Here is a 112,463-nt window from a genome sequence, read left to right as displayed (position 1 = left end):
GTCGCGGCACCTCGTTACTTCGCCGGCAAGATCGAGCTGGGTGAGCTGATGCAAATCAACTCGGCGTTCGGCAACGTTCAGGAAAACTTCAGCTGGTTCATCAGTGCATACCAGGGCCTTGCCGAGTGGCGTGCCACTTGCGATCGTCTATTGAGTTTCCATCAGGCCATGAGCGATAACGAGCAGCGCGCGCCGGCCATCGATGTGCAGAATCAGGGCTCGGCGTTGAAGGTGCATAACCTTGGCCTCGACCTCGCTGACGGTCGTCACCTGCTGACCAACGCCGACATGACGGTGGAGGAGGGCGAGCGCGTCATGCTCAGCGGTCGTTCTGGCAGCGGCAAATCGACTTTGCTGCGGGCGATGGGGCACCTTTGGCCGGCCGGCCACGGCAGCATCCGTCTGCCGACGGGACGGTATTTGTTCCTGCCGCAAAAACCCTATCTGCCGATTGGCACCTTGCGCGAGGTGCTGAGTTATCCACAGCCGGGCGACACCTACCCGCATGAGCGTTACGTCCACGTGCTGGAAACCTGCCGCTTGCCGCACCTGGTTTCGCGTCTGGATGAAGCCAACCACTGGCAGCGCATGCTTTCGCCGGGCGAGCAGCAACGTCTGGCCTTCGCCCGCGCGCTGCTTTATGCGCCGCAATGGCTGTACATGGACGAAGCCACTTCGGCGATGGACGAAGAAGATGAAGCGTCGTTGTATCAGGCGTTGATCGATGAATTGCCTGGACTGAGCATCGTCAGCGTTGGCCATCGCAGCAGCCTGAAGCGTTTCCATCCACGGCATGTGCGTATCGAGAATGGGCATCTGGTAGACCAGGCCGTGACCGCCTGACACCACACAGGGAATGTGCGCCGACGGTGATCGTACAACCGTGTTGAGCTATGATGCGGATTCAGCCGAATTTTCGAGACAGACGTTCACCATGGAAAACCCGATCGACGCACCTCGCCTCCCTCGCAAGCGCCGCAGCCTCGCTCAGGAACTGGTGACGGTGCTGTCCGAGCAGATCCGCGACGGTCACCTCAAGCGTGGCGACAAGTTGCCCACCGAGTCGGCGATCATGGATGCCCATGGCGTCAGTCGCACCGTGGTGCGCGAAGCGATTTCCCGTTTGCAGGCCGCAGGCCAGGTCGAAACCCGTCATGGCATCGGCACCTTCGTGCTCGATACCCCGAGCCCGAGCGGTTTCCGTATTGATCCGGCCACCGTGGTGACCTTGCGCGATGTGCTGGCAATTCTTGAATTGCGCATCAGCCTGGAAGTGGAATCCGCCGGCCTTGCCGCACAACGTCGAAGCCCCGAGCAACTGGCGTTGATGCGTGCGGCGCTGGATGCATTGAATGAAAGTGTCTCCCATGCCAGCGATGCCGTGGCGTCCGACTTCCAGTTCCACCTGCAAATCGCCCTGGCGACGGGCAACCGCTATTTCACCGACATCATGACTCACCTGGGCACCAGCATCATTCCGCGAACGCGCCTGAACTCCGCGCGCCTGGCCCATGATGATCAGCAGCACTACATGAGTCGCCTGAGCCGTGAGCATGAAGAGATTTACGATGCGATTGCGCGTCAGGATTCGGATGCAGCGCGGGCGGCCATGCGTTTGCACCTGACGAATAGCCGCGAGCGGTTGCGCCAGGCGCATGAAGAGGCGCAGGCGCAGCGGGGTTAGGCCCCCTTCGCTTCGTAGTCGACGTACTCGATTGTGTTGTCCATCAGCACCTTGAATTTCTTCCGAGTGATGAGCCAGTTTTTTCCGGGGATCATCTCAAACTCGACGAAATCTCCAACGTTCACGTGGAGATCGAAGTTCATGAGCATTTCCAGAGGCGCATGCTTGGTTCTGACTGGAAATTTAAATCGATGGGTTGTGTTCATGGACGCTGACCTGAGCAGTGATTGAACGGCGATTTAGCCTTGTTCAGGGACTGCTTAAAACTGTTAGAAATAGTAGTTTCGATGAGCGGTCAGTGTGCATTTTCACTTTCCGTTGGGCCTGGAATAACGCCTTCGCGAGCAAGCCCGCTCCCACACTTGATCCCGGTTGTTCACAAAAAATGCGTTCACCGAAGATCCAATGTGGGAGCGGGCTTGCTCGCGAAAGAGCCGGCGGCCATCTCGCAGTAGCTTCAGCCAGTCCTCAAAATCGAACGATCCACCCTCACCGCCAACCCGGCAGCCCCAGGTTTGGCATCGAAAACCGCATGCCCGCGTTCATCCACAAGCGCCCGGGCAACCGGCACGCCCTTCGACAACAACTCCAATGGCGCACCTTTCAGCGATTGGCCAGAAGCCAGTTCCAGTTTCAATTTGATAGTCATCAGTGATCTCCTTATCAGGCATTGGCCGCTGAATTCAGCGCGCCGGTTGGTTGGTAGTCCTTGAGCAGCAGGTACGTGCTCCAGCCCCACCAGTCGTCCACGGTGGCGGTGTCGTTCAAGTTGTTGACGTCCTTGCGCCGCAATACCTTGTTGCCCTCGACCTTGAACAGTGGCGAGAAATTGCCGGCCGGGTTCAGAACCGCTTGCAGGTCGGGCAGCCTTTTCAATGCAGCAAAGCTGCCGGCCGATGGAGCAGTGCCACTGAGGTACGCCGCGAACACTTCATCCGCAGACACCTGAACCGCTTGATTCACCTGGGCGCGATTGGCGCTGTCGATGGCGTCGAAATAGCGTTTGTCGCCGTAGGCGTGCCAGCGATCGCCGTTGCCATTGCTCACGTTGAGGCCGAACTTGCTGTCTTCATCGTGCATGAAGCGGGTAATCAACGAGCCGAGGTCACTGGGCGTGACCACTGCCGCCAACTGTTTGCGCGGTACTCGCAGGTGACCGGCGGAATACAGGTCGGTCAAAGAATGATCGGCAAAAGCGTTCATCGCATAGGCCAGTTCCAACTGCTTTTCATCGCCGCTGTTGTGGGCCAGCACTGCTTGTTGCAGCGCTGCCGTGTGCCCGGCGATGTAGGCCAGCACCGCCCATTCGCCAAAGTGATCGGCATTGTTGGCGGCCAGTTTCAGATAACGCCCCAACGGGACCAGTGCCGAGACGAAACTGCCGCCACCGGTGATCTTATTCCACTCTTCCGACAACGTATCACCGAGGGCGTCATAAGCCTCGTGAGGCTGTTTTCCGTCCCTGATCGCTTGATTGATGGCGGCGATTTCTTTCTGCATGACACCGAGGATCAACTTCGCCTCGGCGTTTGAGGCCGGCAGTACCGCCAGGGAGTTGAAGGCGTTGGCAAAGCGCTGGATTCGCTCGGCGGGTGTCGCGCCTTCGTTGATCGGTTGATCGGGAATTCCATAAAAATCACCTCCCAGTGCGATGACCTGGCCATAGGTCAGCGCCAGTCCGTTGGGTAAATGCAGCTCTACCTGTGAGGCTGGAATAGCGGGGGCGTCCTTGATGAAACGCAACAAGGTGCTGTCGCCGATAGCGGTGTGTTCAGCTCCCTCGAACCGCAGTTGCGGACCTTTCAGCGTTTTTTTCGGTGAGGTGGGTTGCTGATTTTTGTGAGTGTGATGGCTGCCCGCGAGCAGCTTCAAAGTGTCGCCATTGCCAGAAAGAGCGATGCCGTGCTCGGTAAAAAGATCATCCAGATCGGCGATGATCTGTCGGGTATTTTCCTTCGGTTGTGCGTATAGACCTGACATTTCTAGCTCCTTGATATGTCGTAGGTAGAATCAAATTTAACTGTATGTATATACAGTTGTCTGGATCATAGATCAGAAATTTCCTACGTCAAGGGATTACTTTTTCCGACGCAAATTTTGCGGCTCGCGATGAAATGCAGTTGACGGTTGTATTTTAAGTTGTACGATGACCTACAACTTCGGCGAAGGCTGAACGGTTTTCTCACACAACGTTGTTACTCAGGGTGTTCGAATAATGAATCCACAAGAACTGAAGTCCATCCTCTCTTCCGGTCTGCTGTCATTCCCGGTCACCGACTTCAATGCTCAGGGCGATTTCCATCGCGCGGGCTACATCAAGCGTCTCGAATGGCTGGCCCCATACGGCGCCTCGGCATTGTTCGCCGCGGGCGGCACCGGTGAGTTCTTCTCTCTGGCGGCCAGCGAATATTCGGAAATCATCAAGACTGCCGTCGACACTTGCGCTACCAGTGTGCCGATTCTTGCCGGCGTAGGCGGCGCCACCCGCCAGGCCATCGAATACGCTCAGGAAGCCGAGCGTCTGGGCGCCAAAGGCCTGTTGCTGCTGCCGCACTACCTGACCGAAGCCAGCCAGGACGGCGTTGCCGACCACGTTGAAGCGGTATGCAAATCGGTAAAAATCGGCGTGGTGGTTTACAACCGCAACGTCTGCCGCCTGACCGCTCCTTTGCTGGAACGTCTGGCCGAGCGCTGCCCGAACCTGATCGGTTACAAGGATGGCCTGGGTGATATCGAGTTGATGGTGTCGATCCGTCGCCGCCTGGGTGATCGCTTCAGCTACCTGGGCGGTTTACCGACCGCTGAAGTCTACGCCGCGGCCTACAAGGCGCTGGGCGTACCGGTTTACTCCTCGGCGGTGTTCAACTTCATCCCGAAAACCGCGATGGATTTCTACCACGCCATTGCTCGCGAAGATCACGCCACCGTCGGCAAGATCATCGACGACTTCTTCCTGCCGTACCTGGACATCCGTAACCGCAAGGCCGGTTACGCCGTGAGCATCGTCAAGGCCGGGGCAAAAATTGCAGGCTTCGACGCAGGTCCTGTGCGTGCGCCGCTGACCGATCTGACGGGCGAAGAGTACGAAATGCTCGCCGCGCTGATCGACAAGCAAGGTGCGCAATAACACTCGATAAAACCGAGGCCGCTGAGCAATCAGCGGCTTCTTGCGTGAGGAGATCTTCAAGTGGCTGATGCAAAGCGTTTCGATAACTACATCAACGGCGAATGGGTGAAGGGCAGTGATTACTGCGCCAACATCAACCCGTCGGAGTTGACCGATACCATCGGCGATTACGCCAAGGCTGATCTGGCTCAGGTCCACGCCGCCATCGACGCCGCCCGCGCTGCGTTCCCGGCCTGGTCCACTTCGGGCATTCAGGCACGTCACGATTCCCTGGATAAAGTCGGCAGCGAGATCCTCGCCCGTCGCGAAGAGCTCGGCACCTTGCTGGCCCGGGAAGAGGGCAAGACCCTGCCCGAAGCCATCGGCGAAGTGACTCGCGCCGGTAACATCTTCAAGTTCTTCGCCGGTGAATGCCTGCGCCTGTCCGGCGACTACTTGCCGTCGGTGCGTCCGGGCGTCAACGTCGAAGTGACCCGCGAAGCATTGGGTGTGGTCGGCCTGATCACCCCGTGGAACTTCCCGATCGCGATCCCGGCGTGGAAAATCGCACCGGCCCTGGCCTACGGCAACTGCGTCGTGCTCAAACCTGCGGACCTGGTTCCAGGTTGCGCCTGGGCGCTGGCGGAAATCATCTCCCGTGCAGGCTTCCCCGCCGGCGTGTTCAACCTGGTGATGGGCAGTGGTCGGGTGGTTGGCGATGCGCTGGTGCAGAGCCCGAAAGTTGATGGCATCAGCTTCACCGGTTCCGTGGGCGTGGGTCGCCAGATCGCTGTTAGCTGCGTGTCGCGTCAGGCCAAGGTTCAGCTGGAAATGGGCGGCAAGAACCCGCAGATCATTCTCGATGACGCCGACCTCAAGCAAGCGGTCGAGCTGTCGGTACAGAGCGCGTTCTATTCCACCGGGCAGCGTTGCACCGCGTCGAGCCGCTTCATCGTCACCGCCGGGATTCACGACAAATTCGTCGAAGCCATGGCCGAGCGCATGAAGTCGATCAAGGTTGGTCACGCGCTGAAAACCGGCACTGATATCGGTCCGGTCGTCTCGCAGGCTCAGCTTGAACAGGACATGAAATACATCGACATCGGCCAGTCCGAAGGTGCGCGTCTGGTCAGTGGCGGTGGTCTGGTGACGTGCGACACCGAAGGCTACTTCCTCGCGCCGACGCTGTTTGCCGACAGCACAGCGGCGATGCGCATCAGCCGCGAAGAGATCTTCGGCCCGGTGGCCAACATCGTTCGCGTCGCCGATTACGAGGCAGCGCTGGCCATGGCCAACGACACCGAGTTCGGCCTGTCAGCGGGTATCGCCACCACGTCGCTGAAGTACGTCAACCACTTCAAGCGCCACTCCCAGGCCGGGATGGTGATGGTCAACCTGCCGACCGCCGGCGTGGATTACCACGTTCCGTTTGGTGGGCGTAAAGGTTCATCCTATGGCTCACGTGAGCAAGGTCGCTATGCACAAGAGTTTTACACGGTCGTGAAGACCAGCTACATCGGCTCCTGATACACGCAATACCTGTGGGAGCTGGCCTGCCAGCGATAGCATCATCGCGGTGTGACTGACACACCGAGTGGCCTGTATCGCTGGCAGGCCAGCTCCTACAAAAGACAGACCAAAGAAGATTCACCCGCGCATAAAAATAATCAGTGGGAGTACATCTACAATGCAATCGACCAAGCCGACTCACGTCCGCTATTTGATCCTGCTCATGCTGTTTCTGGTGACCACGATCAACTACGCCGACCGGGCCACTATCGCAATCGCTGGCTCCAGCCTGCAAAAAGACCTCGGCATCGACGCGGTCACCCTCGGTTATATCTTCTCCGCATTCGGTTGGGCCTACGTGGCCGGGCAAATTCCCGGTGGCTGGCTGCTGGACCGTTTCGGTTCGAAAAAAATCTACGCGTTGAGCATTTTCACCTGGTCGCTGTTCACCGTGCTGCAGGGCTATGTCGGTGAGTTCGGCATGTCCACGGCGGTGGTTGCGCTGTTCATGCTGCGCTTTTTGGTGGGCCTGGCAGAAGCGCCATCCTTCCCCGGCAACGCACGCATCGTGGCGGCCTGGTTCCCGACCGCTGAACGCGGTACAGCGTCTGCGATTTTCAACTCGGCGCAATACTTCGCCACCGTGTTGTTCGCACCGCTGATGGGTTGGATCGTTTACAGCTTCGGCTGGCAGCACGTGTTTATCGTCATGGGGGGGATCGGCATCATCTTCTCGGGGATCTGGCTGAAGGTGATCTACAGCCCGCGCCAGCATCCGATGATCAACGACGCCGAGTTCAAGCACATCGCCGACAACGGCGGCATGGTCGACATGGACCAGGACAAAGGCAAAGGCAAAAAAGGCGACGGTCCGAAGTGGGACTACATCCGCCAGCTGCTGACCAACCGGATGATGCTCGGCGTGTATCTGGGCCAGTACTGCATCAACGGCATCACCTACTTCTTCCTGACCTGGTTCCCGGTGTACCTGGTGCAGGAGCGCGGCATGACCATCCTCAAGGCCGGTTTCATTGCCTCGCTGCCGGCGATCTGCGGGTTTATCGGTGGTGTGCTTGGCGGGGTGATTTCCGATTACCTGCTGCGCAAAGGCCACTCGCTGACCTTCGCCCGCAAGGCGCCGATCATCGCCGGCCTGCTGGTGTCCAGCAGCATCGTGGCCTGCAACTATGTGGACGTGGAATGGATGGTCGTCGGCTTCATGGCCCTGGCCTTCTTCGGCAAAGGCGTGGGCGCGTTGGGCTGGGCCGTGGTGTCCGACACCTCGCCGAAACAGATCGCCGGTCTCAGCGGCGGCCTGTTCAACACCTTCGGCAACATTGCGTCGATCACCACGCCGATCGTTATCGGCTACATCATCAGCTCCACCGGTTCATTCAAATGGGCGCTGGTGTTCGTCGGTTGCAACGCGCTGGTAGCCGTCTTCAGCTATCTGGTGATCGTTGGCCCGATCAAACGTGTGGTACTCAAAGAGCCGCCTGTCAGCGGTCCTGAAACCAACAATAAGTTATCTGAAGCGCATTCCTGAGGAGCGGCGTCATGCAGTTGATTGAACATTCCGACTCGCCGCGCTACATCCGCCTGCACGAGCGGGACAATGTGGTGATCGTGGTCAACGATCAGGGCGTACCGGCCGGCACCGAATTCCCCGATGGTTTGGTCACCGTGGATTTCGTGCCGCAGAGCCACAAGGTCACCCTCGAGGACATTCCCGAGGGTGGCCAGGTGATTCGTTACGGCCAGACAATCGGCTACGCGTTGCAGCCGATTCCTCGCGGCAGCTGGGTCAAGGAAGATCAACTGCGCATGCCGACCGCGCCGCCGCTGGACAGCCTGCCGTTGTCCACCGAAGTGCCGGTCGCGCAGGCACCACTGGAAGGCTTCACCTTCGAGGGTTTTCGCAACGCCGACGGCACCGTCGGCACGCGCAACATTCTGGGCATCACCACCACCGTGCAGTGCGTTACCGGCGTGCTGGATCACGCGGTGAAACGCATCAAGGACGAGTTGCTGCCCAAGTACCCGAACGTCGATGACGTGGTGGCGCTGACCCACAGTTACGGCTGCGGCGTGGCGATCACCGCCACCGACGCGTACATCCCGATCCGCACCGTGCGCAACCTGGCGCGCAACCCGAACCTGGGTGGCGAAGCGTTGGTGATCAGCCTGGGCTGCGAGAAATTGCAGGCCGGGCAGGTGATGCACGAGAACGACAGTTCGGTGGATTTGAGCGAGCCGTGGCTGTACCGCTTGCAGGACTCCAGCCACGGTTTCACCGAGATGATCGAGCAGATCATGGAACTGGCCGAATCCCGCTTGAAAAAGCTCGATCTGCGTCGTCGGGAAACCGTGCCGGCGTCCGAGCTGATCCTCGGCATGCAGTGCGGCGGCAGCGATGCGTTCTCTGGCATCACTGCCAATCCGGCGCTCGGTTATGCCTCGGACCTGTTGCTGCGGGCGGGGGCGACGGTGATGTTTTCCGAAGTCACCGAGGTGCGCGACGCGATTTACCTGCTGACGTCCCGCGCCGAAACCGAGGAAGTGGCTCAGGAACTGGTGCGGGAAATGGACTGGTACGACCGTTACCTGGCCAAGGGCGAAGCGGATCGCAGTGCCAACACCACGCCGGGGAACAAGAAGGGCGGGTTGTCGAACATTGTCGAGAAGTCGCTGGGCTCGATCGTCAAGTCCGGCAGCAGCGCGATCAACGGGGTGCTCGGCCCTGGCGAGCGCTTCAAGCGCAAAGGGCTGATTTTTTGCGCGACCCCGGCCAGTGATTTTGTCTGCGGGACATTGCAGTTGGCGGCGGGGATGAACCTGCATGTGTTCACCACCGGGCGGGGGACGCCTTATGGGTTGGCGATGGCACCGGTGGTGAAGGTGTCGACCCGTACAGAACTGGCGCAACGCTGGCCGGATTTGATCGATATCGATGCCGGGCGAATTGCTACCGGGCGAGCGTCGATTGAAGAGCTTGGCTGGGAGTTGTTCCACTATTACCTGGACGTGGCCAGCGGCAAGAAACAGACGTGGGCCGAGCAGCATAAGCTGCATAACGACATTACCTTGTTCAATCCTGCGCCGATCACGTAATGATCGTTCCCACGCTCTGCGTGGGAATGCAGCCCGGGACGCTCTGCGTCCCAAAAGCGTGACGCAGAGCGTCACAAGAGGCATTCCCACGCAGAGCGTGGGAACGATCCGGGTGAAAGTGGCTTATCATTAGCCCCCTAACGACGCCCACCCAAGGTTCTCCCAGCATGCTGGCTATTTTCCTCGAAACCCTGAACATCACCGCGCCGGTGTTTGCCATGCTGTTTCTGGGGGCGCTGCTCAAGCGCATCGACTGGATCAACGACAACTTCATTCATACCGCGTCGGCCCTGGTTTTCAACGTCACCATGCCGGCGTTGCTGTTTCTGGGCATCTTGCATGCCGACCTGCATGCCGCGCTGCAACCGGCGCTGCTGATCTACTTCTCGATTGCCACGCTGATGTGTTTTGCGATTGCCTGGGGCTGGGCGATCTGGAAATGCCCGCGGGAAGACCGGGGCATCTACACCCAGGGCGCGTTTCGCGGTAACAACGGCGTTATCGGTCTGGCACTGGCGGCGAGCATGTACGGCGACTACGGGATTTCCCTTGGGGCCATTCTCGCGGCGTTGGTGATCCTGTTCTACAACACGCTCTCGACCATCGTGCTGGCGGTCTACAGCCCGGTGATCAAGTCTGACCCGTGGAGCATCTGCAAGAGCGTGATGGTCAACCCGCTGATCATCAGCGTGTTTGCGGCGACGCCGTTTGCGTATTTCAAGATTGGTTTGCCGGGGTGGCTGGAAACGTCCGGCCAGTACCTGGCACAGACCACCTTGCCGTTGGCGCTGATCTGCATCGGGGGCACGTTGTCGCTGGCGGCGATGCGCAAAAGCGGCACGATGGCGCTGAGTTCAAGCCTGGTGAAGATGATCGGCCTGCCAGTGCTGGCGACTTTGGGTGCCTGGCTCTGGGGGTTTCGCGGGGCGGAGTTGGGGATTTTGTTTCTGTACTTCGGCAGCCCGACCGCGGCGGCCAGTTTCGTCATGGCGCGGCAGGCCAATGGCAATCATGAATTGGCGGCAGCGATCATCGTGATTACCACGCTGATGGCGGCGGTCACCACCAACGTCGGGATCTTTTTGTTGCAGTGGGGTGGGTGGATTTAGGCGAAGGTTTTGCGGTGTTCTTAAAGGCCTCATCGCGAGCAGGCTCGCTCCCACATTTGGAATGCATTCCCCTGTGGGAGCGAGCCTGCTCGCGATAGCAATCTTTCTAACGCTACAAACGCCAGGCTGTTACTCCGGCTTTTGATAGCTATCAATCACTTCCTGCGCCGCCCGAAACGCATCGATCGCCGCCGGCACTCCTGCATACACCGCGCAATGCAGCAGCGCCTCGCGAATTTCTTCCACGGTGCAGCCGTTGTTCAGTGCGCCGCGCACGTGGCCTTTCAATTCTTGCGGGCACTTCAACGCGGTCAGCGCGGCGAGGGTGATCAGGCTGCGGGTTTTCAGCGGCAGACCTTCACGGTTCCAGACCCCGCCCCAGGCGTGTTCGTTGACGAAGTCCTGTAACGGTTGGGTGAATTCGGTGGCATTGCCCAAGGCGCGGTCGACGAAAGCGTCGCCCATCACTTCGCGACGGACCTCAACCCCAGACTTTTTATCAGTGCTCATGGCAATTCCCTCTTGTGGTGTTGGCGACGCCAGGCGCGTAGCGAGGTGAACAGCAAAAACGCCCCCAGCGCCGGCAGGACGAAAAACAGCATCAGGTGTTCAAGCTTGCCGGCCAGTGGCATACCGGTGGTGAACGACACCACGTGCAGCCCATAGGCCAGGTACAAACCCAAGAACAGCAGGCCTTCGGCGCGAGTCACCCGGTAGCCGGAATAGAACACCGGCAGGCACAGCACCGCGACACCGAGCATCACCGGCAGGTCGAAATCCAGGGCGTTCGGCGAGACCGACAGCGGCGACGGCGCGATCAATGCGGTAAGCCCTAGCACGCCCAACAGGTTGAGCAGATTGCTGCCGATTACGTTGCCTACCGCGATGTCCCGCTGACCGCGCAACGCGGCGATCAACGAAGTGGCCAGCTCCGGCAGGGACGTGCTGACGGCGACGATCGTCAGGCCGATGATCCGCTCCGACAACCCCAGGTCGGTCGCAACCGCCACCGCGGCGCCGAGCAGCAAGTGCCCGGCGAATACCAGCATCGCCAGCCCGGCGACAATCATCAGCAGGCTGCCGAACCAGGGTGCCTGCCGTGCGTCATGTGCGCCCGATGGCGGACGGGCCGAGTGCCGCGACTGGCGCAGCAGCAAGCCCAGATACAGCGCCAGCGCGGCCAGCAGCAGCATGCCGTCGAACCGGTTTAGTTCTTCGTTCCATGCCAGTACGAACACCAGCAGGCTGGCGCCAATCATCAGCGGAATATCCAGGCGCACCAATTGCCGCGAAACCCGCAGCGGAATAATCAGCGCCGAGAGCCCGAGGGTGACGAGGATATTGAAGATGCTGCTGCCGATCACGCTGCCAACGGCGATGTCGGCGTTTTGCGCCAGGGTGGCTTGCAGGCTGACCGCCATCTGCGGTGCGCTGCTGCCGAGGGCCACGATGGTCAGGCCGATGATCAGCGGCCGCACATTCAGTCGCGCGGCCAGGCGCACGGCGGCGCGCACCAACAATTCGGCACCGGCGATCAGTAAAAACAGACCGCTGAACAATTCAATCACGCTGATCAGGGGTAAATCGGCAAGTCCGAAAATAGTCAGCGCTCCGTCTATCAGTCGTCGAGGGCTTGCACGCGAACTTTCGCGGTGCCACTGCGCAGCATGCCCAACTGTTCGGCCGCTTCACGTGACACGTCGATCAGGCGCCCACGAGAGTATGGCCCGCGGTCGTTGACGCGCACCACGCAGGACCTGTCGTTATTCAGGTTGGTAATCTTCACCCGGGTGCCGAACGGCAACTGGCGATGGGCGGCTGTCAAGCCGTGCTGGTTGAAACGCTCGCCGCTGGCGGTGCGTTTGCCATGGTGTTTGGCGCCGTAATACGAAGCTACGCCGGTCTTGTCGTAGCCGTGTGGATCGATGGTGTCCGTACTGGCACAACCGGCCAGCAAAGAGAGCAGGGCGCAGGCACTGAGCAGACGCTTCATAAAAGGTATCCCGGAAACAAATGTGGGAGCGGGCTTGCTCGCGAATGCATTCTGACAGTCAACCTTGTGTTGAGTGCCGGACCGCGTTCGCGAGCAAGCCCGCTCCCACAGGGAATGGAGCCAGGTTTGAATGCTGGCTCCATTCTCATCAGCCTTCGAGCTTGCTTTTAAGCAGTTCGTTGACCTGTTGCGGGTTGGCCTTGCCTTTGGAGGCTTTCATGGCCTGGCCGACGAAGAAACCGAACATCTTGCCGCGTTTGGCTTCGTCTGCCGCGCGGTATTGTTCGACCTGCTCGGCGTTGGCCGCGAGCATTTCGTCCAGCACCGCCGAGATCGCGCCGGTGTCGGTCACTTGCTTGAGGCCGCGCTTGTCGATGATCTCGTCTGCGCTGCCTTCGCCGTTGGCCATGGCTTCAAACACCACCTTGGCAATCTTGCCGGAGATGGTGTTGTCCTTGATGCGCAGCAGCATGCCGCCCAGTTGCTCGGCCGAAACCGGCGACTGGTCGATGTCCAGGCCTTGCTTGTTCAACAGGCTGCCCAGTTCAACCATCACCCAGTTAGCCGCCAGTTTGGCGTCGCCGCCGATGCTTGCGACTTTCTCGAAGTAATCGGCTTGTTCGCGGCTGGTGGCCAGGACGCTGGCGTCGTAGACCGACAAACCGAACTGTTCCTGGAAGCGCTCGCGTTTCTGTGGTGGCAGTTCTGGCAGGGTGGCGCGCACGTCGTCGAGGAACGAGTCTTCGATGACCACCGGCAACAGGTCCGGATCGGGGAAATAACGGTAGTCGTTGGCTTCCTCTTTGCTGCGCATCGGACGGGTTTCGTCCTTGTTCGGATCGTACAGACGGGTTTGCTGGATCACCTTGCCGCCGTCTTCGATCAGCTCGATCTGACGCTGCACTTCGGTGTTGATCGCCTTCTCGATGAAGCGGAACGAGTTGACGTTCTTGATCTCGCAGCGTGTACCGAATTCAACCTGACCTTTTGGACGGATCGACACGTTGCAGTCGCAACGCAGCGAACCTTCGGCCATGTTGCCGTCGCATATTCCCAGGTAACGCACCAGTGCATGGACAGCCTTGACGTAAGCCACGGCTTCCTTGGCGCTGCGCATGTCCGGTTCGGAAACGATTTCCAGCAACGGCGTGCCGGCGCGGTTCAGGTCGATACCGGTGGCACCGTTGAACTCTTCGTGCAGGCTTTTACCGGCGTCTTCTTCCAGGTGCGCGCGGGTAATGCCGACGCGTTTGACCGTGCCGTCTTCCAGCGCGATGTCCAGGTGGCCCTTGCCGACGATCGGCAATTCCATCTGGCTGATCTGGTAGCCCTTGGGCAGGTCCGGGTAGAAATAGTTTTTGCGGGCGAACACGTTGTGCTGGCCGATCTCGGCATCGATGGCCAGACCGAACATCACCGCCATGCGCACCGCTTCCTGGTTCAGCACCGGCAATACGCCGGGCATGCCGAGGTCTACCAGGCTGGCCTGGGTGTTCGGCTCGGAACCGAAAGTGGTGGAGCTACCGGAAAAGATTTTCGACCGGGTGGTGAGCTGGGTATGAATCTCCAGCCCGATCACGACTTCCCATTGCATGTGTTTCTCCTCAGAAGCCGGTTGGGGTGCGGGTGTGCCAGTCAGTGTTCAACTGATACTGGTGCGCAACGTTGAGCAAGCGGCCTTCCTGGAAATACGGGGCGAGCAACTGCACGCCGACCGGCAGGCCATCGACAAAACCTGCAGGCATGGACAAGCCCGGCAGACCGGCGAGGTTGGCGGTGATGGTGTAGACGTCTTCCAGGTACGCAGCGACCGGGTCGCTGTTCTTGGCGCCGAGCTTCCAGGCCGGGTTCGGCGTGGTTGGGCCGAGGATAATGTCGACCTCATTGAAGGCCGCCATGAAGTCGTTCTTGATCAGGCGACGGATTTTCTGCGCCTTCAGGTAGTAGGCGTCGTAGTAACCGGCCGACAGCGCGTAGGCACCGACCATGATCCGGCGCTGCACTTCCGGGCCGAACCCTTCGCCACGGGAACGCTTGTACAGGTCTTCCAGGTTTTTCGGGTCTTCGCAACGATAGCCGAAACGCACGCCGTCGAAACGCGACAGGTTGGAAGACGCTTCCGCCGGGGCGATCACGTAGTACGCAGGAATGGCGTGCTGCATGTTCGGCAGGCTGATTTCCTTGATCACGGCGCCGAGCTTTTTCAGCTCTTCGACGCTGGCCATGATCAGGTCGGCGATGCGCGGATCGAGACCGGCGCTGAAGTATTCCTTCGGCACGCCGATGCGCAGGCCTTGCAGCGAAGCGTTGAGGCCGGCGCTGTAATCAGGCACGGGCTCGTCGATGCTGGTGGAGTCCTGCGGGTCGAAACCGGCCATGCCTTGCAGCAGGATCGCGCAGTCTTCGGCGGTGCGGGCCAATGGGCCGCCCTGATCGAGGCTGGACGCGTAGGCAATCATGCCCCAGCGCGAAACACGACCGTACGTCGGTTTCAGGCCGGTGAGGTTGGTCAGCGCGGCGGGCTGACGAATCGAACCGCCAGTGTCGGTACCGGTGGCTGCCGGCAACAGGCGCGCGGCAACCGCAGCCGCCGAACCACCGGACGAGCCGCCCGGAACGTGTTCCAGGTTCCATGGGTTTTTCACCGGGCCGTAGTAGCTCGACTCGTTGGCCGACCCCATGGCGAATTCGTCCATGTTGGTCTTGCCCAGGGTCACGGCCCCGGCAGCAGCCAGTTTGGCGACCACGGTGGCGTCGTACGGTGCTTTAAAGTTGTCGAGCATCTTCGAGCCGCAGCTGGTGCGGATGCCCTGAGTGCAGAACAGGTCTTTGTGCGCGATCGGCGCGCCGAGCAGGGCACCGCTCTCGCCGTTGGCCCGACGAGCGTCAGCGGCTTTCGCCTGCTGCAGCGCCAGGTCTTCGGTGAGGCTGATGAAACTGTTGAGCTGCGGGTCGAGCTGGGCGATACGCGCCAGCAGGACTTTGGTCAGCTCTTCGGAAGAAAACTTTTTATCGGCGAGTCCGCGGGCGATCTCGGCCAGAGTCAATTGATGCATTGCAGGCTCTTTCCCTTTAGTCGATGACTTTCGGAACCAGATACAGGCCGTTTTCGACCGCTGGTGCGATGGACTGATAGGCCTCGCGATGATTGGTTTCAGTCACGACGTCTGCACGCAGGCGCTGGCTGGCTTCCAGTGGGTGGGCCAGCGGCTCGATACCGTCGGTATTGACCGCTTGCATTTCGTCGACCAGCCCGAGAATGCTGTTCAGGGCCGAAGTGATGTGTGGAAGATCGGCTTCATTGAGGCCAAGGCAGGCCAAATGAGCGATTTTTTCCACGTCGGAGCGTTCAAGCGCCATGGGATTCTCCAGTGGAAAACAGAACGGACGGCGTCCGTGTGTTAGATTGTCGGAACACTACCGCATTTCTACGGTCTCAAGGCCGCGATTGTGGGGCTTGGTGCACAGAAAAGCGGCCAATTTAACATATTGGCGCCTTGCCCAAAATCCCTGTCGTTGTTAGAGTTTGCCGCACTTTTTTACCCACGCGTTGCCTAGGGTCCCTTTCCCATGTTCAAGAAACTGCGTGGCATGTTTTCCAGCGATCTTTCCATTGACCTGGGCACTGCCAACACCCTTATTTACGTGCGCGAGCGCGGTATCGTCCTGAATGAGCCATCGGTTGTGGCTATTCGGACACACGGTAACCAGAAAAGTGTCGTTGCTGTCGGCACCGAGGCCAAGCGTATGCTCGGCCGTACGCCGGGCAACATTGCTGCCATTCGTCCGATGAAGGACGGTGTGATCGCCGACTTCAGCGTCTGCGAAAAAATGCTGCAGTACTTTATCAACAAGGTTCACGAAAACAGCTTTCTGCAGCCTAGCCCTCGTGTGCTGATCTGCGTTCCATGCAAATCCACCCAGGTTGAGCGTCGTGCCATCCGTGAATCGGCCCTTGGTGCCGGTGCCCGTGAAGTGTTCCTGATCGAAGAGCCGATGGCCGCTGCGATCGGTGCCGGCCTGCCGGTTGAAGAAGCTCGCGGTTCGATGGTTGTCGATATCGGTGGCGGTACCACTGAAATCGCGCTGATCTCCCTCAACGGTGTGGTCTATGCCGAATCCGTACGGGTTGGCGGCGACCGCTTCGACGAAGCGATCATCACCTACGTGCGTCGCAACTACGGCAGCCTGATCGGCGAATCCACCGCCGAGCGCATCAAACAGGAAATCGGTACGGCTTACCCGGGCGGCGAAGTTCGCGAAGTCGACGTTCGTGGCCGTAACCTGGCCGAAGGCGTTCCACGCGCATTCACCCTGAACTCCAATGAAGTGCTGGAAGCTCTGCAAGAGTCCCTGGCCACCATCGTTCAGGCCGTGAAAAGTGCACTGGAGCAATCGCCTCCGGAGCTGGCGTCCGATATTGCCGAACGTGGTCTGGTACTGACCGGTGGTGGCGCCTTGCTGCGCGACCTCGACAAGTTGCTGGCCCAGGAAACCGGTCTGCCGGTGATCGTCGCCGAAGACCCGTTGACCTGCGTTGCACGCGGCGGTGGCCGCGCATTGGAAATGATGGATAAACACACCATGGATCTGCTTTCCAGCGAATAAGTCGCCGGATCGCCTCTATGCTGTTGAGCGCGCAGGCAGCACTTTGCAGTGCTGCCTGTTGCGTTTATCTTCTGTCAGTCTGCATCCAGGCCGGTTTGATGCCGTATGAATAAAGAGAACATTTGCCTGGGAGGAGCGGCTTATTAAACCGCTTTTCACCAAAGGCCCCTCACTGGGCGTGCGCTTGTTGGTGCTGGCCGTGCTATCGGTCGCGCTGATGGTGGTCGATGCCCGCTTCACACTGCTCAAGCCAGTGCGTAGCCAAATGTCGCTGGTGCTGATGCAGTCTTACTGGATCACCGACCTGCCGCAGCGGCTATGGCAAGGTGTGGCCAGCCAATTTGGCAGCCGGACCGAACTGGTCGCCGAAAACGAAAAACTCAAAACCGAAAACCTGCTGTTGCAGGGCCGCATGCAAAAGCTGGCCGCCCTCACCGAGCAGAACGTTCGGCTGCGCGAGTTGCTCAACTCTTCCGCGCTGGTCAACGAAAAGGTCGAAGTGGCCGAGTTGATCGGCATGGACCCCAACCCCTTTACCCATCGCATCATCATCAATAAAGGTGAGCGCGACGGTGTGATCCTCGGTCAGCCGGTACTCGATGCCCGCGGCCTGATGGGGCAGGTGGTCGAGTTGATGCCGTATACCTCCCGCGTACTGTTGCTGACTGACACCACTCACAGCATTCCGGTGCAGGTGAACCGTAACGGTCTGCGGGCGATTGCCAGCGGCACCGGTAACCCGGAGCGCCTTGAGCTGCGTCATGTGGCCGATACCGCCGACATCAAAGAAGGCGATTTGCTGGTCAGCTCCGGCCTCGGTCAGCGTTTCCCGGCAGGTTACCCGGTGGCGACGGTCAAGGAAGTGATTCACGATTCCGGTCAACCATTCGCCATCGTCCGTGCGGTGCCGACCGCTGCATTGAACCGCAGCCGTTATCTGTTGTTGGTATTCAGTGACGGACGCACGCCTGAGGAACGCGCCAACGACGCCGCTCAGGCTCAGGAAGCGCTGGACCAGCATGGCGGTGGGCCGATCATTCCCGCAACCGTGCCCAAACCTGCCGTGTCGGTGATACCGGCTGCCGTGGCTGCTCCGGCTGCTCCGGCGGTTGCACCTGCTGCCGCAACCCCGGCAAAACCAGCCGCTGCTCATGCTGCCAGCAAGCCACCCGCGTCGGCACCGGCCGCCGTCAAACCACCGGCGGCCCAACCCGCTGCCGTGAAGCCAGCTGCCAAACCGCCTGTTTCTGCGCCGGCTACCACTGGGGGAAGAGAATAATGGGCGGTACTACTTCATCCCGAAATGACTGGATGGTCTGGTTGACCTTCGTCATCGGCCTGCTGCTCAGCGTCTCGCCGCTGCCGCAGTTCATGGAAATCCTGCGCCCTCTATGGCTGGCCTTGCTGTTGGCCTTCTGGGCGCTGGCCCTGCCGCAGAAAGTCGGCATGGTGACCGCCTGGTGCCTGGGGCTGGCCGAAGATGTGCTGTATGGCACGTTGCTGGGCCAGAACGCGTTGATCCTCACACTCATCACCTTCCTGGTGCTATCGCTGCAACAGCGCCTGCGCATGTTCCCGATGTGGCAACAGAGCCTGGTGATCCTGGTGATTTTCGGCCTCGCCCAACTGGTTCAGTTGTGGCTGAGTGCCTTGACCGGCAATCGACAGCCGACCCTGGCACTGGTGTTACCGGCGCTGGTCAGCGCGTTGCTCTGGCCCTGGATCAGCTACGGTTTGCGCGGTTTGCGTCGACGCTACAAAATCAATTAATTCGGTCAGGCATTTGCCCATAACCTCGACAGGGAGATGTCTTGATGAAACAGCTGTACCTCGCCTCAGGCTCGCCGCGTCGGCGTGAACTGCTCACGCAGATCGGCGTGCCGTTCTCCGTCATCAGCGCAGACATCGATGAAACCCCTTTACCTGAAGAATGCCCATCGGCCTATGTCGAGCGCCTGGCGCGCAGCAAGGCCGAGGCCGGGCATGGCACGGTCTTGTCCGACGCCGATTTCTGCGTGCTGGGTGCCGACACCGCCGTGGTGCTGGACGGGAAAATTCTCGGCAAGCCGGTGGACGAAGCCGACGCATGCGCCATGCTTATGCTGTTGTCCGGGCGCGAACATGAAGTGCTGACTGCGATTGCGGTGCGCAATGGCGAGCGTTGCGAGTCTTCGGTGGTGCGCAGCCTGGTGCGTTTTCGCACCATCGACCGTGCCGAAGCCGCGGCCTATTGGGCCAGCGGCGAACCCCGGGACAAGGCGGGCGGTTACGGGATTCAAGGACTGGGCGCGGTGTTCGTCGCCGGGCTTAATGGCAGCTACTCGGCGGTGGTCGGATTGCCGTTGTGCGAAACCTGCGAGCTGCTCGGCCATTTCGGCATACCCTGTTGGCAAACCTTTAACGCGCGTTGAGCGTCGTACTGACAAGATGCGGCCATTATCGTGAACATGCCTGAACGAGACCCTGCCATGAGTGAAGAGATCCTGATCAACATCACGCCGATGGAATCGCGCGTGGCGGTGGTCGAAAACGGTGTCCTGCAAGAGGTCCATGTCGAGCGCACGCAAAAGCGCGGGATCGTCGGCAACATCTATAAAGGCAAAGTCGTGCGGGTATTGCCAGGCATGCAGGCCGCCTTCGTCGATATCGGTCTGGATCGCGCCGCGTTCATTCATGCCTCGGAGATTTCTCTTCGCGAAGGCCCGACGGTGGAAAGCATCAGCGCGCTGGTTCATGAAGGTCAAAGCCTGGTGGTGCAAGTCACCAAGGACCCGATCGGCTCCAAAGGCGCACGCCTGACCACGCAATTGTCGATTCCGTCGCGCTATCTGGTGTACATGCCGCGCACCGCCCACGTCGGCATTTCCCTGAAGATCGAGGACGAAGCCGAGCGCGAACGTCTCAAGCAGGTGGTTACCGACTGCGTGGCCAAAGAAGGCATCAAGGAGGCCGGCGGTTTCATTTTGCGTACCGCTGCCGAAGGGGCCGGGGCCGATGAAATTCTCATGGACATCCGCTATCTGCGCAGGCTCTGGGACCAGATCAACGAACAGATCAAGACCATCAGCGCGCCGAGTGTGATTTACGAAGACCTCGGCCTTGCGCTACGCACCTTGCGTGACCTGGTGAGCCCGAAGATCGAGAAGATCCGCATCGATTCCCGGGAAACCTTCCAGAAAACCACGCAATTCGTCGCCGAATTGATGCCGGAGATTGCCGACCGTCTGGAGCATTACCCTGGCGAACGGCCGATCTTCGACCTGTACGGTGTCGAAGACGAAATCCAGAAAGCCCTGGAGCGCAAGGTACCGCTCAAGTCCGGCGGCTATCTGGTGGTCGATCCGGCGGAAGCCATGAGCACCATCGACGTCAATACCGGGGCCTTTGTCGGTCATCGCAACCTCGAAGAAACCATCTTCAAGACCAACCTCGAAGCCGCCACCGCCATTGCCCGTCAGCTGCGCCTGCGTAATCTGGGCGGGATTATCATCATCGACTTCATCGACATGGAAGATGAAGAACATCAGCGTCAGGTGTTGCGAACCCTCGAGAAGCAACTGGAACGCGATCACGCCAAGACCAACATCATCGGCATCACCGAGTTGGGCCTGGTGCAGATGACTCGCAAGCGCACCCGCGAGAGTCTTGAGCAAGTGCTGTGCGAACCGTGCAGCAGCTGCCAGGGTCGCGGTAAGCTCAAGACGCCGGAAACCGTGTGCTATGAGATCTTCCGCGAAATCCTGCGCGAGGCCCGGGCCTATCAGGCCGAAGGCTATCGGGTGCTGGCGAATCAGAAAGTGGTCGACCGTTTGCTCGACGAAGAGTCGGGCAATGTCGCCGAGCTCGAAGGCTTTATCGGGCGCACCATTCGGTTCCAGGTGGAAACCATGTACTCCCAGGAACAATACGACGTGGTGTTGCTCTGAATCGTTGTGTTTCACCTCCACTAGAACGGCTGGCCTCAGCTTTTTGCAGTATTTTTGCCATGGGAGCCAACTGACATGGACCGTCTGACACGCATTTTGGCCGCACTGACCCGCTGGGGTCTGGGCCTGTGTGCGTTGGTTTTAGTGCTGATGGCGTTGTTCGTCAGCCTCGGCCGAGAGCTGACGCCGCTGGTGGCCGAGTACCGTGCCGACGTCGAAGACAAAGCCAGCGATGCCTTGGGCATGCCCCTGCAGATCGGCAAGCTGGAAGGCAACTGGAGCGGTTTCGCCCCAGTTCTTTTGGCCCATGACGTGATGGTTGGCGCGGGTTCCAATGCCTTGCGCCTGGATCAGGTGCGCGCGGTGCCGGATCTCTGGGCCAGCCTGCTGGCGCGCGAAGTGCGCATCGCACACCTGGAACTCAACGGCCTGAAAATCAGCCTCAAGGAAGGTGAGGACGGTCATTGGGCGCTGGAAGGTTTGCCGGTGCAGCAGGACCAGCCGCTGAACCCGGAGCAACTGCTCAATCGCATGCAGAGGGTCCAGCAGCTGTCGGTACTCGACAGTCAGATCACCTTGCAGCCGTTGGGGGAGTCGCCGCTGACCCTGACCTACGTCGGCCTGAATCTGAAAACCGGTCCATCGCGCCAGCGGCTCGATGCCCGTTTGACCCTGCCCGACGGCCAGCCAGTGGCGATGAGCCTGCGCACCCGTTTGCGCGCTGCCCAATGGAAGGACGGCGAAGCGGACGCTTACCTGAGCCTGCCGCAAAGCGATTGGTCGAAATGGTTGCCCGAGCGCCTGACCCAGCAATGGAATTTTTCCGAGATCAAGGCCGGTGGCGAGTTCTGGATGAACTGGAGCAAGGGCACCGTGCAACGCGCCGCGATTCGCTTGAACGCGCCGCAACTCAAGGGCGCCTATGCCGAGCGCAAGCCGATCCAGATCAATAATCTGGCGCTGAACGGGTATTTCCAGCGCAGTTCCACAGGCGTTCTGGTGACCCTGGATTCTCTGGCCATGAGCCTGGGTGACAGCCGCTGGGAATCGAAACTGCAATTTCAACAAACTGCCGCGACGGACAAGGCGCCAGAGCTCTTGCATCTGCAAGCTGACCGTCTCGATCTCACACCGCTCACTCCGCTGCTGAACGCATTGGGCCCACTGCCCGAAGGGATCGCCACGGCGGTCGAGCGGCTCAAGGTCACCGGAGTCTTGCGCAATGTGCTGATCGACTTCCGCCCAGCCGCTACCGATGACACTAAATTCAGTTTTGCCGCCAACCTGGAAAAAGTCGGCTTCGACGCTTATCGCGGTGCACCAGCGGTGCGAAATGTCAGTGGCAGCATCAGCGGCGACCTCGGGCAGGGCGAACTGCGCATGGACAGCAAGGATTTCTCCCTGCATCTGGACCCGATTTTCGCCAAGCCATGGCAATACATTCAAGCCAACGCCCGGTTGACCTGGAAACTCGACAAAGAAGCTTTCACCCTGATCTCGCCGTACCTGAAGGTGCTGGGCGAAGAGGGCAAGATTGCCGGCGATTTCCTGATCCGCCTGCATTTCGATCACACCCAGGAAGATTACATGGACCTGCGGGTCGGCCTGGTCGACGGCGACGGTCGCTACACTGCCAAGTACCTGCCGACGGTTCTCAGCCCGGGGCTGGACGAATGGCTGCGCACCGCGATTCTCAAAGGCGCGGTGGATGAAGGCTTCTTCCAGTACCAGGGTTCGCTGAACCACGGGGCCGCCGAAACGGCTCGCAGCATCAGCTTGTTTTTCAAGGTCCACGATGCCGAGCTGGCGTTTCAGCCGGGCTGGCCGCATGTCAGCAAGGTCAGCGGCGATGTGTTCATCGAAGACAGCGGCGTGCGGATCCTCGCGAGCGAGGGCCAATTGCTCGACACCCAGGTCAGCGACGTCTACGTCAATATTCCTCGTGTGCCTGCCGGGCAGAGCACTCATCTGTTCCTCGATGGCGCGTTCGCTGGCGGGTTGGGCGATGGCCTGAAGATTCTGCAAGAAGCGCCAATCGGCACCGCCGACACGTTTGCTGGCTGGGAAGGCGAGGGCGATCTGCAAGGCAAGCTCAAGCTCGATATCCCGCTGGTCAAAGGCGAGCAGCCGAAAATCCTCGTCGACTTCAAAACCGCCAAGGCCCGTTTGAAGCTCAGTGAGCCCACCCTCGAACTGACGCAACTCAAGGGTGATTTCCGTTTCGACAGCACCAAGGGGCTGAGCGGGCAAAAGATCACGGCGCGAGCCTTCGACAAGCCGGTGACCGCACAGATATTCGCTGAAGGCAGCCCGGGCAAGCTCAACACTCGGGTCGCGGCGACGAGTGAGGTCGAGGTCAAAAAACTGACTGAATGGCTGAATGTCACTCAGCCATTGCCGGTGACGGGGACGATCCCTTATCAGCTGCAACTGAACCTTGATGGCGCCGACAGCCAATTGATGGTCAGCTCCAACCTCAAAGGCGTGGCGGTGGATTTGCCGGCGCCGTTCGGCATGGCGGCCGATGTCGGGCGCGACACCGTGTTCCGCATGACCTTGCAAGGCCCGGAGCGGCGTTACTGGGTCAACTACGGTGAACTGGCGAACTTCACGTTTGCGGCGCCGACCGGCAATTTCGCCGACGGTCGCGGCGAGTTGCTTCTCGGTGGCGGCAACGCCGTGTTACCCGGCGCCAAAGGCTTGCGCGTGCGTGGGGTACTGTCCGAGCTGGATGTCGCCCCTTGGCAGGATCTGCTGACCAAGTATGCCGGTCAGGATCCGGGCGGCAGTGCCAAACAGTTGCTCAGTGGCGCGGATTTGAAGGTTGGAAAACTCACTGGTTTTGGCACCACCCTCGATCAGGCGTCGGTGCAGTTGGCGCGCAAACCGGTCGCGTGGGCCCTGCAACTCGACAGCCAGCAGGCCAAGGGCAGCGTCGGAATTCCCGATGCGAAAGCCGCACCGATTGCGGTCAATCTGCAGTACGTACGTTTGCCGGCACGAGACCCTACCGCGCTGGCTGACGAGAATTCGCCGGATCCGCTGGCCACGGTGGACCCGACGAAGATCCCGGCGCTGGATGTCACTATTAATCAGCTGTTCCAGGGGCCGGATCTGGTGGGCGGGTGGCACCTGAAGGTTCGGCCGACCGACAAGGGCGTCGCCTTCAATGCCCTTGATCTGGGCCTCAAGGGCATTCTCTTGCGGGGCAGCGGTGGCTGGGAAGGCGTGCCGGGTAACTCCAGCAGTTGGTACAAGGGCAGAGTCAGTGGCAAGAACCTTGCCGACGTGCTCAAGGGCTGGGGATTTGCACCGAGCGTCACCAGCGAAGAGTTTCATATGGACGTCGATGGTCGTTGGCCTGGGTCACCCGCGTGGCTGGCCACCAAACGCTTCTCCGGCAGCCTTGATGCGTCGCTGAATAAAGGTCAGTTCATTGAAGTCGAGGGCGGTGCTCAGGCGCTGCGGGTATTTGGCCTGCTCAACTTCAACTCCATTGGCCGCCGCTTGCGCCTGGACTTTTCCGACCTGTTCGGCAAAGGCTTGAGCTATGACCGGGTCAAAGGCTTGCTGGTTGCCAGTAACGGCGTCTACGTGACCCGTGAACCCATTCTGCTGACCGGGCCGTCGAGCAATGTGGAGCTCAACGGAACGCTGGACCTGGTGGGTGATCAGATCGATGCCAAGTTGTTGGTGACTTTACCGGTGACCAACAATCTGCCGATTGCCGCGCTGATCGTCGGTGCACCGGCCGTCGGCGGGGCGCTGTTCCTGATCGACAAGCTGATCGGTGACCGCGTGGCGCGCTATGCCAGCGTCAAATACACCGTCAAAGGCCCATGGAAAGATCCGAAAATCACCTTCGACAAGCCTTTTTGAATTCTTTTGAAAAAGCACTCCTTGGGCCTATGGAGTAGCATGTCCGTACGTTCGAATGCGCCGACGCTAATCCCTGTAGGAGCGAGCGGTGCGGCGGTCCGACTTGCCCGCGAACCGACGCACTGCGGTGCGTCAGGAAAGACGCCTTCGCGGGCAAGTCGGACCGCCGCACCGCTCGCTCCTACAGGTCATGTGTTGTTTGAGTAAGGAAATGGCCATGTCTGTAGCGGTGATTCAAATGGTCAGCCAGAGCGACGTGCTGGTCAATCTGGCCCAGGCCCGTCGTCTGCTTGAGCAGGCGGCGAGCGGTGGCGCGCGGCTTGCCGTGCTGCCGGAAAACTTCGCTGTCATGGGCCGGCGCGACATTGCCGACATCGGCCGCGCCGAAGCCTTGGGCGAAGGCCCGATCCTGCCGTGGTTGAAACAGACCGCCCGCGACCTCAAGTTATGGATAGTGGCCGGCACATTGCCGTTGCCGCCGGTGGATCAACCGACGGCCAAAGTGCATGCATGCTCGTTGCTGGTGGATGACCGCGGCGAAACCGTTGCACGGTATGACAAGCTGCACCTGTTCGACGTAGACGTGGCGGATAATCGCGGGCGTTATCGCGAATCCGATGACTATGCTTATGGCAGTGGTGTGGTAATTGCCGACACTCCGGTCGGTCGAGTCGGCCTGACGGTGTGTTATGACCTGCGTTTCCCGGAGCTGTACAGCGAATTGCGTGCGGCCGGCGCGGAGTTGATCACCGCGCCGTCGGCCTTTACCGCGGTGACCGGCGCGGCCCATTGGGAGGTGCTGATTCGCGCGCGGGCCATCGAAACCCAGTGTTACATGCTCGCGGCCGCCCAGGGTGGAACGCATCCGGGGCCACGAGAAACCTTTGGTCACGCCGCCATCGTCGACCCATGGGGGCGTGTGCTGGCGCAACAGGATCAAGGCGAGGCCGTGCTGCTGGCCCAACGCGACAGCAGCGAACAGGCGTCTATCAGGGCGCGGATGCCGGTGTCCACTCACCGGCGCTTTTTCTCGCAGGGCGCCCAGCGACCTGCATCAGAACGACGAATTTAAGGCGTAAAGCATATGAGCGAGTTGTTGTCCTCCGTCAGTGAACACCTCCTGGCGCCCGGCGGCGTAACGATCGAGAGCCTGCAAGGTGTGCTCGGCGATCTGGCCGGCCCGGGCATCGATGCCGCCGACCTGTATTTCCAGGGGCAGATTTCCGAATCCTGGGCGCTGGAAGACGGCATCGTCAAGGAAGGCAGCTTCAACCTTGACCAGGGTGTCGGCGTGCGTGCGCAATCGGGTGAGAAAACCGGTTTCGCCTACAGCAATGCGATCACTCTCGAAGCGCTGGGCGCAGCAGCCCGTGCAGCCCGTTCGATCTCCCGGGCCGGGCAGAACGGTACCGTGCAGGCATTCACCACCCAGGATGTCGCCCAATTGTACGGGCCGGATAACCCGCTGGAAGTGATGACCCGTGCCGAGAAAGTAGAGCTGCTCAAGCGTATCGATGTGGCGACCCGTGCCCTCGACCCGCGTATCCAGCAAGTCACCGTGAGCATGGCCGGGGTCTGGGAGCGGATTTTGATTGCTTCCACCGATGGCGGCCTGGCGGCAGATGTACGACCGCTGGTGCGTTTCAATGTCAGCGTGATCGTCGAGCAGAATGGCCGTCGTGAACGCGGCGGTCATGGCGGTGGTGGTCGTACCGATTACCGCTATTTCCTCAGCGACGACCGCGCCATGGGCTATGCCCGCGAAGCGTTGCGTCAGGCGCTGGTGAATCTGGAAGCGATCCCGGCCCCGGCCGGTACATTGCCGGTGGTATTGGGTTCGGGTTGGTCCGGCGTGTTGTTGCACGAAGCCGTCGGCCATGGTCTGGAAGGCGATTTCAACCGCAAGGGCAGTTCGGCCTACAGCGGGCGCATGGGCGAGATGGTTGCCTCGAAGCTCTGCACCATCGTCGATGACGGCACCCTCGCCGGGCGCCGTGGTTCGCTGAGCGTCGACGACGAAGGCACCCCGACCGAGTGCACCACGCTGATCGAAAACGGCGTGCTCAAAGGTTATATGCAGGACAAGCTTAATGCGCGCCTGATGGGCGTGGCCCGCACCGGCAACGGTCGTCGGGAATCCTATGCGCACCTGCCGATGCCGCGCATGACCAACACTTACATGCTGGCAGGCGAAAGCGACCCGGCAGAAATCATCGCCTCGGTAAAGAAAGGCATCTACTGCGCCAACCTCGGCGGTGGTCAGGTGGACATCACCAGCGGCAAGTTCGTGTTCTCCACCAGCGAGGCGTACCTGATCGAAGACGGCAAGATTACTGCCCCGGTCAAAGGCGCGACGTTGATCGGCAACGGGCCGGAAGCCATGAGCAAGGTGTCGATGGTCGGTAACGATCTGGCGCTGGACAGCGGTGTGGGCACGTGTGGCAAGGATGGGCAGTCGGTGCCGGTGGGTGTCGGCCAGCCAACGCTGAAAATTGATGCGATTACCGTGGGTGGCACAGGGTCGTAAGAAGGGATGGAGCTTCGGGTGAGTCGCTTGGCAACTCACCCGATTCGGGACTTAACGCAGACCGCGTTGAGTCTCGTCCAGCTCACGGATGTACTTGAAGATTTTACGGCTCGAAGCCGGTGGCTTGTTGGTCGCCAGTTCGTGCTGGGCCTGACGGATCAGGGAGCGCAATTGCTGACGATCAGCTTCCGGGTAGTCGAGCACGAACTTCTCCAGGACTGCATCGTCGCCCGCGATCAAGCGATCGCGCCAGCGTTCCAGGCCATGGAAGCGTTCGTTGTACTGCCGAGTGGAGGCATCCAGTTGATCGAGCAGAGTCAGAATGGCGTCAGTGTCCTGATCGCGCATCAGTTTGCCGATGAACATAAGGTGCCGTTTACGCGCGATATTCGCGGTGTGCTTGGGCGCATCGGCCAAGGCCCGGCGCATAGCGTCGGTCAACGGCAGTTTTGCCAGCAAGTCAGGCTTGAGTGTTGTAAGGCGCTCGCCAAGGTCAACCAGAGCATGAAGCTCGCGTTTAACCTGGGATTTGCTTTTTTCTCCCGTATCGAGGGAGTCGTCGTAAGAATCAACCATGGTGGCCGTCCGCAAAGAAACGCCGCCATGATAACCAGTCGGGGGCCGCTTGTCCGGCCCGGTCGCTCGAAGGCCCCAGCCGAAAGCAGAATTTGAGTGGAGAACAGCATGAGTGCAGTTGAAAGCGTCGGCCCACAAGCGTTGCCGGCACTGCAAGAACAAGTCGAGCAGATCATCGCTGAAGCCAAGCGCCAGGGCGCCAGTGCCTGTGAAGTGGCCGTGTCGCTGGAGCAGGGCCTGTCGACCACGGTGCGTCAGCGGGAAGTCGAAACCGTTGAGTTCAATCGCGATCAGGGCTTCGGCATCACCTTGTACGTAGGCCAGCGCAAAGGCTCGGCCAGCACCTCGGCCAGCGGCCCGGAAGCGATTCGCGAAACCGTCGCCGCGGCACTCGCCATTGCCAAGCACACGTCTGAAGACGAAGCCTCGGGCCTGGCGGATGCCGCGCTGATGGCCAAGGATCTGCAGGATTTCGACCTGTTCCATCAATGGGACATTACCCCGGAGCAAGCCATCGAGCAGGCCCTGGCCTGTGAAGCGGCGGCGTTTGCCGCCGACAGCCGGATCAAGAATGCCGATGGCACCACCCTCAGCACTCACCAGGGCTGCCGGGTTTACGGTAACAGCCACGGTTTTATCGGTGCTTACGCGTCCACTCGTCACAGCCTCAGTTGCGTAATGATCGCCGAAGCCGATGGCCAGATGCAGCGCGATTACTGGTATGACGTGAACCGTCAGGGCAATTTGCTGGCCTCTCCAGAGAGCATCGGCCAGCGTGCCGCGCAACGGGCGGCGAGCCGTCTGGGCGCGCGTCCCGTGCCGACCTGTGAAGTGCCGGTGCTGTTTTCCGCGGAACTGGCCGGTGGCTTGTTCGGCAGTTTCCTGTCGGCGATCTCCGGTGGCAGTCTGTACCGCAAATCGTCGTTCCTCGAAGGCACGCTGGGGCAGAAGCTGTTCCCGGAATGGCTGACCATCGATGAGCGTCCGCACCTGATGCGCGCTCTGGGCAGTTCGGCGTTCGATGGCGATGGCCTGGCGACCTACGCCAAGCCGTTCGTGGAGAAGGGCGAGTTGGTGTCCTACGTACTCGGCACCTACTCCGGCCGCAAGCTAGGCATGCCGAGCACTGCCAACGCCGGCGGCGTGCACAACCTGTTCGTCACCCATGGTGACGAAGATCAGGCCGCCTTGCTGCGCCGCATGGGGCGAGGCTTGCTGGTCACCGAGCTGATGGGGCAGGGCCTGAACATGGTCACTGGCGATTACTCCCGTGGCGCGGCGGGTTTCTGGGTCGAGAACGGCGAAATCCAGTTCGCGGTGCAGGAAGTGACCATCGCCGGCAACATGCGTGACATGTTCAAGCAGATCATCGCAGTTGGTAATGACCTGGAACTGCGCAGCAATATTCGCACCGGGTCGGTGTTGATCGAGCGGATGACAGTGGCGGGTAGCTAAGCCTCCGATCGCTGCACAAAAAGGCGCGCCACCCAATTGGGTGGCGCGCCTTTTTTATTGGTCGCAACACAGATCCTGTGGGAGCGGGCTTGCCCGCGATAGCGTCATTTCAGTGGACATCGATGTTGAATCTTCTATCGTCATCGCGAGCAAGCCCGCTCCCACAAAGTACTCAGTGCTTTGCTGTGCTTGTTTTGGTTCTCATTATCATCTAATAATAAATCTCATTACCGAATGAGCCCGGATCATGAGTTCTGCCTTGCACGAGCAGCCTTACCTCGAAAGCTGGCGCTGGATGAGTCGCCAGATCCGTTGCGCCATGGACCCTGACGAACCGCGCCTGATCGAACATTACCTGGCCGAAGGCCGGTATCTGGCGTGTTGCACGGCCACCTCTCCCTGGACCATCGCCGAAACCTCTTTCCGTTTACTGCTCGACACCGCCGTCGATGTCGCGCTGCCCTGGCACTGGCGCAGCTTGTGTCTCGACCAGGCCTGGCGGCCGTTGCGCGATCTCGAACGACAATCACTCTGCAAATGCCGCCTCAAACGTTGGCAAAGCTACGCCTGGCAACTGGCGACCTGCGAGTTGCAACCCTCCATCCCTCTCATAGAACTGGTGCAAGGATCTCCTGATGAGTAACACACGTATCGAACGCGACAGCATGGGCGAACTTCAGGTCCCGGTGGACGCTCTCTATGGCGCGCAAACCCAGCGTGCGGTGGATAACTTCCCGATCAGCGGCCAACCGATGCCTGTGCAGTTCATCCGGGCGCTGATTCTGGCCAAGGCCGCAGCCGCCCGAGCCAACGTCGAGCTCAAGCAGATCAGCGAATCCCAGGGCAAGGCGATCGTCGACGCCGCTCAAGGCTTGCTCGAAGGCGATTTCATGCAGCACTTCCCGGTGGACATCTTCCAGACCGGTTCCGGCACAAGCTCCAATATGAACGCCAACGAAGTGATCGCCACCCTGGCCAGCCGCTTGCTGGGCGAGCCGGTGAATCCCAACGATCACGTCAATTGTGGCCAAAGCAGCAACGACATCATCCCGACTGCCATCCATGTCAGCGCCGCATTGAGCTTGCATGAGCAGTTGCTGCCGGCGCTGGTGCATCTGGTGCAGGTAATCGAGCACAAGGCCGAGCAGGTTCATCCATTCGTCAAAACCGGGCGTACCCATTTGATGGACGCCATGCCTGTGCGCATGAGTCAGGTGCTCAATGGTTGGGCGCAACAGCTCAAGGCCAATATCGGTCACTTGCAGGATCTGCTGCCAAGCCTGCAGTCCCTGGCCCAGGGTGGCACGGCGGTGGGTACCGGGATCAATGCTCATCCGCAATTTGCGGCGCATTTCAGCCAGCAACTCAGCCAACTGACGCAGGTTCAGTTCACGCCGGGCAAGGACTTGTTTGCGCTGATCGGCTCGCAGGACACGGCGGTCAGCGTTTCAGGGCAGCTCAAGGCTACAGCGGTTTCCTTGATGAAAATCGCCAACGACCTGCGCTGGATGAATTCCGGCCCGTTGGCCGGGCTCGGTGAAATCGAACTTGAAGCCTTGCAGCCCGGCTCGTCGATCATGCCCGGCAAGGTCAACCCGGTGATCCCGGAAGCTACCGCGATGGTCGCCGCTCAGGTGATTGGCAATGACACGGTGATCACCGTCGCCGGTCAGTCGGGCAATTTCGAGCTGAACGTCATGCTGCCGATCATCGCCCAGAACCTGCTGAGCAGTATCCAATTGCTGGCCAACGCCAGCCGTCTGCTGGGTGACAAGGCTATCGCCAGCTTCAAGGTCAACGAGGCCCGGCTCAAGGAAGCGCTGTCGCGCAATCCGATTCTGGTCACTGCACTCAACCCGATCATTGGTTACCAAAAAGCCGCCGAGATTGCCAAGAAGGCTTATCAGCAGGGCCGGCCGGTGATCGATATCGCCCTGGAGCACACCGATCTGACGCGCAGCCAACTGGAAGAATTGCTCAACCCAGAGAAGCTCACCGCAGGCGGCGTGTAATCACCGCTACCGCTTTGGAGGCTCACCATGGAGCACTGGAAACGCACGATCGAAAGAGCAAATCGCTGTTTCATGCTGGGCGAGCTGATCGATGCCCGCGAGGCCTACTTGCAGGCATTGGCCCTGGCCCAGGTGTTGTTCGAGCGCTGGGCGGATGCCGACGAAGCGGTGGCGGCTTGCGTGATTTCCCACCATAACCTGGCGGACCTGCACCTGCGTCTGAACCAGCCGGAGGAGAGCGCCGAGTACCTGTGTGCAATCCATCAACGGCTTCTGCAGACCATGCAGGACCCGCGACTGGCGCCAGCCTTGCGTGAAGCCGCGCTACGCCAGAGCAGCAAAACCTATGTCGAGCTGCTGAATTTCATCAGCGAACACGGCGAGTATCCGCGCACCCACCGGTTGCTGCGTACCGACACCGCTTCGACCTCGCATCAGCCTGTGCCCTTACTACATGGAGTTCATTGAAATGGCTTTTACCTTGCCTGCCTTGCCGTACGCCTATGACGCCCTGGAACCGCACATCGATGCGCAGACCATGGAAATCCACTACACCAAACACCACCAAACCTACATCAACAACCTCAACGCTGCAGTCGAAGGCACTGAATTTGCTGAATGGCCGGTGGAAAAACTGGTGGCGGCTGTCCAGCAATTGCCAGAAAAGCTCCGTGCGGCAGTGATCAATCAGGGCGGTGGGCATGCCAACCATTCGTTGTTCTGGGAAGTGATGGCACCCAACGGCGGAGGCCAACCTGAAGGCGCGCTGGCCAAGGCGATCGACGAACAGCTGGGTGGTCTCGACAACTTCAAGGAAGCCTTCACCAAAGCTGCGCTGACCCGTTTCGGCAGCGGTTGGGCCTGGTTGAGCGTGACGCCGCAAAAGACCTTGATTGTTGAAAGCAGCGGCAACCAGGACAGCCCGTTGATGAATGGCAATACGCCGATCCTCGGCCTGGATGTCTGGGAGCACGCTTACTACCTGCGCTATCAGAACCGTCGCCCGGAATACATCAATGCGTTCTACAACGTAATCAATTGGCCCGAAGTCGCCGCGCGTTATCAGGCTGCGCTGGTTTAGGGGGAACTAGTTGAGAACGCCCCCTAAGTCTCTATAAAACAATCCAGGGCTGACTATGGGCACTGAAACACTGGCGATCGGAAGTGGACGAATGTTTCGTTACGCACTGGGATCGTTATTACTGCTGGCGGGCATGACGTTATTGGCTGCCCAAGGGCTGAGCTGGCTGGACCTCGAACCGAAACTGCAGCGCGCCCTGCAAGGCGGGGCGATTTGTGCCTTGGGTACGGCTTTGGGCGCGGTGCCGGTGCTGGTGATTCGGCAGATGCCTCAGGCGGTCAGCGACATATTGCTCGGTTTCGGAGCCGGGGTGATGCTCGCCGCAACGGCGTTTTCGCTGATCGTGCCGGGCATTGCCGCGGCAGAAAACCTCGGGCTGACGCCTTGGGCGGCCAGCGGCCTGATCAGCTTCGGCATCCTTCTGGGCGCATTCGGGTTGTTTCTGGTGGATCGCAGGGTGTCTGGCGCTACGCCCGAAATGCTCGTGGGGACACTGAAGCGATCGGTGATTCCACCGCGGATCTGGTTGTTTGTGTTCGCCATCATCGCCCACAACATTCCCGAAGGCATGGCGGTCGGCGTCTCGGCCGGTGGTGGCATGCCTGACGCCGACAGCCTGGCCATGGGCATCGCATTGCAGGATGTGCCGGAAGGACTGGTCATTGCGTTGGTGTTGGCCGGGGCAGGGATGTCGCGGGTCAAGGCGTTCCTGATCGGTGCTGCATCAGGGTTGGTCGAGCCGGTCTTTGCATTGTTATGCGCCTGGCTGGTGAGCCTGGCCGAACTGCTGTTGCCTTTGGGGCTGGCACTGGCGGCCGGTGCGATGTTGCTGGTGGTGACTCACGAAGTCATCCCCGAATCGCGCCGCCATGGTCACGACAAACTGGCCAGCCTTGGGCTGCTGATCGGGTTTTGTCTGATGATGGTGATGGATACAGCGTTGACTTGAAAAACAGGATCAAAAGATCGCAGCCTCGTTTCACTCGACAGCTCCTACTGTATGCAGATCCTTGTAGGAGCTGTCGAGTGAAACGAGGCTGCGATCTTTTGACTTTTATTCGCCTTCGTCGAAGTAGTCGTTGATCAACTTCACCAGTGCATCCAGCGCTTCCTGCTCCTGTTCGCCTTCGGTAATCAGGTGGATTTTGGTGCCCTTGCCAGCGGCCAGCATCATCATTGCCATAATGCTTTTGCCGTCGATCATTGATTCCGGCGTACGGCCAACCCTGATCTGGCAAGGATACTGACCCGCTACCCCAACAAATTTTGCAGACGCGCGGGCATGCAGACCCAGCTTGTTGATAATTTCGATTTCCAGAGCAGGCATCGCGATGTGAATCCTTTAGCTGAGGTCGCGGTGGCGGACCTGGACGTTCTTCAGGGTTTTTTGCAGGACCTGACCCAGACGTTCGGTCAGGTAGACAGAGCGGTGATGCCCGCCAGTGCAGCCAATGGCAATGGTGACATAGGCGCGATTGCTGGCGGCAAAGCGGGGTAGCCACTTGAGCAAGTATGAGGAAATGTCCTGGAACATCTCTTCGACGTCCGGCTGTGCCGCCAGGTACTCGGCCACCGGTTGATCGAGCCCGGACTGTGCCCGTAGCTCCGGCTTCCAGTAAGGGTTGGGCAGGCAGCGCACGTCGAATACCAGATCGGCGTCCACCGGCATGCCCCGCTTGAACCCGAAAGATTCCACCAGGAACGCAGTACCCGGTTCCGGTTGATTCAGCAGGCGCAGCTTGATGGTATCGCGTAGCTGATACAGGTTCAGATTGGTGGTGTTGACCTTGAGGTCAGCCAGATCGGCGATAGGCCCCAGCAGATTGGTTTCATCCTGGATCGCCTCCGCCAGCGAACGATTGGCGCTGCTCAGCGGGTGACGACGGCGAGTTTCCGAAAAGCGTTTGAGCAAGGTTTCTTCGTCGGCGTCCAGGTACAGCACATCGCACTGGATATGTCGGCTGCGGACCTCTTCCAGCAATTCGGGGAACCGTGACAGGTGGCTTGGCAAGTTGCGTGCATCGATGGACACGGCCACCAGCGGTTGTGCCAGTTCGGTGTGAATCAGCGCGCGTTCGGCCAGTTCCGGCAGCAAGCCGGCAGGCAGGTTGTCGATGCAGTAGTAGCCGTTGTCCTCGAGCACATCGAGGGCGGTACTTTTACCTGAGCCGGAGCGGCCACTGACGATGATCAGGCGCATGATTAGTGACCGTTCTGCTCGTCCAGGACAACCTGATACAAGGCTTCGTTGCTCGGGGCGCTACGCAATTTTTCACGCACTTCCTTGCGATCCAGCATGCTGGCAATCTGGCGTAGCAGTTCCAGGTGTGCATCGGTGGCGGCTTCCGGGACCAGCAGCACAAACAGCAGGTCAACCGGGGCACCGTCGATGGCATCGAAATCGATAGGGGCTTCCAGGTGCAGCAGCGCACTGATTGGCGAGGTGCAGCCTTTGAGCCGGCAGTGGGGGATGGCGATGCCGTTGCCGAAACCGGTAGAACCGAGTTTCTCACGGGCAATCAGGGCCTCGAAGACGTCCTGCATTTCCAGATCCGGTACTTCGCGGTGGATAAGGTTGGCAATTTGCTCGAGGGCTTTCTTTTTACTGCCACCCGGCGCGTTCACTTGGGAACGGCCGGGGGTCAGGATGGTTTCTAGTCGGATCATGGATTGGGGGTGTTAACGACCGGTCGCGCCCTGGAGGAGGCTCTGGGTCTTTTCCTTATGCTTTTTAAGTTGGCGATCCAGCTTGTCGGTCAGCAGGTCGATGGCGGCATACATGTCCGTATGCTCGGCATTGGCGACCACTTCTCCGCCGGGAATATGCAGCGTGGCTTCGATCTTCTGCAGCAGTTTTTCGACGTTCATCGTGACTTGCACATTGGTGATCTTGTCGAAATGCCTCTCTAATCGGTCGAGTTTTTCGCCGATGTAGGTGCGCAGGGGTTCGGTCACTTCCAGTTGGTGTCCACTGATGTTGACTTGCATACAGCTTCTCCTTCGTTGCCAGTGCATAAAGCGGCAGGCAGAAATGCCTGCCACTGGAACGCTGTGGCGAGCCCGGCGGCTACATCAACCGCTTCCGTTCGCTGGAAGGCGCGATCCCCAGGGATTCGCGGTACTTGGCGACGGTACGACGGGCTACCTGAATGCCTTGTGCCTCCAGTAAACCAGCGATCTTGCTGTCACTCAACGGCTTTTTCTGATTTTCCGCGGCAACCAGTTTTTTGATGATCGCGCGGATCGCCGTGGACGAGCATTCACCGCCTTCAGAGGTACTGACGTGGCTGGAAAAAAAGTATTTCAGTTCATAGATGCCCCGTGGGGTATGCATGAATTTTTGCGTGGTCACCCGTGAAATCGTCGATTCATGCATGCCGACTGCTTCGGCAATGTCATGCAGCACCAACGGCTTCATGGCTTCGTCACCGTATTCGAGAAAGCCGCGTTGATGCTCGACGATCTGGGTGGCGACTTTCATCAGGGTTTCATTGCGGCTTTGCAGGCTCTTGATGAACCAGCGAGCCTCCTGCAGCTGATTACGCATGAAGGTGTTGTCAGCGCTGGTATCGGCGCGGCGCACGAAACCGGCATATTGGGCGTTGACCCGCAGGCGTGGCACCGATTCCTGGTTCAGCTCCACCAGCCAACGCTCGTTGTCCTTGCGCACGATCACGTCGGGAACGACGTATTCGGCTTCGGTGGACTCGATTTGTGAACCCGGGCGTGGGTTGAGGCTCTGGACCAATTCGATGACCTGGCGCAGCTCATCTTCCTTGAGCTTCATGCGGCGCATCAGCTGGCTGTAGTCGCGGCTGCCGAGCAGGTCGATGTAATCGGTGACCAGGCGCTTGGCTTCGGCCAGCCAAGGGGTCTTGGCGGACAACTGGCGCAGTTGCAGTAGCAGGCATTCACCGAGGTTGCGGGCGCCGATGCCAGCGGGTTCGAATTGCTGGATGCGGTGCAGGACGGCTTCGATTTCGTCCAGTTCGATGTCCAGTTCCGGGTCGAATGCTTCGAGGATTTCCTCGAGGGTTTCGTCCAGGTAGCCCTGATTGTTGATGCAGTCGATCAGGGTCACGGCGATCAGGCGATCGGTGTCGGACATCGGTGCCAGGTTCAGTTGCCAGAGCAAATGGCTTTGCAGGCTTTCACCGACCGATGTGCGGGTGGTGAAGTCCCACTCGTCGTCATCGCTGCTCGGCAGGCTGCTGGCGCTGGTCTGGTAGACATCCTCCCAGGCGGTGTCGACGGGCAATTCGTTGGGGATGCGCTCGTTCCAGTCGCCTTCCTCAAGGTTGTCCACCGTCGGGGCGGTTTCCTGGTAGGAGGGTTCCTGAATGTCGGCGTTAGGTTTCTGTTCGGCGCTATCGGCCAAGGGGTCGGCGTTATCGAAGTCGTCGCCTTCTTCCTGGCGTTCGAGCATCGGATTGGACTCCAGAGCCTCCTGGATTTCCTGTTGCAGGTCCAGGGTCGACAATTGGAGCAGGCGGATGGCCTGTTGCAGCTGCGGTGTCATCGTCAGCTGCTGGCCCATTCTCAAGACTAGCGATGGTTTCATGGCAGGGGCTTAACACCTTATTCGCCGGCGCACATGCGCCATCCACTACAGGGCGCCGAAGCGCCAAACATAAGCAAATTATATGCCCGAAACTGAAGTGTTTGCCTAGAGCGCTGTAACAATAAAAAGTTATTGATTTTTTATTGAAGCGAGCGCTCTCTCGGCGACTTGGGCACCTCAGGTGCTTACAGGCGGAACTCGTGGCCCAGATACACTTCCTTGACCAGTTCATTGGCGAGGATGGTGGCGGAGTCACCTTCAGCAATCAGTTGGCCGTCGTTGACGATGTAGGCGGTTTCGCAGATATCCAGGGTCTCACGAACGTTGTGGTCCGTGATCAGCACGCCAATGCCTTTAGCCTTGAGGTGATGGATGATCTGCTTGATGTCGCCCACCGAAATCGGGTCCACGCCGGCGAAGGGTTCGTCGAGGAGGATGAATTTCGGGTTGGTAGCCAGTGCCCGGGCGATTTCCACACGGCGGCGTTCACCACCGGACAGGCTCATGCCGAGATTGTCGCGGATGTGATGGATGTGAAATTCCTGCAGCAGGCTTTCCAGCTCTTGGCGACGACCGGCCTTATCGAGCTCCTTGCGGGTCTCGAGGATGGCCATGATGTTGTCGGCCACCGACAGTTTGCGGAAGATCGACGCTTCTTGCGGAAGATAGCCGATGCCGGCCTTCGCGCGACCGTGCATCGGCTGGTGGCTGACGTCCAGGTCGTCGATCAGTACGCGGCCTTGATCGGCCTGTACCAGGCCGACAATCATATAGAAACAGGTGGTTTTACCGGCGCCGTTAGGGCCAAGCAGGCCGACGATCTGACCGCTGTCGATGGACAGGCTGACGTCGCGCACGACCTGGCGGCTCTTGTAGCTCTTGGCCAGATGCTGAGCTTTCAGAGTTGCCATTACTGGGCCTTTTGCTCGTCGGTTTTCTTCTTCGGCTGGATCACCATGTCGATGCGAGGGCGTGCCTCGGTGACCTTGTTACCCGTGGCGCGACCGGCGCTCGCAAGCTTTTTGACCGTGTCGTAGACGATTTTCTCGCCTTGGGTGACGTTGTTGTCCTTATCGATGACTTTGGCGCGATCGATCAGCACGACGCGGTTTTGCGAGGCGTGGTACTGGATAGTTACGCCGTAGCCCTGGACCGGCTTGGTATCGCCCGCCGTTTGCAGTTGCTCGAAGTAGGCAAGGTTGCCCACCGAAGTCACCACGTCGATGTCGCCGGTCGGGGTGCGGGTGATGGTCACGGTATTGCCGGTGACCTTCATCGAGCCCTGGGTGATGATCACATCGCCCTTATAGGTGGCAACGCCGTTCTTGTCGTCCAGTTGGGCATCGTCGGCCTGAATGCGGATAGGCTGCTCTTGATCGTTCGGCAGAGCCCAGGCGCTCACGCTTCCCAGTGCTGCGCCCAGACTGAGCAAAATAGGGAGAGTTTTAACGAGCCTCATACTGTCCTCTTACGTTCGATAGCAGGTGTATCCTGCTTTCTTTCAAGTACGCTTTCATTCCGTTGCCTGTCGATACACCGCCGGCGCCGTCGATTCTAACGGGTTGATCGGTCTGCGCATATTGCTGCTGCGGGAACACGGTCATACGGGTGGTGGTAATCAGGGTTTTACGGTTTTTTTCGTCGAAACGCGTGATACGTACCGAGTCAATCAGCTCGACCTGAGTGCCGTCCGGGTTGACTTCGCCGCGCTCGCTCTGGACGTGCCAGGGGAATTCGGTGCCACGGAACATGTTCAGGTCCGGATTGCTCAGCAACGTCACCTCGCTCGCTTTCACGTGTTCGACCTTGTCCGACGTCATCTCGTATTGCAGTTTGCCGTCGGGCAGGTACTGCACGCTGTGGGCGTTGATGGCGTAATAGTCGATCGCGGTTTCATCGACCTTCACCACCGGTTTGTCGAGGAAACGTTCCGGGCTGATGTTCCAGTAACCAACCGCTGCAAAAATCGCGGCGATGCAACCGAACACCAGGATGTTACGAATTCTTTTGCTCAGCATGATGGGCTCACAGGTACGCGGCGTTGGCCGCATCGAGGCGGCCCTGGGCGCGCAGGATCAATTCGCAAAATTCGCGAGCGGCCCCCTCGCCACCGCGGGCCTGGGTGATGCCGTGGGCGTGTTCGCGCACGAAACTGGCAGCGCTGGCCACCGCCATGCCAAGGCCTACGCGGCGAATCACCGGCAGATCCGGCAGGTCGTCGCCCAGGTAGGCCACTTGTTCATAGCTCAGGTTGAGCTGGCCAAGAAGTTCGTCGAGCACCACCAGTTTGTCTTCGCGACCCTGATAAAGGTGCGGAATACCGAGGTTCTTCGCGCGCCGTTCAACCACCGGGGTCTTGCGGCCACTGATAATAGCGGTCTGCACGCCCGCGGCCATCAACATCTTGATGCCCTGGCCGTCGAGGGTGTTGAACGTCTTGAATTCGCTACCGTCTTCGAGGAAGTACAGGCGCCCGTCGGTCAGCACGCCATCGACGTCGAACACCGCCAGTTTGATCTGTTTGCCGCGTTGCAGCAGGTCCGTGCTCATTACATTACTCCCGCACGCAGCAAATCGTGCATGTTCAAGGCGCCGACCGGACGGTCTTCGCTGTCGACCACTACCAGTGCGTTGATCTTGTGGTCTTCCATGATTTTCAGGGCCTCGGCGGCGAGCATCTCGGCGCGGGCGGTCTTGCCGTGGGCGGTCATCACTTCATCAATGGTCGTGCTGTGGATATCGATGGTACGGTCCAGCGTGCGACGCAGGTCGCCGTCGGTGAAGATCCCGGCGAGTTTGCCATCCGTGCTCAGTACAACGGTCATGCCCAATCCCTTACGGGTCATTTCCATCAAGGCATCCTTGAGCAGCGTACCGCACATCACTTGCGGCAATTCGGTGCCGGCATGCATGACGTTTTCCACTTTCAGCAACAAGCGGCGGCCAAGGGCGCCGCCCGGGTGGGAAAAGGCGAAATCTTCGGCGGTAAAGCCGCGAGCTTCAAGCAAGGCAACGGCGAGAGCATCACCCATGACCAGTGCCGCGGTGGTCGATGAGGTAGGTGCCAGATTCAGCGGGCAGGCTTCGTGTTCGACGCTTACATTGAGATTGACTTCCGCTGCCTTGGCCAGCGGCGACTCGGGGTTACCGGTCAGGCTGATCATTTGAATGCCTTGGCGTTTGATCAGCGGCAGCAAGGTGACGATCTCGTTGGTGGAGCCGGAATTCGACAGCGCCAGAATGATGTCATCGCGGGTGATCATGCCCATGTCGCCATGGCTGGCTTCGGCCGGATGCACGAAGAAGGCGGTGGTGCCGGTGCTGGCCAGGGTGGCGGCAATCTTGTTGCCGATGTGCCCCGATTTGCCCATGCCGACCACGACCACGCGGCCTTTACTGGCCAGAATCATCTCGCACGCACGTACGAAATCCGCATTGATATGGGGTAGCAAGCCTTGTACGGCTTCCAGTTCGAGGCGGATGGTACGTTGTGCGGATTGAATCAGGTCGCTGGATTGGTTCATGTCGGGAATCGAATAGCCTGATGAAAAGGCGGCGATTATAGCGGTAATGATCAAAACCCTCACGCTAGTTCGTCGCGGTTTGTCATTCCTTGTTACCGAATCCTCTCTAAATAGATGATTTCGGGCGGTCATGTTGCTGAACATGCCCGGCTTGGGCCTTGGGCGCTTGAGCTTTGCAGTGATATAGTTCGCCGCCAGTTCGGCCTGCCCGGGGAGGTATGTGCTTTCGCCAGAAAGCCAGGCGTCCGAGTGAGAGGCTGCATCGCAAGGAGTTTAGATGAGTGCCGATAACGCCTACGCGGTCGAGCTGAAGGGACTGACCTTCAAGCGCGGTACGCGCAGCATTTTCAATAACATCGATATCCGCATCCCGCGCGGCAAGGTTACCGGCATCATGGGACCTTCCGGGTGTGGCAAGACCACGCTGTTGCGGCTGATCGGCGCACAATTGCGCCCCACCAGCGGCGAAGTCTGGGTCAATGGCCAGAACCTGCCAACACTGTCGCGCAACGATCTGTTCGATGCGCGCAAGCACATGGGTGTGCTGTTTCAGAGCGGTGCATTGTTTACCGACCTTGATGTGTTCGAGAACGTCGCTTTTCCGCTACGTGTTCATACAGCGCTGCCGGAAGAAATGATCCGCGACATTGTCCTGCTCAAATTGCAGGCTGTTGGCTTGCGTGGCGCCATCGACCTGATGCCTGACGAATTGTCCGGCGGCATGAAACGTCGCGTCGCGCTGGCCCGGGCAATTGCTCTCGATCCGCGAATCCTGATGTACGACGAGCCTTTCGTCGGCCAGGACCCGATCGCCATGGGCGTGCTGGTGCGCTTGATCCGCCTGCTCAACGATGCGCTGAACATCACCAGCATTGTGGTTTCCCACGACCTGGCCGAGACCGCGAGCATCGCCGACCACCTCATCGTGGTGGGCGACGGGCAAGTGTTGGGCCAAGGCACGCCCAAGGAACTGATGAAATCGGATGAGCCACGTATTCGTCAATTCCTGACTGGCGAACCCGACGGCCCGGTCGCATACCACTTTCCAGCGCCGGATTACCGCGCAGATCTTCTGGGGAAGCGTTGATGCGCAAGATCACACTAATAGAAAGGGTGCGGCGTTTCGGTCATGCCGGCATCGATGTGATGGCGGTGTTCGGGCGTTCGGCGTTGTTCCTGTTCCATGCCTTGCTCGGTCGTGGCGGCATCGGCGGCGGTTTTGGCTTGCTGGTCAAGCAACTGCATTCGGTGGGCGTGATGTCCCTGGTGATCATCGTGGTTTCCGGGGTGTTCATCGGCATGGTGCTGGCCCTGCAGGGGTTCAATATCCTGTCCAGCTACGGTTCGGAACAGGCCGTCGGGCAGATGGTCGCGTTGACGCTGCTGCGTGAACTGGGGCCGGTGGTCACGGCCTTGCTGTTCGCCGGGCGCGCAGGGTCGGCGCTGACCGCTGAAATCGGCAACATGAAGTCCACCGAGCAATTGTCCAGCCTGGAAATGATCGGGGTCGACCCGCTCAAGTACATCATTGCCCCGCGCCTGTGGGCCGGCTTCATTTCCTTGCCGGTGCTGACGACGATTTTCAGCGTGGTGGGTATCTGGGGCGGTTCGTGGGTGGCCGTCGACTGGCTGGGTGTCTATGAAGGCTCCTACTGGTCGAACATGCAAAACAGCGTGACGTTTGTCGACGATGTGCTCAACGGCATTATCAAAAGCATGGTTTTTGCCTTCGTCGTGACCTGGATCGCCGTATTCCAAGGCTATGACTGCGAGCCCACTTCCGAGGGGATCAGTCGTGCCACTACCAAGACCGTGGTGTATGCCTCTTTGGCTGTACTTGGCCTGGACTTTATCTTGACCGCCTTGATGTTTGGAGATTTCTGATGCAAAACCGCACCCTGGAAATCGGTGTCGGCCTTTTCTTGCTGGCTGGCATCCTGGCTTTGCTGTTGCTTGCGCTGCGGGTCAGTGGCCTGGCTCCGACGGCGAGCACCGATACTTATAAACTTTATGCATATTTCGACAATATCGCCGGTTTGACGGTCAGAGCTAAAGTGACCATGGCCGGTGTCACCATCGGCAAAGTCACCGCAATCGATCTGGATCGCGACAGTTTCACCGGTCGGGTGACCATGCAACTGGAAAAGCGCGTAGATAATCTGCCGACCGACTCCACTGCATCTATCCTGACCGCTGGCCTGTTGGGTGAGAAATACATCGGTATCAGCGTGGGCGGGGAAGAAGCCCTGCTCAAGGAAGGGGGAACCATCCACGACACGCAGTCGTCGCTGGTGCTCGAGGACCTGATCGGTAAATTCCTGCTCAATACCGTTAGCAAAGACGCCAAATGAGGAGCTTTTGAATGATCTCTATCTTGCGACGTGGCCTGTTGGTAATACTCGCGGCCTTGCCGTTAATGGCTAACGCCGTGTCGGCACAGTCGGCGCACGAACTGGTTCAGGACACCACCAACCGGTTGTTGGCGGATCTTGCCGCCAACAAGGAAAAGTACAAGCAGGACCCGCAAGACTTTTATACGGCGCTGAATACCATCGTCGGCCCTGTGGTGGATGCCGAAGGTATTTCCAAAAGCATCATGACGGTCAAGTATTCACGCAAGGCTACGCCTGAGCAGATGCAAAGGTTTGTCGAAAACTTCAAAAGGGGCCTGTTCCAGTTCTATGGCAATGCGCTGCTTGAGTACGATAACCAGGGCATCGTCGTCGATCCTGCAAAGGATGAGTCAGGCGACCGTACCAGCGTTGGCATGACGGTAAAAAGCAGCAGCGGCGCGATCTATCCTGTGTCTTACACACTCGAGAAGATCAATGGCGAGTGGAAGCTGCGCAACGTGATCATCAACGGCATCAACATCGGCAAGCTGTTCCGCGATCAGTTCGCTGATGCGATGCAGCGCAACGGCAACGACCTGGACAAGACCATCAACGGTTGGGCCGGGGAAGTTGCCAAAGCCAAGGAAGCCACCGAACAATCTACCGAGAAGAAAACCCAATGAGTGAGTCGGCCATTCGCATGAGCGAATCCGGCGAACTGCTGCTCAGTGGCGTGCTGGATTACCGGACAGGCCCGAACCTGCGCAAGCAGGGCCAGGCGCTGATCAAGTCCAGCAACGCGGCTGCACTGGTGGTTGATTGCTCAGAGGTGGAGAAGTCCAGCAGCGTCGGCTTGTCGCTGTTGCTGTGCTTCATGCGCGATGCTCAGGCGGCTGGTAAGGCCCTGAGCATTCGCGCGATGCCCGACGATATGCGTGAAATCGCTCAGGTCAGCGAATTGACCGAGCTGTTGGCGCACCCCTGAACCGCATCTATAAAGAAGCCCCCCGTCAGAGTCCTGTGAATGCGGGGTTCGCAGGCGCGGGGCTTTTTTGTATGATGTCCGACCCGCGCGCACAGGGCGCCGATTGAGGTTGAGCATGCAGGCCGTAGAAGTGAAGAGCTTCCTTGAAGGAAAGCTGCCAGGAACCCTAGTAGAAGTCGAGGGCGAAGGCTGCAACTTTCAGCTGAACGTGATTAGCGATGAACTGGCGGCGTTGAGCCCGGTGAAGCGTCAGCAGCAGATCTATGCCCATTTGAACCCATGGATCACCGATGGCAGCATCCATGCGGTCACTATGAAATTTTTCAGCAGCGCGGCCTGGGCCGAGCGCACCTGAGCCCAAGGGCGTCGAGATTCTTATGGATAAATTGATAATTACCGGTGGCGTTCGTCTTGATGGCGAAATCCGCATCTCCGGGGCAAAGAACTCTGCCCTGCCGATCCTGGCCGCAACCTTGCTGTGCGATGGCCCGGTGACCGTTGCCAACTTGCCGCACCTGCACGACATCACCACCATGATCGAGCTGTTCGGTCGGATGGGCATCGAACCGGTGATCGACGAGAAGCTCAGCGTCGAAATCGACCCACGCACCATCAAGACCCTGATCGCGCCGTACGAACTGGTGAAAACCATGCGTGCCTCGATCCTGGTGCTGGGCCCGATGGTTGCCCGTTTCGGTGAAGCCGAAGTCGCACTGCCTGGCGGTTGCGCCATCGGTTCGCGTCCGGTCGACCTGCACATCCGTGGCCTCGAAGCCATGGGCGCGGTCATCGACGTCGAAGGCGGCTACATCAAGGCCAAGGCCCCTGAAGGCGGCCTGCGCGGTGCGCACTTCTTCTTCGACACCGTCAGCGTGACCGGTACCGAGAACATCATGATGGCGGCCGCTCTGGCCAAGGGCCGTAGCGTGCTGGCGAACGCCGCTCGCGAGCCTGAGGTCATCGACCTGGCGAATTTCCTGAACGCCATGGGCGCCAAGATCACTGGCGCCGGCACCGACACCATCACCATCGATGGCGTCGAGCGTCTGCACCCGACCACTTACAAGGTGATGCCTGACCGCATCGAGACCGGCACCTACCTGGTGGCGGCGGCGGTGACCGGCGGTCGTGTGAAGGTCAAGGACACTGATCCGACCATCCTCGAAGCCGTTCTGGAAAAGCTCCGCGAATCGGGTGCTGAAATCACCTGCGGCGAAGACTGGATCGAGCTGAACATGCACGGCAAGCGGCCAAAAGCCGTCAACGTGCGGACCGCTCCATACCCGGCGTTCCCGACCGACATGCAGGCGCAGTTCATCTCCCTCAACGCCATTGCCGAAGGCACTGGTGCGGTGATCGAGACGATCTTCGAAAACCGCTTCATGCACGTGTACGAACTGCACCGCATGGGCGCTCACATCCAGGTCGAAGGCAACACCGCCATCGTCACCGGCATCGAGAAGCTCAAGGGCGCGCCAGTAATGGCCACCGACCTGCGTGCTTCGGCCAGCCTGGTGATCTCGGCGCTGATCGCCGAAGGCGATACCCTGATCGACCGCATCTACCACATCGACCGTGGTTACGAGTGCATCGAAGAGAAACTGCAGATGCTTGGCGCGAAGATCCGCCGCGTACCGGGCTAGTTTCTGCTGCATGGGCGCAAGGACGCGCCCGTTGATTTTGTTCAAGTCGGGGCTGTAACGGCCTCGATGTATGTCCGGCGCCGTTTGCGACCGGGCATGAGTACCTTGATAAGGACTGACGTTTCCCATGTTGACCATCGCACTGTCCAAGGGCCGCATCCTTGACGACACCCTGCCGCTTCTGGCTGAAGCGGGTATCGTGCCGACCGAGAATCCGGACAAGAGCCGCAAGCTGATCATCCCCACGACCCAGGCCGATGTGCGCTTGCTGATCGTGCGCGCCACCGATGTGCCGACGTATGTCGAGCATGGTGCCGCGGACCTCGGCGTCGCCGGTAAAGATGTGCTGATGGAATATGGCGGCCAGGGTCTGTACGAGCCTCTGGATCTGCGAATTGCCCTCTGCAAGCTGATGACCGCCGGCCGTGTCGGCGATGTCGAGCCCAAGGGCCGTCTGCGGGTGGCGACCAAATTCGTCAACGTCGCAAAGCGTTACTATGCCGAGCAAGGCCGTCAGGTCGACATCATCAAGCTCTACGGTTCGATGGAGCTGGCGCCGCTGATCGGTCTGGCCGACAAGATCATTGATGTAGTCGACACCGGTAACACTCTGCGTGCCAATGGCCTGGAGCCCCAGGATTTCATTGCCGACATCAGCTCCCGGCTGATCGTCAACAAAGCTTCGATGAAAATGCAGCATGCCCGAATCCAGGCGTTGATCGACACCCTGCGCAAAGCAGTGGAGTCTCGACACCGCGGCTGATTCACCCGCGCGACCTTGAGTCGCGCCCGTCTATCCGCCTCATAGCCAGAATTCTCAGGTGCCCAAGCGGAAACGACTGCTAAGTTAGGGCGCCTGAGTTTTTGCCAATCCTATGAGGCTCTCGCTATGACCGCACCGACTGCAATTCGCCGACTCAACGCTGCTGACCCGGATTTCGCACATCATCTGGATCATCTGCTGAGCTGGGAAAGTGTGTCTGACGACTCGGTCAATCAGCGGGTGCTGGACATCATCAAGGCTGTGCGCGAACGCGGCGACGCGGCGCTGGTGGAATTCACCCAGAAGTTCGACGGCCTGCAAGTCGCCTCCATGGCAGACCTGATCCTGCCGCGCGAACGCCTGGAGCTGGCATTGACCCGCATCACCGCGCCTCAGCGTGAAGCCTTGGAAAAAGCCGCGACTCGCGTGCGCAGCTACCATGAAAAACAGAAGCAGGATTCCTGGAGCTATACCGAAGCCGATGGCACGGTGCTGGGCCAGAAGGTCACGCCGCTGGATCGCGCCGGTCTGTATGTGCCGGGTGGCAAGGCGTCGTACCCGTCCTCGGTGCTGATGAACGCGATTCCGGCCAAGGTTGCAGGCGTGAGCGAAGTGGTCATGGTCGTGCCGACGCCGCGCGGCGAGATCAACGAGCTGGTGCTGGCCGCGGCCTGCATTGCCGGCGTTGACCGGGTGTTCACCATCGGCGGCGCCCAGGCCGTTGCGGCGCTGGCTTACGGCACTGAAAGCGTGCCGAAGGTCGACAAAGTGGTCGGCCCTGGCAACATCTATGTCGCCACCGCCAAGCGCCACGTGTTCGGTCAGGTCGGGATCGACATGATCGCCGGGCCGTCGGAGATTCTAGTGGTGTGTGACGGCCAGACTGATCCGGACTGGATTGCCATGGACCTGTTCTCCCAGGCCGAGCACGACGAAGATGCCCAGGCGATTCTGGTCAGCCCGGACGCCGAGTTCCTCGACAAGGTCGCAGCGAGTATCGCCAAACTGCTGCCGACTATGGAACGCGCCGAGATCATCGAAACCTCGATCAATGGTCGCGGTGCGCTGATCAAGGTTCGCGATATGGAACAAGCCATTGAAGTGGCCAACCGCATTGCGCCGGAACACCTGGAGTTGTCGGTTGCCGACCCGCAGGCCTGGTTGCCGCAGATCCGCCACGCCGGTGCGATCTTCATGGGCCGCCACACCTCAGAAGCGCTGGGCGACTATTGCGCTGGCCCGAACCACGTGCTGCCAACGTCCGGCACCGCGCGCTTCTCTTCGCCGCTGGGTGTTTATGACTTCCAGAAACGTTCGTCGATCATCTTCTGCTCCGAGCAGGGTGCCTCCGAACTGGGCAAAACCGCTTCCGTGCTGGCCCGTGGCGAGTCGCTGACCGCCCACGCCCGCAGCGCCGAATACCGCATCGTTGACGATAAGAAGGGCAGCTAAGCATGAGTAAATTCTGGAGTCCCTTCGTCAAGAGCCTGGTGCCCTACGTGCCGGGCGAGCAGCCGAAGCTGGCGAAACTGGTGAAGCTCAACACCAACGAGAACCCGTACGGTCCATCGCCCAAAGCGTTGGCCGCGATGCAAACCGAACTGAACGATAACCTGCGTCTGTACCCGGACCCGAACAGCGACCTGCTGAAGAACGCGGTGGCCAGGTATTACGGCGTGCAGAGCAATCAGGTATTTCTCGGCAACGGTTCCGATGAAGTCCTGGCGCACATTTTTCACGGCTTGCTGCAACACGATAATCCAGTGCTGTTCCCGGACATCAGCTACAGCTTCTATCCGGTTTACTGCGGTTTGTATGGCATTGCTTTCGACGCGGTGCCGCTGGATGAGCACTTCCAGATCAACCCGGCGGACTACGCCAAGCCGAACGGCGGGATCATTTTCCCCAACCCGAACGCGCCGACCGGTTGCCTGTTGGCGCTGGACGCGGTTGAGCAAATCCTCAAGGCCAGCCCGGATTCGGTGGTCGTGGTGGATGAGGCTTACATTGATTTCGGTGGTGAAACGGCGATCACGCTGGTGGACCGTTATCCAAACCTGTTGGTGACTCAGACCCTGTCCAAGTCCCGTTCGCTGGCGGGCCTGCGGGTTGGCCTGGCGGTCGGGCATCCGGACCTGATCGAGGCGCTGGAGCGGATCAAGAACAGCTTCAACTCCTATCCGCTGGATCGTCTGGCGATTGTCGGGGCCGCAGCAGCGTTCGAGGATCGTGAGTATTTCGACAAGACCTGCCGGTTGGTCATCGAGAGTCGCGAGAAGGTGGTCGCGCAGCTGGAGGCGAAGGGGTTTGAGGTGTTGCCTTCGGCGGCAAACTTCATTTTCGCCCGTCACCCGAAGCATGATGCGGCAGGGCTGGCGGCGAAGTTGCGCGAACAGGGCGTGATCGTTCGGCACTTCAAGCAGGAACGGATTGCGCAGTTCCTGCGGATTTCGATTGGTACGCCGGAGCAGAATCAGGCGCTGATCGACGGCCTCGGCGACCTGTAAGGCTTCCCCGATCCTGTGGGAGCGAGCCTGCTCGCGATGAGGCCATAACATTCAGCATTGATGTTGAATGCAAGACCGCTATCGCGAGCAGGCTCGCTCCCACAAGGGGTTTTGTGGGTTACTCGTGATGTGGTTCGCCAAGGAAGGTCAGCGACGTGAACAGCCCGCGCGTCGCGACATGCGGGTTGTCCTTCAGCGCAATCTCCATCTGCGCCGCAATCACATTCAACCCTTCATTACGCACCAATACTTGCGCCCGACCCTCTGCATCGGTCTCGGTGCTTAAGGTATTCGGCGCGCTGCGATAGTCGCCCACTAGCTTCACGCCCGCCACCGGCTTACCGTCCAGCAGCACTCGAACCGGCAACGACTTGCCCGGCCCCACGGTTAGCGGATCAACCTCCGGCAGAATCAGCAGTTTCATCTGATCGAGCTTCGGCAGCTTCGCCCCCGGCTGGTAGATCGCCAGGCTGTATTTGAAAGTCTGGGTCGACTCAATGGCCCCCGGTACTTTGCTGCGTCCTTCGTTGATCCATTTCTTATCCGCCGTTTGCGACCACATGCCATTGTTCAGCGCCACGGCCATCACTGCTGGTGGTTTCAACGGCTGCAGGCGGGCGTGGTCGGCCAGCCGTTGCACGTTCACCGGGATCATTTTTCCGGCTATGTCATAGGCCCACGCGCCGCTGATTTTCTGTGCCTTGAAGGCGTTGTCTTCGGCACCGTGGCCGTAGATGACTTCGATGTTGCCGCGACGTTCTTCGGTCCAGAGACCGTGGGCCGAGACTTGGCCGGCACACAACAGACTGAGTAGCGCCAGGGATTTTAGGTGTTGCATGGTGGACGTCCTTTTACAGGTTGAGTGTCAGGCTGACGGTGAAATTGCGCGGCTCTCCGGGGTTGACCCAGTAGTTGCTGTAGGAGCGCTCGAAGTATTTCTCGTCGAAAAGATTGTTCAGGTTCAGGCCCACGGTGACGTTTTCGCTGGCCTTGTAATGGGCCAGCAGGTCGACGGTGTGATACGCCGGCAATTCGAAGTCGCTACCGGCTTCACCCGAGCGATCGCCGACATAGGTGAACGCTGCGCCAAGGTCCGAACCGCGCAAATGACCGTCCTGAAATTCATAAACACCCAACAGACTGCCGCTGCGCTTGGCCACGCCAAGAATTCGGCTGCCGGTGGGAATCACCTTGTCGCCTTGGGTGACTTCGGCGTCGATGTACGCGAAAGCACCGATTACTCGCACGGCATCGGTCACTTGCCCGGTGACTTGCAGGTCGACACCCTGGCTGCGGGCCTTGCCCATGGCGCGGCTGGAGTCGGTGCTCGGGTCGAGGGCCAGGACGTTTTCCTTCTCGATATGGAAGGCGGCGAGGGTGGTGCTCAAGCGGTCGTCGAACAGCTCGCTCTTGATCCCGACTTCATAACCGACGCCTTCTTCCGGGTCGAAGGATTTGCCGGCGGCGTCCAGCCCATTGTTCGGTTTGAACGAAGTGGAGGCGTTGGCGAACAACCCCACTTCGGGCGTCAGTTGGTAGAGCAGGCCGGCTCGCTGGGTCAGTGCGTCGTGGCGCTGGCGGCTGGTGGCGTTGCGGCTGTGATCGTCGATGCTTTGTTCGAAATGCTCGAAGCGCGCACCGAGCATGCCGCGCAGTTTGTCGGTGAAGACGATCTGGTCCTGAAGGTTCAGCGCCTGGCTTTCGACGTGCTCGAAGAAGTCGGTCCCGGAGCGCGCGCCATCAGGTTTCGGCTGGCCGTAAATCGGCCGATAGATATCGATAGCGTAAGGGCCGCCGGCAATGGTCGTGACCCGTTCGTTCTTGCGGAAGTTCTCGTATTCGCTGCCGATCAGCAGTTCGTGTTGCCAACTGCCGATGTCGAACAAACCGCGCAGTTCGAGTTGGGTGATGCTGTCGTGCCAGTTGGTATCGCGCTCGCGATAGCGACGGTTGATGGTGTGGCCGTCGGCGTTCAAGGGACGGTTTTCGGAGGCGAAGCCCCAGAGTTTGCCTTCCTTGTAATGACTGGCGAGGCGTAGTTTCCAGCTGTCGTTGAGCTGGTGTTCGAGGGCGGCTTGCAGCAGATTGTTGTGGTTGTCGATGTCGCCATCGTTGGGTTCGCCAAGGAAGGTCGAACGGGAGACACCGCTCCATTTATTGTTCGGCGCGACGACACCGCGATCGAAGGTCGAGCTGTGGCGCACGAACTCACTCTCCACCAACAGGTGGGTGTCCGGGTTCAGTTGCCAGCTGAACGAAGGCGCAACGAACACACGCTGACTGTCGACGTGATCGCGGAAGCTGTGGTTGTCCTCGACAGCCAGGTTCACCCGGGACAGAACGTTGCCATCATCATCCAGCGGTGTGTTGACGTCCACGGCGGTGCGATAGCGATCCCAACTGCCGGTGCTGGTTTGCAGAGTGGTGAAGGCTTCAGGCTGGGGTTTCTTGGTGACGATGTTCACCGTACCGCCCGGATCGCCACGACCATAGAGGCTGGCGGCCGGGCCTTTGAGCACTTCGATGCGTTCGATGTTGGCCACGTCCGGCGTGCTTGGATAGCCGCGGTTGGCGCTGAAACCGTCCTTGTAGAACTCCGACGTGGTGAAGCCGCGCACGCTGTATTCGTAGAGCGTCAGGCCGCCGAAGTTGTTCTGTTTCGACACGCCGCCGGCAAATTCCAGCGCGCGTTCGACGCTGGTGCTGCCCAGGTCCTTGAGCACACTGATGGGAACCACACTGATCGATTGCGGGATATCGCGAGTGGCCGTGTCGGTTTTGGTTGCGCTGGAAGAGCGCGTGGCGCGGTAACCCCTGACCGGGCCGGTGGGGGATTCGTAGTCAGAGGTGACGCTGATGGCGTCCAGTTCAACGGTTTGCGACTCTTCGGCGAAGACTGGATCCCCCAGCAAACCGAGGGCCAGGCCTGCGAGGGAAGCCATTGTTCGAGACGACATGTTATGTTGTTCCAATAGTAATATTGAAACAATATAACATGCCTAATGAGAATGTATGCCGTTAACAGCTTCGCAGTTATGGAGCTGCTGAGGGCGCAGCTCCTACCGGCTTATTCTTCTTCTTTTTCCTTGATCGGCGCGGGTGGTGGACGCAGACCGATTTCTGCCGTGAGCTTGAGCTCTTTACCGTTGCGCATCACTTGAATGGTGACCTTGTCAGTCGGCTTGATTCGCGCCACCTGGTTCATCGAGCGGCGACCGTCGCCGGCCGGTTCACCGTCGATGCTAAGGATCACGTCGCCCAGTTGCAGGCCGGCCTTTTGCGCCGGGCCGTCACGGAAAATTCCCGCGACCACAATCCCCGGACGTCCCGACAGACCAAACGATTCCGCCAGTTCCTGACTCAACGGTTGCACTTCGATGCCGAGCCAGCCGCGAATCACCTGGCCGTGTTCGATGATCGACTTCATCACTTCCATCGCCAGTTTGACCGGGATCGCGAAGCCGATGCCCTGAGAACCGCCGGACTTGGAGAAGATCGCCGTGTTGATGCCGGTCAGGTTGCCATTGGCGTCCACCAGTGCACCGCCGGAGTTGCCGGGGTTGATCGCGGCATCGGTCTGGATGAAGTCTTCGTAGTTGTTCAGCCCCAGCTGATTGCGCCCGGTGGCGCTGATGATGCCCATGGTCACGGTCTGGCCGACGCCGAAGGGGTTGCCGATGGCCAGGGCCACGTCGCCGATGCGGATATTGTCGGAACGGCCGACGGTGATCGACGGCAGGTTTTTCAGGTCAATCTTCAATACCGCGAGGTCGGTTTCCGGGTCGCTGCCGATAACCCGGGCCAGGGTTTCACGGCCATCCTTGAGCGCCACCACGATCTGGTCGGCACCGCTGGTCACGTGGTTGTTGGTCAGCAGATAACCTTCCGGGCTCATGATCACGCCCGAACCGAGGCTCGACTCCATGCGTTTCTGCTTGGGCGAGTTGTCGCCGAAAAAGCGGCGGAACTGCGGATCTTCGAACAGCGGATGGCTGGGCTTGTTGACCACTTTGGTGGTGTACAGATTGACCACCGACGGCGCGGCCGTGGTCACCGCGTCGGCATAGGACACCGGGCCCTGCTGCAGACCGAGGGTTTGCGGGGCTTGCTGCAGATTGACGTCCAGGCTCGGTAACCCGACCCATTGCGGATAACGCTGCATAATCAATAGAGCGATAAGCACGCCGGCCAACAGCGGCCAGCCGGAAAAACGCAGCGCCTTGAGCATTAAGCAAGTCCTACAGAGGTTGCAGGCGGTGTGAGACCGCCCATAATGTCGCGCATTATACGAGGCCGAGCGCGCCTCTGAACGGGATATTTAGGAGTCTTTTATGGCCGTTGCCCTGAGCACCCTGGTCGAAGAAGCCGACCGCTACCTGGCAAGTGCGAAGATCGCCGATTACTGCCCCAATGGTTTGCAGGTCGAAGGCCGGCCGCAAGTGATGCGCATCGTCAGCGGTGTTACCGCCAGCCAGGCGTTGCTGGACGCCGCGGTAGAGGCCCAGGCCGATCTGGTGCTGGTGCATCACGGCTATTTCTGGAAAGGCGAAAACCCGTGCATCACCGGCATGAAGCAGCGCCGGTTGAAAACCCTGCTCAAACACGATATCAGCTTGCTGTCCTATCACTTGCCGCTGGATCTGCACCCGGAAGTTGGTAATAACGTGCAGCTTGCCCGGCAACTGGACATCACCGTCGAAGGCCCGCTGGATCCGGACAATCTGAAAATCGTTGGCCTGGTCGGCTCGTTGAACGAACCGATGACCCCTCGTGATTTCGCCCGTCGCGTGCAGGAAGTCATGGGGCGCGAGCCATTGCTGATCGAAGGCAGCGCGATGATTCGTCGGGTCGGCTGGTGCACCGGTGGCGGCCAAGGGTACATTGATCAGGCGGTGTTGGCCGGCGTTGATCTGTACCTCAGCGGCGAGGCCTCGGAGCAGACGTTCCACAGCGCCCGGGAAAATGACATCAGCTTCATCGCCGCCGGCCACCACGCCACCGAGCGTTACGGTGTGCAGGCTTTGGGCGATTACCTGGCGCGACGTTTCGCCCTCGAGCACATCTTCATCGATTGCCCGAACCCCATATGAATCACCCCATATCCACTGTGGGAGCGAGCCTGCTCGCGATGGCTGCGTTACATTCGACATTGATGTGACTGACACACCGCTATCGCGAGCAGGCTCGCTCCCACAGGACCCAGCACACCCGAACGGGCAGGTATATTCATATACCCTTTCGATCTAGCCAGCGTCCTGATTAGAAGAGGGCGCTGTGCTAGGATTCCCCGCTCGAACACGGCCCGCAGGCCGTCCATAAGATCGTTTTCGTGAGTAGCCATGGTCGACAAACTGACGCATCTGAAACAGCTGGAGGCCGAAAGCATCCACATCATCCGCGAGGTCGCCGCCGAGTTCGATAACCCGGTGATGCTGTACTCCGTCGGTAAAGACTCCGCCGTGATGCTGCACCTGGCACGCAAGGCATTCTTCCCGGGCAAACTTCCGTTTCCGGTGATGCACGTCGACACCCAGTGGAAGTTCAAGGAAATGTACGCGTTCCGCGACCGCATGGTCGAAGAACTCGGTCTGGACCTGCTGGTGCATGTGAATCCCGAGGGTGTTGCACAGGGTATCAACCCGCTCACCCACGGCAGTGCCAAGCACACCGACATCATGAAGACCGAAGGCCTCAAGCAGGCCCTCGACAAGTACGGCTTCGATGCCGCATTCGGTGGCGCCCGTCGCGACGAAGAGAAATCCCGTGCCAAAGAGCGCGTGTATTCCTTCCGTGACACCAAGCACCGCTGGGATCCGAAAAACCAGCGTCCCGAGTTGTGGAACGTCTACAACGGCAAGGTCAACAAGGGCGAATCGATCCGCGTATTCCCGTTGTCGAACTGGACCGAACTGGACATCTGGCAGTACATCTACCTCGAAGGTATCCCGATCGTGCCGCTGTATTTCGCAGCCGAACGCGATGTCATCGAGATGAATGGCACCTGGATCATGATCGACGACGAGCGCCTGCTCAATCACCTGAGCGACGAAGACAAGGCGCGCATCGTCAAGAAAAAGGTCCGATTCCGTACGCTGGGCGACTACCCGTTGACCGGTGCGGTCGAGTCCGAGGCCACCAGCCTGACCGACATCATTCAGGAAATGCTCCTGACGCGAACTTCCGAACGCCAGGGCCGGGTCATCGATCACGATGGCGCCGGTTCGATGGAAGAAAAGAAACGTCAGGGTTATTTCTAAGGGGTTGTCATGTCGCACGCATCTGATTTGATCAGCGAGGACATCCTCGCCTATCTGGGCCAGCACGAACGCAAGGAAATGCTGCGCTTTCTTACCTGTGGCAACGTCGACGACGGCAAGAGCACCCTGATCGGGCGCCTGCTGCACGACTCCAAGATGATCTACGAAGATCACTTGGAAGCCATTACCCGCGACTCGAAAAAAGTCGGCACCACTGGCGATGACATCGACCTGGCATTGCTGGTCGACGGCCTGCAGGCCGAGCGTGAGCAGGGCATCACCATCGATGTCGCTTACCGTTATTTCTCCACCGCCAAGCGCAAATTCATCATCGCCGATACCCCCGGCCATGAGCAGTACACGCGCAACATGGCCACCGGTGCCTCCACCTGTGACCTGGCGATCATCCTGGTCGACGCCCGTTACGGCGTGCAGACCCAGACCCGTCGCCACAGCTTTATCGCCTCGTTGCTGGGCATCAAGCACATCGTTGTCGCCATCAACAAGATGGACCTCAACGGCTTCGACGAAAGCGTGTTCGAGTCGATCAAAGCCGATTACCTGAAGTTCGCCGAAGGCATCGCGTTCAAGCCGACTACCATGGCGTTCGTGCCGATGTCCGCGCTCAAGGGCGACAACGTGGTGAACAAGTCCGAGCGCTCGCCGTGGTACACCGGCCAGTCGCTGATGGAAATCCTCGAAACCGTCGAAATCGCCAGCGACCGCAACTACACCGACCTGCGTTTCCCGGTGCAGTACGTCAACCGTCCGAACCTGAACTTCCGTGGTTTTGCCGGCACCCTGGCCAGCGGCATCGTGCACAAGGGCGACGAAGTCGTTGTGTTGCCGTCGGGCAAGAGCAGTCGCGTGAAATCCATTGTCACCTTCGAAGGTGAACTGGAACATGCAGGTCCCGGTCAAGCCGTGACGCTGACCATGGAAGACGAAATCGACATCTCCCGCGGCGACTTGCTGGTGCATGCCGACAACCAGCCGCAAGTGACTGACGCCTTCGACGCCATGCTGGTGTGGATGGCTGAAGAACCAATGCTGCCGGGCAAGAAATACGACATCAAGCGCGCCACGACTTACGTGCCGGGTTCGATCACCAGCATCGTCAATCGGGTGGACGTGAACACCTTGGCCGAAGGTCCCGCCAGCTCGCTGCAGCTGAACGAGATCGGTCGGGTCAAGATCAGCCTCGACGCGGCCATCGCGCTGGACGGTTACGACAGCAACCGCACCACCGGTTCGTTCATCGTCATTGATCGACTGACCAACGGTACGGTCGCGGCCGGCATGATCATCGCTCAGCCGTTGAGCCATGGCACCAGCACCCATCACGGCAAACTGGCTCACGTTGCCACCGAAGAACGTGCCCAGCGCTTTGGTCAGCAACCGGCCACCGTGTTGTTCAGCGGCTTGTCGGGCGCTGGCAAAAGCACCTTGGCCTACGCGGTTGAACGCAAGCTGTTCGACCTGGGTCGTGCAGTGTTTGTACTCGATGGCCAGAACCTGCGTCACGACCTGAACAAAGGTCTGCCGCAGGATCGCGCCGGGCGTACCGAGAACTGGCGTCGTGCGGCGCACGTTGCGCGTCAGTTCAACGAAGCCGGTCTGTTGACCCTGGCAGCCTTCGTTGCGCCGAGTGCTGAAGGTCGTGAGCAGGCCAGGGAACTGATCGGCAAGGAGCGTCTGCTGACGGTCTACGTCCAGGCCTCTCCGACGGTCTGTGCCGAGCGTGATCCGCAAGGTCTGTACGCGGCGGGTGGCGACAACATCCCGGGCGAATCCTTCCCGTACGACGTGCCGCTGAATGCCGATCTGGTGATCGACACCCAGTCGCTGTCGCTGGAAGAAGGCGTCAAGCAAGTGCTGGATCTGCTGCGTAAACGTGGCGCGATCTAAGCGTTAGCTGCCAATAAAAAACCCGCAGATGAGTGATCGTCTGCGGGTTTTTTTGTGTCTGGGAGGACGCCTTCGCGAGCAGGCTCGCTCCCACATTGGTTCTCAATGAAATACAAATTTTGTGTCCACTGAAGATCAACTGTGGGAGCGAGCCTGCTCGCGATGGGGCCGGTACAGACTCCTTGTTACTTGGCGGGATACTCACGGTGCATCTGCCCCAGCAGCGCATCCTTGTCATTCCACAACTGATTGATCCAACCCTGAAACTCAAGCCGATACACACCGTCCTGGTCGTAGTTCTTGCCGACGAACTGCGGTGGAATCTTCAGCTCCTGAAAATGCACCACCACATCCTTCACGTTCCCACAGAGCAAATCCCAATAACCCGGCCGCCCGGCCGGATAGTGAATGGTCACGTTGACGATGGCTTCCAGCTGGTCGCCCATGGCATCCAGTACGAAGGCAATACCACCTGCTTTCGGCTTGAGCAGGTAGCGGAACGGTGAACTCTGCTGTACGTGCTTGCCCTCGGTGAAGCGCGTGCCTTCGACGAAGTTGAAAATCCCCACCGGGTTATTGCGGAACTTGTCGCAGGTCTTGCGGGTGGTTTCCAGGTCTTTGCCTTTTTTCTCCGGGTGCTTCTCCAGATAGGCCTTGGAGTAACGCTTCATGAACGGAAAACCGAGCGCCCACCACGCCAGACCAATAACCGGTACCCAGATCAGTTGCTGTTTGAGGAAGAACTTCAGCGGGCGAATTCTCCGGTTCAGCACGTATTGCAACACCATGATGTCGACCCAGCTCTGGTGGTTGCTGGTGATCAGGTACGAGTGCTGATAGTCCAGACCTTCCAGCCCGCTGAGCTGCCAGCGCGTGTGCCCGAGCAGATCCATCCAGGCCTTGTTGTTGCTGATCCAGGCTTCGTGGATATGGCTCATCAGCCAATCGGTAAAACGTTGGGCGGCGGGGAAGGGCAATAGCAGTTTGAAAATCGCCACGATGAACAGCGGCGTGCAGCAGACAATCGTGTTCAGCGCCAACAGCAGCGAGGCGATCACGCCGCGCACGGGTGCAGGTAGAAAATCCAGCATTTAAACATCCAAAGGTCGGTTGGCAGCTTGGATCGCGGTCAACGCGATGGTGTAGACGATGTCGTCGACCTGCGCGCCGCGCGGCAGGTCGTTCACCGGTTTGCGTAGGCCTTGCAGCATCGGCCCGAGGCTGACGCAGTCGGCGCTGCGCTGCACGGCTTTGTGGGTGGTGTTGCCGGTGTTCAAGTCGGGGAACACGAACACCGTGGCACGCCCGGCGACCTGGCTGTTCGGCGCCAGTTGCCGGGCAACGGTTTCGTTGGCGGCGGCGTCGTATTGCAATGGGCCGTCGATCAGTAGCGAGTTCTGTTGTTCATGGGCGAGCAACGTCGCTTCGCGAACCTTCTCGACTTCTTCACCGCTGGCCGATTCACCGCTGGAGTAGCTGATCATCGCCACGCGCGGGGTGATGCCGAAGGCGGCTGCCGAGTCGGCGCTTTGCAGCGCGATCTCGGCCAGTTCGCTGGCGCTCGGGTGCGGGTTCATCACGCAGTCGCCGTAAACCAGCACTTCCTCGGGGAAGAGCATGAAGAACACCGAAGACACCAGCGTGCAGCCCGGTGCGGTCTTGATCAGTTGCAGGGCCGGGCGGATGGTGTTGGCGGTGGAGTGAATGACCCCGGACACCAGCCCGTCGACTTCATCCAGCGCCAGCATCATGGTGCCGATCACCACGGTGTCTTCCAGTTGTTGCTCGGCCATGGGCGCGTTGAGGCTTTTAGTTTTGCGCAGTGCAACCATTGGCTCGACGTAGCGTTCGCGAATCAGGTCCGGATCGAGGATTTCCAGCCCCGGCGGCAACTCGATGCCTTGGGCGCGGGCGACCGCTTCGACGTCCGCCGGTTTGGCCAGCAACACGCAACGGGCAATGCCGCGGGCCTGACAGATCGCGGCGGCCTGCACGGTCAACGGCTCGCTGCCTTCGGGCAACACGATGCGCTTGTTGGCGGCCTGGGCGCGCTGGATCAGCTGGTAGCGGAACACCGCTGGCGACAGGCGCATTTCCCGTGGCGTGCCGCAGCGCTGGTGCAGCCAGTTGGCGTCAAGGTGGCTGGCGACGAAATCGGTGATGATTTCCGCACGTTCGCGGTCGTCGATCGGGATTTCCTTGTTCAAGCTGTTTAACTGGTTGGCGGTGTCGTAGGAACCGGTGCTGACCGACAACACCGGCAAGCCGGCCTGCAAGGCGCCACGGCACAGATCCATGATGCGCGGGTCGGGAAGGGTGTCGCTGGTCAGCAACAGGCCGGCCAGAGGCACGCCGTTCATCGCCGCGAGGCTGACGGCGAGGATGATGTCGTCGCGATCGCCGGGGGTTACCACCAGCACACCGGGTTTGAGCAGCTCCACAGTGTTGCGCACGGTGCGGGCGCAGATGATGATGTTGGTCATGCGCCGGGTTTCATAGTCGCCGGCGTTGAGCACCTGAGCGCCCATCAGGTCGGCCACGTCACGGGTGCGCGGTGCATTCAGTTCCGGTTGATACGGGATGCAGCCGAGCAGGCGGAAGTCGCCACTGCGCAGCAACGGCGAGTGCTCCTTCAGGCGCGAGGCGAAGGCCTCCATGCTTTCGTCGGTCTTGACCTTGTTGAGGATCACGCCCAGGACTTTCGGGTCTTTCGGCCCGCCGAACAATTGCGCCTGCAATTCCACCCGGCCGGACAATTCGGTCAGCACTTCGTTTTCCGGTGCCGAGACCAGAATCACATCGGCGTCCAGGCTCTTGGCCAGATGCAGGTTGACCCGCGCGGCGTAACTGGCGCTGCGGGTCGGGACCATGCCTTCGACGATCAGCACGTCCTTGCCGACAGCGGCTTGCTGATAAAGGGTGATGATTTCTTCGAGCAGTTCGTCCAGCTGACCGTCGCCGAGCATCCGCTCAACGTGGGCCAGGCCCAGTGGCTGAGGCGGTTTCAAACCGTGGGTGCGGGCCACCAGTTCGGTGGAGCGTTCAGGACCCGTGTCACCCGGGTGCGGCTGGGCAATCGGTTTGAAAAAGCCGACTTTGAGACCGGCCCGCTCAAGCGTACGCACCAGCCCGAGGCTGATGGAGGTCAGACCCACACCAAAATCGGTGGGCGCGATAAAAAAAGTTTGCATGCGGATTCTCTAAGGGTGCATGGCAATGGTGAGCGCCTATGGCTGGCGTTCTACCGAAATTCAGTCGTCAAGGTTATCGCTAACCGAGCCTTGTGCGCACCATCCGCAATCAAAGGGTTGGCCTATTTTTTCATTACGCAGCGAAAGGTCCAGCACCCAGGCCCGGGATTGCCACGGCGGCTGGTGCCGCAGGTGTTGGGTATGGCCGCAGGAAAGCTCGGCTACCCAGTGTCCGTCTTCATCCTGATGGAAGCCTGTGACCGTCGAGCCCTTTGCCGCACCCCGTCTGTCCGGGTTGTGTTCGCTTTCAGACGATTGCTTCGCTAAACTTGGTCTTTCTATATTCTTATGCAAAAGGTCTCGCCCCATGCTGATCGCCGCCAATAAGGCTGTCTCCATCGACTATACCCTGACCAACGACGCTGGTGAGGTCATCGACAGCTCCGCCGGCGGCGCGCCGCTGGTCTACCTGCAAGGCGCAGGTAATATCATCCCGGGCCTGGAAAAGGCACTGGAAGGCAAAGCAGTCGGTGACGAACTGACTGTCGCCGTAGAACCTGAAGATGCCTACGGCGAATACGCTGCCGAACTGGTCAGCACTTTGAGCCGCAGCATGTTCGAAGGCGTTGACGAGCTGGAAGTGGGCATGCAGTTCCACGCATCCGCTCCGGACGGCCAGATGCAGATCGTCACCATTCGCGATCTGGACGGCGACGATGTCACTGTCGACGGTAACCACCCGTTGGCCGGTCAGCGCCTGAATTTCCAGGTCAAGATCATCGACATCCGTGACGCCAGCCAGGAAGAAATCGCTCATGGTCACGTCCATGGCGAAGGTGGCCATCACCACTGATTTTCTGCGCTAAGCTTTCGAGAGCTGGAGAGGCGCCCGAGGGCGCCTTTTTAGTCCGCGGCTGTCCTTGATGGCACCGCCAAGTGGCTGTTTTGAGAAAAACACTGGAATTTGGAGTTCGTCATGAGTGCTTTTCACGACCTTAAACTGACAGCCCTGGATGGTCAGGAGCTACCTTTGGCGCCCTTCAAGGGGCGTGTCGTGCTGGTGGTCAACGTTGCCTCCAAATGTGGTTTGACCCCACAGTACGCGGCGCTGGAAAACCTCTACCAGCAATACAAGGACAAGGGCTTCAGTGTGCTGGGCTTGCCGTGCAACCAGTTTGCCGGGCAGGAGCCGGGTACCGAGCAGGAGATCCAGGCGTTCTGCAGCCTCAACTATGGCGTGACCTTTCCGTTGTCCAGCAAGCTGGAAGTCAACGGCCATGAGCGTCATCAGTTGTATCGTCTGCTGGCGGGCGAAGGCGCGGAATTTCCGGGCGACATCACCTGGAACTTCGAGAAGTTCCTGCTGGGCAAGGATGGTCGTGTGCTGGCGCGATTCTCGCCGCGTACGGCGCCGGATGATCATGCTGTCATCCAGGCGATCGAAAAAGCGCTGAGCTAAAAAAGCAAGATCAAAAGATCGCAGCCTTCGGCAGCTCCTACGGGTTACGCATTCCCCTGTAGGAGTTGCCGAAGGCTGCGATCTTTTCGTTTCTAATCCTTAATCACTTAAATCAATAGTGCTGTTCAAGGCTTGGCAGTCTCCATATTATCGCCGTCATAAAGTCTATGTCCCGTGGAGCGTCCCATGCCCGTTAAAGCCCTGTTCAAGCCTTTTCACCTAGGCGCTCTCGAGTTGCCGACCCGCGTCGTCATGGCGCCGATGACCCGCTCGTTTTCGCCGGGCGGCGTGCCCAATTCCAAAGTGATCGAGTACTACCGTCGTCGCGCCGCTGCCGGTGTTGGGCTGATCATCACCGAAGGCACCACCGTCGGTCACAAGGCCTCCAACGGCTATCCGAACGTGCCGCACTTCTATGGTGAAGCGGCATTGGCCGGCTGGAAGAAAGTCGTCGATGCGGTGCATGCCGAGGGCGGGAAAATCGTTCCGCAGCTGTGGCATGTGGGCAGCGTGCGCCGCATCGGCACCGAGCCGGATGCCAGCGTACCGGGTTACGGTCCGTCGGAAAAATTGAAGGACGGTCAGGTCGTGGTTCACGGCATGACCAAGGAAGATATCCAGGACGTGATTGCCGCGTTCGCCCAAGCCGCCAAGGATGCTCAGAGCATCGGCATGGACGGCGTGGAAATCCACGGTGCCCACGGTTATCTGGTGGACCAGTTCTTCTGGGAAGGCAGCAATCAGCGCACTGATGAATACGGTGGCAGTCTGGCCAATCGTTCGCGCTTCGCCATCGAACTGATTCAGGCGGTGCGTGCAGCGGTTGGTGAAGGTTTCCCGATCATCTTCCGTTTCTCCCAGTGGAAGCAGCAGGACTACACCGCACGTTTGGTGCAAACCCCGCAAGCCCTGGGCGAATTCCTCCAGCCATTGTCCGACGCTGGCGTGGACATTTTCCACTGCTCGACGCGGCGTTTCTGGGAGCCGGAGTTCGACGGTTCCGAGCTGAACCTGGCCGGCTGGACCCGCAAACTCACCGGCAAGCCAACCATCACCGTCGGCAGCGTCGGCCTGGATGGCGAGTTCCTGCAATTCATGGTCAACACCGACAAGATCGCCCAACCGGCCAGCCTGGAAAAACTGCTGGAGCGGCTGAATAACGATGAGTTCGATCTGGTGGCAGTGGGTCGTGCGTTGCTGGTGGATCCGGACTGGGCGCAGAAAGTGCGTGACGGTCGTGAGCAAGACATCCTGCCGTTCAGCCGTGAGGCGTTGATGACGCTGGTTTAAGCGGCGACAGGACTGACGCCTTCGCGAGCAAGCCCGCTCCCACATTCGACCGAGTTCTCTCAGGGGAATGCGATCAAAGGTGGGAGCGGGCTTGCTCGCGAAGGCTGACTCAATGTCATCAAAGATTCAGGGTAATGTCTGTGCATCAGGAACCACCTGCTCCCCAACACAAGCCCCCCGCAACTGTCCTTCAAACTGCTCGATAATCGCCGCCCAACCCTGACGACTCGCATGCTGGCGCGCATTAAGACGCACGCAGCGCAAGGTTTCGCGCTCCTCCAGCAGCCAGCGTGCTGCATCGCAAAACGCCTCTTCATCCCCGGGCATGGCCAGTACGCCGTTGTAGCCATGGCGAATATGCTGGGCCGCCGCAGCCTGATCGTACGCCACCACCCCCAGCCCCGAAGCCAATGCCTCAAGCACCACATTGCCGAAGGTTTCGGTCAGGCTTGGAAACAGAAACACATCCCCCGACGCATAGTGACCGGCCAAGGCTTCGCCGCGTTGTGAGCCGCAGAAAATCGCTTCGGGCAATTCCTGCTCCAGCATCGATCGTTGCGGCCCATCACCAACCACAATCAATTTCATTTTTCGCTGTGGATAAGTCATTTTCAGCGTGTCGAAACACCGCTTGAGCAAGCCAAGATTTTTCTCCTGGGCCAGGCGTCCTACATGGATGAAGGCAATATCATCCTCGGTCAGTCCCCATTGCTCGCGCAACGATTTCAGCCGTTTGGCCGGATGGAACAACTGGCTGTCGACGCCTCGAGAGAGCAGCGCCAGGCGCTCGAAGCTGCGGCGTTCCAGCTCCAGTCGCTGGCTGGCGCTGGGCACCAGGGTCAGGGTCGAGCGATTGTGAAACCAGCGCAGGTAGTGAGTCAGCAAGCGCGTCAGCAGCCCGAGGCCGTACTGGCTGGAGTACTGCTGAAAATTGGTATGGAAGCCGCTGACCACCGAAATCCCCAAGCGCCGTGCCGCGCGCAATGCGGATAACCCCAGCGGTCCTTCAGTGGCGATGTACAACACATCCGGACGATGCCGTTTCCAGCGCCGCAGCAGCTTGTGCATCGACGACTGACCCCATTGCAGGCCGGGATAACCCGGCAACGGCCAGCCTCGACACAACAGCAACTCATCGTTGTTTCCGATAAGTGGGTCGCCACCCTGCCGTGGCCGCACCAACTCCACCTGATGCCCGCGTGCGCGCAAACCGTCGAACAAGCGGCCAAGGGTATTGGCAACGCCGTTGATTTCCGGAGGGAAGGTTTCGGTGATCAGGGTGATATGCAGAGTTGTCGTCATGACCTCAGTGTCGACTGAGGCCATGTCGTCATTGTGACGGTGGGATGATGGATTTGTGACGCGATCAGCGGCGTTCTGCCACCAGATTTTCCGCGCCACGCTCACGCACCCAGAACAACGTTGCCCCGGCCACGGCCGCCGGCATCATCAGAATGTTGACCACCGGAATCAGCAATACCAGATACACGCTCCCGCCGAAACCAAGGCTCTGCCAGCGTTTCTGCCGCAGCCAGGCGAGCATTTCGTTCCAGCCCAGTTTGTGGTTATCCGCCGGGTAATCGATGTACTGGATCGCCATCATCCACACCCCGAACAGCAGCCACAGCGGCGCGGCGATGATGTTGACCACCGGGATCAACGACAGGATGAACAGCCCGATGGCCCTGGGCAGGAAGTAGCCGAGTTTGCGCATTTCCCGGGACAGGGTGCGCGGGATCATGGCGATCAGTTCGCCCCAGCTGAAGGCCGGGAAGTCGTCGGTGCCGCGCACCACCACTTCGACTTTCTCCGCGAGGAAGCCATTGAACGGCGCGGCGATGATGTTGGCGAGCATGGTGAAGGTGAAAAACACCATCAACACGACCAACACGACGAAAATCGGCCAGAGGATGTAGCTCAGAAAGCTCAGCCAATCGGGCAGGGACGGCATCAGTGTATCGACCCACATACTGAACTGATGGCCAGCCAGATAGATCAATCCGACGAACAGCACCAGATTGATTGCCAGCGGCAACAACACGAACAAGCGCAGGCTTGGGCTCAGGACCAGCTTGAGACCCTCGCGCAGGTATTGCGGGCCAGACAGAACGGGGGCGGGCATAACGTGCTCCGAGCAAAGGGTAAACGCGCCGACCTTACCGGCTTTGCCTGACAGGCGAAAGCGCGGTAGTGGCATCGACATTAACTGTAACAAAGGCGTCTATGTATTCACCTCGATGGGATAGAGACCACCTATGAGCTGGATTGTTAAACCGTATTTCCTTAATCTTCGCCCCCTCGATACGCTGCACCCATTCTTTTACAGGACTGTCGAGCCCAAGCCTTCCCCAAGTGCTTTCAACGGTCCTTTTTTATTCCCGCCGGCAATCCGGCGTTCCGCGCCCAGTGTTTCGGGCCCGGTCAACAGGAGCAGGTCATGTCTGAAGTTCGTCATTCGCGAGTGATTATTCTCGGTTCCGGCCCTGCCGGTTACAGCGCTGCGGTCTACGCAGCCCGTGCCAACCTCAAGCCACTGCTGATCACTGGCATGCAGGCTGGCGGTCAACTGACCACCACCACCGAAGTCGACAACTGGCCGGGCGACGTCCACGGCCTGACCGGCCCGGCGCTGATGGAGCGGATGAAAGAGCACGCCGAGCGCTTTGAAACCGAGATCGTGTTCGATCACATCAATGCCGTGGACTTCGCCGCCAAGCCCTACACCCTGATTGGCGACAGCGCGACTTACACCTGCGACGCACTGATCATCGCCACCGGCGCCAGCGCCCGCTACCTGGGCCTGCCGTCGGAAGAAACGTTCATGGGCAAAGGCGTTTCGGCCTGTGCGACCTGCGACGGTTTCTTCTATCGCAACAAGCCCGTGGCTGTGGTCGGTGGCGGTAATACGGCTGTGGAAGAGGCCCTGTACCTGGCCAACATCGCCAGCACCGTCACCTTGATCCACCGTCGCGAAACGTTCCGCGCCGAGAAGATCCTGATCGACAAGCTCAATGCCCGGGTTGCCGAAGGCAAGATTGTCCTGAAGCTGAACTCGACCCTGGACGAAGTGCTGGGCGACAACATGGGCGTGACCGGTGCTCGCCTGAAGAACAACGACGGCAGCTTCGACGAGCTGAAAGTCGACGGCGTGTTCATCGCCATCGGGCACACCCCGAACACTTCATTGTTCGAAGGTCAGCTGACGTTGAAAGACGGCTACCTGGTTGTGCAGGGCGGCCGTGACGGCAACGCCACTGCGACCAACCTCGAAGGCATCTTCGCTGCCGGTGACGTGGCTGACCACGTCTACCGTCAGGCCATCACCTCGGCCGGCGCCGGTTGCATGGCGGCACTGGATGCCGAGCGCTACCTCGACGATCTGCAGAACGCTTGATTCTGATTCTGTAGAAAGCAAAAAACCGGCTTCGGCCGGTTTTTTTGTGTACACGATTTAATGTCTGATCACATTTCCGGTGTGGGAGCGGGCTTGCTCGCGAATGCGATGTGTCAGGCAATATGAATGTCGACTGACATGCCGCATTCGCGAGCAAGCCCGCTCCCACATGGACTGCGTGGACTTTGGGATCAGGACAATTTCGCGAGGCACGCCTCAAGAATATCCAGCCCTTCCTCCAGCACTGCCGCCTCTGTAGTTAAAGGCGCGAGCAGCCGAATGATGTGCCGCGATTTGCCGCTGGGCATCAGCAGCAAGCCCGCGTCTCGGGCAAGGGCCAGCAGCTGCGTCAACTGCGCCGAGGCCGGTGTGCCATCGGCATTGATCAGCTCGATGCCGCGCATGGCACCGACGCCGGTCAAGCGGCCCAGATACGGTGACAGTTCGCGGGCTCGCCAGGATTCGTAGCGGCTGACAATCGCTTCTTCCTGTTGCGCACCCCAGGCGTGCAGATGCGCGTCAGTCATTTCGTCCAGGGTCGCCAACGCGGCGGCACAGGCGATGGGATTACCCGAATAGGTGCCGCCCAATCCGCCCTTGGGCAAGTTATCGAGTAGCGACTTGCGCCCGACGACCGCACCCAGCGGCACGCCGCCGGCAATGCTTTTGCCCAGCAGGATCAGGTCCGGTTCAATACCCAATCGCGAGAACGCAAACCGCTGGCCGGTACGGCCGAAGCCGGACTGGATTTCATCGGCGATCAGCAGGATGCCTTTGTCATCACAGAAACGTCGCAGCGCTTGGGCAAATTCCACATCCATCGCCAGGAAACCCGCTTCACCCTGTACCGGTTCGACGATAAAACAGGCCACGTCATCAACGTCGATTTCGACGCTGAACAGCCGCTCCATCGCCTTCAGGGCCTCGGCGCAGGTCACGTCATTGTCTTTGCTGGGGAAGGGCAGGTGAAACACCGGCCCCGGTAGCACACCGACTTTCTGCTTGTAGGGCGCGACTTTGCCGTTGAGGTTGAGGGTGGCGAGTGTGCGACCGTGGAAGGCGCCGTCGAAGGCGATGACTGCCGTGCGGCCGGTGGCGCCACGGACGATCTTCAGGGCGTTTTCCGCCGCTTCTGCACCGCTGTTGGTGAGCATGCCGCTGACCGGGTAATCCACCGGGATAAACGCCGTCAGGCGATCCATCAGTTCGAGGTAAGGCGCATGCGGGGCGGCGTTGAACGCGTAGTGGGTCAGCCGGGTGGCTTGCTCGCGAATGGCCTCGACGATGCGTGGATGGCAATGGCCGAGGTTCAGCACGCCGATACCACCGACGAAATCGATGTAGCGTTTGCCATCGGTGCCCCAGACCTCGGCGTTTTTGCCGTGGCTGAGCGTGACGGGATGAACGATGTTGATTGACTGACTGATGTTTTCGCTGCTCATGGATACCGGACTCAGAAGAAGGGATGCTTCTTTTTATCTAAGCCGCGAGCAGCGGTGCCCGGCAAACGAAATAAAGTCGCCGGGTCAATATTAAAAGTCGGGATGTGCCGCTAATACCTGTAGGAGCACGGCTTGCCGGCGATGGCGTTCTTGGGATCGCCTTCGCGGGCAAGCCTCGCTCCTACAAAAAGCGTTCAGCGGCGAGTCAGTGGCTGCTGCGAGAACTTCACACCGGCCAAGCCATGGGCGATCAACGCGCGGATATTGCCGTGGTCGCTGCCTTCAGGCGTGGCCACCACCGAACGGTAATGCTCGCCAAACGCTAACAGCGCTTCTTCATCACTCAAGCCTTCCAGCAATGCCAGGCCCAGGGTCTTGCACGAACCTTCGTTTTGCCCGGCGGCGTTTTCCACACCACCGTTATTGAACGCCTGGGGCTGATAGTCGTAACCGGCGGCGATGAATGCCAAGGTATCGGCGAAAGCGTGTTCGCCGCTCTTGAGGCTGGCGCGCAGGGTGTTCAAATCACTCATTGGGTTTTCCTTTGGCGAACGCCGCTTGCTGGTCGGCGCTGGCTTCTTTCTGGTATTGGGCTTTCCACTCGGCGTACGGCATGCCGTAAACCACTTCGCGGGCTTCGTCGAGGCTGACGTCGATCTGGCGTTCGTCGGCAGCGGCCTTGTACCACTTGGACAGGCAGTTGCGGCAGAAACCCGAGAGGTTCATCAGGTCGATGTTCTGCACGTCCTTGCGGCTGTCCAGGTGGGCAACCAGCCGGCGAAAGGCGGCGGCTTCAAGTTCCAGGCGTTGTTGATCGTTCATGATGGGCTCTGTGCAATCAAATCGTGGCGCGGATGATAAAAGCCTGGCGACCGATGCGCCAGACGCGGTCAGCGGCTCGCGGCCAAGGTAATCGACACCGACTCGGCGAAGCGCAAGGCATGGGGCTTGTCGACTTCGACTTCGGCGTACAGCACCGACTCATTGACCATGATCAGGTCCAGCAATTCCTGAGTCAGGCGTTCGAGCAGGGCAAAGCGATTGCCCTCCACGTGGGCAATGATCGCTTTGGTGATGGTGCGGTAATTCAATGCGTGATCGATATCGTTGTCACGCACTGCATCCTGAGCGGCGTACAGGATGGTCAGGTTGATCAGCACATCCTGCTTGTTGAGGATTTCGTCCTCGTTGATCCCGATGAAAGTTCGCAAACACAGGTCCTTGACCCGGATGCGTGCCATTCCTGGTTGAAGTTGTGGCATTGCTACTTGCTCCGTCCAATCAATTGCAGGAACTCCTGGCGGGTATTGCTCGACTCGCGGAAGGCGCCGAGCATCACCGAGGTGTTCATGGTCGAATTCTGTTTTTCGACGCCGCGCATCATCATGCACATGTGCTGGGCTTCGATGACCACCGCGACACCGGCGGCGTCGGTTACTTGCTGCACGGCGTCGGCGATTTGCCGGGTGAGGTTTTCCTGGATTTGCAGTCGGCGGGCGAACATATCCACAAGCCGCGCAATCTTTGACAGGCCCAGCACCTTGCCCGTTGGAATATAAGCCACATGAGCCTTGCCGATGAAGGGCAGCATGTGATGTTCGCAGAGGGAGTACAGCTCGATGTTGTCGACGATGATCATTTCATCGTTATCTGAGGCAAACAGCGCGCCGTTGACGATCTCGTCGACACTTTGCTCGTAACCATGACACAGGTATTGCATCGCCTTGGCGGCGCGCACCGGGGTGTCTTGCAGCCCTTCGCGGTCGGGGTTTTCACCGAGGCCGATCAGGATCTCGCGATAGCTCTGGGACATGGAGTTGTGTGGCGGGAATAACGTCATGGGACATCCTCGCGGGAGCGGCTTATTTGACGTGCCGTCCGCCGTTGACGGTCAGGGTCGTGCCGGTGACATAAGGGTTGTCGAGCAAATAACGCAGGCTCTGGTAGATCACTTCGCTGCCGGGCTCGATGCCCAGCGCCGATTTGGCCAGAACCCTGGCGCGGTACGCCGCGTCGTCGTCGGGATTGAACAGTAGCAGGGCTGGCGCGATACCGTTGACCTTGATGCTGGGCGCGTATTTCGCGGCAAAGGACAGGGTCAGGCTGTCGAGCCCGGCTTTGCTGGCGCAGTAGCCGATATGCTTGCTGCTGCCCTTGCGGGTCACATCATCGCTGATGTGCACGATGTCGGCGGGACTTGAACGCCGTAGCAGGTCGGCACAGTGCAGGTTGATCAGGTAGGGCGCCAGCATATGCACGCTGAACATGCGGGTGAAAGCCGCGGCTTCGGTGCCCGGGGTTTCGGCCAGCCATTCGGAAGCGTTATGGACAACCGCCCGCAAACTGTCGGTGTGGTTTTTCAGTTCGCCGATGAACGCAAGGATGCCGGCCTCGCTGGAAAAGTCCGCAAACACCGAGGTTGCCCCCAGATCACGCAGGGTTTGCACACCAGGGCGTTCGCTGCGATAGCTGAAAATGACCGGATGGCCGTCTTCGAGCAAACGCTGCGCACAGTGCAGGCCAACACGCTGGCCGGCACCGGTGATGAGGATTGGGGCTGCGGTAGAGGTCATGAACGGCTCGCGTCGCGGTAAGAGCAAAACTATACCAGCGACGGGAGGCGTACACCTATTGTGGGAGCGGGCTTGCTCGCGAAGGCGGACTGACAGTCAGCAATCATGTCGACTGTTACACCGCTTTCGCGAGCAAGCCAGCTCCCACAAGGGGGATCAGCGGTGCTGGGTTGAGGGTTCGGCGGGCAACGGACGTGCAGATGGGGTATGCAGCCACCCGGCCAGCAGACGCGTCGACAGCGGAATGAAGAAATACACCATCAATGGCGTCAGGCACAGGGTGCTGACAAACACGCGGGTCAGCAAACCCGTTTCAGCCAGCAGCGGCCCCAATACAAAGTTGAACAACAGGGACACCGGAAAGAACGCCAGCCAGATGGCCACGGCTTGTTTCCAGCGTGGCGGGCGTTGGCCGACCGCACCGAACCAGCCATCGATGCCACTGACCCGATGTTCCGAAGGATTGGCAAACAGATCACTGCCGCGCCCCAGCCAGGCAGTGCGCGATGCGGAATGCTCCCAGGCGTGCATGGTCTGCTCGTCGGCGAAGCGGAAGATAATCTGGAACTCGTCATCATTGGGCGGCGGAGCCAGTACGCCAGAGCCCAGGTAACCGGGGAAATCGGTGGCCAGTTGTTCGCCTTCGCGCAACCAGGCCATCAGGTCCTGGTAACGCCCATTGGCGACGCGGCGCGCAACCATCAGGGTGACGGGTGAGGTAGACATTTTGTATCTCCGTAGGGCAAACGCGTCGCTCCGGATAAGAGCTTCGCCAGACACAGCGCCGGGGTGGTGGGCTGCGTCTTGGGACAAGCAAGGATTATTCCTGATTCTGTCTGGGACGTCTGTTCCAATTAGTTCAACAATGTGTTGATCACCACTGGGGCAGGAGCGTTAGAATGTGTCTAAATATTACATGGACGTAGATCTTGATGCCTGTGCTGACCGACCTTGCACCTGGCTTGCCCTTCAGCACCTCCCTGATTCGAGAAGAACTGTTTCCGATCCGTGAAGTCGCGCGTCTGACAGGGGTCAACCCTGTCACGCTACGTGCATGGGAGCGGCGGTACGGTTTGATACAACCCACACGCACCGAAAGCGGGCACCGTTTGTATTCGGTGACCGATATCGAGCGGGTTCGTAGCATCCTCGGCTGGATCGAACGCGGTGTTGCCGTCAGCAAGGTCGGCAAGATACTGGCCAAGACCGAACCGCTCAAAGTACTGGCGCAGGTCATTCCCAACGAACTCGTTCAAGCCAACTATGACCAATGGCAGCAGCAGGTCAAGGCTGCGGTGAGTGCTTTCGACGAAGTTCAACTGGAGCACGTCTACGGTCAGATTTTTTCCAGTTACCCGCTGACGGTGGTATTTCAGGACATTCTGATTCCGGTCTGGAAGCTATTGCTACAACGCCATGAAGCGTTCGGTCAGATTAGCGAGTGGCTTTTTCTGGATGGTTTTCTACGATCTCGAGTGTTGCAACGCCTGTTGCTGGTGCGAGTCATGCAACCGCGACGAGTCATTGTCTGCGCCTTGGCCGATCAATGCCGTGAACTCGACGTGTTGGTCACGGCGCTGTATCTGAGCAGCGTCGATTCGGCTATTCAGTTGTTGGCGATCGGTCAGCCCTTCGAAGAGTTGGTTCTGGTCTGCGAGAAGATCAGGCCCAAGGCACTGATACTGGTTTCCCACCACGCGCCGGCGGGGGAACTGCCTAGACGTTTGAAACGCTTGGCCATGAGCCTGGATTGTCAGGTGTTGCTGGCCGGAGAGGCATCGGACCTGGCACAGGAGAGCCTGGCTGGATCGTCGATCGGTTGTCTGGGAAACGAGGGAGTGTTGATGCGCCAGCGTCTGAAGCAGTTCCTGGCGGGAAACCTGGATACCTGAGCGTAGATAGACTGAAAGATCAGATATGCAGGGCAGGATGGGTCAGGCGATGTTGCTGAAGAATGTACTGACGCAGACGTTCGGTTTCGTCCTTGTCACTCTGGCTCAATTCGTAGGCGTAGAAACCCTGCTCGGTTTCACGCTCGAAGGTGCCGCGCAACGCAATCCGCTCATAACCTGACGGGCTGAACCACAACGCGAAATGCTTCGGCGCCTTGGTCTTGTTGCGAACCTCCAGCAAGACCCCTTTGAACGATATTTCATGCACCCACATCGTGCCGGGTTGGCCCTTGGCATTTTCCAGTGCCACGGGCTCTTCGAGCACCAGGCGCCATGGCCGAATCATCGGCCCGTCTTCATAGATGCTGGGGACGCCGAGGCGTAGATGCATGGCGTGAAATTCATCTTCCACCAAGTGCAGCGGGAAGGTCATTTGCTGATTTTCGAAATTGGCCTGGATGGTGACTTGCTCATGAGCAGCCAGGCGTGTGAGCAAGTCACGGATCTGCGAGCCACCGTTGACGAGCAGACTCGACGTCGCATCCCGCACATTGAGTTGCGGGTTGTGTTGCATGTTCTGGATAAAATCCAGCTCATCCTGCGTCAGGAGTGCGTCGCGCTGCATGGTTTGCTCGAAAGAAATAATTACAAAGTCATCGGTGATTGTAGTAAATGACCACTAATTCGCAGATTGGTTTGAGCCGTTCGTCGTTTTGAGTGCGGCAATTTCTGCCTGTGCCTCGGCCAATTGCGCTTCCAGCTGCGCGACTCGCTGCTGCGCCTTGACCTGAACCGTGACGTCTTTCTGCACCCCGACGAAATAGGTTTGCCCGTCGTCCGGGTTTTTTACCGTGGAAAGCGACAGTTCGTTCCAGAATGGGGTACCGTCCTTGCGGTAATTCCTGAGGATTTCCCGGCAAGAGCCGCCACTGTCCAACGCCTGCCGAATCAAGGCGAGGGCTGGCTGATCCCGGTCCCCTGCCTGCAAAAAACGGCAATCCTGATAGAGGATTTCTTCGCTGGTATAACCCGTCAGGCGCTCGAATGCCGGGTTTACGTAAATCAGGATGTTGTCCTGTTCGCCCTCCTTTTCGGCAATCACGATACCGTCGTTGGAGGCGTCGATCACCATTTGCAGCAATGAGGCGTTGATCATCGCAGAGTCCTTTGCGTATTGATTGATACGCTGCATTCTAAAAGATCAATGAGGGCGGTGCTGTTAATATCTCCTACTTTTATTTAGATTCAGGATCAGATTGATGAAAGTCGCCATCCTTTCCGGCTCGGTGTACGGCACGGCTGAAGAAGTCGCCCGTCACGCTGCAAGCATTTTGAACGCCGCCGGTTTTGAAACATTGCACAACCCGCGTGCGACCCTCGCCGATGTTCAAGCTTTTGGCCCCGAAGCGTTTTTGGCGGTGACCTCGACCACCGGCATGGGCGAGTTGCCGGACAATCTGCAGCCGTTGTATTTCGCCATTCGCGATCAGTTGCCGGCGGCCTGGCGTGGTTTGCCGGGCGCGGTGATCGGTTTGGGCGATTCCAGTTATGGCGATACGTTCTGCGGCGGCGGCGAACAAATGCGTGAATTGTTCGGTGAACTGGGCGTGGGTGAAGTCCTGCCGATGCTGCGCCTGGACGCCAGCGAAACCGTGACGCCGGAAACCGACGCCGAGCCTTGGCTGGCGGAGCTGGTCAGCGCACTGCGAGGCTGACGTGTGCGAGCCTGCTCGCGATAGCGGCGGGTCAGGCAACATTGATGCTGAAGCTGCCGCCGTCATCGCGAGCAGGCTCGCTCCCACACGTTCGCGGGTGCTCTGACAATGGATCCAGACTCACCCGCGCACTGACTCGCTCGGCCATCAAGCTGGCTGCCAATGCAACTACACGAAGTCCGGGGGCTGACTAGACTGCTGTAACGCAGCAAAAAACAATAAAAACCCAGAAAAATAAAAAAGAGAATCCTTGCCGTGAGCGTAGCCCCCGTCCAATCGCCACACAGCATCAAAGACAAAGTCAGTGCCGCCGAATGGCAGACCCGCGTCGATCTGGCCGCCTGTTATCGTCTGGTCGCCTTGCACGGCTGGGACGATCTGATTTTCACGCATATTTCCGCCAAGGTGCCGGGCACTGAAGACTTTCTGATCAACCCGTTCGGGCTGATGTTCCATGAAATCACCGCGTCGAGCCTGGTCAAGGTCGATCAGGCCGGCAACAAGCTGATGGACAGCCCTTACGAGATCAACCCGGCGGGTTACACCATCCACAGCGCCGTGCATGAAGTCCGTCATGACGTCGTGTGTGTACTGCACACCCACACAGCGGCGGGGGTGGCGGTATCGGCGCAGAAGCAGGGCATCTTGCCGATCAGTCAGCAGTCCTTGTTCGTCCTTTCCAGCCTGGCCTGTCACGCCTACGAAGGCGTTGCGCTGAACCATGAAGAGAAGGCGCGGCTGCAAGCCGATCTTGGCGAAAACAATTTCCTGATGCTGCACAACCACGGTCTGCTGACTTGTGGCGGCACCATCGCCGACACATTCCTGATGATGTTTACCTTTCAGCGCGCCTGCGAAATTCAGGTGCTGGCGCAGAACGGTGGTGCGGAGCTGATCGCCATCGAACCGCAGATTCTGGCGGGTGCCAAGGCGATGATCGCCGGTGTCACCAAAAGTGCTCAAGGGATGGGCGGCGCGCTGGCCTGGCCGGCGCTGCTGCGCAAACTCGATAAACAAGACCCCGGTTATAAACTCTAAATGGCCCTCGCCGAGATTCCACTGTGTGTCTGGCGCAAGCGCGGCCAGACGTTCGTATTCCGCGGTCAGACCCTGCGCTATTGGGCCGCTGGGCAAGGTGAACCGCTGTTGTTGATCCATGGCTTCCCGACCGCCAGCTGGGACTGGCATTACCTGTGGCAGCCGCTGGCGCAGCGCTATCGGGTGATTGCCTGCGACATGCTCGGTTTCGGCGATTCGGCCAAACCGGTGAACCACGACTATAGCCTGCTGGCACAGGCCGATTTGCAACAGGCCTTGCTGGCGCATCTGAACGTTGACCAACCCGTTCACATTTTGGCACACGATTATGGCGACAGCGTGGCCCAGGAGCTGTTGGCCCGGCACTATGAAACGCGCGCTGATATCGCCAGTTGTGTGTTCCTCAATGGCGGGCTGTTTCCCGAAACCCATCACCCGGTGTTGATGCAAAAACTCCTGCTCAGCCCTTTGGGCTGGATGATCGGGCGAGCCTTTACCCGAGACGCGTTGGTGAAGAGTTTCCAGCAGGTCTTCGGTCCGCAGACCCGGCCCACGGAAAGTGAACTGGATGATTTCTGGAGCCTGGTCGATAGCAATCGCGGGCAACGGATCATGCACAAATTGATCAGTTATATCCCGCAGCGCCGTGTCCAGCGTGAGCGTTGGGTCAGCGCCATGCAGCGTGGCGAGGTGCCGTTGCGGGTCATCGATGGCGAGGTCGATCCGGTTTCTGGCGCGCACATGGTGGCGCGCTATCGGCAACTGATTCCCGACCCGGACACCATTCTGCTACCTGAAATCGGCCATTACCCGCAGATCGAAGCGCCGGCGCAGGTGCTCAAGCACTATCTGGAGTTTCGCGACCGGCTGGTTTCACCGCCGCGTAAAGTGGCGTGTTCCTGACTATCCCGCTGCCTTATTGCGCACCATTCAGCCGCCCCCGTGTTCATTGTGACCGGCAGCCTCGTGGCTGACACTCGCACTCATTGTCCCCTGGCCTGCTGGAGTTCCCCATGAATGAGTCTGTGCGCTTCGAAGATAAAGTGGTGATCGTCACCGGTGCGGGCGGTGGTTTGGGGCGGGCGCACGCGCTGTTGTTCGCAAAGCAGGGTGCCAAAGTGCTGATCAATGATCTTGGCGGCTCGGCTCAAGGCGAAGGCGCCAATGCATCGGCTGCAGATCGTGTGGTCGCAGAAATTCGCGAAGCGGGCGGTATCGCCGAGGCCAACCACGATTCCGTCACCGACGGTGACAAAATCGTGCAACACGCCCTCGACACATTCGGCCGTGTCGATGTTGTGGTGAACAACGCCGGCATCCTGCGAGACAAGACCTTTCACAAAATGGACGACAGCGACTGGGACCTGGTTTACCGCGTCCACGTCGAAGGCGCCTACAAGGTCACTCGCGCCGCCTGGCCGCACATGCGTGAGCAAAACTATGGCCGCGTGATCTTCACTGCCTCGACCTCGGGTATCTACGGCAACTTCGGTCAGTCCAACTACGGCATGGCCAAACTCGGCCTCTATGGCCTGACCCGAACACTGGCCATCGAAGGCCGCAAGAACAACATCCTGGTCAATGCCATCGCCCCGACCGGCGGCACCCGCATGACCGAAGGCCTGATCCCGCCACACGTGTTCGAGCAACTCAAACCGGAGCTGGTCAGCCCGCTGGTGGTGTACCTGGCCAGCGAACATTGCCAGGAAACTTCGGGGCTATTCGAAGTGGGTGGCGGCTGGATGGGCAAAGTGCGCTGGGAGCGCAGCCTGGGCGCCGGGTTTGATCCGCGGGTTGGTTTCTCTCCGGAAGATGTGGCGGCGCATTGGCAGCAGATTTGTGATTTTGAGGGGGCCGCGCATCCGAAGGACAATATTGAGGCGCTGAAGGAAATGATGGAGAACATGCAGAAGTATTCCATCTGACTTCGCGACATCTGCCGGGCTTGCCCTGAGCACTGCCTTCACCCCCGATGATTCCCCGCCTGAAAAGCTTCCGCCCATAAAAAAGGCCGCTGCAAACGCAGCGGCCAAAGCAAGACGTGGATCAAGGAGCAATAAATCAACGTCAGTGAACAGGGGGCGATGAGTCGAAAAAATACGCTTCAAATCATCTGGAATCTGTCGCCAACGGGGTGGGTCAATCATCCCCGTCGCTTCGTGCTTTCAGGCCGTTTGCCGTGAAAGCCCGGCAAGAATAAGGGCTTGAGCGCAAAGGAAAAATAGCGATTCCAGACATGCACTGTTGCAGGCTGAGCAACAGTCGCAGGCTGACACTTGTAGCAGCTGCCGAAGGCTGCGTTCGGCTGCGAAGCAGTCGCAAAATCAGGCACTGCGTTCTGTCAGGCACACTTTGGATTCAGGGTTTACGCAGCCGAACGCAGCCTCGCGAGCTCGGCAGCTGCTACAAGCGAGCGCCTGCTACGCACCCCGGCTTCACCCTGTCCCATGCGCTGCACTGATAACCCTCCATCCAGCCCATCCATACCTCGCGCAAACCCCCGTCCCATGCGGGCATTCATCCTTTGGAGGGACAACGCGAATACCTCCTTGGTGCGCTTATCGCTCCCGGCGTGCGGCAGTAGGGTGGGGCCTTCTGTCACTCACCGGGGAAGACGCATGACAAAAACAACAATGCGCGCCATCTTCAAACCGCAAGCGCTGGCCGCTGCGGTGGCCTTGGGCTGCTGTGCCCAGGCGCAGGCTGTTTCATTCAACATCGGCGAAATCGAGGGGCAGTTCGATTCCTCGTTGTCGGTCGGCGCGAGCTGGGGCATGCGCGATGCCGACAAGTCACTGGTGGGCACCGTCAACGGCGGTACCGGCCAGTCTTCGACCGGTGATGACGGGCGCCTGAACTTCAAGAAAGGCGAGACCTTCTCCAAGATCTTCAAAGGTATCCACGACCTCGAATTGAAGTACGGCGACACAGGCGTGTTCGTCCGTGGCAAGTACTGGTACGACTTCGAGCTGAAGGACGAAGACCGCGAGTTCAAACAGATCAGCGACAGCGGTCGCAAAGAAGGCGCCAAGTCTTCGGGCGCACAGATCCTCGATGCATTCGTCTATCACAACTATTCCATTGCCGATCTGCCAGGCACCGTGCGCGCCGGCAAGCAGGTGGTCAGCTGGGGTGAAAGTACCTTCATCGGCAACTCGATCAACAGCATCAACCCGATCGACGTTTCCGCATTCCGTCGTCCAGGTGCGGAGATCAAGGAAGGCCTGATTCCGGTGAACATGCTGTTCGCTTCCCAAGGCCTGACCGATCAGCTCACCGTGGAAGGTTTCTACCAACTGGAGTGGGATCAGACCGTTCTCGACAACTGCGGCACTTTCTTCGGCGTCGACGTGGCGGCGGACGGCTGCAACAACGGTTATACCGTCGGCAGCCCGGCGATTGCTCCGTTGGCGCCGCTGGCGTCAGCCTTTGGCCAGCCTATCCAGGTCACCCGTGAGGGCGTCATCGTGCCCCGTGGCGGCGACCGCGATGCCCGGGATTCAGGGCAGTGGGGCACCGCCTTGCGCTGGCTCGGTGACGACACCGAATACGGCCTCTACTTCATGAACTACCACAGTCGCACACCGACCGTCGGCACCACCACCGCCGGGCTGTCGACACTGGCCAGCCTGCCGGGCATGGTCACTACCGCCAACCGTCTGGCCCCGGGCAGCGGCTCGGGCCTGGCGCAAAGCGTGATGCTCGGGCGCGGCCAGTATTACCTTGAATACCCGGAAGACATTCGTCTGTACGGCGCAAGCTTCTCCACCACTTTGCCCACCGGGACTGCCTGGACCGGCGAAATCAGCTATCGGCCCAACGCTCCGGTGCAGGTCAATACCAACGACTTGACCCTGGCGTTGCTTAACCCGATCGCCGGCGGCGCCGCATCGCCTGTCGCGACCCGGCCAGGTGCCGACAACACGGGTTACCGCCGCAAGGAAGTGACCCAGGTCCAAAGCACCCTGACGCACTTTTTCGACCAGGTATTGGGCGCCCAACGGCTAACCCTGGTCGGTGAAGCCGCGGTGGTACGGGTTGGTGGTCTGGAGTCGCGAAGCAAGCTGCGTTATGGCCGCGATTCGGTTTACGGCCAGTACGGTTTCGGAGGCGATACCGACGGCTTCGTCACCTCAACTTCCTGGGGCTACCGCGCCCGGGCGATCCTTGATTACGCCAACGTGATCGGCGGGATCAACCTCAAACCCAACCTTTCCTGGTCCCATGACGTCGCCGGTTACGGTCCCAACGGGCTGTTCAACGAAGGCGCCAAGGCCGTCAGCGTCGGTGTCGATGCCGATTACCGCAACACCTATACCGCGAGCCTCAGTTACACCGACTTCTTCGGCGGTGACTACAACGTCCTGGAAGACCGTGACTTCCTGGCGCTGAGCTTCGGTGTGAACTTCTGATCTGGCTGAGAAGGATGATGTTAATGCGCAAGATGATTCTGCAATGCGGCGCCCTGGCCCTGAGCCTGCTGGCCGCCAACGTGATGGCGGCGGTCTCGCCGGAAGAAGCCAACAAGCTCGGCAACACACTCACGCCGCTGGGCGCCGAGAAGGCCGGCAACGCCGACGGCTCGATTCCGGCGTGGACCGGTGGCATCCCGAAAAACGCCGGAGCTGTCGACAGCAAAGGCTTCCTGGCTGACCCGTTCGCCAGTGAAAAACCGCTGTTCACCATCACCGCCGCGACTGTTGATAAGTATAAGGACAAGCTTTCGGATGGGCAGGTGGCGATGTTCAAGCGCTACCCGGAAACCTACAAGATCCCGGTCTACGCGACCCATCGCACCGTGGGCCTGCCGGCGGAAATCTACGAGTCGGCCAAGCGCAGCGCGCTGAATGTGAACAGCATCAACGACGGTAACGGCCTGGCCAATTTCACCGGCAATCGCTATTACGCATTCCCGATTCCGAAGAACGGCGTCGAGGTGCTGTGGAACCACATCACCCGTTATCACGGCGGCAACCTGCGCCGCATCATCACTCAGGTGACCCCGCAGACCAATGGCAGCTACACGCCGATCCGCTTCGAGGAAGAGATCGCCGTACCGCAACTGATGAAGGACCTGGACCCGGAAAAAGGCGCCAACGTACTGACCTTCTTCAAACAGTCGGTGACCGCGCCGGCGCGGTTGGCGGGTAACGTGTTGCTGGTGCATGAAACCCTCGACCAAGTGAAAGAGCCGCGTCTGGCGTGGATCTACAACGCCGGTCAACGTCGGGTACGACGCGCGCCGCAAGTGGCCTACGACGGGCCGGGCACCGCCGCCGATGGTTTGCGCACGTCGGATAACTTCGACATGTTCTCCGGTGCGCCGGATCGCTACGACTGGAAACTGATCGGCAAAAAGGAAATGTACATTCCCTACAACAGCTACAAACTCGACTCGCCGAGCCTCAAGTACGATGACGTGGTCAAGGCCGGGCACATCAATCAGGACCTGACCCGTTACGAGTTGCACCGGGTCTGGGAAGTGGTCGGCACGGTCAAGCCGAGCGAACGGCACATCTACGCCAAACGCCATATGTACCTCGACGAAGACAGCTGGCAAGTGGCGCTGGCGGATCACTACGACGGTCGCGGTCAACTGTGGCGAGTGGCCGAAGGTCACGCCCAGTATTACTACGATCACCAGACGCCGGCCTACACCTTGGAGGCGCTCTACGACATCATTGCCGGCCGATACATTGCCTTGGGCATGAAGAACGAAGAGAAGCACAGCTTCGAATTCGGCTTCGACGCCAAGTCAGCGGACTACACTCCGTCGGCCCTGCGCGCCGAGGGCGTTCGGTAAGGGTTTTGATACATTGGCATCACCAGAGGCGACCTGCGGGTCGCCTTTTTTATGGGCGCCAATCAGCGTCCTGAATACTTCTCAACAAGCGGGTTATAGAGGGCTAGGGTGGCCGGACAATTATAAAAAGGCACGCCGCAATGACCGCCATGACTCCGTGTCTGGACCGTTCTGGATTCCTGCCCCGCCTGTCCTCTCATCACCTGTCGCGGGCTCGTTTAAGCGAGCCGTTATTGGCTTCGACGGCCCGGGTGAAATTACTCTGCGCACCCGCCGGCAGTGGCAAGAGCGCGTTGCTCGCCGAATGCCTGTTGCAGGCGCCAACCCAATGCCGGGTGCATTGGTTGCCATTGTCTGGCGTGGCGTGGAGCGCGGCGGATTTTCGTCAGCGTCTGGCAGAGACACTGGGGCTGGCCTCATCGGATGAAACCGGGTTGCTGGGCGATCTGGCGCGACTGCAGACGCCGACTTGGCTGTTTCTCGATGACTACTGCCGTCTGCCGAACCCGGAGCTGGATCAGTTACTGGATCGCATGTTGGCGATCAGCAGCCCGATGCTGACTTGGTGGCTGGGTGCCCGCCGCCGGCCGCAATGCAACTGGCCAAGATTGCTGCTCGATGATGAGTTGTACGAGTGCGAGAACGCTTCGCTGGCTTTCACGCAAGGTGAAGTCGAGCAGATTTTGCAGCCCTGGGTACCCGAGCAAGCCGACAAGGTGGCGAGTCGGATTATCCAGCGCACCGGCGGCTGGTGTGCCGGTGTACGGATTGCATTGCTGCAGAAGTGCGACTGGTCACGTCAGGACAACTCCCTGGGACGGGCGGCCACCTTGCTCGATTACCTGGAGCATGAGTTGTTCAGCTCGCTGACGCCTGAGTTGAGCGAGGCCTGGCGCGTGCTGGCCCACTTGCCCCGCTTCAATGCCCGGCTGTGCGATCACCTGTTCGGGGCCGGGGAGGGCGCTCAATATTTGCGGACCTTGCAAGCGCTGGGCTGTTTTATCGAACCTTGGGGGGACTCCAGCGACTGGCTGCAGATTTTCACCCCGTTCACGCAGTTGTTGCGCGATGAGCAATGGCCGGCGGGACGCTCCTGGCATCGGCGTGCATGCCAGTGGTTCTGTGCTGAACAGGACTGGAAATCAGCCTTCGAACAGGCCTTGCTCGCCGAAGAATACGAGGTGGCGGTCAGCCTGTTGCAGCACTTCAGTTTCGAGCACTTGTTCGAAGAGCAAATGGTCGTGCTGTTGCTGCGTTTGCATGAGCAGCAAGGCGAAGAACTGACGCTGGGGAGTCCGCAGTTGGTGGGCTTGATTACCGCTGCGCTGTTGTTCGCCGGACGCTTTGAACAAGCGACTCTGTGCATCGCTCATTTGGCGCATTTCACGCCTCAACCCTCGGCGGTGCTTCAGCGTCAACTGATTGCACGCTGGCAGGCCCTGCAGGGTTGGCTACTGCATTTGCAGGGACGAATGGAGACTTCGCATGCGCACTTTCTTGATGCATTGAGCGCCCTCGATCCCGAATGCTGGACGGCGCGCCTGATGTGTTTGTCCGGTCTGACGCAACAGGCCCTGCTAAGGGGCGAACTCGATGTGGCGCAAGCCCATAACCGCGAGGCGCTGTGCCTGGCGCGGGCGCAAGGATCGCTGGTGTTCGAGGGCTTGATGGAACTCGATCATGCGCAATTGCTGGAGCAACGGGGTGCGGCGGTGCGGGCTGAAAGTCTGCTCGCCAATATGCATGAACTGCTTTGCCTGCAATCTGACCGAGCAGTGCCTCTACTGGGGCGAATTGCCTTGCGTCGAGGGCGCCTGGCCTTGTGTCAGGGGCTGGATGAACAGGCCGCGGATTTTTTTCAGGCCGGGTTGGAGGACTGCGTTCGCAATCATGACAAACGTGCGCTGTACGGTTTTCTCGGGCAGGCACAACTGGCGGCCAATCAGGGCGACTACGCCCAAGCCTTCGTCCGTCTGCGCGACGCCGAGCGATTGATGCAGCAGCGGCAGATTCCGGACACGGTCTACCGTGGTGCTCTGTTGCAGGTCAGCAGTCAGTGTTGGTTGCAACAGGGGCGTCCCGAACTGGCCCGTGAGGCGTTGAGCCGGGTGCTCAAACATTATCGGGGGCCACAGGCCCGGCAGGCCCCTCCGGCGACACTGGAGTTGATTCCGCGGATTGAGTATTTGTTGATTCTGGCCGAGGTCAAACTGCAACGGGTGGAGGATCCCTTGGCTCGACTCGCCACCCTGCTTGAGGACACACAAGCGAACGGGATGATCAGCCTGGAAGCCGAGCTTCTGCTGGCAATGGCCGAGGCGGCCTTCATGGTGGGCGAACAGGGGAATGCCCGGCAGTTTTTCGAAAAAGGCGTAGCGAAGGCGAACCGTTGTAACTTGCAGCCGTTGTTGGCGCAGTTGAACAGGCGTTGTCCCGGTTTCTTGTCGGAACTGCACATGATCGATAATAACGAGCCATTGCCTGACAAGGGTATTAATGAAAGTCCACTGAGCCTGAGGGAAGTGGAAGTGCTTGAATTGATTGCTTCAGGTAATTCGAATCGACAAATAGCCGATAAGTTGTTCATCTCATTGCATACCGTTAAAACACATGTCCGGCGGATTCATGGAAAGTTAGGGGTTGAACGCAGGACGCATGCAGTGGCAAGGGCAAGAATGCTGGGTTTGTTCGGTTAATTGTTTTTTAATAATGTTGTGAATCTGTTTTGATGTCTTGGGTATTTAATGTTTTGCAAAGAGTGGTGGGTGTTATTATTGGTTTTGTATGCGTTAAGTTAATTGCACTGGTTCAGGCAATGTTTCGTTGTCTGATTTTTAAGGTGCATTAATGGAATGTGTATATGAGTGTTCAGGAAATATCGTTAATACAGGAAGATCTTGGGGCGGTGGTTGAAAGTTTTGCCGCGCTGGAAGAAGTGTTGAACAAAACCCCATCGTTTAAATCAATCGTGCAAGACGTTTTGTTAAAGGAACTTCAGCAACTGTTGCCGGAGGTCTACATCAGCAGGACTTACATCAATGCCCGACGTTCAGGCATTGTGAATCAGGAGCCGACCGGTCTGTTCTTGGACGTGTTCATGGAGTGTCTGAGTCGTGGGCGCGCTCCTGTTTATGACGTGAGTCAGTACGGCGTCTATGATTTGCGCGACTCCATGGATGAGTTGGACCGGGTCGACGGTCTGGACGTGGTTGTTCTGGGGGCGCTGATCGGTGATGTGCTGGGTACGCTGGCGCAAAAATACACACAAGTTCTTGATCGACACTGGGCGGCACCCTTGGGCAAGGATGCCCAAGGTCGTGAATCGGTCTCTCGCAGCAGTGATCTGCGGGACTTGTATGCGGCGCTTTTCTGGCAAGAGTTGAAAGCAACGGTACAAATGCAAGGGGTGAGGTCGGAAGTAGAACAGAGCTACGAAGTTTACCTCAGGGGCAATCCCCAGACGCCGGCTTACAGTCTTTCTCTGGAGCTGGAAAACGGACGATTTGCAACGCTGGCTTGTTGTTTTGTCATGTATTTAAGTGGCCGGTCCATCGATGAACTTGTACCTGCCAATGATGACTGGGTCATCCTTTACACCCCTGCAAACGGGCTGGAAACGTTCCAGACGTCGGCAATAATGCACCGCTCGCTGGAGCAGCGCCTGAGCGACCCGAACAGCCGGGCGCAGTTGCTCAAAGATATTTCACTGGAGGACGCTGAACAGATCATAAGTGTTCCTGATATCCGTTATTTAAAAACCCATGGCGAAATTTTCCAGGTTGTCATCGACAACCTGTTGGATAAACAACGGCGTGACGTTGCTTATGGCATTCGCCGTTTGCTGACGCCAGATGCGGATCTGCCAGGCATCGTCCAATCCATTGAGCAGACTCAACGTCTGCACGAGTTGAACGGTTATGCCAAGAGCCGCACCGCACGTCTGCTCGCATTGATGACGATGAACGCCAGGCCCCAATGGCTGAAGGACTCTTCCAGCACCCATCAGAAAACATTTGCCGCTTTGGAACAGGCGTTGCTCAGAAGCCAGGTGGAATTACATGAGGCGATGGGGGGGCTGTCCTCCTTTCAGGACTATGTGCGGCGGGTCGTCGAAGAACATATTTCCCAGGGCGATGCCAATCGCGTTGATCCCGATACCGTTTGGGTGTCGGTAAAGCATTCGGTGCGTATGGGCGCCAGGAACATCGAACATGTCCAGCGTAAAACCCTGACACAGCTGTTCATGTATGGTGTGCATGATGTTGCAAGGCAATACACGATTCAGTTTGAAGAACATCACTACAACCCACGACTGTCAGCGTCCAATATCGAAAAGGCCATCCGGGAATTTGATCTTCGTTTGAGATACGCCAGTGAACGAAGTTATCGCCTTAGCGATCCGCAAGTTAGAGACGCCCTGCGAGAAGTATTGAGTCAACAGATTGCACTGAGTAACTTCGCCGCGCTACTTCAAAAACATATCAGCCCCCAAGCACAGGACATCGCGCAGCGCTATCTGTTTGGCGATCCGGACGTGGAGGCATACAGCGTTGCTTTTCGCAGCTACTACCAACCGTTCAAAGACATGATCGTTTACCGTGCCAGAGGTGCAATGGCTGATTTTTCGATGCATGTGCTCTATGCGCCTGGCGCACCAACGGGGCAGCAATGGTATGAGTTCCCCGATCTGACGGCACTCAAACGTCAATTCATCCGGTGGGGGTTCGAGCAGCGCGATCGTGACTTCCTGATCGGGCAGGCTTTCAGCACGGATCGTGCGGATCTCGTGAAGACATATCTGTCTGAAGTCGAGCCGGCGACGGTGTACCAGCAGTGGTGGTGGAACGGCGTTGCTTTGGTGAAATGGGCGGGGGGGATGGAAGGCGGGCTGTTGATGGGCGCCATCCATAACATTGTCGGTTGGGAAACTGCCGAAGAACAAGTGGTCACACCCGGCTGGTACAGGAACGCCGCGCCACAAGATCGCGAACTTTTCACAAGGCTGAACACAGATTTCAAAGCCATCTACCAGGTATCAAAAGAACTACTGCATATCGAAACGCTTGCCGCCTTCTCACGAAAACTGGTCATGAAGGCGTTGAACGATTATCTGCGTCGATCCGGCCCACATCCGGAAATCGACCCGGATCGGGTTAGCGTCAAGTTGCGTGGACACGACTATATGACACTCACCAATGTGTTCATTCAGTGGCAGATTTGGCGTGCTGATGGAACGGTGTGGTTCGGTTCCATGGATAACTCGTCGCTGGGGCGCTTGAATGAGGCCACTGTCACTGCGCTGATCAACTTATTGCCGGGCGAAAAATATGAGCAATATCTACGGCAGGATTTTCTGGCAACGCCTTCTTATGATCTGAAAGCAAAGCTTTACTGCAAGACCGTGCAGAACGAAATGCTCAGGGCGGCATTGACACAAAAAATGCAGGGTTCTCTTTCCAGTGAGCACTTCAATTGGCTCAAGGGGCTGATCGAGGATCTGGATCATGATCGTACTCACAATACGCTTCCGTTGCAGACGGGTGTAACGCCAGGCGAAGGCGTTTATACGCTGGCGCTCGAGGGGCGACGGTTGGAGGGGGCCTATACGTTCGGGCGCAAGGTGGCTGGTAGGTTGGAATACTTGATCTACATTCCGAAAGCACCGGATGGCCTGGCATTTCGTCCCATTGAGTCGTTGACTCAGGGCTTAAAGGGAGGCGCACTGGGCAATCATGTTGTCGGACTTGTCAGGTTGGAAGACAGAGGCGTAGTGCAACGTTATGTCGACAACTGCGGCAACGCTTCAGGTGCCTTGCCGACGCCAAGTTTGCGAGACAGTTACTCTGTGACCCACTTCAAGTTCGAATACCACAGTATGGTGTTGCGGCTTATCTATGACGTCGATTATCAGACAAGCACGCGTGCGGAAATTTTCTGGCGTAACGTGATGATCGGCGCAGAACTGGTGGTGGATGTCATCTCGCTGTTTATCCCTCCAGTGGCTCTGGTGGCCAGCGTCCTGCGTATCACGCGTTCGATCGTTCAGGGTGTGATTGCCTACAGCCTGGGCGATGAAGATGCCGGCAAAGCCTACCTCGCCTCGGCCTGGAGAAGCACCATCCTCTTGTATGTGGGCATCGTCGCGGGGGTCGGCACGTCGACTTCGGCAGTGGGCCTGTTGTCGCGGATCAAGGACATCTCCGAAATTGTGTCGACCGCGACCGGCGTTCCGGTGGGCGTTGGCTATGTCACTGCGGTGACGTCCACGTACCTGATTCAGGACAGTAAAACCCGAATCACAGACTGATCCTGCCGGGTCAGCCGTTACTCAGGCTGATACCCCATCCGCCAACTCACGGCCCGCGTCGCCGCCAGCAAGCGCTGCGCCGCCGGGCCGTTTTCATCGGCATGGAACAACGAGGCCGGGCCGACAATGGTCATCACCGCGGCCACCTGCCCAACCGCATTGAACACCGGTGCCGACAATGCATCCACGCCGGGCATCAGCAAGCCGTGAACATGGTGCAAGCCGCGTTCGCGGATCTGCTCGCACAATGTGGTGTAAGCCTGCTCATCGGCCAACGGATGAACGTCGACGGCGCGAACTTCGAGATCGCGCAACTCATCGCTTTCACGGTGGGGCAAATAGGCACTGAACACCAGCCCGGTCGAGGAGCTGAGCAACGGTAAAACCGAGCCCAATTGCGTGACCACTGTCACCGCGCGCACGGCCGGTTCGATATGCACCACCGTCGCGCCCTGATTGCCCCACACCGCCAAAAAACAGGTTTCGTTCAGGTCGTCGCGCAGTTCAGCCAAGGGCAGGGCGGCGACTTTCAGTACGTCCATACTGTTCAGAGCAGCCAGACCGACCCGAAGCGCCTCACGGCCCAGGCCGTAATGGTTGGTGGCGGGGTTCTGCTCGGCAAAACCGCTGGCGATCAGCGCCTGTAGATAGCGATGAACCTTGCTCGCCGGCATCTGCACGTGTTCAGCCAGGCGCGACAACGAGGTCGATGGCGACAGCTCGGCAAGTGCCTTGAGGATGTCGGTACCGACTTCGGCCGAGCGGACTTTCTGTTTACCGTTGCTTTCGCTGGTCATGAGGCGGTGTGATCCCGGGACGAATGGGCGTCTTTATAGCTTGACGGTCAATACCAATCAAATTACGTTATGCGTAATCGAATTACGATAAAAATAACCCTGGCGTGCCAAGATCTCTTCAGCAGAGTGACAGGCCATTGCCAACTCCCGTTCAGGAGGCTCCATGAACCTCGATTCAACGGCGCCAACGCTGGCTTATCAGTCAGGCTTTGGCAACGAATTCAGCAGCGAAGCGTTGCCCGGCGCATTGCCCGTCGGCCAAAACTCCCCGCAAAAAGCCCCTTACGGCCTGTACACCGAACTGTTCTCCGGCACTGCATTCACCATGGCTCGCAGCGAAGCGCGGCGGACCTGGATGTACCGCATTCAGCCGTCGGCCAATCATCCGGCATTCGTCAAACTGGATCGGCAACTGGCCGGTGGTCCGTTGGGTGAAGTGACCCCCAATCGCCTGCGCTGGAATCCGTTGGACATTCCGACCGAGCCCACCGACTTCATCGACGGGCTGGTGAGCATGGCCGCCAACTCGGGCGCAGAAAAGCCGTCCGGGATCAGTATTTATAACTACCGCGCCAACCGTTCCATGGAACGCGTGTTCTTCAACGCCGACGGCGAACTGCTGCTGGTGCCGCAACTGGGTCGCCTGCGCATCGCCACCGAACTGGGCGTGCTGGAGCTGGAACCGCTGGAAATCGCCGTTCTGCCTCGCGGGCTGAAATTCCGCGTCGAACTGCTCGACCCGCAAGCCCGCGGCTACATCGCCGAAAACCATGGCGCCCCTCTGCGCCTGCCGGACCTGGGGCCGATCGGCAGTAACGGCCTGGCTAACCCGCGAGACTTCCTGACGCCGGTGGCCCATTACGAAAACCTCAAGCAACCGACCACCCTGGTGCAGAAATTCCTCGGCCAGTTGTGGGGTTGCGAGCTCGATCATTCGCCGCTGAACGTGGTCGCCTGGCACGGCAATAACGTGCCGTACAAATATGACCTGCGCCGCTTCAACACCATCGGCACAGTCAGTTTCGATCATCCGGACCCATCGATTTTCACGGTTCTGACTTCGCCGACCAGCGTGCACGGTCTGGCCAACCTGGATTTCGTGATCTTCCCGCCACGCTGGATGGTCGCCGAGAAGACATTCCGTCCACCGTGGTTCCACCGCAACCTGATGAACGAATTCATGGGCCTGATCCAGGGCGAATACGATGCCAAGGCCGAAGGCTTTGTGCCCGGCGGTGCTTCGTTGCACAGCTGCATGAGCGCCCACGGCCCCGACGGCGAAACCTGCACCAAGGCGATCAACGCGGAACTGGCGCCGGCTAAAATCGACAACACCATGGCTTTCATGTTCGAGACCAGCCAAGTGTTGCGCCCGAGCCGATTCGCCCTGGATTGCCCACAATTGCAAAACAATTACGACGCCTGCTGGGCCACGCTGCCCGCGACTTTCGACCCGACCCGGAGATAACCATGACTCAGACTTCCATCACTCGTAGCTGGGTTGCCTCCGCCAACGGCCACGCGGATTTTCCGCTGCAGAACCTGCCGTTGGGCGTGTTCAGCGTGAAGGGCTCCGCGCCGCGCAGTGGCGTGGCGATCGGCGACCACATCTTTGATCTGGAAGCGGCACTGGATGCCGGGCTGTTCGATGGCATTGCGAAGAAAGCTGTCGAAGCCACCCGCGGTGGTCAGCTGAATGCGTTTTTCGAACTGGGTCGCGAGGCACGCGTGGCCTTGCGTGAACGCTTGATCGAGTTGTTCAAGGAAGGCAGCACCCTGCACGGCAAGATCGAAGCCCAAGGCGCCAAACTGCTGCCGCTGGCGGCGGATTGCGAAATGCACTTGCCGGCGAAGATCAACGACTACACCGACTTCTACGTCGGCATCGAGCACGCGCAGAATGTCGGCAAACTGTTCCGCCCGGACAACCCGTTGCTGCCGAACTACAAGTACGTGCCGATTGGTTACCACGGCCGTGCCTCGACCATTCGCCCGTCCGGCACTGACGTGCGTCGGCCGAAAGGCCAGACCCTGCCGGCCGGCCAGACCGAGCCGACGTTTGGTCCGTGCGCACGTCTGGACTATGAATTGGAACTGGGTATCTGGATCGGTCAGGGCAACGCGATGGGCGACTCCATCGCCATCGGTGACGCCGCCGACCACATCGCCGGTTTCTGCCTGCTCAACGACTGGTCGGCGCGAGACATCCAGGCCTGGGAATACCAGCCGTTGGGTCCGTTCCTGTCCAAGAGTTTCATCACCAGCATTTCGCCGTGGGTGGTGACGGCCGAAGCGCTGGAGCCGTTCCGCCGTGCCCAACCTGCGCGCCCGGAAGGCGATCCGCAGCCGCTGCCGTACCTGTTCGACAAGCGTGATCAGGCCGCCGGTGCCTTCGACATCGAACTCGAAGTGCTGCTGCTGACCGAATCGATGCGCGAGCAAAATCTGCCAGCCCATCGCCTGGCCCTCAGCAACACCCAACACATGTACTGGACCGTCGCACAACTGGTTGCGCACCACAGCGTCAACGGCTGCCAGTTGCAGGCCGGTGATCTGTTCGGTTCGGGCACGCTGTCCGGTCCTGAAAACGGTCAGTTCGGCAGCTTGCTGGAAATCACCGAGGGCGGTAAAAAGCCGATCGAACTGGCCTCGGGCGAGGTGCGTAAGTTCCTTGAGGACGGCGACGAAATCATTCTGCGTGCCCGTTGCAACCGCGAGGGTTTTGCTTCCATCGGTTTCGGCGAATGCCGCGGCAAAGTGCTGCCAGCACGCTAAGAGGATTGGGTCATGGAACTCTATACCTACTACCGTTCGACTTCGTCCTACCGGGTGCGCATTGCGTTGGCGCTCAAGGGGCTGGATTACCAGGCGCTACCGGTCAACCTGATCGCGCCGCAGGGGGGCGAACATCGGCAGTCGATGTATCTGGGCATCAACCCCCAAGGCCGGGTGCCAGCCTTGCGCACCGACGAAGGCGAGTTGCTGATCCAGTCACCAGCGATCATCGAGTACCTGGAGGAACGTTATCCACAGGTGCCATTGCTGTCCAAAGATCTGGTCGCCCGTGCCCATGAGCGTGGCGTGGCGGCGGTGATCGGCTGCGATGTGCATCCGCTGCACAACGTCAGCGTGCTCAATAAGCTTCGGCAGTTGGGACACGATGAGCCGCAGGTGGTGGAATGGATCGGTTACTGGATCAGCCAAGGGTTGGCGACGGTGGAGCAGTTGATCGGTGACACCGGTTATTGCTTTGGCGATCAACCGGGGCTGGCGGACGTCTATTTGATCCCGCAGCTGTATGCGGCCGAGCGCTTCAATATTTCCCTTGAGGCCTACCCGCGAATTCGTCGAGTGGCGGCATTGGCGGCGACACACCCAGCCTTCTTCCTGGCCCATCCGGCAAATCAGCCCGACACCCCTTAATGGCTCACATTAGATCAGTGAACCACTGAGTTAGGCGGTAGGTGCCCGAGCCGTTCGGTGAGGCGAATCCGCTGGATCGGGTCGTCACAGAGCAGCAGCGCGTGCTCCAGGTCAAAACGCTCGGCATTCGGGCAGTCCAGCCGTTGGTAGAGACTGGCCCGGGCCAGATAGTCGGAGGCGCTGGCGTTGCCCAATTCAAGCACGCGCTCGGCGTCGATCAGGGCGTCGATGTAGTCATCATTCGTGAGGTACAACTGGCGCAGGTTGCGCGACAGCCGCTGCAGCATCTGTACCGGTTCGGCTGTCAGTAAATGCTCGGCGCCGAGCTGCATGTTCGGGCCGTACTGGCGTTGCAGTAACTCCCGGCAGTCGTTGGGATACAGCCGTCGCCCGCCGCACGGGTCGAGCAGATGATCGGCGCCTTGCACCCGCAGCAGGAAATGCCCGGGGAAGTTGACCCCGACCATGGGAATCTCCAGCCTTCTGGCCAGTTCCAGCGCAATCAGGCCCAGCACCAGCGGTTGGCCCCGCCGACGCTCCAGCACTTTATGGAGTAACGCCACTTGCGGACGCAAGGGCGTGGAGTCGTCCTGAGCGAACCCCAGGTCATTCATTCGGCGCAACAACGGTTGGGCCAATTCACTCACCGGCAGCATCGGCAACCCGTAGCTGACCCGCTGTTGCAGGTCCTTGAAATCCGTCAGCACCGTCTCGGGATTCAGTTCCTTATCGTGTTCGACGGCCATCCACAGCGCCGCCTCGAACAGCGCGGGCGGTGATCGTTGCAGACAGTCGAAAAAACGTTGGCGCGGGGTCATCAAAATCTCCGGGGAATGCCTCGTTTTAGCCCCGTCTCAGGCTTTCGTCCAGTGTCGGGCACAGGCGCTAGCAGGTTATGTCCGAAAGCCTGTAAAGCGACGCCGCTTATTCCGGGGCGTTTCTGCAATTTTTGTGCACAAGCCTATACTGGCGACTACAAGAAGTGATTCGGGAGCCTTACGATGTTCGCTCTCATGCAAAGCACTCGCCTTGAATCGCTACACCTGAGCGTCGATCCGGTCACCGGGTTGAAGGCGGTGATTGCCATCCACAACAGCCGTCTGGGACCTGCCCTGGGCGGGTGTCGTTACCTTGCTTACCCCAGCGATGAATCCGCGATCGAGGATGCTGTGCGCCTTGCCCAAGGCATGAGTTACAAGGCGGCCCTGGCCGGCCTGGCTCAGGGGGGGGGCGTAGCGGTGATTGTTCGCCCGGCCCATGTGGAAAACCGCGCCGCAGTATTCGAAGCGTTCGGGCGCTGGATCAATCAGCTTGACGGTCGCTACATCACCGCCATCGACGCCGGCACCTCGGTGGCGGACATGGATTGCATCGCTCAACACACGCAATTTGTCACCAGCACCACCGCCGCGGGCGACCCTGCGCCTCACGCGGCCATGGGCGTATTTGCCGGTATTCGCAGCACCGCCATGGCCCGCTTGGGCAGCGATAATCTCGAAGGCTTGCGCATAGCCATTCAAGGCCTGGGCAATGTCGGTTATGCCTTGGCCGAACAGCTACACGCCGCCGGTGCCGAGCTGCTGGTCAGCGACATCGATCACGGCAAGGTGCAGCTGGCCATGGAGCAGTTGGGCGCTCATCCAATCGCCAACGATGCACTGCTCAGCACACCGTGCGACATACTCGCGCCTTGCGGCCTGGGCGGTGTGCTAAACACCAACAGTGTGTCGCAACTGCGCTGCGCAGCGGTCGCCGGTTCGGCGAACAACCAACTGATCCATCTTGAAGTCGCCGATCAACTGGAACGCCGGGGCATTTTGTATGCGCCCGATTACGTGATCAATGCCGGTGGGCTGATCTACGTGTCGCTCAAACACCGCGGGGAAGAGCTGACGACCATCACCGCGCACCTGTCGAAAATCAGTTCACGGCTGACCGAAGTCTTTGCCCATGCCCAGGCGGAAAAACGTTCCCCGGCCCGGGTGGCGGATGAGTTGGCGGAGAAAGTGTTGTACCGGTGAAAAGTTTGAAAGGAGTGAGAGCCTATCCGGTCGTTGCTCCCCAAGCCCTGCGCCACAAGCGCCGGGCCTGACAAATGCACGCCGACTCACGCGTGCCAGGAGCCCTGTGATGCTTCACAAGGTTGAGCTGCCGTACACCCGTTTCTTATCCCCCGATGGCCAGCCGCTCGGCGAGCTTCCCGTTTGGGCCGACGATTTCAATCTGTTGACGCGTCTGTATCGGCAGATGGTCCTGACCCGCCTTTTCGATCAGAAAGCTGTCGCCTTGCAACGCACCGGGCGCATCGGCACCTACGCGCCGACCTTGGGCCAGGAAGCCATTGGTGTCGCGGTCGGTAGCCTGATGCACGCCGAAGATGTGCTGATCCCGTATTACCGCGACACCGCTGTGCAATTGATGCGCGGTGTACGCATGGAAGAAATCCTGCTGTATTGGGGCGGCGACGAGCGTGGCAGCGACTTTGCCGACCCGGCGGTGGCCCAGGACTTCCCGATCTGCGTGCCGATCGCCACCCAGGCCCTGCATGCTTGTGGCGTCGCCAGCGCCTTCAAGATCCGCGGCGAGCATCGGGTCGCTGTCACTACGTGCGGCGATGGCGGAACCAGCAAAGGCGATTTCCTCGAGGCCCTCAACGTTGCTGGCGCCTGGCAGTTGCCGGTGGTGTTCATGGTCAACAACAACCAATGGGCGATCTCGGTGCCGCGACGAATCCAGTGCGGCGCTCCGACGTTGGCGCAGAAAGCCATTGGCGCCGGGTTCCACGGGGAGCAAGTCGACGGCAATGACATGCTCGCCGTTTACGACCGCGTGCAAGCAGCCCTCGAACGGGCGCGTCACGGTAAAGGCCCGGTGCTGCTCGAATGCCTGAGCTATCGGCTCGGCGATCACACCACCGCCGACGATGCTACGCGTTACCGGTCGGCGGACGAGGTCAAGCAGGCCTGGCTCGAAGAACCGATCAAACGCCTGCAACGGTTTATGGCCGGGCAGGGTGTGTGGGACGAAGGCCGCGAACAGGCGCTAATCAGCGAATGCCAGGGTTTGGTGCAGCGTGCTGTGGATAACTTCGAAGCGGCGGGCCTGCAGGCGCCGGAATCGGTGATGGATCATGTCTACGCCCAATGGCCGCAAGCCCTGGCCGAGCAACGTGACGATTTCCTTGAACGCGTGGCGCGCCGGACAGGAGGTTCGAGCGATGAGTAACGGCAAAGTGACGCTGCTGGAAGCGGTGAATCTTGCGTTGCATCGGGCCATGAGCGAGGACGAGAACGTCATCGTCCTCGGTGAAGACGTCGGGGTAAACGGAGGCGTGTTCCGCGCCACGCTGGGCCTGCGCGACACCTTCGGTTTCAAGCGGGTGATCGACTCGCCGCTGGCCGAAACCATGCTCGGCGGGCTGGTGGTGGGCATGGCGGCCCAAGGCCTGAAACCGGTGGTGGAAATCCAGTTCATGGGGTTTATTTACGCCACCATGGAGCACCTGGTATCCCACGCCAGCCGCATGCGCAATCGCACGCGCGGGCGGATCACCTGCCCGATGGTGATGCGCTCGCCCATGGGCGCAGGGATTCGCGCGCCGGAACATCACAGCGAAAGCACTGAAGCCCTGTTCGCGCACATTCCGGGGCTGCGGGTGGTGATCCCGTCCTCGCCGGCCCGGGCCTATGGCTTGTTGCTCGCAGCCATCGACGACCCGGATCCAGTGATATTTCTCGAACCGACCCGACTCTATCGAATGAACCCGCAACCGCTGCTGGATGACGGTAAACGCTTGCCACTGGACAGCTGTTTCACCCTGCGTGAAGGCAGCGACATTACCTTGATCAGTTGGGGCGCCAGCGTGATGGAAACCCTGCAAGCCGCCACGCAACTGGCCGAGCAAGGTGTTTCGGCAGAAGTGATCGATGTCGCCAGTATCAAACCGCTGGATCTCGACACGATGGAAGCCTCAGTGCGCAAGACCGGTCGTTGCGTGATCGTGCATGAAGCGCCGCGCTCCTGCGGGGTCGGCGCGGAAATCGCCGCCAGTCTCTACGAACGGGTGTTTCTGGAGTTGCAGGCACCGATCCAGCGAGTCACCGCGCCAGACATTCCGCCGCCGCTGTATCGACTGGAATCGCTGTACATGCCCGGCATCGAAGACATTCTTCATGCCTGCGACACCGTCATGCAGCACTACCCCTGAACAGACGCCTGAGGCCGAGGAGGTTGCGATGAAATATTTCAAACTGCCGGATCTGGGCGAAGGCTTGCAGGAAGCGGAAATCGTCCGTTGGCACGTCAAGGTCGGCGATACCGTCAAAGCCGACCAACTGCTGGTGTCGGTGGAAACCGCCAAGGCGCTGGTGGACATTCCCGCGCCCTACGACGGTGTGGTGGCAAAAACCTTTGGTGGCGAGGGCGACATCCTTCACGTTGGCGAACCTCTGCTCGGTTACGAAGGCGACGCGGATGCGGGCACCGTGGTGGGACGGCTTGAGGGCGGCGGCACGAATCAGGAGGATGCATTTTTCATCGGCGCTGCGCCTTCGACTCGTGAGCACCTGGCGAACCGTGCCACGCCGGCGGTGCGTCAACTGGCTCGGCAACTCGGTGTTGAACTGAGCGGCTTGACGGGCTCCGGCCAGGACGGCCAGATCACCCGCAGCGACGTGGAAAACGCAGCCCAGACGGAACGCGAACGTTTCGGCGGCGAGAAGCTGCGCGGTGTACGACGCAGCATGGCGCTGAACATGGCCAGGTCCCATGCCGAAGTGGTGCCGGTGACGATTTTCGGTGATGCCGATCTGCATCGCTGGGGGCAGGCGCGAGAACCGCTGATTCGTCTGGCCAAGGCGATGGCGGCGGCCTGCGCGGTAGAACCGGTGCTCAACAGCGCCTTCGATGGCAAAACCCTGGCGCTCAAGCAACATGAACGACTCGATCTGGGCATTGCCGTGGATACGCCGGACGGCTTGTTCGTGCCGGTGCTGCGCGATGTCGGTCAGCGCACGGCGGCGGATTTGAAAGAAGGTGTGATGCGTCTGCGGGCCGACGTGCAGGCGCGCTCGATCCCGCCCCAGGAAATGATGGGTGCGACCCTGACCCTGTCGAACTTCGGCACCTTGTTCGGCCGCTACGCCAACCCGGTGGTGGTGCCGCCGCAAGTGGCGATCCTCGCCGCCGGGGCGATCCGCGATGAACCGGTGGCGGTCGAGGGCGCGGTGGTGGTGCATCCGATCCTGCCGCTGTCCCTGACCTTCGATCACCGCGTGGTCACCGGCGGCGAGGCGGCGCGGTTCTTCAAAGCGTTGGTCCAGGCCCTGGAACAACCCGAGGTCTAGGTTTCCTGCAGGCATGAAAAAGGCCCTGAGCCATTTGACTCAGGGCCTATTCAATTCGGGCATTGCTTACTTGGGTGTCTTGGCAGCTTTGGCTGGCTTGGTCGGCTCAGCGCCCGCTACTTCAATCGGTGCAGCTGCTTCAACAGGTTCAGTGGCTTTTACAGGTTCACTAACTTCGACGGGTGCATTCAGCAGTTCGGACAGTGCGTCCGGCTGGCTCTTGAATGCCTTGGCGAATACATCACGGTTCTTCGCCATGTAGATCCCGGCTTCTTCCACTTGCTGTTCAGTCAGGGACGGAACGGCTTTTTGCAACACTTCGGCCAGCAATTCGGCCAGTTCGAGCATTTTGTCATGACGGTCAGCTTCGGCTTTATCCATGAACAAGCGCTCCAGATCTCGGCTGCTGCGGTATACCACTTCGACGGCCATTCACCACCTCACATGCCTTCACATTAGTTGTCTGTTTCGACCACTGTATCTATATACAGCGAAAAGGATAAGCGAATCCCTGCGCTTTGGGTAGTGGCTTTTTAATGTAGACCGAATTCAGGGTTTGTCAGGTGGACCGTGTTGTCCCTATTCGCGAGCAAGCCCGCTCCCACAGGATATGCGCTGTCCCTTGTGGGAGCGGGCTTGCTCGCGAATAGGCCGGGGCCCGTCCAAACGCCACTAACGTGTCTCATGTCACGCAGCCATCATCTCACCCACAGCCCCTGGCCTTTTTTCTGCATGCAGAACAACCGTCACGTCCATCCCGCAACATCCGCTCGAACCGAGCTAAGGAACAATCAAGTGAAAATCAACTGGGCCGAGAACCTGCGGCAGAACGTGCACCAACTGGCCGAGTCCCTGGGCAACCTGTTCGTCGAGACCTTCCACTACCTGGCGCTGTTCGCCATCGGTGCGGTGACCGCGTGGGCGGCGGTGATGGAATTCCTCGGAATGCTCGAACAGGGGCACATCAAGATCGATGACATCTTGCTGCTGTTCATCTACCTGGAACTGGGGGCGATGGTCGGGATTTACTTCAAGACCAACCACATGCCGGTGCGTTTCCTGATCTATGTGGCGATCACCGCGCTGACCCGGCTGCTGATCTCCAACGTCTCGCACCACAATCCGCCGGACCTGGGGATCATCTACCTGTGCGGCGGGATTCTGCTGCTGGCGTTTTCGATTCTGGTGGTGCGTTACGCCTCGTCGCAATTTCCTTCGGTGAAGATCGAACACCCGCAACGCAAGATCGGTGCGGGTTCCGGTGAGCACCCCGAAGTGGAGAAGGGCGAGATTTAAAGCCCCATTGAAGGTCGGGGCCGGGATTTGACCCGTGGCGGCGGCGGGTTGCGATTGTCGCCGTCGGTCATGGCTTCGAGGATGGCCACGGCGCTGTGGCCTTGTTCGATGGCGATGCCGAATTGAATGCTTTGCACCAGGCGTTTGAGGCGCTTGGGATCATTGCGCTGTTCGGCGCTGATCATCCGTTTGGCCACCACGCGACCACTTTTGGAGAGGGTCAGCATGATGCTGCCGTCCAGCCCCTGAATGCTCAGGTTGACTTGATAATCCGGTGCAAAGGCATCGGTAATGAGCTGAAAAGGATTGTCCATAATGCGTCACCGCCTGATTGAACGTGCAGTTGTTGACGGCCGTGATCGGGATTAGTTCGCAACACCAGACCATCGGCCTTCCATGTTCATGTGCTTTCATCCGTGCCGCGTAAGGGATATAGCAAGGTGCATGCCGGAAAAATTGTCGAACAATGAACACGGCAAAAAAGTGGCGGGCACTCTGGCCCGCCTTCTTTTTGCCTGCCCGTTTCAGGGCATGAACGAGTAGATGATCGCAGACAGTGCAATCAAACCGATCAACACCACGAACACGTTCGAGGCCTGATTCGAGTACTGGCGCAAGGCCGGCACGCGGCGGATGGCGTACATCGGCATCAGGAATAACAGGCACGCGATGATCGGCCCGCCGAGGGTTTCGATCATGCCGAGAATGCTCGGGTTGAAGGTCGCCACGGCCCAGCAGCTGAGGATCATGAACAGCGCAGTAATGCGGTTCAGCCAACTGGCGGACATGACGCGACCACGGCCACGCAGGCTTTTCACGATCAGGCCCTGAAAGCCTTCGTTGGCGCCGATGTAATGGCCGAGGAAGGATTTGGTGATCGCCACCAACGCAATCAACGGCGCGGCATAAGCGATGACCGGTGTCTGGAAGTGGTTGGCCAGGTACGACAGGATCGAAATGTTCTGCGCCTTCGCAGCGGCCAAATCAGCCGGGGACAGCGCCAGTACGCAACTGAAGCAGAAGAACATCACTGTGACGACCATCATCACGTGAGCGATTGCGAGAATGCCGCTGCTTTTGCGTTCGGCTTGTTCGCCGTAACGCTGTTTCTGATCGACGGCGAAGGCCGAGATGATCGGCGAATGGTTGAACGAGAACACCATCACCGGAATCGCCAGCCATAAGGTCTTGAAGAACAGCGGCAGCGGCATGCCTTCACTGGCGGTGGCGAAGAACGCGCCGTTCCAGTTTGGAATCAGGCTGACGCCGAGCAGCAGCAACGCCGCGACGAACGGGTAAACCAGCACGCTCATGCATTTGACGATGACGCCCTGACCGCAACGCACGATCGCCATCAAGCCGAGAATCAGCCCCAGCGACAGAATCGCCCGAGGGGGCGGCGTCATGTGCAACTGGTGCTCCATGAGGCTGCTCAGGGTGTTGGTCAGCGCCACGCTGTACACCAGCAGAATCGGGAAGATCGCGAAGAAATACAGTAGCGTGATCAGCTTGCCGGCGCCGACGCCGAAGTGTTCTTCCACCACTTCGGTAATGTCCCCGGAACGCCCGGACAGCACGAAACGCGTCAGACCACGGTGGGCGAAGAAGGTCATCGGAAAGGCCAGTACCGCCAGGAGCAGCAGCGGCCAGAAACCACCAACACCGGCGTTGATCGGCAGGAACAACGTGCCGGCGCCAATCGCCGTGCCATAGAGGCCAAGCATCCAGGTGGTGTCGTGTTTGCTCCAGCCTTTGTGGGTTGTTTCGCTATTGCGTGTCAGGTCTACAGCAGGATTATCGGCAGCAGGTGTACGTACATCGGTCATCGTTTTTGCCTCGTTATTATTCTTGCTCGGGCTCACGTATTGCGAACGGTCAGAGAGTGCTCCTCAGCACTCCACCCAGCTCACCGCCAGGCCGCCCCGTGAAGTTTCTTTGTATTTGTCGTGCATATCGGCGCCGGTATCGCGCATGGTGCGGATCACCCGGTCCAGGGAGATGAAGTGTTTGCCATCGCCGCGCAGGGCCATTTGCGTGGCGTTGATCGCCTTCACGGCAGCGATTGCGTTGCGCTCGATGCACGGCACCTGCACCAGACCGCCAACGGGGTCGCAGGTCAGGCCGAGGTTATGTTCCAGGCCGATTTCGGCGGCGTTTTCCAGTTGCTCGGGAGTCGCTCCGAGTATGTCGGCCAGGCCGGCGGCAGCCATGGCGCAGGCGGAGCCGACTTCGCCCTGGCAGCCGACTTCGGCGCCAGAGATCGAGGCGTTTTTCTTGCAGAGAATGCCTACGGCGGCAGCACCCAGAAAGAACGCCACGACGTCATCGTCCGACGCGTCCGGGTTGAATTTCATGTAGTAGTGCAGCACGGCGGGAATGATCCCCGCCGCCCCGTTTGTAGGTGCGGTCACCATGCGTCCGCCAGCCGCGTTCTCTTCGTTCACGGCGAGGGCGAACAGGTTGACCCACTCCATGGCTGACAGGGTGGAACTGATGACATTCGGTTTGCCGATTTCCAACAGGCTGCGGTGCAATTTCGCGGCGCGGCGCGGAACATTCAGCCCGCCGGGCAGGATGCCTTCGTGACGCAAACCTTGCTCGACGCACTCGCGCATCACCGACCAGATATGCAGTAAGCCCTGGCGGATCTCGGCGTCGCTACGCCAGGCCCGTTCGTTGGCCATCATCAGCTCGGAAACCCGCAGGCCGTGCTGGTTGCAGAGCTTGAGCAACTCGGCGGCACTGGAAAAATCGTAGGGCAGGACCACATCGCTGGCCGGCGCAATGCCGGACTCGGCTTCTGCTGCTTCGATGATGAAACCACCACCCACTGAGTAGTACGTCTGCTCGAACAGCTCACCGGTTTCGCCGAAGGCTGTCAGAGACATCGCGTTGGGGTGGTAGGGCAAGCTCTCGTCCAGCAGCAGGAGATCGCGCTGCCAGTTGAAGGCAATAGTCGACTTGCCGGCCAGACTCAGTTCGCCGGTTTCACGCAAGGTTTGGATTCGGCTGTCGATTGAGTTCGGATCAATGCTGTCTGGCCATTCGCCCATCAGGCCCATGACGCAGGCACGGTCGGTGGCGTGACCGACGCCAGTGGCCGAAAGGGAGCCATAGAGGCGGATTTCTACCCGCCGTACGTCGGCCAGTAAATGTTGGTCAATCAGTGCCTGGGCGAAGGTTGCGGTGGCGCGCATCGGGCCGACGGTATGGGAGCTGGACGGACCGATGCCAACTTTGAAGAGATCGAAAACACTGATAGCCATGCTAAAGCCTATACAAGCAATGGAAGAGAAATCGCCGCCATTTTTGTAGGCCAAGCGCAAGGTGGGCGATACTGCCAACCTCGGTCCTACGTGACCAACGAAACTTCCTAAGACAGCCTTTAGCAGGACTAAACAATGAGTCGCCAATTGCACGCCCAGACCTACGTCTGGCTGCACGTGTTTTCGTGTGCCGCGCGGCACTTGTCCTTCACCCGTTGCGCCGAAGAACTGCACATCACGCCGGGTGCGGTCAGTCAGCAAATTCGCCAACTGGAAGAGCGGCTAGGTTTTCGCCTGTTTCATCGTCGCGCCCGGGGTGTGGAGTTGAGCGCCGAAGGCCAGCGATTGGCTATCACCGTCAACGAAGCCTACGGCAGCATCGATGCGGAATTGCGACGACTGGATGCGGGAATGATCAGCGGGATTTTGCGATTGCGCTCGATTCCATCGTTCCTGAGCAAGTGGTTGACCCCCAGGTTGCCGCGTTTGCAGCAGCGTTTTCCGGACATTCAATTGCGGCTGGTGGCAGAAGACAGCAGCGTGCCATTGCATGAGGGCGACTTCGATTTGGCCATCGACCTCAATGACGGCAGTTATCCGGGATTGTTATCCACAACCTTGTTGGATGAGCAGATCTTTCCGGTGTGCGCCCCGAGCCTTTTGCGCGCAAGGCCGCCACTGCACGGCCCGGCAGACCTGGTGCATTTTCCGTTGCTGCACGACATCACCGCCTGGCGCGGCAGTTACGAGTATGCGGAATGGGAGTTCTACCTCAACGCCATCGGCTTCGAGGGCGCGGATGTGCGGCGCGGGCATACCTTCAATCGCAATCACCTGACTATTGAAGCGGCGATTGCCGGGATGGGCGTGGCGATTGCGCGGCGAACGCTGCTCAACGATGAACTGGAGCGCGGGACGTTGATCGTGCCGTTTGGCCTGGCGGTGCCCAATCACAAGCGTTACGTGCTGCTTTATGCGCCGGGCGCGCTGAGCCATCCGGGCGTGCGCGCGGTGCATGACTGGCTGGTGGAAGAAGCGGGGATATTTCGTAGCCTGCACCCGTTGGCGGAGCGGCAGATGTGACAGCAGCCTGGAACATCAGCCAGGGGCGACCCAACTCCCGACATTAACAGCGCTTTTACCCGTTGTCCGGCTTTTTTTGCGAATGAATATTTATCTTTTTTTAGGGGTTGAAATGTTCTGCGCACACACCGATTGTGTAACCAAGAGGTCACGGTGATGAAGCCCAAGGGCCAGCCGAAGGGCCTCTCGCGAGCTAGCTGAAATAAGGGATGAACTATGCAAATCCAAGTCAATAGCGATAACCATATTCAAAGCAGCATCCGACTGGAGGAGTGGGTACGTACTACCATTGAGAGCACGCTCGAACGTTATGAAGAGGACCTGACCCGCGTCGAGGTCCACCTGCGGGACGAGAACGGCGACAAGCCCGGTCCCCACGATATGCGCTGTCAGCTGGAAGCGCGGCCAAAAGGCCATCAACCGATTTCTGTTACCCATAAAGCCGCTAACCTGGAACTGGCGATCGATGGTGCGGCTGAAAAACTCGAACATGCGCTTGAACATCTGTTCGGCAAACTGCGGGGCAAACCACGTGCCGCTGTGGTGCCGTTCGAAAGGCCTACGGCCGATGCGCTGCTGGAAGACGAGTTTCTCGAGAACGAACAGGCTGCACAAAACGGCTGAGGCCTGATTTACTTTTTACCTTCCCACTTTCTCTCCACCTGAAAAACGGGCCTGCTTATGCAGGCCCGTTCTTGTTTCTGGATTTAATGATTTCTGACTGATCGTTCCCACGCTCTGCGTGGGAATGCCTCAATGGACGCTCCGCGTCCGATTCTGGGACGCAGAGCGTCCCGGGCTGCATTCCCACGCAGAGCGTGGGAACGATCAATGGGTGAGGTCAGAACGCTACCGACGTCTGCACATAAACCGTCCTTGGCTCCCCAACATACTTGCCCTTGTTGTTGTCATCGAACGAGCGGGTGAAGTACTGGTGGTTGAAGATGTTTTTCACCCCCACCGCCACATTAAGATCGGATAGTTTCGGCCCAAAGTCATACGCCGCACGGCTGCTGAACAACATGTACCCCGCAATCTTGCCGGTGCTGCCGTCGGCGCTTTCGGCCGAGGTGTTGGCGTTGTCAGCGAACTGGTCACTCTGATAGCTGCTGTCCAGGTTCAGTTTCCACGCGCCTTCGGTATAACCGACGCCGACCGTGCCTTTGTGTTTCGAAGAAAACGGCACGCGATTGCCCTTGTTCGGCCCGTCTTCGCGGATGGTCGCGTCGACATAGGCGTAAGTCGCGTACACATCGAAACCGGCCAGCGCCGAGCTCAAATCGTCGAGGGCGTAGTTGATGCTGGTTTCGATGCCTTGATGACGGGTTTCGCCACGGGCGATCACAGAGTCATTGGTTTGATTGCTTTCATACTGATTGTCGAAATTGATCAGGAATGCGCCAATCTCGGCACGCAACGCGCCATTGTCGTAGCGGGTACCCAGCTCCCAGGTGCGCGCCTTCTCCGGTTTGACTTCGCCGCTGGTCACCCGGTTAGGCATCTGGCTGTACTGCACGCTGCCGAACGATCCTTCGGTATTGGCGTAGAGGTTCCAGCTGTCGGTCAGGTGATAGAGCACGTTCAACGCCGGCAGGGCGGTGTTGTAGTCGCCTTTGTATTTCACGTTGGTCAGGTTGTTGGTCTGCTGCGACTCGATCATCTCGTAGCGGATGCCTGGCGTGATCGTCCACTTGCCGATGTCGATCCGGTCATCGACGAAGAACGCATTGGCCTCGGTGCCACCCCGCGTATCGCGGTCGTTGCGGCTGTTGGTGGTCGGGAGTTCGTTGCTGGCGATCGGCGTGCGGTAGCGCAGTTCGTGGCCGGCCTCGTTGATGTAGCGATAGCCGACGCCGACTTCATGGCTGGTTTGGCCGAGGTCGAAGCCTTGGGCGAAACGGGTTTCCAGGCCGCGTACCCAATACTCGCGTGGCGACAGGGAGAGGAACGTGCCCTGGTCCAGATAACCGCTACGCAGGGTTTTGGTGAAGAAGGTATTGGCGGTGAACTCGCGGCGATCTTCCTGATAGCGATAGCCGAAATTGAACATCGTACGACGGCCCCAGAACTGGTCTTTCGGGCGGGTCGACTGGTACGGGTCAGCGTCGTAATCGGCTACGTTCAGCCCGCCGGGCATGTCCGCCTTGCCTTCGTAGTATTGGGCCATGGCGTTGAAGCTGTTGGCCTCGTCGAGCTGGTACTTGCCCTTGAGGATCAGGTCGTCGATTTCGGTGTCGCTGTGTTCGCGCCAGTCACCGCCGCGGGTGCCCGAGTACAGAATCGCGCCGCCCAGACCGTTATCGGCCGTGCCGCCGGCCAGCAAATTGCCGGTGGTTTTGAAGCCATCGTGGCTGGATGATGGACTGGTTTCGGTCTGGAAGCCGCCCTTGACCGTCGGCTCATCGGGAATGGCGCGAGTTACGAAGTTGACCACACCGCCGACGTTCTGCGGCCCGTAGCGCACTGCACCGCCGCCGCGCACCACGTCGACCGCGTCCATGTTGCCCATGCTGATCGGCGCGAACGAAAGCTGCGGTTGACCATAAGGTGCGAAGGGCACCGGAATGCCGTCCATCAATACCGTGGAGCGCGAAGCCAGCCGAGGGTTGAGCCCGCGAATGCCGAAGTTCAGTGCCATGTCATGGCTGCCGGTGCCGTTGTTGTCCGGCGCGTTGACCCCCGGAATGCGGTTGAGTACGTCCCTGGCCTGAGTCGCGCCCTGGCGCTCGAATTCTTCGCGACGGATTACATCGCGAGCGCCGGGATGTTCGAAGACGTTGGTTTGCGCCGCATCGCCGAGCCAGTCGCCGACCACTTTCGAGGTGTCCAGCTCCAGCGCCGCATCACCCGCCGGCTGCAGACTGAAAGCATTGTCGCCCTCGGCGCGGGCTTGCAGGCCGGTACCTTCGAGCAACGCGTTCAAGCCCTGGGAAGGGGTGTAGTTGCCTTCCAGGCCGCGACTTTGCACACCGCTGGTGACTTGTGAGCCAAAGGAGATCAGCACGCCGGCTTCACGGCCAAACTGGTTGAGGGCGTTCTCCAGCGAAGACGGCGCGATGTGGTACGGCTTGGTGTCGGCGGCATGCACCAGAGGCAGTGCGCCGAAGCTCAGACTGGCGCCCAGCAAGAGTTGGCGCAAGGTGCGGGTTAGCGGTGTGACGCGGATGGGTTGCATGAAAGGCGATCCTGAGAAGGTTGAATCAAGGGGGCTTTCCTTCTCTGTCACGCCAGATCTGAAAAACGGCTCATTTTTTTGAAGATCGTTCCCACGCTCTGCGTGGGAATGCCTCAACGGACGCTCCGCGTTCGGCTCTGGAAGTGACGCGGAGCGTCACGGGCTGCATTCCCATGCAGAGCATGGGAACGATCATTTACGCGCGTGCCTCAACGGTCACCCAATACCGGGTAAAACGTCTCACCTTCACCGGCAAACTGATTTCCAGCAGATCAAGAATCCGCTCGCTGTCGTCCAGTGGATAAGTCCCGGAGATCAGCAGGTCGGCAACATTCGCCGCGCACTTGAGTTGCCCCCGGCGATAGCGACCGAGTTCATCGAGGAAATCCCCCAGGCGCATGTGTGCGGCCACCAGCATGCCGTCGGCCCAGGCGCCGCTGTTGGCGTCCAGTGGCAGGGGAGCGCCGATGCCGCGTGCGCCGAAGCTCAACTGCCTGGCGGTTTGCAGCATCAGCGGTGCGCCGCCATCGGGCGTCAATTCGACGCTGCCTTCGAACACCGCCACCTGAGTGTGATCGGCAAACTGCCGCACATTCAGCCGCCCACCTTGGGTTTTCAACAGGCCTTGTGCGGTCTGTACTTGAAACGCTTGGGCGGCGGTCAGCAGCATCTCGCCTTCTAGCAAGCGGATCAGCCGTTGCTGACCGTCGACTCGCACATCGACCGAACTGGCGGTATTGAGCTGCACTTGGCTGCCATCGCCGAGCGGAACTTTACGTCGCTGGCCGATCGGGCTGCGGTAGTCGGCCAGCAACGGCATCAGCGGATTGTGCTCACGCATGCCCCAAGTGACTGCGGAACCCGCGCCGAGAATCAGCAACAGCTTCAATGCCTGACGGCGGCCGGCGGATTTCGGTGCGTTGAGGGCGGCATGGGCCAGCGGTGAAGACAAACCGCGCAAACGTTGATTGACCCGCTGAATGTGCTCCCAGGCCCGTCGATGTTCGGCGTGCGCATCGAGCCATTGCTGCCAGGCGATTTGCTGACGCGGGTTCAACGGCCCTTGCTGGACTTGAATCCACCAGTGCACGGCCTGCTCAGCCACTTGAGAGGAGAAATCCGCAGGGCTATTCATAGTGCGAAGTAGCAGCGCATCGCTGCTTTGTTCAGGTGCCGTTTGACCGTGGCAATGGAAATGCCCAGTTCGGCGGCGATCTGTGGATAAGTCAAACCATCGAGCTGAGCCAGCAGAAAGGCGCGTTTGACCAGACGCGGCAAACCGTCGAGCAACTGGTCGAGTTCCATCAGCGTTTGCAGGATGATCGCCCGATCCTCCTCCGACGGCGCGACGATTTCCGGCATCTGAGCCAGCGCGTCGAGGTAGGCGCGTTCCAGATCCTGACGGCGGTAATGATTGAACAGCACACGCTTGGCGATGGTGGTGAGGAACGCCCGCGGTTCGATGATTTGGGGCGTTTCCCGTGCCGTCAGCACTCGAATGAACGTGTCCTGGGCCAAATCCGCGGCGCTGTCAGGGCAGCCGAGTTTGCGCCGCAGCCAACCGGTGAGCCAGTTGTGATGGGCGTGATAAAGGACTTCGACGGTAGTGGCTGACGACAACGGAACCGCTCCGGACGCATTTAGATACGTTAGAGAACAAGAATTGTTCGCATTGTAGGGGCGGGGCCTGCATCCGGCAATCGGCTCCAGGCCGGTTTCTCTGATCTGGAGACCGTGTCATCGTTCTTCGCGAGCAAGCCCGCTCCCACAGGTGACCGAGTTCTCTCAGAGGAATTCGGTCGAATGTGGGAGCGGGCTTGCTCACGAAGGCGGCCGTATAGGCACCGAAAATCCACTGGATTGCAGCGCTAGCGCAAAAACGCCTGCCGATACTCCCCAGGCGTACCACCCAGTGCCTGGCGAAACCGATTAGTGAAATGGCTCGCACTGGCAAACCCACAGGCCAACGCGATATCCCCCAACGGCTGCGACGTTGTGCGCAACAATTCCCGCGCGCGGCTCAGTCGCCGAGCCAACACATACTGATGCGGCGGCAAACCGAAGCTCACTCGAAACATTCGCGCAAAGTGATATTCGGACAGCGCACATAACCCCGCCAATTGCCCAAGGCTGATGGCTTCGGCCATTTGATGGTCGATGAACTCCACCAACTGCCGCCGCTGATGTGCCGCCAACCCACCCTTGAGGCGCAAGCCCTCACGCACACCGACCTGGCTGAGCAGGGCATGGCTGAGCATTTCGTGGGCCAGGCTGCTGGTGAGCAGGCGTTCGCCCGGCTCATCCCAGTTGAGGGCGATCAACTGCCGAAAGCGCCGGGCTTGCTGCGGGTCTTCAAGGAACGTGCGCTCGCGCAGCTGCAATTCCCTAGGTTCGCGATCCAGCAGCGTGACGCAACCAAGGGCAAATTGTTCGGGGCTGAAATACAGGTGGGCCAGGCGAATATCGCCGTTGATTACCCAGCCTGACTGATGGTCGGCCGGCAGAATGCACAGCTTGTCCGGGCCGCCCTTGGTGCCGGGCTGGTCGCGGCGAAAAGTACCGGTACCGCCAGCGATGTAGCAAGACAAGGTGTGATGGCTCGGCGCTTCGTAATCCTGGGCATCGTGGTGGTTGTTCCACAAAGCTGCGGCCATGCCGTCACCGAGCTCGGCGCTGTGCTCCAGACGAGCATTGGGCGAGCGGTTAAGCGCTTGAAAGACTTGCAAGGATTCCAGTGCGGCCATGATCGGTTCTCTCCAACGCCTTGCATCCTACTCCGTAGAGGTTGGCCTGCCAGCCCGCCGACCGACAAAAGCGCAAGTTTATGCAAGTGCAGAAGGGTTTCGCGCCGGACACTGAAAGCCTATTCAGGAGTCTTCACCATGAACATTTCGTTGTATCTACTGACCGTGCTGATCTGGGGCACCACCTGGATTGCCTTGAAATGGCAACTGGGCGTGGTGGCGATTCCGGTGTCGATCGTTTATCGCTTCGGCCTTGCCGCATTGGTGTTGTTCGTGATGTTGCTGCTCAGCCGCCGTCTGCAAGTGATGAACCGTCGCGGGCATCTGATCTGCCTGGCGCAGGGCTTGTGCCTGTTCTGCATCAATTTCATGTGCTTTCTTACCGCCAGCCAATGGATTCCTAGCGGTCTGGTCGCCGTGGTGTTTTCCACCGCCACCCTCTGGAATGCCTTCAACGCACGGGTGTTTTTCGGTCAGAGAATCGCTCGTAATGTACTGATGGGCGGTGCACTGGGTTTGCTCGGATTGGGCCTGTTGTTCTGGCCAGAGCTGGCCGGTCATACCGCCAGCCCTGAAACCATGCTCGGGTTGGGGTTGGCGCTGCTCGGAACCTTATGCTTCTCGGCCGGCAACATGCTGTCGAGTCTGCAACAGAAGGCCGGCCTGAAACCCCTGACCACCAATGCCTGGGGCATGGCTTACGGCGCGGCGATGTTGACGGTGTGGTGTCTGGTCAAAGGCATCCCGTTCGACATGGAATGGAATGCCCGCTACATCGGGTCATTGCTGTACCTGGTGATTCCGGGCTCGGTGATCGGCTTCACCGCCTACCTGACGCTGGTCGGGCGCATGGGCCCGGAGCGGGCAGCGTACTGCACCGTACTCTTTCCGGTAGTGGCGCTGAATGTGTCGGCGTTTGTCGAAGGCTATCAATGGACGGCACCGGCACTGGTGGGGCTGGTGTTGGTGATGCTGGGGAATGTGCTGGTGTTCCGTAAACCCAAAGCGTCGATGGTGCAGGGGCGCGGGAAGTTGGCTTGAAAAGGTCGGGCGCGTTAATACTCAGCGTTCGATCTTCAATGCCACATAAACCAATAAAGGCAATATGAAGTCGGTGATATGTCGAGCCCAGTCCTTGGCATTCCACTCTTTTGATTCGTCCATGTTGAACCATTCAACGCCGACAACTTGCAAGCAGGCGTAATAGATGAAAAAAGCGATCATTAATCCGATGATGGCAAATTTTTTTGCTTCATGGAACTCTTGGGCGCTGCTGTTTATGTTTCGGTAAAGATGATAAGTGCCCACTAGGCAGAAAATGGTAAAAAGAACTTCAAGTGTAATGATTAGCCAATAAATCCGGTGGTGAAGCATGGGCGAGGTAATGGCTCGATAGCTGTACTTCAGGTTGTTGCTGGTGGTGTCCATGCTCAGGACGTGAGCGACGTACTCATAGTTAGAGGGGTAGTCGGTAAAGTTGCTATACATCACCAACAGGCCAAAGAAACTTATAAATAACATCAGTGTGGCTTTACTGATTCTGATGATTTGATCGGTTGTCAGATGATTCAAGGTGGTTATTCTCCAAAGCTGATTCCCATTAGGGGTGGGTAAGTGAGGAGAGTTTATAGTGCGGATTGTTTGTTGGGTGGTGGACTGAATTGCAAGGTGTTTATTAATTGCGAGGTTAGTTATAGTTTTCTGTTGTCAGGACGTTCTATTGCAGTATCAACGGGCAGGCGTTTGAACGCCTGCCCGTTTTCGTCAGCCTTTCCAGACTTGCGGGTTGACCAGGTCCTGCGGTCGCTCACCCAACAAGGCACTGCGCAAGTTGGCCAAGGCACGGTTGGCCATGGCTTCACGGGTTTCGTGGGTCGCCGAGCCAATGTGCGGCAAGGTCACGGCGTTTTTCAGTTGGAACAATGGCGACTCGGCCAGCGGTTCTTTCTCGTACACGTCCAGCCCGGCGCCGCGAATCCGGTTGTTTTGCAGCGCTTCGATCAGCGCCGGTTCATCCACTACGGGGCCGCGGGCGATGTTCACCAGAATGGCGCTCGGTTTCATCAGCGCCAGTTCACGGTGGCTGATCAGGTGTCTGGTTTTTTCGCTGAGCGGCACCACCAGGCAGACGAAATCGGCTTCGGCCAGCAACTGGTCTAGGCTGCGAAATTGTGCACCGAGCTCCTGTTCCAATTCGGTCTTGCGGCTGTTGCCACTATAGATAATCGGCATGTTGAAGCCCAACCGACCGCGACGGGCGATGGCCGCGCCGATGTTGCCCATGCCGACAATCCCTAAGGTTTTGCCATGCACATCGCTACCGAACAACGGCGCGCCGACGGTGGCTTGCCATTGGCCAGCCTTGGTCCATGCGTCCAGCTCGGCGACGCGGCGGGCGCTGCTCATAAGCAGGGCGAAGGCCAGGTCGGCGGTGCTTTCGGTGAGGACGTCGGGGGTGTTGGTGAGCATGATCCCGCGTTCGTTGAAGTAGGCGAGGTCGTAATTGTCGTAGCCGACCGAGACGCTGGAGACCACTTCCAGTTTGCTGGCGTTTTCCAGTTGCGCGCGACCGAGTTTGCGGCCGACGCCGATCAGGCCGTGGGCGTGGGGCAGGGCTTCATTGAATTGGGCATTGATGTCGCCGTTTTTCGGGTTCGGCACGATCACGTCGAAGTCTTGTTGCAGACGTTCGATCATCGGTGGGGTGATACGGCTGAAGGCGAGGACGGTTTTTTTCATTGGAGGCGGCTCGTCGGGCTTGGAGAATGCCAAGCACGCTAACATTCTTTTTCGTTGTTGTGCGTAGGAGCTGCCGAAGGCTGCGATCTTTTGATCTGGATTTTCAAGATCAAAAGATCGCAGCCTTCGGCAGCTCCTACATGGAGCGGGCTTGCTCGCGAAAGCGATGTGTCAGGCAACATCTTTGTCGACTGGACGTCCGCCTTCGCGAGCAAGCCCGCTCCCACAGGGGGTCAGCTGTGTGGCGCGGGTTTGGGTACGTTGAGGTTATCCAGCATCCGGTTCACCGCAAGCTCGGCCAGCATGACGATTTGCTGAATCGCCATGACCGTATTCCGATGCGGGCCTTCCAGATACCCCGCAAAATCAGTTGCCATCACACTGGCCTGGGCCAACGATTCACAGGTGTGGGCCAACAGGTCTTCGTCTTTGATATCCGGCGCAACCATATACATCGTGCTTGGCTTGCGAGCCACGGGGGATTTGAGAGCGGCTGGATTGAGGTAGTGATCGAGCGCGCGGTTAGCGGCTTCGTGGAGCTTTTTTGAATCGAGGGATTCGTAGGGGGAAACGTCGTCGGTTTCAGGAGGGTTCGGTGTTTCTTTGATCATGCGGAAGTTACTCATTGGCAGATGAAGTGGAACTGCCATCTTTCGTTTTCCAGACGAAAGGGTGGCAGCTGCGCGCGGACTGGAAAAACCGGAACATCCACCAAAACCCGGCAGACCCGAAGGTCTCCCGCGCACAGCCGCCATAACAAGGAATTGCGTGCAGAAAAAAGCGCCGCAGTATGCCATGGGGTGTGGTAAGTGTTCGCCAGGTTTTCCAGACCTGATCGCTGATTTTGCAGCGACCCCCAAAGCCTACCCATTTCGTTTCCGAAGCAACAACCGTCAAAACCTGTGGGAAACATCCTCAAAAATCACCCCGTCTGTAGGAGCTGCCGAAGGCTGCGATCTTTTGACCTTCCGGCGCTATCAATGACGTAAAGACGGAAAGATCACACCCCTTCGGCAGCACCGACAGTGTCGCCATCATGAAAATTCGGACTTCCCCTACACGCAAAAACGATTCGCCCGGCATCCCCCCTTGAGCCCACTCGCCAAAGTCTCCCATTTCCAAGGAACGGGACGCGAGCGTGACCAAACTCATCCCCCAAAACCAACTCGCCGGCCAACACGGCCAGGTACTAGACAGCCATCAAGCCGTCGCCGACCTGCGCCAGGCCCTGAACTATCCTTACGACCTGCAAGGCTTCGACGATCTGCTTAGCGCGATCGGCGCCAACCGCTCCAACTACATGCAGGCCGCCAACCAGCAGAAACTCATCAACGCCGTGAGCAACGGTGATTGGGTCATGGTGACGCCCCGCATCGATCCCGATAACGGCGGTGCTTCATGGAATGCCTTCAAATCCAAACCCGAACCACCACC

General features: G+C 59.3%; 109 protein-coding genes and 1 pseudogene (2 of these 110 cut by a window edge). 60 read left to right on the top strand and 50 right to left on the bottom strand.

The features are described from left to right. Positions 1 to 843, top strand: the end of a protein-coding gene (locus tag IB250_RS25720; RefSeq protein WP_192346268.1) for an ABC transporter ATP-binding protein/permease. Its footprint begins 885 nt before the window's first position; 843 of the gene's 1,728 nt are visible here — the last part of the coding sequence; the start codon falls outside the window, past its left edge; the stop codon is at positions 841 to 843. Between the two features lie 91 nt (positions 844 to 934). Continuing rightward, on the top strand, positions 935 to 1,684 hold the full coding sequence (locus IB250_RS25715; RefSeq protein ID WP_007901399.1) for a FadR/GntR family transcriptional regulator: 750 nt from the start codon (positions 935 to 937) through the stop codon (positions 1,682 to 1,684). Here the strand turns inward: IB250_RS25715 and IB250_RS25710 are convergent. The 3 genes from IB250_RS25710 to IB250_RS25700 form a co-directional block, all read right to left on the bottom strand. Beyond that, positions 1,681 to 1,827: a hypothetical protein gene (locus tag IB250_RS25710; RefSeq protein WP_225603831.1), complete on the bottom strand. Its 147-nt coding sequence runs from the start codon at positions 1,825 to 1,827 to the stop codon at positions 1,681 to 1,683. The two genes, IB250_RS25715 and IB250_RS25710, sit on opposite strands and share 4 nt — an antisense overlap. A 314-nt stretch (positions 1,828 to 2,141) precedes the next feature. Continuing rightward, positions 2,142 to 2,333 carry a hypothetical protein gene (locus IB250_RS25705; RefSeq protein ID WP_192346264.1) on the bottom strand — a complete coding sequence of 64 codons (192 nt, stop codon included), beginning with the start codon at positions 2,331 to 2,333 and terminating at the stop codon, positions 2,142 to 2,144. A 14-nt stretch (positions 2,334 to 2,347) separates the two neighbouring features. Further along, complete coding sequence (locus IB250_RS25700; protein WP_192346262.1) at positions 2,348 to 3,664, bottom strand: phospholipase; 1,317 nt, start codon at positions 3,662 to 3,664, stop codon at positions 2,348 to 2,350. Positions 3,665 to 3,899: 235 nt separating this feature from the next. On the opposite strand from IB250_RS25700, the gene kdgD reads away from it, so the two are divergent. The 5 genes from kdgD (at position 3,900) to IB250_RS25675 (ending at position 10,519) form a co-directional block, all read left to right on the top strand. Continuing rightward, positions 3,900 to 4,811: a 5-dehydro-4-deoxyglucarate dehydratase gene (kdgD, locus tag IB250_RS25695; RefSeq protein WP_192346260.1), complete on the top strand. Its 912-nt coding sequence runs from the start codon at positions 3,900 to 3,902 to the stop codon at positions 4,809 to 4,811. A 60-nt stretch (positions 4,812 to 4,871) separates the two neighbouring features. Beyond that, entirely contained in the window at positions 4,872 to 6,317 is a 1,446-nt protein-coding gene (locus IB250_RS25690) for an aldehyde dehydrogenase family protein (RefSeq protein ID WP_192346258.1), read from the top strand. Positions 6,318 to 6,477: 160 nt separating this feature from the next. Next, on the top strand, positions 6,478 to 7,845 hold the full coding sequence (locus IB250_RS25685; protein ID WP_192346256.1) for an MFS transporter: 1,368 nt from the start codon (positions 6,478 to 6,480) through the stop codon (positions 7,843 to 7,845). 11 nt (positions 7,846 to 7,856) lie between these two features. Next, a complete protein-coding gene (gene garD / locus IB250_RS25680) occupies positions 7,857 to 9,410 on the top strand; it encodes a galactarate dehydratase (RefSeq protein WP_192346254.1) in 1,554 nt (517 codons plus the stop codon). A gap of 167 nt (positions 9,411 to 9,577) precedes the next feature. Continuing rightward, the gene (locus tag IB250_RS25675; RefSeq protein ID WP_123498954.1) at positions 9,578 to 10,519 is read left to right on the top strand and encodes an AEC family transporter; all 942 of its coding nucleotides are present in this window, start codon (positions 9,578 to 9,580) and stop codon (positions 10,517 to 10,519) included. Between the two features lie 129 nt (positions 10,520 to 10,648). Here the strand turns inward: IB250_RS25675 and IB250_RS25670 are convergent, their stop codons facing one another. From IB250_RS25670 to gatC, 6 genes are all read right to left on the bottom strand, one after another. After that, on the bottom strand, positions 10,649 to 11,029 hold the full coding sequence (locus IB250_RS25670; RefSeq protein ID WP_192346252.1) for a carboxymuconolactone decarboxylase family protein: 381 nt from the start codon (positions 11,027 to 11,029) through the stop codon (positions 10,649 to 10,651). Then, complete coding sequence (locus IB250_RS25665; protein ID WP_192346250.1) at positions 11,026 to 12,087, bottom strand: calcium/sodium antiporter; 1,062 nt, start codon at positions 12,085 to 12,087, stop codon at positions 11,026 to 11,028. The genes IB250_RS25670 and IB250_RS25665 overlap by 4 nt, the downstream gene beginning before the upstream one ends. Before the next feature lie 50 nt (positions 12,088 to 12,137). Next, positions 12,138 to 12,512: a septal ring lytic transglycosylase RlpA family protein gene (locus IB250_RS25660; protein WP_123355900.1), complete on the bottom strand. Its 375-nt coding sequence runs from the start codon at positions 12,510 to 12,512 to the stop codon at positions 12,138 to 12,140. A 148-nt stretch (positions 12,513 to 12,660) separates the two neighbouring features. Next, complete coding sequence (gene gatB, locus IB250_RS25655; RefSeq protein ID WP_123498962.1) at positions 12,661 to 14,106, bottom strand: Asp-tRNA(Asn)/Glu-tRNA(Gln) amidotransferase subunit GatB; 1,446 nt, start codon at positions 14,104 to 14,106, stop codon at positions 12,661 to 12,663. 10 nt (positions 14,107 to 14,116) lie between these two features. Continuing rightward, complete coding sequence (gatA, locus tag IB250_RS25650) at positions 14,117 to 15,568, bottom strand: Asp-tRNA(Asn)/Glu-tRNA(Gln) amidotransferase subunit GatA (RefSeq protein WP_192346248.1); 1,452 nt, start codon at positions 15,566 to 15,568, stop codon at positions 14,117 to 14,119. Between the two features lie 16 nt (positions 15,569 to 15,584). Continuing rightward, complete coding sequence (gatC, locus tag IB250_RS25645; protein ID WP_047537661.1) at positions 15,585 to 15,872, bottom strand: Asp-tRNA(Asn)/Glu-tRNA(Gln) amidotransferase subunit GatC; 288 nt, start codon at positions 15,870 to 15,872, stop codon at positions 15,585 to 15,587. A gap of 210 nt (positions 15,873 to 16,082) precedes the next feature. On the opposite strand from gatC, the gene mreB reads away from it, so the two are divergent. From mreB to tldD, 8 genes are all read left to right on the top strand, one after another. Continuing rightward, entirely contained in the window at positions 16,083 to 17,120 is a 1,038-nt protein-coding gene (gene mreB, locus IB250_RS25640) for a rod shape-determining protein MreB (RefSeq protein WP_002555108.1), read from the top strand. A 142-nt stretch (positions 17,121 to 17,262) separates the two neighbouring features. Further along, positions 17,263 to 18,399: a rod shape-determining protein MreC gene (gene mreC, locus IB250_RS25635; protein ID WP_192346372.1), complete on the top strand. Its 1,137-nt coding sequence runs from the start codon at positions 17,263 to 17,265 to the stop codon at positions 18,397 to 18,399. Next, a complete protein-coding gene (gene mreD, locus IB250_RS25630; protein WP_192346246.1) occupies positions 18,399 to 18,890 on the top strand; it encodes a rod shape-determining protein MreD in 492 nt (163 codons plus the stop codon). Before mreC ends, mreD begins: the two co-directional genes overlap by 1 nt. Positions 18,891 to 18,934: 44 nt before the next feature. Further along, a complete protein-coding gene (locus IB250_RS25625; protein ID WP_192346244.1) occupies positions 18,935 to 19,531 on the top strand; it encodes a Maf family protein in 597 nt (198 codons plus the stop codon). Between the two features lie 57 nt (positions 19,532 to 19,588). Next, positions 19,589 to 21,046 (top strand): ribonuclease G, encoded by a 1,458-nt coding sequence (gene rng / locus IB250_RS25620; RefSeq protein ID WP_008067330.1) that lies wholly within the window; start codon positions 19,589 to 19,591, stop codon positions 21,044 to 21,046. Positions 21,047 to 21,121: 75 nt separating this feature from the next. After that, on the top strand, positions 21,122 to 24,925 hold the full coding sequence (locus IB250_RS25615; RefSeq protein ID WP_192346242.1) for a YhdP family protein: 3,804 nt from the start codon (positions 21,122 to 21,124) through the stop codon (positions 24,923 to 24,925). A 217-nt stretch (positions 24,926 to 25,142) separates the two neighbouring features. Next, positions 25,143 to 25,997 (top strand): carbon-nitrogen hydrolase family protein, encoded by an 855-nt coding sequence (locus IB250_RS25610; RefSeq protein WP_192346241.1) that lies wholly within the window; start codon positions 25,143 to 25,145, stop codon positions 25,995 to 25,997. A 12-nt stretch (positions 25,998 to 26,009) separates the two neighbouring features. Next, positions 26,010 to 27,452: a metalloprotease TldD gene (gene tldD, locus IB250_RS25605; protein WP_123498976.1), complete on the top strand. Its 1,443-nt coding sequence runs from the start codon at positions 26,010 to 26,012 to the stop codon at positions 27,450 to 27,452. 51 nt (positions 27,453 to 27,503) lie between these two features. Here the strand turns inward: tldD and yjgA are convergent, their stop codons facing one another. Continuing rightward, a complete protein-coding gene (yjgA, locus tag IB250_RS25600) occupies positions 27,504 to 28,028 on the bottom strand; it encodes a ribosome biogenesis factor YjgA (RefSeq protein WP_007901505.1) in 525 nt (174 codons plus the stop codon). Positions 28,029 to 28,136: 108 nt separating this feature from the next. On the opposite strand from yjgA, the gene pmbA reads away from it, so the two are divergent. The 6 genes from pmbA (at position 28,137) to IB250_RS25570 (ending at position 33,525) form a co-directional block, all read left to right on the top strand. Next, entirely contained in the window at positions 28,137 to 29,483 is a 1,347-nt protein-coding gene (gene pmbA, locus IB250_RS25595; RefSeq protein ID WP_192346239.1) for a metalloprotease PmbA, read from the top strand. Between the two features lie 247 nt (positions 29,484 to 29,730). Then, positions 29,731 to 30,126: a FagA protein gene (locus IB250_RS25590; RefSeq protein WP_123498981.1), complete on the top strand. Its 396-nt coding sequence runs from the start codon at positions 29,731 to 29,733 to the stop codon at positions 30,124 to 30,126. Further along, positions 30,119 to 31,495, top strand: a complete 1,377-nt coding sequence (locus tag IB250_RS25585; RefSeq protein WP_192346237.1) for a class II fumarate hydratase — start codon at positions 30,119 to 30,121, stop codon at positions 31,493 to 31,495. The genes IB250_RS25590 and IB250_RS25585 overlap by 8 nt, the downstream gene beginning before the upstream one ends. A 27-nt stretch (positions 31,496 to 31,522) precedes the next feature. Continuing rightward, positions 31,523 to 31,963, top strand: coding sequence for a hypothetical protein (locus IB250_RS25580; protein WP_192346235.1), 441 nt, complete (start codon positions 31,523 to 31,525; stop codon positions 31,961 to 31,963). 1 nt (position 31,964) lies between these two features. Beyond that, complete coding sequence (locus tag IB250_RS25575) at positions 31,965 to 32,576, top strand: superoxide dismutase (protein ID WP_192346234.1); 612 nt, start codon at positions 31,965 to 31,967, stop codon at positions 32,574 to 32,576. 55 nt (positions 32,577 to 32,631) lie between these two features. Next, the gene (locus IB250_RS25570; protein ID WP_192346232.1) at positions 32,632 to 33,525 is read left to right on the top strand and encodes a ZIP family metal transporter; all 894 of its coding nucleotides are present in this window, start codon (positions 32,632 to 32,634) and stop codon (positions 33,523 to 33,525) included. Positions 33,526 to 33,630: 105 nt separating this feature from the next. On the opposite strand, the gene IB250_RS25565 is transcribed toward IB250_RS25570, so the two are convergent. The 10 genes from IB250_RS25565 to IB250_RS25520 form a co-directional block, all read right to left on the bottom strand. Further along, positions 33,631 to 33,903 (bottom strand): HPr family phosphocarrier protein, encoded by a 273-nt coding sequence (locus IB250_RS25565; protein WP_192346230.1) that lies wholly within the window; start codon positions 33,901 to 33,903, stop codon positions 33,631 to 33,633. A 15-nt stretch (positions 33,904 to 33,918) separates the two neighbouring features. Then, positions 33,919 to 34,776, bottom strand: a complete 858-nt coding sequence (rapZ, locus tag IB250_RS25560) for an RNase adapter RapZ (protein WP_123498993.1) — start codon at positions 34,774 to 34,776, stop codon at positions 33,919 to 33,921. Between the two features lie 2 nt (positions 34,777 to 34,778). Beyond that, positions 34,779 to 35,243 carry a PTS IIA-like nitrogen regulatory protein PtsN gene (ptsN, locus tag IB250_RS25555; RefSeq protein WP_007901530.1) on the bottom strand — a complete coding sequence of 155 codons (465 nt, stop codon included), beginning with the start codon at positions 35,241 to 35,243 and terminating at the stop codon, positions 34,779 to 34,781. Between the two features lie 12 nt (positions 35,244 to 35,255). Next, on the bottom strand, positions 35,256 to 35,564 hold the full coding sequence (gene hpf / locus IB250_RS25550; protein ID WP_003178005.1) for a ribosome hibernation-promoting factor, HPF/YfiA family: 309 nt from the start codon (positions 35,562 to 35,564) through the stop codon (positions 35,256 to 35,258). 79 nt (positions 35,565 to 35,643) lie between these two features. Next, entirely contained in the window at positions 35,644 to 37,137 is a 1,494-nt protein-coding gene (locus tag IB250_RS25545; protein ID WP_192346228.1) for an RNA polymerase factor sigma-54, read from the bottom strand. Positions 37,138 to 37,322: 185 nt separating this feature from the next. Continuing rightward, positions 37,323 to 38,048 carry an LPS export ABC transporter ATP-binding protein gene (gene lptB, locus IB250_RS25540; protein WP_030128011.1) on the bottom strand — a complete coding sequence of 242 codons (726 nt, stop codon included), beginning with the start codon at positions 38,046 to 38,048 and terminating at the stop codon, positions 37,323 to 37,325. Next, a complete protein-coding gene (gene lptA / locus IB250_RS25535) occupies positions 38,048 to 38,596 on the bottom strand; it encodes a lipopolysaccharide transport periplasmic protein LptA (RefSeq protein ID WP_007901540.1) in 549 nt (182 codons plus the stop codon). The genes lptB and lptA overlap by 1 nt, the downstream gene beginning before the upstream one ends. Further along, on the bottom strand, positions 38,583 to 39,155 hold the full coding sequence (gene lptC / locus IB250_RS25530; protein WP_192346226.1) for an LPS export ABC transporter periplasmic protein LptC: 573 nt from the start codon (positions 39,153 to 39,155) through the stop codon (positions 38,583 to 38,585). Before lptC ends, lptA begins: the two co-directional genes overlap by 14 nt. Positions 39,156 to 39,162: 7 nt before the next feature. Beyond that, on the bottom strand, positions 39,163 to 39,687 hold the full coding sequence (locus IB250_RS25525) for a KdsC family phosphatase (RefSeq protein WP_192346224.1): 525 nt from the start codon (positions 39,685 to 39,687) through the stop codon (positions 39,163 to 39,165). Next, positions 39,687 to 40,661 carry a KpsF/GutQ family sugar-phosphate isomerase gene (locus tag IB250_RS25520; protein WP_032830275.1) on the bottom strand — a complete coding sequence of 325 codons (975 nt, stop codon included), beginning with the start codon at positions 40,659 to 40,661 and terminating at the stop codon, positions 39,687 to 39,689. The genes IB250_RS25525 and IB250_RS25520 overlap by 1 nt, the downstream gene beginning before the upstream one ends. A gap of 277 nt (positions 40,662 to 40,938) precedes the next feature. On the opposite strand from IB250_RS25520, the gene IB250_RS25515 reads away from it, so the two are divergent. From IB250_RS25515 to hisC, 10 genes are all read left to right on the top strand, one after another. Then, the gene (locus IB250_RS25515; protein WP_192346222.1) at positions 40,939 to 41,748 is read left to right on the top strand and encodes an ATP-binding cassette domain-containing protein; all 810 of its coding nucleotides are present in this window, start codon (positions 40,939 to 40,941) and stop codon (positions 41,746 to 41,748) included. Continuing rightward, positions 41,748 to 42,545, top strand: a complete 798-nt coding sequence (gene mlaE / locus IB250_RS25510) for a lipid asymmetry maintenance ABC transporter permease subunit MlaE (protein ID WP_123499001.1) — start codon at positions 41,748 to 41,750, stop codon at positions 42,543 to 42,545. Before IB250_RS25515 ends, mlaE begins: the two co-directional genes overlap by 1 nt. Then, positions 42,545 to 43,012 carry an outer membrane lipid asymmetry maintenance protein MlaD gene (mlaD, locus tag IB250_RS25505; RefSeq protein ID WP_095634832.1) on the top strand — a complete coding sequence of 156 codons (468 nt, stop codon included), beginning with the start codon at positions 42,545 to 42,547 and terminating at the stop codon, positions 43,010 to 43,012. The genes mlaE and mlaD overlap by 1 nt, the downstream gene beginning before the upstream one ends. A gap of 11 nt (positions 43,013 to 43,023) precedes the next feature. Then, positions 43,024 to 43,677 (top strand): phospholipid-binding protein MlaC, encoded by a 654-nt coding sequence (locus IB250_RS25500; protein WP_192346220.1) that lies wholly within the window; start codon positions 43,024 to 43,026, stop codon positions 43,675 to 43,677. Then, positions 43,674 to 43,979, top strand: coding sequence for a lipid asymmetry maintenance protein MlaB (locus tag IB250_RS25495; protein ID WP_192346218.1), 306 nt, complete (start codon positions 43,674 to 43,676; stop codon positions 43,977 to 43,979). The genes IB250_RS25500 and IB250_RS25495 overlap by 4 nt, the downstream gene beginning before the upstream one ends. A gap of 115 nt (positions 43,980 to 44,094) precedes the next feature. Further along, positions 44,095 to 44,334 (top strand): BolA family protein, encoded by a 240-nt coding sequence (locus tag IB250_RS25490; protein ID WP_007912386.1) that lies wholly within the window; start codon positions 44,095 to 44,097, stop codon positions 44,332 to 44,334. Between the two features lie 22 nt (positions 44,335 to 44,356). Then, positions 44,357 to 45,622, top strand: coding sequence for a UDP-N-acetylglucosamine 1-carboxyvinyltransferase (murA, locus tag IB250_RS25485; protein WP_007901567.1), 1,266 nt, complete (start codon positions 44,357 to 44,359; stop codon positions 45,620 to 45,622). 127 nt (positions 45,623 to 45,749) lie between these two features. Then, positions 45,750 to 46,385, top strand: a complete 636-nt coding sequence (gene hisG / locus IB250_RS25480) for an ATP phosphoribosyltransferase (protein ID WP_007901570.1) — start codon at positions 45,750 to 45,752, stop codon at positions 46,383 to 46,385. Positions 46,386 to 46,511: 126 nt separating this feature from the next. Next, a complete protein-coding gene (gene hisD / locus IB250_RS25475) occupies positions 46,512 to 47,837 on the top strand; it encodes a histidinol dehydrogenase (protein WP_123499007.1) in 1,326 nt (441 codons plus the stop codon). 2 nt (positions 47,838 to 47,839) lie between these two features. Continuing rightward, entirely contained in the window at positions 47,840 to 48,892 is a 1,053-nt protein-coding gene (hisC, locus tag IB250_RS25470) for a histidinol-phosphate transaminase (RefSeq protein ID WP_192346216.1), read from the top strand. Between the two features lie 118 nt (positions 48,893 to 49,010). Here hisC and IB250_RS25465 read toward each other — a convergent pair whose 3' ends face one another. From IB250_RS25465 to algW, 3 genes are all read right to left on the bottom strand, one after another. Next, positions 49,011 to 49,730 carry a DUF4198 domain-containing protein gene (locus IB250_RS25465; RefSeq protein ID WP_192346214.1) on the bottom strand — a complete coding sequence of 240 codons (720 nt, stop codon included), beginning with the start codon at positions 49,728 to 49,730 and terminating at the stop codon, positions 49,011 to 49,013. Between the two features lie 13 nt (positions 49,731 to 49,743). Further along, positions 49,744 to 51,849, bottom strand: coding sequence for a TonB-dependent siderophore receptor (locus IB250_RS25460; protein ID WP_192346212.1), 2,106 nt, complete (start codon positions 51,847 to 51,849; stop codon positions 49,744 to 49,746). Between the two features lie 110 nt (positions 51,850 to 51,959). Continuing rightward, the gene (gene algW, locus IB250_RS25455; RefSeq protein ID WP_192346210.1) at positions 51,960 to 53,120 is read right to left on the bottom strand and encodes a Do family serine endopeptidase AlgW; all 1,161 of its coding nucleotides are present in this window, start codon (positions 53,118 to 53,120) and stop codon (positions 51,960 to 51,962) included. A 103-nt stretch (positions 53,121 to 53,223) separates the two neighbouring features. Here algW and IB250_RS25450 point away from each other — a divergent pair, with 103 nt between their 5' ends. From IB250_RS25450 to cysN, 3 genes are all read left to right on the top strand, one after another. Next, positions 53,224 to 53,982, top strand: a complete 759-nt coding sequence (locus IB250_RS25450; protein WP_192346208.1) for a Nif3-like dinuclear metal center hexameric protein — start codon at positions 53,224 to 53,226, stop codon at positions 53,980 to 53,982. 249 nt (positions 53,983 to 54,231) lie between these two features. Further along, positions 54,232 to 55,149 carry a sulfate adenylyltransferase subunit CysD gene (gene cysD / locus IB250_RS25445; RefSeq protein ID WP_008008639.1) on the top strand — a complete coding sequence of 306 codons (918 nt, stop codon included), beginning with the start codon at positions 54,232 to 54,234 and terminating at the stop codon, positions 55,147 to 55,149. A gap of 9 nt (positions 55,150 to 55,158) precedes the next feature. Beyond that, positions 55,159 to 57,057: a sulfate adenylyltransferase subunit CysN gene (cysN, locus tag IB250_RS25440; RefSeq protein ID WP_192346206.1), complete on the top strand. Its 1,899-nt coding sequence runs from the start codon at positions 55,159 to 55,161 to the stop codon at positions 57,055 to 57,057. 185 nt (positions 57,058 to 57,242) lie between these two features. On the opposite strand, the gene IB250_RS25435 is transcribed toward cysN, so the two are convergent. Genes IB250_RS25435 through IB250_RS25425 form a run of 3 tightly spaced genes read right to left on the bottom strand, consistent with a single transcriptional unit; the run spans position 57,243 to position 60,647 of the window. Beyond that, a complete protein-coding gene (locus IB250_RS25435) occupies positions 57,243 to 58,148 on the bottom strand; it encodes an acyltransferase (protein ID WP_192346204.1) in 906 nt (301 codons plus the stop codon). Beyond that, the gene (gene pta, locus IB250_RS25430) at positions 58,149 to 60,248 is read right to left on the bottom strand and encodes a phosphate acetyltransferase (RefSeq protein ID WP_123499023.1); all 2,100 of its coding nucleotides are present in this window, start codon (positions 60,246 to 60,248) and stop codon (positions 58,149 to 58,151) included. It lies immediately after the preceding gene. A 60-nt stretch (positions 60,249 to 60,308) separates the two neighbouring features. Beyond that, entirely contained in the window at positions 60,309 to 60,647 is a 339-nt protein-coding gene (locus IB250_RS25425) for a DUF3565 domain-containing protein (protein ID WP_192346202.1), read from the bottom strand. Between IB250_RS25425 and IB250_RS25420 the strand changes: the two genes are divergently transcribed. From IB250_RS25420 to IB250_RS25410, 3 genes are all read left to right on the top strand, one after another. Next, a complete protein-coding gene (locus tag IB250_RS25420) occupies positions 60,616 to 61,101 on the top strand; it encodes an FKBP-type peptidyl-prolyl cis-trans isomerase (protein WP_007901600.1) in 486 nt (161 codons plus the stop codon). The genes IB250_RS25425 and IB250_RS25420 overlap by 32 nt on opposite strands. A 123-nt stretch (positions 61,102 to 61,224) precedes the next feature. Continuing rightward, positions 61,225 to 61,707, top strand: coding sequence for a glutathione peroxidase (locus IB250_RS25415; RefSeq protein ID WP_052965554.1), 483 nt, complete (start codon positions 61,225 to 61,227; stop codon positions 61,705 to 61,707). Positions 61,708 to 61,893: 186 nt separating this feature from the next. Next, a complete protein-coding gene (locus IB250_RS25410) occupies positions 61,894 to 62,997 on the top strand; it encodes an NADH:flavin oxidoreductase (RefSeq protein ID WP_192346200.1) in 1,104 nt (367 codons plus the stop codon). 126 nt (positions 62,998 to 63,123) lie between these two features. Here the strand turns inward: IB250_RS25410 and IB250_RS25405 are convergent, their stop codons facing one another. Together IB250_RS25405 and cysZ are read right to left on the bottom strand one after the other, a co-directional pair. Further along, the gene (locus tag IB250_RS25405; protein WP_192346198.1) at positions 63,124 to 64,323 is read right to left on the bottom strand and encodes a glycosyltransferase family 4 protein; all 1,200 of its coding nucleotides are present in this window, start codon (positions 64,321 to 64,323) and stop codon (positions 63,124 to 63,126) included. A 40-nt stretch (positions 64,324 to 64,363) separates the two neighbouring features. Then, positions 64,364 to 65,119 carry a sulfate transporter CysZ gene (cysZ, locus tag IB250_RS25400; RefSeq protein ID WP_008070554.1) on the bottom strand — a complete coding sequence of 252 codons (756 nt, stop codon included), beginning with the start codon at positions 65,117 to 65,119 and terminating at the stop codon, positions 64,364 to 64,366. A 315-nt stretch (positions 65,120 to 65,434) separates the two neighbouring features. Here cysZ and trxB point away from each other — a divergent pair, with 315 nt between their 5' ends. Then, a complete protein-coding gene (gene trxB / locus IB250_RS25395) occupies positions 65,435 to 66,391 on the top strand; it encodes a thioredoxin-disulfide reductase (RefSeq protein WP_008070552.1) in 957 nt (318 codons plus the stop codon). Positions 66,392 to 66,582: 191 nt separating this feature from the next. Here trxB and IB250_RS25390 read toward each other — a convergent pair whose 3' ends face one another. The 7 genes from IB250_RS25390 to IB250_RS25360 form a co-directional block, all read right to left on the bottom strand. Beyond that, positions 66,583 to 67,833 carry an aspartate aminotransferase family protein gene (locus IB250_RS25390; RefSeq protein ID WP_192346196.1) on the bottom strand — a complete coding sequence of 417 codons (1,251 nt, stop codon included), beginning with the start codon at positions 67,831 to 67,833 and terminating at the stop codon, positions 66,583 to 66,585. A 194-nt stretch (positions 67,834 to 68,027) separates the two neighbouring features. Beyond that, positions 68,028 to 68,366, bottom strand: a complete 339-nt coding sequence (locus IB250_RS25385) for a HopJ type III effector protein (protein ID WP_192346194.1) — start codon at positions 68,364 to 68,366, stop codon at positions 68,028 to 68,030. After that, positions 68,359 to 68,655, bottom strand: coding sequence for a DUF1244 domain-containing protein (locus IB250_RS25380; protein ID WP_018927179.1), 297 nt, complete (start codon positions 68,653 to 68,655; stop codon positions 68,359 to 68,361). The genes IB250_RS25385 and IB250_RS25380 overlap by 8 nt, the downstream gene beginning before the upstream one ends. A 68-nt stretch (positions 68,656 to 68,723) precedes the next feature. Next, positions 68,724 to 69,095, bottom strand: a complete 372-nt coding sequence (folX, locus tag IB250_RS25375) for a dihydroneopterin triphosphate 2'-epimerase (RefSeq protein WP_007901645.1) — start codon at positions 69,093 to 69,095, stop codon at positions 68,724 to 68,726. A gap of 2 nt (positions 69,096 to 69,097) precedes the next feature. Then, positions 69,098 to 69,673, bottom strand: a complete 576-nt coding sequence (gene folE, locus IB250_RS25370) for a GTP cyclohydrolase I FolE (RefSeq protein ID WP_192346192.1) — start codon at positions 69,671 to 69,673, stop codon at positions 69,098 to 69,100. 22 nt (positions 69,674 to 69,695) lie between these two features. Then, complete coding sequence (gene folM / locus IB250_RS25365) at positions 69,696 to 70,406, bottom strand: dihydromonapterin reductase (protein ID WP_192346190.1); 711 nt, start codon at positions 70,404 to 70,406, stop codon at positions 69,696 to 69,698. A 156-nt stretch (positions 70,407 to 70,562) separates the two neighbouring features. Next, positions 70,563 to 71,132, bottom strand: coding sequence for an antibiotic biosynthesis monooxygenase (locus IB250_RS25360; protein WP_192346188.1), 570 nt, complete (start codon positions 71,130 to 71,132; stop codon positions 70,563 to 70,565). Positions 71,133 to 71,338: 206 nt separating this feature from the next. On the opposite strand from IB250_RS25360, the gene IB250_RS25355 reads away from it, so the two are divergent. Continuing rightward, a complete protein-coding gene (locus tag IB250_RS25355) occupies positions 71,339 to 72,298 on the top strand; it encodes a MerR family transcriptional regulator (protein ID WP_192346186.1) in 960 nt (319 codons plus the stop codon). 19 nt (positions 72,299 to 72,317) lie between these two features. Here IB250_RS25355 and IB250_RS25350 read toward each other — a convergent pair whose 3' ends face one another. Further along, complete coding sequence (locus IB250_RS25350) at positions 72,318 to 72,923, bottom strand: hypothetical protein (protein WP_007901651.1); 606 nt, start codon at positions 72,921 to 72,923, stop codon at positions 72,318 to 72,320. 54 nt (positions 72,924 to 72,977) lie between these two features. Next, positions 72,978 to 73,454 (bottom strand): PAS domain-containing protein, encoded by a 477-nt coding sequence (locus tag IB250_RS25345; RefSeq protein ID WP_192346184.1) that lies wholly within the window; start codon positions 73,452 to 73,454, stop codon positions 72,978 to 72,980. A 103-nt stretch (positions 73,455 to 73,557) separates the two neighbouring features. On the opposite strand from IB250_RS25345, the gene IB250_RS25340 reads away from it, so the two are divergent. The 8 genes from IB250_RS25340 (at position 73,558) to IB250_RS25305 (ending at position 87,161) form a co-directional block, all read left to right on the top strand. Then, positions 73,558 to 74,013, top strand: a complete 456-nt coding sequence (locus IB250_RS25340) for a flavodoxin (protein WP_192346182.1) — start codon at positions 73,558 to 73,560, stop codon at positions 74,011 to 74,013. Positions 74,014 to 74,268: 255 nt separating this feature from the next. Next, on the top strand, positions 74,269 to 75,051 hold the full coding sequence (locus IB250_RS25335; protein ID WP_192346180.1) for a class II aldolase/adducin family protein: 783 nt from the start codon (positions 74,269 to 74,271) through the stop codon (positions 75,049 to 75,051). Next, entirely contained in the window at positions 75,052 to 75,954 is a 903-nt protein-coding gene (locus IB250_RS25330; RefSeq protein ID WP_192346179.1) for an alpha/beta fold hydrolase, read from the top strand. Positions 75,955 to 76,064: 110 nt separating this feature from the next. Continuing rightward, positions 76,065 to 76,976, top strand: coding sequence for an SDR family oxidoreductase (locus IB250_RS25325; protein WP_192346177.1), 912 nt, complete (start codon positions 76,065 to 76,067; stop codon positions 76,974 to 76,976). A gap of 693 nt (positions 76,977 to 77,669) precedes the next feature. Then, a complete protein-coding gene (locus tag IB250_RS25320; protein ID WP_192346175.1) occupies positions 77,670 to 79,463 on the top strand; it encodes a DUF1302 domain-containing protein in 1,794 nt (597 codons plus the stop codon). A gap of 23 nt (positions 79,464 to 79,486) precedes the next feature. Then, positions 79,487 to 80,854: a DUF1329 domain-containing protein gene (locus tag IB250_RS25315; RefSeq protein ID WP_192346173.1), complete on the top strand. Its 1,368-nt coding sequence runs from the start codon at positions 79,487 to 79,489 to the stop codon at positions 80,852 to 80,854. A 140-nt stretch (positions 80,855 to 80,994) separates the two neighbouring features. Continuing rightward, positions 80,995 to 83,550 (top strand): LuxR C-terminal-related transcriptional regulator, encoded by a 2,556-nt coding sequence (locus IB250_RS25310; RefSeq protein ID WP_192346171.1) that lies wholly within the window; start codon positions 80,995 to 80,997, stop codon positions 83,548 to 83,550. Positions 83,551 to 83,714: 164 nt separating this feature from the next. Continuing rightward, complete coding sequence (locus IB250_RS25305; RefSeq protein WP_192346169.1) at positions 83,715 to 87,161, top strand: dermonecrotic toxin domain-containing protein; 3,447 nt, start codon at positions 83,715 to 83,717, stop codon at positions 87,159 to 87,161. Positions 87,162 to 87,178: 17 nt separating this feature from the next. Here IB250_RS25305 and IB250_RS25300 read toward each other — a convergent pair whose 3' ends face one another. Then, positions 87,179 to 87,958: an IclR family transcriptional regulator gene (locus tag IB250_RS25300; protein ID WP_192346167.1), complete on the bottom strand. Its 780-nt coding sequence runs from the start codon at positions 87,956 to 87,958 to the stop codon at positions 87,179 to 87,181. 163 nt (positions 87,959 to 88,121) lie between these two features. Between IB250_RS25300 and hmgA the strand changes: the two genes are divergently transcribed. Genes hmgA through maiA form a run of 3 tightly spaced genes read left to right on the top strand, consistent with a single transcriptional unit; the run spans position 88,122 to position 91,381 of the window. Continuing rightward, positions 88,122 to 89,426, top strand: a complete 1,305-nt coding sequence (gene hmgA, locus IB250_RS25295) for a homogentisate 1,2-dioxygenase (protein ID WP_192346165.1) — start codon at positions 88,122 to 88,124, stop codon at positions 89,424 to 89,426. A 2-nt stretch (positions 89,427 to 89,428) separates the two neighbouring features. Continuing rightward, positions 89,429 to 90,733, top strand: coding sequence for a fumarylacetoacetase (gene fahA / locus IB250_RS25290; RefSeq protein ID WP_192346163.1), 1,305 nt, complete (start codon positions 89,429 to 89,431; stop codon positions 90,731 to 90,733). 12 nt (positions 90,734 to 90,745) lie between these two features. Continuing rightward, positions 90,746 to 91,381 (top strand): maleylacetoacetate isomerase, encoded by a 636-nt coding sequence (maiA, locus tag IB250_RS25285; protein ID WP_192346161.1) that lies wholly within the window; start codon positions 90,746 to 90,748, stop codon positions 91,379 to 91,381. 14 nt (positions 91,382 to 91,395) lie between these two features. On the opposite strand, the gene IB250_RS25280 is transcribed toward maiA, so the two are convergent. Next, on the bottom strand, positions 91,396 to 92,199 hold the full coding sequence (locus tag IB250_RS25280) for a SirB1 family protein (RefSeq protein ID WP_192346159.1): 804 nt from the start codon (positions 92,197 to 92,199) through the stop codon (positions 91,396 to 91,398). 183 nt (positions 92,200 to 92,382) lie between these two features. On the opposite strand from IB250_RS25280, the gene IB250_RS25275 reads away from it, so the two are divergent. The 4 genes from IB250_RS25275 to IB250_RS25260 all read left to right on the top strand — a co-directional run bounded on the left by IB250_RS25275 (position 92,383) and on the right by IB250_RS25260 (position 96,726). Then, positions 92,383 to 93,402, top strand: a complete 1,020-nt coding sequence (locus IB250_RS25275; protein ID WP_192346157.1) for a Glu/Leu/Phe/Val dehydrogenase family protein — start codon at positions 92,383 to 92,385, stop codon at positions 93,400 to 93,402. Positions 93,403 to 93,511: 109 nt separating this feature from the next. Continuing rightward, complete coding sequence (gene pdhA, locus IB250_RS25270; RefSeq protein ID WP_192346155.1) at positions 93,512 to 94,606, top strand: pyruvate dehydrogenase (acetyl-transferring) E1 component subunit alpha; 1,095 nt, start codon at positions 93,512 to 93,514, stop codon at positions 94,604 to 94,606. Next, positions 94,599 to 95,588 (top strand): alpha-ketoacid dehydrogenase subunit beta, encoded by a 990-nt coding sequence (locus tag IB250_RS25265; protein WP_123496700.1) that lies wholly within the window; start codon positions 94,599 to 94,601, stop codon positions 95,586 to 95,588. Before pdhA ends, IB250_RS25265 begins: the two co-directional genes overlap by 8 nt. Before the next feature lie 28 nt (positions 95,589 to 95,616). Then, positions 95,617 to 96,726 (top strand): dihydrolipoamide acetyltransferase family protein, encoded by a 1,110-nt coding sequence (locus IB250_RS25260; RefSeq protein WP_192346153.1) that lies wholly within the window; start codon positions 95,617 to 95,619, stop codon positions 96,724 to 96,726. A 192-nt stretch (positions 96,727 to 96,918) separates the two neighbouring features. Here IB250_RS25260 and IB250_RS25255 read toward each other — a convergent pair. Beyond that, positions 96,919 to 97,158 (bottom strand): annotated as a pseudogene (locus tag IB250_RS25255) (YebG family protein); the annotation flags it as partial. 363 nt (positions 97,159 to 97,521) lie between these two features. On the opposite strand from IB250_RS25255, the gene IB250_RS25250 reads away from it, so the two are divergent. Next, on the top strand, positions 97,522 to 98,022 hold the full coding sequence (locus IB250_RS25250; protein WP_008014507.1) for a phosphate-starvation-inducible protein PsiE: 501 nt from the start codon (positions 97,522 to 97,524) through the stop codon (positions 98,020 to 98,022). On the opposite strand, the gene IB250_RS25245 is transcribed toward IB250_RS25250, so the two are convergent. From IB250_RS25245 to IB250_RS25235, 3 genes are all read right to left on the bottom strand, one after another. Then, the gene (locus IB250_RS25245) at positions 98,019 to 98,336 is read right to left on the bottom strand and encodes a DUF3509 domain-containing protein (protein ID WP_192346149.1); all 318 of its coding nucleotides are present in this window, start codon (positions 98,334 to 98,336) and stop codon (positions 98,019 to 98,021) included. The two genes, IB250_RS25250 and IB250_RS25245, sit on opposite strands and share 4 nt — an antisense overlap. 210 nt (positions 98,337 to 98,546) lie before the next feature. Further along, positions 98,547 to 99,848, bottom strand: a complete 1,302-nt coding sequence (locus IB250_RS25240) for a serine/threonine transporter (RefSeq protein ID WP_192346148.1) — start codon at positions 99,846 to 99,848, stop codon at positions 98,547 to 98,549. 63 nt (positions 99,849 to 99,911) lie between these two features. Next, positions 99,912 to 101,288 carry an L-serine ammonia-lyase gene (locus IB250_RS25235; RefSeq protein ID WP_192346146.1) on the bottom strand — a complete coding sequence of 459 codons (1,377 nt, stop codon included), beginning with the start codon at positions 101,286 to 101,288 and terminating at the stop codon, positions 99,912 to 99,914. A 135-nt stretch (positions 101,289 to 101,423) separates the two neighbouring features. Between IB250_RS25235 and IB250_RS25230 the strand changes: the two genes are divergently transcribed. Together IB250_RS25230 and IB250_RS25225 are read left to right on the top strand one after the other, a co-directional pair. Beyond that, on the top strand, positions 101,424 to 102,371 hold the full coding sequence (locus IB250_RS25230) for a LysR substrate-binding domain-containing protein (RefSeq protein WP_008070487.1): 948 nt from the start codon (positions 101,424 to 101,426) through the stop codon (positions 102,369 to 102,371). A 216-nt stretch (positions 102,372 to 102,587) separates the two neighbouring features. Then, complete coding sequence (locus IB250_RS25225) at positions 102,588 to 102,995, top strand: HPF/RaiA family ribosome-associated protein (protein ID WP_008070486.1); 408 nt, start codon at positions 102,588 to 102,590, stop codon at positions 102,993 to 102,995. A 217-nt stretch (positions 102,996 to 103,212) separates the two neighbouring features. Here the strand turns inward: IB250_RS25225 and fecA are convergent, their stop codons facing one another. From fecA to IB250_RS25205, 4 genes are all read right to left on the bottom strand, one after another. Continuing rightward, entirely contained in the window at positions 103,213 to 105,546 is a 2,334-nt protein-coding gene (gene fecA / locus IB250_RS25220; protein WP_192346144.1) for a TonB-dependent Fe(3+) dicitrate receptor FecA, read from the bottom strand. Positions 105,547 to 105,742: 196 nt separating this feature from the next. Continuing rightward, positions 105,743 to 106,681, bottom strand: coding sequence for a FecR domain-containing protein (locus IB250_RS25215; protein WP_192346142.1), 939 nt, complete (start codon positions 106,679 to 106,681; stop codon positions 105,743 to 105,745). Further along, positions 106,678 to 107,166, bottom strand: a complete 489-nt coding sequence (locus IB250_RS25210; protein ID WP_007903262.1) for a sigma-70 family RNA polymerase sigma factor — start codon at positions 107,164 to 107,166, stop codon at positions 106,678 to 106,680. The genes IB250_RS25215 and IB250_RS25210 overlap by 4 nt, the downstream gene beginning before the upstream one ends. Positions 107,167 to 107,414: 248 nt before the next feature. Then, a complete protein-coding gene (locus IB250_RS25205; protein ID WP_123500996.1) occupies positions 107,415 to 108,290 on the bottom strand; it encodes a helix-turn-helix transcriptional regulator in 876 nt (291 codons plus the stop codon). Positions 108,291 to 108,428: 138 nt separating this feature from the next. Between IB250_RS25205 and IB250_RS25200 the strand changes: the two genes are divergently transcribed. Further along, positions 108,429 to 109,331 carry a DMT family transporter gene (locus IB250_RS25200; protein ID WP_192346140.1) on the top strand — a complete coding sequence of 301 codons (903 nt, stop codon included), beginning with the start codon at positions 108,429 to 108,431 and terminating at the stop codon, positions 109,329 to 109,331. A 21-nt stretch (positions 109,332 to 109,352) separates the two neighbouring features. Here the strand turns inward: IB250_RS25200 and IB250_RS25195 are convergent, their stop codons facing one another. From IB250_RS25195 to IB250_RS25185, 3 genes are all read right to left on the bottom strand, one after another. Continuing rightward, on the bottom strand, positions 109,353 to 109,862 hold the full coding sequence (locus tag IB250_RS25195; protein ID WP_192346138.1) for a DUF2165 family protein: 510 nt from the start codon (positions 109,860 to 109,862) through the stop codon (positions 109,353 to 109,355). A gap of 192 nt (positions 109,863 to 110,054) precedes the next feature. Beyond that, a complete protein-coding gene (locus IB250_RS25190) occupies positions 110,055 to 111,029 on the bottom strand; it encodes a 2-hydroxyacid dehydrogenase (protein WP_063341505.1) in 975 nt (324 codons plus the stop codon). Positions 111,030 to 111,262: 233 nt separating this feature from the next. Further along, positions 111,263 to 111,640 (bottom strand): DUF6124 family protein, encoded by a 378-nt coding sequence (locus tag IB250_RS25185; RefSeq protein WP_192346370.1) that lies wholly within the window; start codon positions 111,638 to 111,640, stop codon positions 111,263 to 111,265. Positions 111,641 to 111,797: 157 nt separating this feature from the next. Here IB250_RS25185 and IB250_RS25180 point away from each other — a divergent pair, with 157 nt between their 5' ends. Both IB250_RS25180 and IB250_RS25175 read left to right on the top strand, forming a co-directional pair. After that, positions 111,798 to 112,013 carry a hypothetical protein gene (locus IB250_RS25180; RefSeq protein ID WP_192346136.1) on the top strand — a complete coding sequence of 72 codons (216 nt, stop codon included), beginning with the start codon at positions 111,798 to 111,800 and terminating at the stop codon, positions 112,011 to 112,013. 154 nt (positions 112,014 to 112,167) lie between these two features. After that, on the top strand, positions 112,168 to 112,463 hold the 5' portion of the coding sequence (locus IB250_RS25175; protein WP_192346134.1) for a hypothetical protein. It continues 334 nt past the right edge of the window; only the first 296 of its 630 coding nucleotides appear in the window; it begins with the start codon at positions 112,168 to 112,170; its stop codon lies beyond the right edge, outside the window.

This window comes from Pseudomonas sp. PDM09 (assembly GCF_014852305.1).
Classification (GTDB): domain Bacteria; phylum Pseudomonadota; class Gammaproteobacteria; order Pseudomonadales; family Pseudomonadaceae; genus Aquipseudomonas.
Note: the sequence above shows the minus strand (reverse complement) of the source record. Positions and strands in the feature narration are given on the sequence as shown.

What these genes read in the sequence shown, in the direction of transcription:
- IB250_RS25715 (WP_007901399.1), top strand. Translation starts at nt 935, where the DNA reads ATGGAAAACCCGATCGACGCACCTCGCCTCCCTCGCAAGCGCCGCAGC.
- IB250_RS25710 (WP_225603831.1), bottom strand. Translation starts at nt 1,827, where the DNA reads ATGAACTTCGATCTCCACGTGAACGTTGGAGATTTCGTCGAGTTTGAG.
- IB250_RS25705 (WP_192346264.1), bottom strand. Translation starts at nt 2,333, where the DNA reads ATGACTATCAAATTGAAACTGGAACTGGCTTCTGGCCAATCGCTGAAA.
- IB250_RS25700 (WP_192346262.1), bottom strand. Translation starts at nt 3,664, where the DNA reads ATGTCAGGTCTATACGCACAACCGAAGGAAAATACCCGACAGATCATC.
- kdgD (WP_192346260.1), top strand. Translation starts at nt 3,900, where the DNA reads ATGAATCCACAAGAACTGAAGTCCATCCTCTCTTCCGGTCTGCTGTCA.
- IB250_RS25685 (WP_192346256.1), top strand. Translation starts at nt 6,478, where the DNA reads ATGCAATCGACCAAGCCGACTCACGTCCGCTATTTGATCCTGCTCATG.
- garD (WP_192346254.1), top strand. Translation starts at nt 7,857, where the DNA reads ATGCAGTTGATTGAACATTCCGACTCGCCGCGCTACATCCGCCTGCAC.
- IB250_RS25675 (WP_123498954.1), top strand. Translation starts at nt 9,578, where the DNA reads ATGCTGGCTATTTTCCTCGAAACCCTGAACATCACCGCGCCGGTGTTT.
- IB250_RS25670 (WP_192346252.1), bottom strand. Translation starts at nt 11,029, where the DNA reads ATGAGCACTGATAAAAAGTCTGGGGTTGAGGTCCGTCGCGAAGTGATG.
- IB250_RS25660 (WP_123355900.1), bottom strand. Translation starts at nt 12,512, where the DNA reads ATGAAGCGTCTGCTCAGTGCCTGCGCCCTGCTCTCTTTGCTGGCCGGT.
- gatB (WP_123498962.1), bottom strand. Translation starts at nt 14,106, where the DNA reads ATGCAATGGGAAGTCGTGATCGGGCTGGAGATTCATACCCAGCTCACC.
- gatA (WP_192346248.1), bottom strand. Translation starts at nt 15,568, where the DNA reads ATGCATCAATTGACTCTGGCCGAGATCGCCCGCGGACTCGCCGATAAA.
- gatC (WP_047537661.1), bottom strand. Translation starts at nt 15,872, where the DNA reads ATGGCGCTTGAACGCTCCGACGTGGAAAAAATCGCTCATTTGGCCTGC.
- mreB (WP_002555108.1), top strand. Translation starts at nt 16,083, where the DNA reads ATGTTCAAGAAACTGCGTGGCATGTTTTCCAGCGATCTTTCCATTGAC.
- mreD (WP_192346246.1), top strand. Translation starts at nt 18,399, where the DNA reads ATGGGCGGTACTACTTCATCCCGAAATGACTGGATGGTCTGGTTGACC.
- IB250_RS25625 (WP_192346244.1), top strand. Translation starts at nt 18,935, where the DNA reads ATGAAACAGCTGTACCTCGCCTCAGGCTCGCCGCGTCGGCGTGAACTG.
- rng (WP_008067330.1), top strand. Translation starts at nt 19,589, where the DNA reads ATGAGTGAAGAGATCCTGATCAACATCACGCCGATGGAATCGCGCGTG.
- IB250_RS25615 (WP_192346242.1), top strand. Translation starts at nt 21,122, where the DNA reads ATGGACCGTCTGACACGCATTTTGGCCGCACTGACCCGCTGGGGTCTG.
- IB250_RS25610 (WP_192346241.1), top strand. Translation starts at nt 25,143, where the DNA reads ATGTCTGTAGCGGTGATTCAAATGGTCAGCCAGAGCGACGTGCTGGTC.
- tldD (WP_123498976.1), top strand. Translation starts at nt 26,010, where the DNA reads ATGAGCGAGTTGTTGTCCTCCGTCAGTGAACACCTCCTGGCGCCCGGC.
- yjgA (WP_007901505.1), bottom strand. Translation starts at nt 28,028, where the DNA reads ATGGTTGATTCTTACGACGACTCCCTCGATACGGGAGAAAAAAGCAAA.
- pmbA (WP_192346239.1), top strand. Translation starts at nt 28,137, where the DNA reads ATGAGTGCAGTTGAAAGCGTCGGCCCACAAGCGTTGCCGGCACTGCAA.
- IB250_RS25590 (WP_123498981.1), top strand. Translation starts at nt 29,731, where the DNA reads ATGAGTTCTGCCTTGCACGAGCAGCCTTACCTCGAAAGCTGGCGCTGG.
- IB250_RS25585 (WP_192346237.1), top strand. Translation starts at nt 30,119, where the DNA reads ATGAGTAACACACGTATCGAACGCGACAGCATGGGCGAACTTCAGGTC.
- IB250_RS25580 (WP_192346235.1), top strand. Translation starts at nt 31,523, where the DNA reads ATGGAGCACTGGAAACGCACGATCGAAAGAGCAAATCGCTGTTTCATG.
- IB250_RS25575 (WP_192346234.1), top strand. Translation starts at nt 31,965, where the DNA reads ATGGCTTTTACCTTGCCTGCCTTGCCGTACGCCTATGACGCCCTGGAA.
- IB250_RS25570 (WP_192346232.1), top strand. Translation starts at nt 32,632, where the DNA reads ATGGGCACTGAAACACTGGCGATCGGAAGTGGACGAATGTTTCGTTAC.
- IB250_RS25565 (WP_192346230.1), bottom strand. Translation starts at nt 33,903, where the DNA reads ATGCCTGCTCTGGAAATCGAAATTATCAACAAGCTGGGTCTGCATGCC.
- rapZ (WP_123498993.1), bottom strand. Translation starts at nt 34,776, where the DNA reads ATGCGCCTGATCATCGTCAGTGGCCGCTCCGGCTCAGGTAAAAGTACC.
- ptsN (WP_007901530.1), bottom strand. Translation starts at nt 35,243, where the DNA reads ATGATCCGACTAGAAACCATCCTGACCCCCGGCCGTTCCCAAGTGAAC.
- hpf (WP_003178005.1), bottom strand. Translation starts at nt 35,564, where the DNA reads ATGCAAGTCAACATCAGTGGACACCAACTGGAAGTGACCGAACCCCTG.
- IB250_RS25545 (WP_192346228.1), bottom strand. Translation starts at nt 37,137, where the DNA reads ATGAAACCATCGCTAGTCTTGAGAATGGGCCAGCAGCTGACGATGACA.
- lptB (WP_030128011.1), bottom strand. Translation starts at nt 38,048, where the DNA reads ATGGCAACTCTGAAAGCTCAGCATCTGGCCAAGAGCTACAAGAGCCGC.
- lptA (WP_007901540.1), bottom strand. Translation starts at nt 38,596, where the DNA reads ATGAGGCTCGTTAAAACTCTCCCTATTTTGCTCAGTCTGGGCGCAGCA.
- lptC (WP_192346226.1), bottom strand. Translation starts at nt 39,155, where the DNA reads ATGCTGAGCAAAAGAATTCGTAACATCCTGGTGTTCGGTTGCATCGCC.
- IB250_RS25525 (WP_192346224.1), bottom strand. Translation starts at nt 39,687, where the DNA reads ATGAGCACGGACCTGCTGCAACGCGGCAAACAGATCAAACTGGCGGTG.
- IB250_RS25520 (WP_032830275.1), bottom strand. Translation starts at nt 40,661, where the DNA reads ATGAACCAATCCAGCGACCTGATTCAATCCGCACAACGTACCATCCGC.
- IB250_RS25515 (WP_192346222.1), top strand. Translation starts at nt 40,939, where the DNA reads ATGAGTGCCGATAACGCCTACGCGGTCGAGCTGAAGGGACTGACCTTC.
- mlaE (WP_123499001.1), top strand. Translation starts at nt 41,748, where the DNA reads ATGCGCAAGATCACACTAATAGAAAGGGTGCGGCGTTTCGGTCATGCC.
- mlaD (WP_095634832.1), top strand. Translation starts at nt 42,545, where the DNA reads ATGCAAAACCGCACCCTGGAAATCGGTGTCGGCCTTTTCTTGCTGGCT.
- IB250_RS25500 (WP_192346220.1), top strand. Translation starts at nt 43,024, where the DNA reads ATGATCTCTATCTTGCGACGTGGCCTGTTGGTAATACTCGCGGCCTTG.
- IB250_RS25495 (WP_192346218.1), top strand. Translation starts at nt 43,674, where the DNA reads ATGAGTGAGTCGGCCATTCGCATGAGCGAATCCGGCGAACTGCTGCTC.
- IB250_RS25490 (WP_007912386.1), top strand. Translation starts at nt 44,095, where the DNA reads ATGCAGGCCGTAGAAGTGAAGAGCTTCCTTGAAGGAAAGCTGCCAGGA.
- murA (WP_007901567.1), top strand. Translation starts at nt 44,357, where the DNA reads ATGGATAAATTGATAATTACCGGTGGCGTTCGTCTTGATGGCGAAATC.
- hisG (WP_007901570.1), top strand. Translation starts at nt 45,750, where the DNA reads ATGTTGACCATCGCACTGTCCAAGGGCCGCATCCTTGACGACACCCTG.
- hisD (WP_123499007.1), top strand. Translation starts at nt 46,512, where the DNA reads ATGACCGCACCGACTGCAATTCGCCGACTCAACGCTGCTGACCCGGAT.
- hisC (WP_192346216.1), top strand. Translation starts at nt 47,840, where the DNA reads ATGAGTAAATTCTGGAGTCCCTTCGTCAAGAGCCTGGTGCCCTACGTG.
- IB250_RS25465 (WP_192346214.1), bottom strand. Translation starts at nt 49,730, where the DNA reads ATGCAACACCTAAAATCCCTGGCGCTACTCAGTCTGTTGTGTGCCGGC.
- IB250_RS25460 (WP_192346212.1), bottom strand. Translation starts at nt 51,849, where the DNA reads ATGTCGTCTCGAACAATGGCTTCCCTCGCAGGCCTGGCCCTCGGTTTG.
- algW (WP_192346210.1), bottom strand. Translation starts at nt 53,120, where the DNA reads ATGCTCAAGGCGCTGCGTTTTTCCGGCTGGCCGCTGTTGGCCGGCGTG.
- IB250_RS25450 (WP_192346208.1), top strand. Translation starts at nt 53,224, where the DNA reads ATGGCCGTTGCCCTGAGCACCCTGGTCGAAGAAGCCGACCGCTACCTG.
- cysD (WP_008008639.1), top strand. Translation starts at nt 54,232, where the DNA reads ATGGTCGACAAACTGACGCATCTGAAACAGCTGGAGGCCGAAAGCATC.
- cysN (WP_192346206.1), top strand. Translation starts at nt 55,159, where the DNA reads ATGTCGCACGCATCTGATTTGATCAGCGAGGACATCCTCGCCTATCTG.
- IB250_RS25435 (WP_192346204.1), bottom strand. Translation starts at nt 58,148, where the DNA reads ATGCTGGATTTTCTACCTGCACCCGTGCGCGGCGTGATCGCCTCGCTG.
- pta (WP_123499023.1), bottom strand. Translation starts at nt 60,248, where the DNA reads ATGCAAACTTTTTTTATCGCGCCCACCGATTTTGGTGTGGGTCTGACC.
- IB250_RS25420 (WP_007901600.1), top strand. Translation starts at nt 60,616, where the DNA reads ATGCTGATCGCCGCCAATAAGGCTGTCTCCATCGACTATACCCTGACC.
- IB250_RS25425 (WP_192346202.1), bottom strand. Translation starts at nt 60,647, where the DNA reads ATGGAGACAGCCTTATTGGCGGCGATCAGCATGGGGCGAGACCTTTTG.
- IB250_RS25415 (WP_052965554.1), top strand. Translation starts at nt 61,225, where the DNA reads ATGAGTGCTTTTCACGACCTTAAACTGACAGCCCTGGATGGTCAGGAG.
- IB250_RS25410 (WP_192346200.1), top strand. Translation starts at nt 61,894, where the DNA reads ATGCCCGTTAAAGCCCTGTTCAAGCCTTTTCACCTAGGCGCTCTCGAG.
- IB250_RS25405 (WP_192346198.1), bottom strand. Translation starts at nt 64,323, where the DNA reads ATGGCCTCAGTCGACACTGAGGTCATGACGACAACTCTGCATATCACC.
- cysZ (WP_008070554.1), bottom strand. Translation starts at nt 65,119, where the DNA reads ATGCCCGCCCCCGTTCTGTCTGGCCCGCAATACCTGCGCGAGGGTCTC.
- trxB (WP_008070552.1), top strand. Translation starts at nt 65,435, where the DNA reads ATGTCTGAAGTTCGTCATTCGCGAGTGATTATTCTCGGTTCCGGCCCT.
- IB250_RS25390 (WP_192346196.1), bottom strand. Translation starts at nt 67,833, where the DNA reads ATGAGCAGCGAAAACATCAGTCAGTCAATCAACATCGTTCATCCCGTC.
- IB250_RS25385 (WP_192346194.1), bottom strand. Translation starts at nt 68,366, where the DNA reads ATGAGTGATTTGAACACCCTGCGCGCCAGCCTCAAGAGCGGCGAACAC.
- IB250_RS25380 (WP_018927179.1), bottom strand. Translation starts at nt 68,655, where the DNA reads ATGAACGATCAACAACGCCTGGAACTTGAAGCCGCCGCCTTTCGCCGG.
- folX (WP_007901645.1), bottom strand. Translation starts at nt 69,095, where the DNA reads ATGCCACAACTTCAACCAGGAATGGCACGCATCCGGGTCAAGGACCTG.
- folE (WP_192346192.1), bottom strand. Translation starts at nt 69,673, where the DNA reads ATGACGTTATTCCCGCCACACAACTCCATGTCCCAGAGCTATCGCGAG.
- folM (WP_192346190.1), bottom strand. Translation starts at nt 70,406, where the DNA reads ATGACCTCTACCGCAGCCCCAATCCTCATCACCGGTGCCGGCCAGCGT.
- IB250_RS25360 (WP_192346188.1), bottom strand. Translation starts at nt 71,132, where the DNA reads ATGTCTACCTCACCCGTCACCCTGATGGTTGCGCGCCGCGTCGCCAAT.
- IB250_RS25355 (WP_192346186.1), top strand. Translation starts at nt 71,339, where the DNA reads ATGCCTGTGCTGACCGACCTTGCACCTGGCTTGCCCTTCAGCACCTCC.
- IB250_RS25350 (WP_007901651.1), bottom strand. Translation starts at nt 72,923, where the DNA reads ATGCAGCGCGACGCACTCCTGACGCAGGATGAGCTGGATTTTATCCAG.
- IB250_RS25345 (WP_192346184.1), bottom strand. Translation starts at nt 73,454, where the DNA reads ATGATCAACGCCTCATTGCTGCAAATGGTGATCGACGCCTCCAACGAC.
- IB250_RS25340 (WP_192346182.1), top strand. Translation starts at nt 73,558, where the DNA reads ATGAAAGTCGCCATCCTTTCCGGCTCGGTGTACGGCACGGCTGAAGAA.
- IB250_RS25330 (WP_192346179.1), top strand. Translation starts at nt 75,052, where the DNA reads ATGGCCCTCGCCGAGATTCCACTGTGTGTCTGGCGCAAGCGCGGCCAG.
- IB250_RS25325 (WP_192346177.1), top strand. Translation starts at nt 76,065, where the DNA reads ATGAATGAGTCTGTGCGCTTCGAAGATAAAGTGGTGATCGTCACCGGT.
- IB250_RS25320 (WP_192346175.1), top strand. Translation starts at nt 77,670, where the DNA reads ATGACAAAAACAACAATGCGCGCCATCTTCAAACCGCAAGCGCTGGCC.
- IB250_RS25315 (WP_192346173.1), top strand. Translation starts at nt 79,487, where the DNA reads ATGCGCAAGATGATTCTGCAATGCGGCGCCCTGGCCCTGAGCCTGCTG.
- IB250_RS25310 (WP_192346171.1), top strand. Translation starts at nt 80,995, where the DNA reads ATGACCGCCATGACTCCGTGTCTGGACCGTTCTGGATTCCTGCCCCGC.
- IB250_RS25305 (WP_192346169.1), top strand. Translation starts at nt 83,715, where the DNA reads ATGAGTGTTCAGGAAATATCGTTAATACAGGAAGATCTTGGGGCGGTG.
- IB250_RS25300 (WP_192346167.1), bottom strand. Translation starts at nt 87,958, where the DNA reads ATGACCAGCGAAAGCAACGGTAAACAGAAAGTCCGCTCGGCCGAAGTC.
- hmgA (WP_192346165.1), top strand. Translation starts at nt 88,122, where the DNA reads ATGAACCTCGATTCAACGGCGCCAACGCTGGCTTATCAGTCAGGCTTT.
- fahA (WP_192346163.1), top strand. Translation starts at nt 89,429, where the DNA reads ATGACTCAGACTTCCATCACTCGTAGCTGGGTTGCCTCCGCCAACGGC.
- maiA (WP_192346161.1), top strand. Translation starts at nt 90,746, where the DNA reads ATGGAACTCTATACCTACTACCGTTCGACTTCGTCCTACCGGGTGCGC.
- IB250_RS25280 (WP_192346159.1), bottom strand. Translation starts at nt 92,199, where the DNA reads ATGACCCCGCGCCAACGTTTTTTCGACTGTCTGCAACGATCACCGCCC.
- IB250_RS25275 (WP_192346157.1), top strand. Translation starts at nt 92,383, where the DNA reads ATGTTCGCTCTCATGCAAAGCACTCGCCTTGAATCGCTACACCTGAGC.
- pdhA (WP_192346155.1), top strand. Translation starts at nt 93,512, where the DNA reads ATGCTTCACAAGGTTGAGCTGCCGTACACCCGTTTCTTATCCCCCGAT.
- IB250_RS25265 (WP_123496700.1), top strand. Translation starts at nt 94,599, where the DNA reads ATGAGTAACGGCAAAGTGACGCTGCTGGAAGCGGTGAATCTTGCGTTG.
- IB250_RS25260 (WP_192346153.1), top strand. Translation starts at nt 95,617, where the DNA reads ATGAAATATTTCAAACTGCCGGATCTGGGCGAAGGCTTGCAGGAAGCG.
- IB250_RS25245 (WP_192346149.1), bottom strand. Translation starts at nt 98,336, where the DNA reads ATGGACAATCCTTTTCAGCTCATTACCGATGCCTTTGCACCGGATTAT.
- IB250_RS25240 (WP_192346148.1), bottom strand. Translation starts at nt 99,848, where the DNA reads ATGACCGATGTACGTACACCTGCTGCCGATAATCCTGCTGTAGACCTG.
- IB250_RS25235 (WP_192346146.1), bottom strand. Translation starts at nt 101,288, where the DNA reads ATGGCTATCAGTGTTTTCGATCTCTTCAAAGTTGGCATCGGTCCGTCC.
- IB250_RS25230 (WP_008070487.1), top strand. Translation starts at nt 101,424, where the DNA reads ATGAGTCGCCAATTGCACGCCCAGACCTACGTCTGGCTGCACGTGTTT.
- IB250_RS25225 (WP_008070486.1), top strand. Translation starts at nt 102,588, where the DNA reads ATGCAAATCCAAGTCAATAGCGATAACCATATTCAAAGCAGCATCCGA.
- fecA (WP_192346144.1), bottom strand. Translation starts at nt 105,546, where the DNA reads ATGCAACCCATCCGCGTCACACCGCTAACCCGCACCTTGCGCCAACTC.
- IB250_RS25215 (WP_192346142.1), bottom strand. Translation starts at nt 106,681, where the DNA reads ATGAATAGCCCTGCGGATTTCTCCTCTCAAGTGGCTGAGCAGGCCGTG.
- IB250_RS25205 (WP_123500996.1), bottom strand. Translation starts at nt 108,290, where the DNA reads ATGGCCGCACTGGAATCCTTGCAAGTCTTTCAAGCGCTTAACCGCTCG.
- IB250_RS25200 (WP_192346140.1), top strand. Translation starts at nt 108,429, where the DNA reads ATGAACATTTCGTTGTATCTACTGACCGTGCTGATCTGGGGCACCACC.
- IB250_RS25190 (WP_063341505.1), bottom strand. Translation starts at nt 111,029, where the DNA reads ATGAAAAAAACCGTCCTCGCCTTCAGCCGTATCACCCCACCGATGATC.
- IB250_RS25185 (WP_192346370.1), bottom strand. Translation starts at nt 111,640, where the DNA reads ATGATCAAAGAAACACCGAACCCTCCTGAAACCGACGACGTTTCCCCC.